Genomic DNA, 92698 nt, shown 5'->3' with positions numbered 1-92698 from the left:
GAGATATTCCTGTAAGGAAAAATGGAGTTGAAAAAAATATCGCCTCCTGATAATATAAAAGTGAGAGACCAATATAAATCAGGAGGCGATACAATGAAACAAAAATCATTAAATGAAAAAATATTGAGAATAACTCCAGAAACATTAATAGTAGGAATAGACGTAGCAAAAAGAATACATTGGGTTAGAATAATAAATTATAGGGGAATAGATTTAATAAAACCCTTCAAAATAAATAATACCATAACTGGAATAAAAAATCTAGAGGAAGCGATAAAAAAAGTCAAAGAAAAAAACGATATGAAAAAAGTAATAGTAGGTATGGAACCATCAGGGCACTATTGGAAAGCAATAGCTTGGCAAATGAAATTAAATGAAGGAGTAGATTATTTAGTAGGAGTAAATCCATATCATGTAAAGAAAAGTAAAGAACTTGATGATAATTCACCAGAAAAAAGTGATAGGAAAGATGCAGGAATAATAGCCCGATTGATAAGGGATGGAAGATATTATGATATATATTTACCAGAAGGTGTATATTCAGAATTAAGAATAATGGCAACAACAAGAGATAGGATAGTAACGAAAAGAAAAAATGCGAAAAATATAGTAATAGCAGTAATGGATGAATATTTTCCAGAATATGAAAAAGTATATAAAAATATATTTGTGGAAGGGTCAATAGGGTTACTAAAAAAATATCCATTTCCAGAAGATATAATAAAAGCTGGAATAGAAGAAATAGAAAAAGTGTTAAAAGAATCAACACAAGGGAAAGATTGGAAAAAAAGAGCGAAAAAGATATATGAATTAGCAAAAAAATCAATAGGAGTAAAAGAAGGGCAAAAAAGCGCAAAGATAAAGTTGGGATTATTATTGAAAGAAATAGAATTCTACACAACACAAATTGAAGAAATAGAAAAAGAAATAGAAAAATTAATAGAAACAACAGAAATAGGAGAAAATATAAAAAGTGTTCCAGGAATAGGAACAGTAATAACAGCAACAATATTAGGAGAAATAGGAGAAATAAACAGATTTAACAACTGGAAAGAAATAAGGAAATTAGCTGGACTAAATTTGTATGAAATAAGTTCTGGAGAACATAAAGGGAAAACAAAAATAACAAAAAGAGGCAGACCGTTATTAAGAAAGATAATATATCTAATGGCAAAAAGTTTATTAAAACATAACAAAGAGATGAAAGAGAAATATAAAAAACTAACGAAAAGAGAAAAAAATCCATTAAAAAGGGATCAAGCATTAATAGCAATAGGATTGAAAATGATAAGAATAATATTCAAGTTAGCGAAAAGTAAAACAAGGTATGAGCCAAGTATATGTATGGGTGGAAATGCAGTCTCTCACCATTAGGAGAGAATCCAGGACACGAGAAAAAGCAGACTCACCATACCTCAAATAGGACGAAGGAATGAAAGGACACTCAAAAGAGTGAGCCAGGTGGAAATAAGAGGGTTAGTTTGAGGAAAAAATTTGGTGAGTAATAATAAAAATAATATTTTATGTATTATACTCAGGAGGTAATAAATAATAACGAGTAAAACAAAATGAATAAAATAAAAAATAAGCTCTTTTTTTAAATAAAAAGAGAAAGAAGGTTTGTTACGAAAAACTAAGAAAAAACGAGATTCAGGAGGCTAATTAAGAATATTTCTTTGAAGAGGTGTCTATATGACAACAGGATTTTTAGGAACATTATTATGGCTAATCTTTATTTTTTATGTTTTAATGGGACCACAAATGAAGTTTGCTCAATTAATTGCAGGTAGAAAAAGTATATTATCGGCTCTTTCAAAAAAGAGAAATTCTACCGTTATAACTTTAATTCACAGACAAGAAAGTATGGGTTTTTTAGGTTTTCCTTTTTACAAGTATATAAATGTAGAAGATAGCGAAGAAATACTAAGAGCTATTAGAAAAGCGCCAAAAGATAAACCTATTGATTTAATCATACATACACCAGGTGGACTTGTTTTAGCTGCAACACAAATAGCTAAAGCTTTGCACGATCATCCATCTGAAACGCGAGTTATAGTTCCACATTATGCAATGAGTGGTGGAACTTTGATTTCATTAGCAGCTGATCAAATAATAATGGATGAACATGCTGTTTTAGGGCCAGTTGACCCACAATTAGGACAAAATCCCGCTCCAAGTATCGTAAAAGCTGTTGAACAAAAAGGTGTAGATAAAGTTGACGATCAAACATTAATTTTAGCTGATGTTGCAAAAAAATCTATATCTCAAGTTCAAAAATTCATATTTAATATATTAAAAAATAAAATGGATGAAAACCAAGCTAAACAATTATCTCAAACATTAACTGAAGGTAGATGGACACATGATTATCCTATTACTGTCGAAGAAGCTAAAGAACTTGGATTAAATGTTTCTACTGATATGCCAGAAGAAGTATATGCTCTTATGGATTTATATTCTCAACCAATTAGACAAAGAGGAACTGTTGAATTTGTATCTTACAATAATAACAAATAATTTATTAACCTCCATAATTTGTTTTCTAAGGAATTTCTAAGCAAACACTAAGTTTTTTTTAAGTTTTAAAAGTTATTATATAGTTGTTGAAAGACAAAAACTAAAAAACAAATTATGGAGGTGTTATTATGAAGAAATTTTTAACAGCGTTATTAGTTGGTGGATTGATGGTTGGGTCTATTTTTGCATTCGGAGGATATGGATATGCACCAATGACAAATCAAAACACAAATTCAGCACCAGTATATCAAAATTATCGTGGAGCACGTGGAGGATATATGTTCTCTGAAGAAAATATGATTACAGTAACAGGAACTATTGATTCAATTGAAGAAAGCAAAGATTTTCCTGGTGTATTAGAAATCAAAATAAAAACTGAAAATGGTGATATTGTAGAAATTCATGCTAATTCATATTTTGCAAGTGATTTAGAAGTTGGAAAGACTATAGAAGTAAAAGGTTGGGAAGTTATATTAAATGATGAGAAAATTTTTAGACCAGTTGAAACTAAAGTTGATGGAAAAGAAGTTGTATTAAATGGTTTTAGAGGTGCTGTAAGAGGTACGGGTGTTGCTCAAATGCCAGGTTATAATATGCCTGTAAATAATTTTAGAGGAAATAGAGGAAATACTATGAATAGACCTACAAATAACTTTAGAGGCAATACAGGATATGCTCCAAATATGAATTATGGTTATGGAAGAAATAAAAATTTTAGAACTCCTAAGAATTATCAAAATCAAATGCCTTGCTATCAACAACCAATACAACCAATGCCAAGAGGTAGAAGATAATAAAATTAAATCTGAGGCAAATGCCTCAGATTTTTCTTTTTCGACATAGTCGTCAACTTCGACAAATTTCGTCAACCTTCGACAAAAAACTCCTCTAATTTTAAAGGGTATTTTTTGAATTTATTATTACGGTGAATATTATAAATGTGACCAAATATTTCAAAATCATTTAAAATGCTTTTTTGTATACACATCTTTTCTATGCATAACATTAATAATTAAAATTACTAATTTTCCATGATTAATTGTAAATATAATTCTATAATCTCCACTACGTAATCTAAAAAAACCTCTTCCTTCATCTTTTAATTTCTTTACATCTAAACTTAGCTCAACATCTTTATTATAATAATTGATTAACTCTTTTAAATCATCCTTAATTTGTTTTTGGAATTTAGGATCTATCTTTTCAAAAGATTTATAGGCTTTTTTAGTCCAATGCAATTCCCATTTTTGATTAGAGTTTTTCAATCTTAACCACTTCCATATCTTCATTTGTCAGTTTTTTTAATTCATTAAGTATCTCCATATTTTCTTCATCGCTAATCTCTGGAAGTGTAGATAACAGTTTAAAATAAAGAGTATTATATTCTGAATCTTTTATGTATTTATCAACAGCCTCATCGATAATATTGCTTATGCTTTTATTTTTAATTTTTTTCAATTCTTGAAGAATAATCCAAGTTTTGTTTTTAAGATTTATATTATGCCTACTCTTTTTTTCAAAATCTTTAATAGTACTCATATTAAATCACCTCAATTCTTTTTTGTGTATATACACAAATTATTATATCATATAATGATATCGTCTGTCAATAATTGATATTTAATATATATATTATTTTGATTATTTTATTTTGTACTTTGTCAACAATCTAAAATCCCCTCTAATTTAAGAGGGGATTTTATTATTTTGATAATATGGAATCACATAAAATATTGTTATTAATAATCCTGTTATACCTAAAAATATTAAATAATACCCACTATGAATTTTATCTATTACTTTTCCACCTATAGATATACCTATTATTGTTGCTATTTGCATTATCACCATTTTTAATGATCCAATTCTTCCTCTTATTTCATTATCTATACTCATTTGAAATTTTGAATTTATTATTACATTAGATATTATAAATGATATATTAAACATAAATAATATTATCGAGATTATCAAAAATTTAATAATTTTATTTGGAAAATTCCAGAGTATTACTATTCCTAAGAATAAGATTGTAATATTCAAAATAATATTTGACAATTTAAAATATTTTGTTTTTTTATTGTTTGTCATTATAAAGGTTATTAATGAGGCTCCGGCTAAAGAACCTATTGTCATAGCTGTTTCGGATAAACCCACATATGTTGGTGAAAAACCTCCGTCCCTTTTTATTATTACAGGTATAAATACTGCAAAAATTGGTATCATCCATACAGAATAAAATATCATCATATTCAATAAATGTTTTAGCTCTTTTTTAACTTTCAAATATTTTATTCCATTTTTTATTTCATTAAAAAACGATATTTCTGATAATTTTTTCTTGTTTTCTATATTAAATTTATATTCAATATAAATTTCGCTTATGCCCGATAATATGAATGTTATACCATTAACAAATAGTAAAATTTTAATTCCGTATATACTATATAAAAAAGCACCTATCGGAGGACCTGCTAGTGAAGAAATATTTGAAACAATCAGAAGATATGAATTTGCTTTTTCAAGATATTGATTTTCTACAATTTCTGGCAACATTGCATATGTTGAGGTATCAAATAATGTACTTATAATTGATTGTATAACTAAATATACAAATATCATCCATACACTTATAATATTATTTGCTATAAGAAATGCCATAACTAAACACAATATCCCACTGATAAAATCCATTTCAACCATTATTTTCTTCCTATTATAATTATCAGCTATAACTCCCAAAAAAGGTCTTATTAATATTTCAAAAACCATGATAAATATTGTTGCTAACCCAAGTATTGTTGCTGATTGTGTCATATCCAATAATAATAGTGGAAAACCTATAACTTGAATTGTATCTCCTAAATTTGATATAAATCTTCCAAATATATATATTTTGAAATTTTTATTCACATTTTCACTTCCTTAGAGTATATTTCATATTAAAAACTACAATATACTCAAAGTATATTGTGGTTTTTAATTAACTGCATTTAGTTTTTTGTACAAAAACACTATATGGAGTACTTCCACATGAATATACTATATGTTTTTTTAAATCTTTCACCGAAATACGTTTTTTTAATACTTTCATTATTTCACCTCCTTTTCTAAAATTTTTAATTATATTCTGAATATTTACTTTTTTAATCTTTTTTATTTTGGAAAATTAAACTATATCTTTATATATTATTTCAAGATATTTTTTTATATTATATTTAATAGACGGACACATTCCTGTCATTTGCTTCATCTTTTTATCAGGACATCCTGACATACATAATGGAAACACTTCACAATTTACACATTCATCATACTTAAATGGTGTATAATTATACCATTTTGTGTTTTTGTAATTTTTAAAAGTATCTATTTTACCTATTGATTCCTCTACGTTTCCAATATGTAATGGGCATTTATAAATATTTCCATCAGATGAAATTATCAAACTATTTTTGTATGGTGCAGGACAAATACCGATACCATTTAAAATATCATAAGCATATTTAAAATTTCTATTAATTATCTTTTCTATTATTTCTAATTCTATATTATAATATTCTGACTGATTAAAATATTGTAAATTATCCCCAAAATAATTTTTTGTAAAAGATACATAAATTGAAATATATTTTTCTAATTTTTTCTCTTTTAAATAATTAAGAAATTCATCAAAATTTTCATAAATTTCTTTATCTAAATTTACTCTTAAAGCTATATCAAATTCTCTTTTTGCATACTCTATATTTTTCATAATATTATCAAATGTATCTTTTTTATTTATTAGAGGTCTTCTAATATTATGCAATTCTCTAATACCATCCACTGTAACTTGTAAATGTGTTACTTTTATTTTTTTTAACCTTTCTATAGTTTTTTTATTTAATAAATAACCATTTGTTATTATTGAACTCTCATAGAGTATTTTTCTTTCATTTAGTATAGGAATAATTTTATGAAAAAAATATTCCATTTCTTTTATTTTTAAAAGTGGTTCTCCACCATACCATGTAATTTTCAGCTTTCGAAGATCCTTTATATTACGATAAATAAAATCAATTATTTTATCTAATGTATTTTTAGTAATATCTTCTTTTTTTATTTCTTTTTCATAGCAATAAATACAAGAAAAATTACATTTTGTAGTCACAGCTATAGTAAGATCAAGTTCTTCTAATTTATTTTTATTAATATAATCAATATTTTTAAGAATATCAATTTCATTAAAATTATCATCTTCATATATTATCCCTTCATTTATTAAAAAATCTATAATAGTTTTTGATACATTAAAATCTCCTTTTGTTAATTTATTTACGAATATATCACCAATTTCTTTATTCAAAGACACTATAGATTTATTAAATGTATTATATATAATTAAATTATTTTTTACCCATACATACACTAAATATTTAGATAGTTTCATATAAACCTCCTATTAATTTTTATTTTACACTTTCCAATATAATTATTTTTTATATGGATTAAAGATATGAATATAATCTAAAATTTATCTATTTTCTTTTTTTATAACCTTTAGTTAAATTATACATAACTTAGGATGTCCAAAAAGTCTAAAAGAAACGAAGACTCGAAGATTGCCTTTAAAAATTATGAATGAAAGCCGTCAAAAAAAACAGGATGTTTTTTTGAGTGAAGCTTTTGCATGGAGGCAAAATCTGAACGACGGCTGGGAATGAATAATTTTTAAAGATATGCAATCGAGCTGTCTGAGTGATTTTAACTTTTTGGACATTCTACATAACTAAAATAAGCTTTTTATTAATTATTTATTCATAATAATTTTAGCAAAAAAAAAAAAAAAATCAACAGCTTTAATGTGAATTTATTATAAATTTCTCTTTTCGTAAATTAAATAAATTTACATTTTTATTATATAATTGATATATTTTTATTGTTAATTTTTTAGTTATTGGGTTTTTATTAATAAAAAAGAACAACTATCTTTTTTTCGACATAGTCGACAGCTTCGACAATTTTCGTCAACATTCGACAAAAAGTCCTATCTAAAATTAGAAAGGGATTTTATACTGTCGACAAAGTATTTTATAAAAAAATAATATGAGCAAATACTTGAAATTCACAAAAAATGTGAATGGTACCAGATATATTATTGGAATTCAAAAATAAAACGAATGAAAACTCGAAAATTGTTTAGTTATCATAAAGAAAGTTAATAAAAATAATGCGATGAACCATTGAAAATTCCCGAAACTTTCGCTTTGCAAAAATAAAAAATTTTTAATATTCTTTATAAATCTTGTTTTTATTTTTAATGCGTAGCATTAAAAATATGTTTTTTTCAGATTACCAATCGAGCGTTTGATTGAGTTTTATTTTGATTCCAATTTTGAGGTTTTAGAATTTTCCTCTGAATATTATTTTTGAAAATACTTTGTTTTTATTTTTAAGTTTGTCTACAAACTTAAATCCCCTCTAAAATTAGAGGGGATTTTTTTCAAGGTTATTATGATTATATATTTTTTATGATTCAATATAGACGATAATTCATATGAAATAAGTCAAGAAAAAATAATCTAATTTAATTAATTTATTACCATCCAAGATGAAGTATTTACACAAAAAATTACATGCTATATTTTACTTTTTCTATTATATACTCATCAATATTTCTCTTTTCTGAATCTATGTTTATTCCAATAATATAAACTTCATTATTTTTATATTTTTCATAATACTTCTTTTCTTTTATTTGTTCTATTGCTTCTTTAGCGCTTTTGTCTAATTTTATTTCAAATAAGTATATTTTGTCATTATGCTCTAATACTAAATCTATTCTTCCAAGATTTGTTAATTCTTCTGCTGTTACATTTAATCCTGCTGATGCTAATATTGTATATATTAATGAATGATAATAACTTTCTCTATTTTGATGTAAATTATACGGTATAGCGCTTATTATCCTTTTTATTTCTTCTATTAATCCCTCTATATTATTTTCATCTACTAATTCATATATTATATTTTCTATTTCTTCTAATCCATAATTTGCTTCTAATATTAATTCCGAAAAACTATTTTTTACTTCTATATTAGGATAATCCAATATATATTTTTTTCTTAAACCATATCTTTTTATTCCTTTAAAGGTTAAATAACCAGCTTGTGCAAAGAATATATTTGCTTTTGCATCCTCTATTTCTCTTGATGAGAAATCCATTGCACTTACTGGATATTTTGTTAAATCTTCATAGGTTACCTTTTTCCCTTTTATATATTCATATATAAATGATGTGTAACCACTTTCAAACCAATAATTTTCAAATTCTTTTTTTTGAAAGAATTTTAATATAGAAAATGGGTTATATACAAAATGTTCTCCATCAAATGAAAATCCATTATAATATTTTTTCATTTCTTGCAATAATTCATTTTTTGTTATTTCTAATTTTTCTGCTGTTTCTTTTATGTATTCATCAAAATAATATTCCAATTCTTCTTGCGTATAACCTAACATTTGAGAATAATCATTGTCTAATGATATATCATTTAAATTATTTAACCCAGAATAATCACTTTTTAAATTAAATTTTGTTATTCCTGTGATAAATACAAATTTTATGTATTCATCTCTGGATTTGATTGTTACATAGAAATCTCTTAATATTTCTCTATATTTTTCAGCTTTTTCTTTGTTATTTATATTATCTAATATTGGTTTTTCATATTCATCTACTAATATTACCACTTTTCCTTTTCTGGATAATTTAAGTATTAATTCATCAAATGCAAATTTATAATCTTCTTCCAATATTTCTACATTATTTCTTTGACCTTCTTGTTTTATTAAGTTTGTCAAACTCTTTTTAAATCTCTCTTCATTATCTGTAGCAGCTAATAATATATTTAATCTTATAATAGGATATTCTTTGAAATCCCATTTGTCATATATATATGTATCTTTAAATAATTCTTTTTCTCCTTTGAATATATAATATAATGTTGATATTGTTAAGCTCTTTCCAAATCTTCTAGGACGAGATAAAAAATAATATTTTCCATTATCTATTAAATCAAAAATATATTTTGTTTTATCTACATATATATAATTATCTTCTATTATTTCCTTATAATCCTGTATCCCTATCGGCAATTTTTTCATCGATTCCACCTCCAATTCAATTATACCATATATTATTTTTTTGAAATGTCAATATAAAAAAATCCGCTTCTAAAAGCGGATTTAAATTATTCCTTTTCTATATCTAATATCTTTTTCAATTTTGAACTATCTTCTTTTATTTTTTCCCATAATTCTTTTATTTCATATTCATATTCTTTAATTATTTTTAAAACTTCTGGATTAAAATCATCAGGATTAGTTCTATCATCTCCATTTAAAATAATATCCATAGCTTTTTCGTGCGTAAATGCAGGTTTATATGGTCTTTCTGAACGTAAAGCATCATATACATCAACAACACTAACTATTGTTGCACATAGTGGTATATCTTCACCTTTCAATCCAAATGGATAACCTTTTCCGTTATATTTCTCATGATGATATAATGCTATATTTTTAGCAATTTCAAATTGAGGCGAATCACCAATTAATGTTGCACCATATAATGTATGTTTTTTCATAATTTCAAATTCTTCTTTTGTTAATCTTCCTTTCTTTGTTAATATTTCTTTTGGAACCATTATCTTTCCAATATCATGTAAAGGTGCATAATGTCTAATTTTTTCAATATTTTCATCCATAACACCTAATTTTTCAGCAATAAATGCAGATAACTCTCCTACTCTATTTACATGATTACCTGTATTTTCATCATATCCTTCAGAAATCATTGCTAATTGCGTGCTAAAGTTAATATATGCCTCTTCTAATTCATTATTTATGCTTTCTATTTCCCTGTATGATTCTTCTAATTCTTCATTCATTGTATTAATCTCTTCAAAAGAAGAAACAATGTCTTCTGTCATTTTCTGATATTCTGTCATTAATTCATTAATTTCCTTTATATTACAATGATCAAATATTTTATCAAACTCTAAATATCTAGTTTTTTGAAAATTCTTCATGTTATCAATCATTTTTTCGAAAGGGGTAGATATTTGTTTTGAAAGCATATGAACCTTTTTAGATATAATATATATAATAAATAATAATGCTACAAACATACCTAAAATGTTATATATAATACTATTTCTATATACTCCAAAATCCATTTTTAATATAATTCCTATAGGATGAAAATATGTTTTTTCATCTTCATATTTCCAGGTGCTATAATATGTAAACTTGCCATTTTTCTCTAATACTATAGGTTCACCATTAGCAAAAACTTTCATTAAATTAGTAGTATCAAGTTCATTTAATTCATATGATGATGCTAAACTTTCAAAATCATGAGTACAAATATTTATATCAGTTATGAACTCATATGTGTCTTTTAATGTTGTTAAGTTATTAATAGTTTTAATAATTCTATTTGTAGGTAACATTGATTCAATTAAAAAATAATCATTTTCAGTTTTTATATATATATATCTTGTTATCATTTTTGGGTGCATGTCTACAATAACATAATAACTATAATCATTTAAATTGATTATTTTATTTCTAACTTCTTGATCTAAATTATTAATATCAATCATTTTTGTATCATATGTTTCTCCCATCATAACAGACATTGAAGAAAATATTTTTATTAATTCATAATCATCAACTGGTCTTTCTTTTAAGTCTAGCATCAACTTATCTAATGATTTATAGAATCTTTCATCAAAATCATACAATGTATTATACATAGAATTAAATGCTATTTTTATTAACCCATCAATATTACTTTTTAAAGTTTTCTCAATATTTCTAATATTAAAATAATTAAATATAGATAGAACTATTAAAACAGACAAAATTCCTAAAATAACTATTTTCATTACACTATTAGATAACAACTTATACAAAGATATATGTTCTTTTTTCATCGAATCCCTCCATTGTTATTTAATAAATCCTTTTAAGTTTCCATCTATATCTGTATATAATATTATACCAGAAATTATTTCATTATTTTTTTGATAACCAACTGAAACAATAACATTATTGCTTATAATTTTTGATTTTAATAATCTTTCATCAAATTCTTTTCCATAATATATATCTTTAATATTGATTAAATCAGTTTTATTTACAATACTAATAAAACCATCAAAATCATTATTTTGCTCTAATGAATATCCAGATATAATTAAATTATTTCGAGAAACATTTGCAGATAAACCTCTTGCTGATTTTTTTAATAAATAATCTTTTCTTTGAATTTCATTTAAATTATTATCTGTTTTAATAATTAATAACTTCCACGGGAAATTATTAATCGTTGAACTATATCCAACAATATAAAAATTATTTTCGTCATATAATAATGAATATCCAATTTCATTTAATATATCAGTTCCATATTTTTGTATAGTATAATCATTATAATTTAGTTTATTTAATTTAATGACAAAAATATTGTAATTATTATTAGCTGTTGAATTAGTATTTCCTAATAAATATATATAGTTTTTATCTGAAATTAAATCATATATCTCTTCATTATTATACCAATTGACCTTAAATTCATTTAAAATATCTAAATCTTTATTTATTTCCATTAAAACTCCTATTTTTTTATTATCATCTTTAATATAACCCAACACATATATGCTTTCATAATCATCTTTTATAATCTTAAAAAATTCTCCATAATTTTCAAATTTTCTTGATTTTAATAATTCTCCATAATAGTTTATAACATATATAATAGGTTTATTTTCTTGAATACCTAATATATAAAAATTGTTATTAATATTTTCTACACTATATATATTGGTTGAAGAAGATACCTTTATTTCTTTTTGAAATAAAATATTTCCATCATTATCTAGTTTTATAATAATAATATTTTTATTTTCTTTTTCATTTATTCCAAAAGCATAAATATTCTTGTTTATATATAATATATCTTTTAAAATAATACTTTTTCCATCAGTAATTACATTATACCATGTATTAACTAATTCTTTTTCAATTTCTTCATTAGAAATGTTTAATACTTCATCTATAAATTTATCTTCTTTTTCAATTTTAATATTTTTATATTCAATATTAGTAGATATATATACCATTAATATATCTACTAAAAATAACGATATTATGATTATTAAAATTAACAACAATATTCTTTTCATTTTTTCTCTCCTTATATATATATTATATAGGTATAGGTGCTATAGTGATGTTGTTTGTTTATAACTTCTAAAACCATTTACTCATAATACTTATGTTATGTTGAAAACTTTGAATAAAAAATATAATTATAATGTTGATAAATTTAATAACGAAAAAAGTAGAACATATGTTTTATATTTAAATGTTATTAAATTCTATTTGGTTTATAATTTATAAACTATAAACGTTGAAAGTTGTTATTTAGGTTTATAATGAAAATTATCAACTTTGAAATTGTTGAAAATAATTATCAACTTTTTATATAGTTACCAACATTTTTTGTTGTTAACTTCTAAAACTCAATATATAAAAACATTTTAGTAATTAACAATTGTTGAAAACTATAAACAAATTTGATAATTATAAACAAAAATGGATAGTTATCAACAATATTATAACATATATATTTACAGAATGATTAAACTTTGATTTAAAAAGGATTTTAGAGACAATTATTATCAAATAATTAATATTTGAGTAAACTATATTCTAGTCTATTTAATATAAATAATATAAAGTATAATTGCTATATGAGATAAAAACAGGAGGGATATTGTTGAAAAATAATAATTTAAAATTTATATTAGCATTGCCATTCTTACAAGTTTTTGTACAAGTTGGAATTGCATCGTCTTTTCCACAATTAGCAGAAATATTTGGGTCAACATTATTAGCAAGTACTTTTATTGGAATTACACCATTAGTATCTATATTATTTGGATCATATTGGGGAAAAATATTAGAACAAAAAGGTGAAAGTAAAACTTTCTTATACTCAATGGCATTATGGAGTACAGCATTGTATTTATCTGGAATGTCATTAAAATTACCTATGTTAGCAATTGTATTTCGTGCGATACAAGGTATAGCTGACTCTGCATTATTTTCGAATGCATTAACAGTAATATCAAAATCAAATTTATCAGCAAAAGAACAAACAAAATATTTTGGATTAGTAGAATTTTTAGCAAGTTTTGGAGCAGTTATGGGGCCTTTAGTGATAGGAACTGGTTTTATATACATGTCACAGTATATATTAATGACAGTGGGTATTATACTTTTTATAGCTACATTGATATTGTATAAGCAATTACCTGTTATTGAAATACATCCAGAAAAAGTAAAAAAACAAGTAACTAAATTTTCACCAAGAATATTCTTAGCAGCATTTTTTGGAATATTTACATTAGCGGTAATAGTTGGTTTCCAAGCAACAATGCCATTGTTTATAGAAAAATATGTTAATAATCCAGTATTTGGAAAAATATATATATCCATTTTTGCATTATCTTTAATGATAGGAAATTTATTAAAACATAAAGTTAATGGGGTAAAAATCTGGATACCATTAGCATCATTTGCAACATTAATTTTATCAATGTTTGCTAGTTCAATTTCGATGTATTTATTTTTAATGTTAATAATTATATCTGGATTATTCTTAGGACTATCATTAACAATGAGTAGTGAATATGCATCATATTTATCAGTAGGATTTGAAGAAAAAGGTATGGCAGTATTTTCAGCATTTAGAATAAGTGGTAATTTCTTTGGACCATATTTATCTATATTTTATTCAATGGATGGAATGAATTTCTTTATGTTAGTTTTATCTTTAATAAGTTTAGCTTCAACTGTATTCTTATTTAATTTTAGAAAAAAATACAATGAAATAGAAGAAATATAGAGACGGTTCAGCCGTCTCTATTTTTTCTTATTGTACATTCATAACAGTACTTATACAAAATTTCTTTATTTGTGCATCCTAAACAATTTATGTCCTCAATAGTAAGAGGATTATCTGAAGTATTGTATTTTTTTATAATTTCTTTTTTTAGTTCAAAATCATTATTTATTGTAGCAATATATATAGGACATTAATCAAAACCGCAATATGAATTAATCACTTTCCACTAACTCCGCTATTTTATAAACTGTATATTTAACAGAAGGTGTTCTATATGGTATTGTAGTTGAGTCTAATTTTACGAGCCAATCATTTGTTTTTTTATATATAGACACATAATATTGTTGCATAAAATCATCATCTGTAGAAACAACCTTTAACAAATATCTATCATTTGATAAATCTTCATATATAGAACTTACAGTGAATGATAAATTTTCATTTTTTATATGTTGATCCTTTAAAGATTTTAATTTTTCAATATCAACATTTTTTATTGATTTATGTGGCAATTCGCTCACTCCTTCCAAAACTCTTTTAACTTTATAATCTTTAACTTTTTTTGCAATAAACAAATATTTATTTCTTCCTTCTTTATCCCATTTTAATTCATATTTGGTTTTAACTGGTCTATTAAAGTTTTCTATAACTTCTTGTGCTTCAAAAAATTCGGAATTATTAAAAGTTTCATAAACTTCTTGAGCATACCAATCAACATCTGTAGCTAATTCAATAGTTCCACCTTTTTTTAAAACATCAGCTAAGGTTTTAATAAATGATTCTATAAATATTCTTCTATTTTTATGTCTTTCTTTTGGCCAAGGACAAGGAAAATTTACTATTAATTTTGATATAGAATTTGATGGAAACAATTCTCTTATTAATAATCTCGCATCACCTTGAATAACTCTTGCGTTGTTTACATTATTATTATAGAAATTAACTTGTGCTTTATATAATGCTGTAAGAGAAGTTTCAAAACCTACAAAATTTATATCTGGATTTTCTTTTGCAAGAGCAGCCATGTATTCTCCACTACCAAAACCTATTTCAACATATATTTTTCTTTTATTTCCAAAAATCTCATTCCATTTTAAAGGATAACTATCAAAATTTTGGGGTTTTAAAAAATATTTTAATACCCCTATTTTATCATGCATAAAACTCCTCCTTAAACATTAATTTAAAAATTCCCGGCTTTTGCCGGGAATTTTATTTAAGCTTCTTCGCCTAAGTATTCTTTAACTCTTTTTGTTAATCTAGATTTCTTTCTATCTGCATTATTTTTGTGAATAACACCTTTTTTAGCAGCTTTATCAATTACAGAAAATGCATTTCTTAATAATTCATTTATTGTTTCTTTTTCTTCTTTTGATTCAATAGCTACTAATACTTTTTTAATAGAATTTTTTACTCTAGTTTTATAACTTTTGTTTCTTAATCTTCTTTTAGCAGTTTGTCTTACTCTTTTTTTAGCAGATTTTATATTTGGCACTTTAAATTCCTCCCTTTATATTTATTTTATTATATTATAATCCAAAAGCAGCTCTTAATTCATTAACCTTATCAGTTCTTTCCCATGGTAAGTCAATATCTGTTCTTCCGAAATGACCATAAGCTGCAGTCTTTTTATAAATTGGTTTTAATAAATCTAAGTTTTTAATAATTGCACCTGGTCTAAAGTCAAACATTTCTGTCACTACTTTATATAATTTATCTTCATCAACTTTAGCTGTACCTTTTGTATCAATTAAAATTGATACAGGTTTTGCAACACCGATAGCATAACCTAATTGAATCATTACTTCATCAGCTAATCCAGCAGCTACAATATTTTTAGCAACGTATCTAGCCATATAATGAGCTGATCTATCAACTTTTGTTGGATCTTTACCAGAGAAAGCTCCTCCTCCGTGTGGTACCCATCCACCGTATGTGTCAACTATAATTTTTCTACCAGTTAAACCAGTATCAGCATGAGGACCACCTAATACAAATCTTCCAGTAGGGTTAACTAATATTCTTGTATTATCAGTTAAATATTCTTCTGGAATAATTGGTTTAATAACGTGTTCTATTAAAGCTTCTCTAATTTCATCTATAGTTACATCAGGTTCATGTTGTGTAGAAATTAAAACTGTTTCTACTTCAATAGGTTTTCCATTTTCATCATATTCTACAGTTACTTGTGTTTTACCATCAGGTCTTAAAAATTCTAAAGTTCCATTTTTTCTAACTTCTGCTAATCTATATGCCAATTTATGAGCCAAAACAATAGGTAAAGGCATCATTTCAGGAGTTTCATTTGTAGCATAACCAAACATAATACCTTGGTCACCAGCACCAATTTTTTCATATGGATCATCATCTTTAATTTCACCAATTTTTGCTTCTAATGCCTTATCAACACCCATAGCAATATCAGGTGATTGTTCATCAATAGATACTAAAACACCTGAAGTTTCACCATCAAAACCGTATTTAGCTCTTGTATATCCAATTTCTAATATTGTTTCTCTAACAATTTTTGGTATATCAACATAAGCTTTTGTTGAAATTTCACCAGCTACCATAGCTATACCAGTAGTTACTAATGTTTCAACAGCAACTCTTGAAAATGGATCTTTTTCCAATAATGCATCTAATATAGCATCGGAAACTTGGTCTGCTACTTTATCTGGATGTCCTTCTGTAACACTTTCACTAGTGAAAAGTCTCTTTTTCAACGTTCTTTTCCTCCTTTATATTTTTTATATTTTAATTCAAAATTATTTAACATTACTGCTTAAAACATATCGACATTCAAAATTAGATGTCCAAGTTATTATTATACCAAAAATATAAATCAATACACATCTAAAAAATTAATTTTAAAATAAAATCTATTGTATTTTAAGTTACATTTCTTTTACTAAAATAAATTTATATACTTTTACTGTACCCCAAATATCTTCTAAAATTAGTTCGGCTGGATTTCTATTCTTTAATGTAAAGGCAATTTCATTCCATCTATTAACCTTTATTGGAGTTATAAAAGATGATGAATACAATTTTAACCAATATGTGAAAATATTAGAACCATAACCAAACACAGAATTTGGTGAATATATTTCATCAGCTCTAATTGCATCGAATTCAATTTCATATACTAATTCATCATTTACACGTAAAGAAATTTTTCTAGGTATTATTTTTGTGTTATTTCCTATTTTTTCATCAGCTTTAACTTCTAATTTTGGTAAAGTTGAAAAAGGTATTTCAATTACTTGATCTTCTAATAAATTAAATGTTCTATTATTTGATCTAATTTCCAATGCTTCTAATACTCTAGGTCTCATTTCAATATAATCAACAAATTCTAAAGCATCTCTAACAATTTCAATTTCTTCATTTCCAGATTTTTTAATTTCTCTAACCTCAAAATGAATATGTGGAACATCAGCTTCTCCTGATTTTCCAGAAAGTGCTATTTCGTCACCTTTTGAAACTCTTATTTCACCTTCAGGGAATTTTATTTCTGCAAAGGAATTACCAATTTCTTTTGAAACTGAGTTTGCAATTTCATCAACCAAACCTTTAAAAGAACTTAAATGTGCATAAACAGTAATTAAATCATAATCTGGATGATAGATAAAAAGTGTATTTCCATATATCTCTTCATTTAACCATATTTTATATACATATCCATCTGCTGCTGAAACAACAGGATATCCTACTCTAGAATAAGATGAAAAATCTATACCTAAATGAAAATGTGGTTTATCTCCGGTATCTCTATATTCTCCAAAAGAAGATGTTAGATATGAGTCTATAGGTGGTAAAAATCTTTGAGAAAAAACAAAAATAAAACTTAAAAGGATTAAAGATAAAACAATTATTTTTTTCATATAATACCTCCCAAAAGATTCAAATAATTTTATATATCAAAAAATTTTATATAATAATAAAAATATTGTTTTATAATATAAATTCCAGAAGAGTAAATCTTCTGGAAGAAAGACACATTATTTTATTTATAAATTAATTTTGATTTTCTTGTTGGAAGATTTTTACATATTTAGCAGGAACAATCATTTTTATAGCGTGCTTATATACTAATGATTGTTGCCCTTTTTTTTCTAATAAAATTGTGAAATTATCAAAAGATTTAATAAAACCAGTTGTTTGGAAACCACCTTCAAAGTAAATCTTACACTCAATCTTATTTGTTCTTAATAAGTTCAAAAATCTTTCTTGCAAATTAAATTTTTCTGCCATTCCTAACTCCCCCTTAAATTAAAGATTTAATAATTTCAACAGGATTTGAAGTATTAGTTAAATTAATCCACGTTGCATTTTCATATCCTCTAAAATATATAATTTGCCTTCTGGCATATCTTCTTGTATTTCTTTTTATTAAATGAATCATTTTTTCATAGTCATACTTTCCCTCTATATATTCTAATACTTCAATATATCCAATAGTATTCAAAGAATTTAAGTTTTTGTTATAACCCATATCTATTAAATTTTTTACTTCATCAATTAAACCATCAGAAATCATTTTTTCAACTCTTAAATTAATTCTTTCATGTAATTCAGTTCTATCTCTATCCAAAATAATAATATTAAAATCATATTTTGATTCAATTTTGTGATTTTTAATTAAATCAGACATTCTTTTTCCAGAAACAATATATATTTCCAAAGCTCTAATACTTCTTTTTAAATCATTTTGGTGTATTCTTAAATAACTTTCAGGATCTACATCTTTTAATATTTCTCGTATTATACCTGGTTGAGAATTTTCTAGTTTTCTTAAATAACTTCTTAAAGTTAAAGAACTAGGTGATTCAAAAAACCCCTTATAAACTGCATCAAAATACAATCCTGTACCACCAGAAATAATTGGTATTTTTCCTCTATTTAATATATCTTCTATAGCTTTTAAAGCATCAAGTCTATACATATATGCATTATAATATTGATCAGGTTCAACAAAATCAATAAGATGATGTTTTATTTTTTGTTGTTCTTCATTTGTTGGTTTAGCAGTTCCAATATTCATATATTTATATATTTGTCTGGAATCACAAGATACAACTTCGTATTCATTTCCTAATTCAGTTAATATACCAGTTTTTCCTACAGCAGTAGGACCTAGTATTACTGGAATTTTCATTTTAAATAAATCACCCCATAGAATACACCAGAATTTTTACTTCCATCAATTTTATCAAATTTATATTTATCCCATATTGAATCTTTTACATGAGCTTTAATAATAACCTTTTCTTTAGCAACTCTTTTCATTTCTTCAATATCAGAAATTTCTAGAGAATCATATACTGCAAATTTTCTCAATGGATTTAAAGCAGAAGACTCAAATACAGGATTTTCAAACATAGGATCACAATATATAATATCATAACTTTTATCTTTTTGTTTTCTAATAAATCTTTTGTAATTATCATTTAAAATTTCTATTTTTTTAGCAGTTTCTTTCAACCATTTTATTTTATATGGATAATAATTTATACTTTCTTTAACAACAAAGTATATAGGAAAAGCCCCTTCTAATCCTATTAATTTACCATCTTTTAATTGTGAAGCTATTAATAGTGCTTCGCTACCAAGACCAAAGGTTAAATCTAAAACGGTTTCATTTCCTTTTAAATTCATATTACTTAAAAGATAATCTTTTTTATCTGAAATATAATTTTTCATACGTATTTTTACAATAGAAGGATGAAAGAAAAATTCAAAATCATCCTTCTTTACTTTAACAGTTAAATTCTTTTCAACAACAAAATATATATTGTCTGTATGTAAATGTCTTCTATTTTTATATATTAAACCATATTCATCAGCGAGATGTTTCGCTCGAATTAGTTGTTCCTTCGATGGTTTGTGGGACGTAGTTATAATTAATTTTTCCATTTTCTATAGTCACACCCTTTTCTTCTAACATTTTTTTTATCATATCGCGTTCTTTTTCTAATGAATTTAATTTTTCTTTTAATTGCTCAAATTCAGTTTGTGTTTTTTTATATTCATTTGATAATTGTGAATATATATATAGCATTCTTATCATTTGAATGCCAAAATATATTATCACAAATATTATAGCAAAATATATAAAGATTTTTCCAATATTAATACGTTTTTTCTTTTTTTTCTTTCCAACAACAAATTTTTTTCTTTCCATATTATCCTTTTAAACCCGATCTTGCAATACCTGCAACAAAGTATTTTTGCATGAAAATAAATAGAATAATAATTGGTATTATTGAGAATGTAGAAGCTGCCATTAATAAATTATACATTGTACCAGACTCTGTGGTAAATGTTTGTAATCCAACAGCTAAGGTTCTCATTTCTGGTGATTTAGTAACAATTAATACCCATAAGAATGCATTCCAACTACCGACAAATTTTAATAATGCACCGGTAATTAAAGCAGGCTTACTCAAAGGAACCATAACAGTCCATAAGAATCTCCAACTACTACTACCATCAATTTTAGCAGCATCCCATAAGTCATTAGGTATTGTCATAAATTGTTGCCTTAATAGGAATATAGCAAAAACACTAACAACCCAAGGAATAATTAAAGCATAATATGTATCTAACCATTTAAATTTACTAATAGTAATGAAGTTAGGAACTAACATAACTTCACCAGGAACCATCATAGTAGCTAAGAATAATGTGAAAATAAAGTTTTTACCCCAAAATTCTAATTTTGCAAAGGCAAACGCTGCCATTGCAGCAAAAATAATTTCTAAAATTGTTGTAGATGTAGCCATAAATACTGTATTTATATAATATTTTGAAAATGGAGCTGCATTCCAAGCATCAACATAATTTTGAAAAACATTAGCAAAAATTTGTTTAGGAGTAAATTTAGCTGTCATTTCAGGAACTTCATCAACAAACCATATTGCATATATATCTTTGAAATAAATTTCTATAGTTGAGTAATTCCTATAATATATCTTATCAACAATATCTGGTGCTTCAATAATATTAACCATAGAAATGGAATCTGAATATAAGTTATTAAATTGATCTATAATTTCATTATATTCTTTTCTTAAAACAGTTAATTCTCTTAAATTATCTAAATTTAAATTTTTCTCATTTACAAATTCAGAATCGAAAGTATTTAAATAATTTGATATATTACTTAAATCATTATATTTAGTTAAAGAACGAATAATCATTAAAGCTCTAGATAAATCTTCAGATGAAATATTTAATTTATCTAAAACCATATCATTATAATGATGTTCTATACCTAGTATAAAATTATCTTTGATATCTAATATATCAGCATTTGTATCAATGAAATCTTTAAATTCTTGTGGAATATTTGAATTATTTAAAGCATTTAAAAAGTTTTCTTTCATTTCATCTTTAGTTGGAATATTAAACTTTACAATTTTTGTATTTGAATTATTTGTTTGAATTTTTTCAAAATTATCATCAAAGAAAGTTTTGAAAATCAATGTATTCTTATTATATATTATAGGGTTATAAATGTTTTTTTCCAATATTCTATTTACATTTCTTAAATACATATCAGTAAATAATTTGAAATCGATAGAATCAATTTTTTCTAATATATCATTAATTTCATTATTTGAAATAATACCAGTTCCACGTGAATAATTATCAACTAAACTAATAAGATCAATAATAATAATTTTTAAATTTTCTAAATATGATTTTAATTCTTCTTTTTTATTTTCTTTTTCTTGTCTTACAACAGAATTATCGTTATCCTTGATTTTTAAATAAGGTAATCTATCTAATGATTTTGAAATAAAATTATCTATATATTTTACAGATCCCTGCAATTCTTTATTTAAATTTTTTAATATTTGTGATTTTTTAAACAAACCATTTGATGTAGAATATAATTTAAAATAAAAATTTTCAAAACTTTCTGGTGAAACATCTAATGAAGAAATCTCATTAGATATTTCTGGTATTAGAGCATAATTAACACTAAATTCTTTTAAATTATTAATTATATTTTCTAAATTATCATTATTAGCATAATTAAGTTTTGAAAACTTTAAAGTTACTTCTCCACGTCTAACCTTATCATCTTCTATACTTAAAACTTTTTTAAAATTATTATATTCATCACCAGTATTAGAAGCTCTAAATTCAACTAAACTTAAGCTACCTTGACTTCCAATAGATGTAGAAGGAGCATTTTTTAAAAATACAGAGATTTCAGATTTAAAATTTTTTGATGTCCATTTAGGTGGCCATTGTGCAATTTCTCCACCAGTTTTTAATGAAGTAACAACCATCCAAGCAAATGGCATAACCATTATAATAGCTCCACCTATAACTAATAAATATACAATTAAAAGTCCCATTGTATTAGCAAATTTATTCCAAGACATATTTAGACCCCCTTAAGAATCGTAATGTACGCGATTTTTTCCTGATATAAACTGTATAAAAGTAAATATTAGGATAATACCAAATAATACATAAGCTGCAGCACTAGCTTGTCCCATTCTTTGTTCGCCATAGAATTTTTCAAATACATAATATACTACTGTCAAACCGCTATTATTGTATGGCCCAGGGAGTCCTGAATAAAGAACAAAAATTTCAGAGAATACTTTAAATGCACCAATCATTGAAACTATTAGTATAAAGAATGTTGTTGGAGATAATAATGGCCATGTTATATATGCAAATTTTTGCCAACTTGTAGCGCCGTCAACTTCGGCAGCTTCATAATAACTTTTATCAATATTTTGAAGACCAGCTAAGAAAATAATTGAATAATATCCAACTAATTTCCATATAGAAATAATAGCAATAGTTGGAATAGTCCATTTTTCATCTTTTAACCATAGTACTTTTTCAACTCCAAAGAAAGATAAAATATAATTTAATAAACCATTATCATTGAAAATCCATTGCCAAACTAATGAAACAGCAACAACACTAGTAACAAATGGTATAAAGTATATTGTTCTAAATATAACCTTACCCTTTATTTCTTGATAGAATAATAATGCTATAATTAAAGATAAAAATATAGTAATTGGCATAGATAATAATACATAATAACTAGTGTTCCATATTGCTTTTAAGAAGTCTGCTTCTTCTTTAGCCACACTCAAAAATGTTATAATTTCTGGTATTTTTATAACATTAAAACCTACAATATATATACTAATAAATAAAATAAGTCTTAATAGTAATTTATCAGGAGTTCCTTCTACTTTTTTCATGGCTGCTATAACTACATATGAAAATGCTAACCATATGAATAATATCCATTGTAAAGTATAAGGTATATTATTCCAGAAAATAAAAGAAATTAAACCAATAATTGTATTTATAACAAATAGATTTTTAACTTTTTTATCTTTAATCCTATTTAAGTCTAAAAGTGTATTTATTAAAAATGCCACAAAGAAAACTATAAAAAATGTTCCTAAAAACGCTACATCAAAATTAATATCAACAGGATGTTTTAATTTAAATAAACTAGTATAGTTTTCAAGACCGATAAATTGAGGATTTGCCTGATTTTTAAAATCCCATTTAAAGAAACTTAAAATAAAAGAATATATAATTGGCCAAAAAACAAAAATAGATAAAACCATCATAGAAGGTAAAATATACAAATATCCAGTAATACTTTCTCTTGTTCTTCTCCAAGCATGTGGAGAAAGAAAGTATTTACTAAATTTCATAAAAAGAGTTAAAATTAAAGCAATACCTATTCCAATTAAAGGAATAAGAATCTCAGCTGGCATATAATCTCCTCCAATCTATAGATAAAAAATTTTTTAACACTAATTTTACCATATTTATTCACTAAAAATCAATTAGTCATTTTTTTCGATAAATCAATTAATTGTTTAATAATTTCATCAAATGAAGGATTTTCAAACACAGATTGCTTTAAAAAAGAATTAATATTATTAATTTCTCTTTTTGCTATATCAATTTTCTTATTAGTTCCCTCTTTATATGCACCAACTTCAATTAAATCCTTTGCATCATTATATGTAGCCATAATATCTCTTACAGTATATGCGGCGTCTAAATGTTCAGAAGAAACCACTGATGACATTAATCTACTAATGCTAGCTAAAACATCAATAGCAGGATAATGTGATGACTCAGCTAATCTTCTTGATAATATAATATGACCATCAACTATTCCTCTAACTGTATCTGATATAGGTTCATTAAAATCATCACCTTCAACAAGAACAGTATAGATAGCAGTTATACTCCCCTTATCAGAATTACCAGCCCTTTCTAATATTTTAGGCAATTCTGCAAAAACACTAGGTGTATAACCTCTTGTAGCAGGAGGCTCTCCAATTGATAGACCTATTTCTCTTTGTGCCATAGCCCATCTAGTCAAAGAATCAACCATTAACATTACATTATATCCCATATCTCTAAAAAATTCAGCAATAGTTGTAGCACTAAGTAAAGCTTTTGTTCTCATTAAAGCTGGTTGATCAGAGGTAGAAACTATAACTACAGATCGTTTAAGCCCTTCTTCGCCTAAATCTCTTTCAATAAATTCTCTAACTTCTCTACCTCGTTCTCCTATTAATGAAATAACATTTATATCAGCTGATGTATTTCTTGCAATCATACCGAGCAATGTACTTTTACCAACACCACTACCTGCAAAAATACCTATTCTTTGACCTTTTCCAAGGGTAATTAATCCATCAATAGCTTTTACACCAACTGGTAATGGTTCTTCTATTTTATTTCTAATTAATGGATTTGGAGGTGGTGAATATATTGATCTGTATTTATCAGTATATAATGGCTTTCCATCTAAAGGCCTACCAATTCCATCTAATATTCTACCTAATAAATTTTGTGAAATCCCAATAGAAACTTTTCTATTTAGTTTTTTTACTTTAGCTCCAACATATAATCCATGTACATCTTCAAATGGCATTAATAATACTTTATTTTCTACAAATCCAACAACCTCACATAATGAAATATTCCCATCTTTTAAATATATAGCACACAAATCACCAAGGGACACATCTGGTCCCTTGGATTCTATAACAACGCCTGTAATTCTATCTACAGTACCTTCTAAAGTGAATAAATCTATATCTTCAATTTTTTTGCTGATATTATTAAATATATCATTATAATTATTCAACATCTTTTAATTCTTCCTCTATTATTTTATTTATTTGTTCCAATATATCTTCCTTATTTATAGCAACATTACCCATATTAGTTTTAACGGTTATAGAGAAGTCTGGTAAGGTAATATCTTCTAAAATTTCAATATTATCAACAGACTTAAATTTTTCTAATATATCAGGAAAATCTTTCATAATATTAGAGCTAACATGAATTTTAATATAGTCAAAATTAGAAAATCTTTCTAATATTTTATTTAATGAATTCTCAACCCATTTTGGAGAAGAAAAAATTTCAATATTTAAAAATTTTCTAACTAACAATTTTAATATATTAAACAATAGAATTCTTGTATTGTAAATTTCTAAGTTAATAGAATTATTAAAATTTTCCAACATCATATTAAATTGAACAGAATATTGTTCAATCAAATTATTTATATCTTTTTGAGCTAATTCTTGACCTTCTTTTCTAGCTTTTTCTATTTCTTCAGCATATGCTAAATGTGCTTGGTTGATTATATTTTCAGCTTCTTCATTTGCCTTTTCAATAATTTCCTTAGCCTTTAATTCAGCTTCTTCAATGATTTTTTGTGCTAAATCTTCAGAAATATTTTTTTCTAATTCTTTAACTTCTTCAGGAGATTCAAAAACAACATATTGACCTTTTATAATACGTTTATTAAACAATTAATTCTTCTCCTCCTCCACCGGCAATAATAATTTCACCAGTTTCTTCAAGTTTTCTTATAACAGCTACTATCCTTTGCTGTGCTTCATCAACATCTTTTAATCTTACTGGACCCATAAACTCTAATTCTTCTTGAATCATTTGACTAGCTCTTTGTGACATATTAGATAATATTTTATTCTTTAATTCTTCAGAAGCACCTTTTAAAGATAAGGTTAAGTCACGAGTATCAACTTCTCTAAGTATTCTTTGAATTGTTCTATCATCAAGTTTAAGAATATCTTCAAATACAAACATTTTCTTTCTAATTTCTTCAGATAATTTAGGATCAGATTCAGATAATCTATCAAAAATATTTTTAGAAACTGTTCTATCAATATTATTCATAATTTCAGCTGTTGTCTCAATTCCACCAACTTGACTAAATGGTTGAGCAGCAAATGATGATAATCTATCTTTCATACGACTTTCTACCTCTTTAACAACATCAGGTGTAGCCCTATCCATAATAGAGATTCTTTTAATAACATCAACTTGCAGGTCTTCAGGTAAACCGGCAATAACTTGTGCTGCAGCTGATGGAGGTAAATAACATAAAACCAAAGCCACTGTTTGAGGATGTTCATTTTGTAATACATTGGTTATTTGAGTAATATCAATTCTTTTTAAGAAATCAAATGGTTTAACTTGTAAATTAGTAACAAGATTTTCAATGATTTTAATTGCTTGTTCAGGGCCAAATGCTTCTTCAAGTAATTTTTTAGCATAATCAACGCCACCCTCTTTAATGAATTCTTTGACTTTCATTAATTCAAAAAATTCATTTAATACCTCATTTTTTTCTTGATCTGTAATTTTTCCTAAATTAGCAACTTCTAATGTTAGCATTTCAACTTCTTCTTCATTTAATTCTTTTAATAACTTTGAAGCTCTTTCGGGTCCAACCAAAACTACCAAAATAGCAGCTTTTCTTAATCCTGATTTTACAGAATTATTATCAGGCATTATATCACCTCATTATTGATTAATCTATTGATTAATCCAATACTTTAATATTTCAATTACATCATCAATACTTTTATCAACAACATTAGAAAGTTTTTCAAAAACCTTTTGTTCTTCAGATATTTCAACAGTTTCAGGTTCTAATTCTTCAATAACTCTAGTTGCAGCTTCTTCAAGTTTTTTCTTTCTTTCTGATAATACTTTTTGAGCCTTTCTTTTCTTGTTAACATTTAGTACAGCAAGTACGATTAAGGTTAATATAATAATTAATAATACAGAAATTATAGTTATAACAGTGATAGTTTTAGTTTTTTTATTTTGCTCAATAATCTTTTGATATTCAACTTCTAAATCTTTATTAAACTTAGTAAATAATATATTTATATTATTAGGTGTTGCTCCAGTAGCCGTAGATATAGCGCTTCTAATTTGTTCTTTAGTTGTCTCATTTTCTGGTATAGGAGATTTATCTAAATCAATAAATACTGTAATAGATTTTGTTGATATTTCACCATTTTTATCTTCTGTAACCTTTTGATATATTTCATTAAAATCATAATTAATAATGCTTTTAGACGTTTTATATAAGTCGTTTCCTTGATTATCTGATGTTTGAGTTGTATATGGTGGAATATTTGAATCTGTACCAGGAATACTTGATGTACCAGAACTTGAAGAACGTTCCTCGCTTTCATTTTGTTGACTAACAATTATCCCACTTGTTTTATTTACAGGTTGAACTTTTTTAGATTCTTCTTCTATTTTTTGCCAGTTTAAATCCACTTCAGGAATAACAACAATAGCACCAACACCAAAAACTCTTTGTAAATTATTTTCAATTTTTTCTGTATAATATTCTTCAATTTTTCTTTTTAAATCAAATTTTGTAGCAGCATCAGCAATATTTCCTTCTGAAATAACCTGAGCACTAAGATTTCTAGAATTATTATCAACAACCTTAACATCATTAGGTTCTAAATTTTGAACAGCACCTGCAACAAAATCCATAATAGCTTTTACCTGTGAAGTATCTATAGTAGCTCCTGGTTCTAAAAATAATAATACAGAAGCTGAGGGTTTAGATTGATCAGCAGGTGTATAATATGTTCTTGTTGGCATTACAATATGCACTCTAGCATATTGTATACCTTGCATTGTTGAAATTGTTTTTGATAACTCACCTTCAAGAGCAATTTGATAATTAACTTGCTTATCATAGCTAGTTGCACCAAATCCTTGATTTTGAAGCAATTCATATCCTTGAACTTGAGTTCCTAAAACTCCATTAAGAGCTAATTTCATCCATAATTCATATTTATTATATTTCTCTGGTACTTGTATTGATCCACCAGGTCCAACTTTATACTGAATATTTAATTCTTCTAATTTTGAAATAATTTTTCCACCTTGTTGTTCATCAACACCACTTATTAAGACCTGATAATTAGGTCTTAAGTTTAAAAATATTAGAAGAATTAATAGTAATATAAATGTTCCTATTAATATAGAATATATAATTTTTTGATTTGTGGAAAAATTATCCCAATAATCTTTAATAACTTGAAAAATATTCATAACAACCCCCTAAAGGCTCATATATACACCAATTCTAAAATTTGAATTGAATAATACACCAAATTTAATATCATAAACGGAAAAACCAGTAATGATATTAAAAAACTCATTAATATATAACTTTAACCATAATCCATTTTTATTTTCAAGATTTAAATAAAAAGAATCTAAAGTTTTTAAATTATTTATAGAAACAATATTTTGATTCCAAGGATAACCAGTTCTTAGAAAAAAGCTATTATCTGTTGATGTACCTAATGCAAAATTGGATTTTGGAAAATACAATAATCCAAAATTAAAATTAAATTTGGTAATATTACTTTTTATTAATTCTATATTTTGTGTAGAATAAAATTCAAAGGTTTTATACGCTAAACCTGTAAATGTATTTAAATTCAAATAATTTTGTGAAACATTACCTTTGATTCCAAACAACATAGGGGAATAAATTTGTGTATTTTTATAATTTTTTTGAGCCTTTTTCACCTTATTATAATAATTTAAACCGTCAGAATTAATACCGTTTTTTAATACTGAATTTGGACCTTGATAATATGCTGCAATTTGAGATTTTTCAGATTGCAAAATTTTATTTAAATATGAATGATATATGGTTGCACCTGTTACATTATCAATTGGATCAAACAAATTGTCTATTCCTAAATCATTAGCAACTATAGGTTTTAATTGTAATAATCCTATAGCATTACTAGAAGATATAGCATGAGTATAATAATTTGATTCAACATACATTTGACCGCCAATTAATGTTCTATCTTGTGCCCATACATATTTTAATAAATCAGAAGAATTCATGTATGAATATTTTGATAAAAAGACATATTCAAAGTTCAAAAACATGGAGTCTGTATACAACTCCATGTGCAATCCTGGTTTATAGAATATCTTATTGTATATATCTGTAGCAAATATATTAAATGAAATAAACAAAAAAACTAGAAAAAAAAACCTTTTCACTAAATTTCACCTAATAATGCTAAAATAATATTAGCTATTTTTTCACCAGTTCTATTAGCGATTTCTATTACCTCTTCAGCGGTTACTGGCTTTAATTCTTCAGGTACAGCCTTATCTGTTACAGCAGAAAAACCTAAAACTTTTATACCTGCATGATTAGCAACTATAACCTCAGGAACAGTTGACATACCAACTAAATCAGCTCCAAAATTTCTCATCATTTTCAATTCAGCTGGTGTTTCAAATGTAGGTCCTGTAATTCCAAGATATACACCTGTATATACAGGAATACCTATTTTTTTAGCAACAGAAATAGCTTTTTCAGTTAACTTTTTATCATATGGTTCGCTCATATCAGGGAATCTAGGTCCCCATTCTTCACAATTTGGACCAATTAAAGGATTATCTCCCATAAAATTAATTTGATCAGTAATTATACAAGGGTTACCAACTTCAAAATTAGGGTTCATTCCACCAGCAGCGTTAGTAACAATTAATATTTTTATACCCAACTCTTGCATAACTCTAATAGGGAATGTAACCTCTTTCATTGTATAACCTTCGTAATAATGAAATCTACCATTCATTAGCATAACATTTTTACCAGAAATTTCTCCAAACATTAATTCTCCTTTATGACCTGGAGCTGTTGATACTGGAAAATTTGGAATTTCTGTATAAGAAATACTTAATGCATTTTCTAATTTATCAGCTATACTATGAAGTCCAGAACCTAAAACTATAGCTATTTCAGGTTTTTTATTAATCTTTCCTTTAATATATTCAGCAGCTTCTCTAACATTATTAACATATTGCTTAATATCAAAGTTCATAAAAACCCCTCCTGTTAAACCGTTTTATAATTAAATTATACCACAAAAATTCTATTCCACGTATCCAATAAAAGGTAAGTTTCTATATTTTTCATCATAATCCAAACCATAACCTATGACAAAATAATTATCTATCACAAAACCTGGAAAGTCAACGTGAATACCATGATCGTGAGCATTTTTAATAAGTAAAGAAGTTAATTTAATTGAAGCAGGATTTTGTTTTTTTAATTCATTAATTAAAAATTTAATAGTGTTTCCCGTGTCCACAATATCTTCAATAAGGAGAACGTGTTTTCCTTCTAAAGGTTCATTTGTCCAACTATTTACTGTTATAGAACCTGTTGAAGATGTTCCACCGTGATAACTGGATACTCTAACAAAATAATATTTCATATCATGATCTATATTTTTAACTAAATCAGAAAAAAAGTGAACAGAACCTTTTAATGCACAAACTGCAATAATTTCATCATCCACATCTTTATAATATTCCGTAATTTGTTTTCCTAATTCTTTAGCTTTTTCTAGTATTTCTTCTTCTGTTAATAAAACATTTAATTTTTTTGGATCAATATCCATGATTATTCACTCTCCTTTCTTAAAGAAACCTCACCAGCATAAACATTTTCTATTATTCCATTTTCAAACATAATTTCTAAATAGTCTCCATGTATTGAAACAATTTTACCACGTTTTTCATCATTTTGAGAGATGATTTTTATAAAATCTCCGTTTCTTATGTTAAGATTACTTATCCATTTTTTTGTGAAAATGGAAATTGTATTATTTTTAAAATATTTAATATAATAATTATAATATGCTGTAGAGTTTATTTGTTTTAATAATCTTTCTAAATTTAATTCTTTATTCTTTTCCTCTATATAACTAGTAGCAATATTCTTTAATTCTTCTGGAATACGGTTATTTACATTTAAACCTACACCTACAATAATAGCAGCAAATGTTTTTCCAGTATAAATTCCTTCTCCTAATATACCGCAAATTTTTTTATTATTTACTAATAAATCATTTGGCCATTTAATAATAGTATCAAGTTTGTATTTTTTTAAAACATCTTTAACAGCCATGGTATAAAGTCTTACATAATGCCAAGGATTCATAGGTCTATTTTTTGGTTTAAATAAGACAGAGAACCATAATCCACCTCGAGGGGATACCCATTCCCTTTTCATTCTTCCATATCCCCCAATTTGTTTTGATGCCCAAACAACACTTTCAGAAGGCAATTCCTTCCAATTTTCTTTTAGAAATTTATTTGTTGAGTCTATAGTATCAAAATATATTATTTTATCACCTATTATTTTTGATCACTACCTTCAATAGGGTTAAAAACATTTTCAATAGCTGGGAATATACCGTTTTTAACCTCTTTTGAATAGTTTTCAATAGATTCTTTAAACAAATCAAAGCCATTTAAATATCTTTTTAAAAACTTTGGTTCAAAATCTTTATTTAAACCAAGAAAATCATGCCATACTAACACTTGTCCATCACAAAATCTTCCAGAACCTATACCTATAGTAGGGATTGATAATGATTCTGTAATTTTTTTAGCCACGGGTTCTGTAACCATTTCTAAAACAATAGAAAATGCACCTGCTTCTTCTAATGAAATAGCGCTTTCAATTAATAAATCTTCTTCAGATTTTGATTTTCCTTTAGAAGATATACCAATTTGTTTATAAGATTGTGGAGTAAAACCAATATGTCCCATAACTGGAATACCATAACTCACCATTTTGCTAATTAAAGGAGCAATATGCTTTCCACCTTCTAGTTTAACAGCATCAGCACCAGCTTTTAATATGAGCCCGGCATTTTTAATTGCCTCGGCTTCTGAAACTTGATAACTCAAAAAAGGCATATCTCCTACTACAAAAGTATTAGGAGCTCCTTTTTTTACCGCTTTTATAAATATCAACATTTCATCCATACCAATTTTTACTGTGTCATCATTACCAAGCATAACATTTGATGCAGAATCACCAACTAAAATTAAATCTATTCCAGCAGCCTCTGCAATTTTTGCACTTATATAATCATAAGCAGTAATCATTGCAATTTTTTCTTTATTTTTCATCTTCAATATTTTTTTTATGCTCATATTCTCCCTCCTTAATTTGGTAGAGGATGTTAATAAAAAAATCGTATACATCTTGATTACCAAAAAATTTTTTAAATACTAATCCTTCATCTTCAATTGTTTTTAAATCATTTCTTGAAACAGGTCCAGTTAAAGCATTTTTAAGTCCTTTTTCTTTAATATTATTTAATGATTTAATGCTTAAATCTATTAAATGATCAATATTATCAATATCTAATTCATTATATATATCTTTAGCCATTTTTATTAATCCATATGAAAAATTAGATGTAATAACAGCGGCTAAATGATATAATTTCTTTTTATTTTGTGGTATTATAACATATTTACCATTTAAAATAGAAATAATTTTTTTTGCAAATTCAATCCCTTTTTCATCTCCTTCAATTCCCCATGTAATTCCCTTTATTTTTTCACAATCTATAATAGAAGAGAAAGGAAAATTTGGATGAATTGAAAAATGAGGTATCCCTTCAAAAAAAGAAGAATCTAAATATCCACTACAATGTCCTATTGCTATGATATTTGATATATCATATTTTTTTAAATTATTCCAAATAGGAATAATATTTTCATCTTGAGAAGTAATTATAACAATACCTTCAAGTATATTGTTATAATTATAATTTTTATCTACTAAAACTACATCATAATTTTTTTCTAAAAAGCATTTATATAAACTTTTTCCTACTTTTCCAGGACCTATAATATTAAATTTCATATACACACTCCGTTTTTAAATTTTGTTATGATATAATTTATTATACTACAAATAAATTATTGGAAGAATATATGAAAAAAAATAATATTTCTAGTATTTTATTTTTCTTAATACAATTAAATATTTTTGGAATATTTGGAATAGCACGGGCATATTTTGAAGATATAGATAAAAGGCATTGATATAAATATAGTAAAGTTACTGAAAAAGTAGACATTTATATTTATCCTTTCCTGATTTAATGGATTAAATGATATGGATATTTATTAGGTGGTATACATATAACAGAAAAAAGTATATAAATTTTTAACAGGATTAGTAATATTAAAATTACATGAAAAAGAATAATTAAATACTTTTGCGCTTAAGAAAAATTCAACGGGAATCTTGGATAAAAGAAGGAAAAATATAGAAATCATAATTTAATAGGTGAATAATATGAGGTTGAATGAGTATGTAAATAAATTTATAAAAAAATCATTATTTTTAACAATAATAATTATCTTTTTAATTACAACAATAATTATAACAATAGACTATTATCTAAATTTAAGAGATATTGTAAATACACAATATCATAAAATTAATGCTATTTTAAAAAATCAAAAGACGAGGATTTTATATAACTCTAAATTAATATCAAAAATATATTCATATTCAGTAAATGATTTTGAAGTAATCAAAAATATAGTTGATGAAAATAAGCTTGTTGTAAAAATAATAGATTACAAGCCAACATCAAATGAAATAAATGTATCTTATCCAGATAATTTTTTAAATTTAGAAATTATAAAATATATTAAAGAAAATATAGAAAATTTGAAAAAAGAAGTATCGTATTATAATTTTTCAGATTATATAATTTTCATAGTTCCATATAATTATATTGTTTTAGATGAAAATATATTTGGTGGTTTTTTATTAATGTACTTTAAAAAAGATTATTTATTAGATGAAGTTAATATAGTATTATCTAAAAAAGAAAAAATAGAAAAAAATATTAATAATATACTTAGTGTAAGAAAATATTTTGATTTTTATAATGAAGATTATTATTATGTTTTAAGTTATAGAAATGATTTATTTCTATACTTAATTTTATTAATAATCATGTTTTCATTAAGCTATATAATATATAGAATATTAAATAGAAGTATTTATGTAGAATTAAAAAAAGATATAATAGATGAAGTAGAAAAATTTTCAAATAATGTTATTGATAATAATAATATAGAAGTAGAATTGAATTTTAAAATTGAAGAAATAAATAAATTAAAAGATTCATATAATATATTAATAGACAAATTAAAGAAAGTAATAAATGAAAAAGATTTGGCATATGAGGAATTACAAGCATCTAATGAACAATTAATTGAAACAACAAATGAATTAGAAAATAGTATAAAAAATTTTGATACATTTTTTAATATTGTTTCAGATTTAGTTTTAAAAGATGCTGATGAAAAAACATTTTTTGATGAAATATTAAAAAAAATAATTGAATTAATTCCAAATGCTGATTATGGGAGTATAATTCTTAGAGATGAAGGGAAATGGAAGTATATATCTGCATATGGACATGATTATAATATATTAAAAGATATTAATTTTGATGAAAAAACATTTGTATATGTTGATAAAACAATGGAAATTGATAATATTATAGAAAAAGATAAATTAATCTTTTCAGAAGAAGAATTTAATAAAATAAAGCAAGCTAGTAAGCCATTTAAAAGAAGTATATTATCTCCTTTAAAATTAAATGATTATGTAATTGGTCAAATCTCATTAGATTCTAAAGAAGATATATCTTTTAGCGATGAATCTATAAAAATATTGGATACATATACTATGATATCTTCTATATTTATTAGATTAAAAAGATCATCAAAAACAGAAGGTCAATTACATAAGAATATTATATTAGCTTTAATAAAAGCGTTAGAATATTATGATAAATATACAAGAGGTCATTCTGAAAGGGTTGCTGACATAGTTTCTGAATTTTGTGAATTTTTAGGAATGAGTAAATCAGAAATAAAAAAGGCTTATTGGGCTGGAATTACTCATGATATAGGGAAATTTTTTATACCACAAACTATATTAAATAAGCCTGGAAGATTAAATGATGAAGAATATGAATTAATAAAACAACATCCAATAAAAAGTTATGAATTATTGGCAAGTAATCCATATCTATCTGAATATTCAAAGATAGTTAGACATCATCATGAAAGATGGGATGGAAAAGGTTATCCTGACAAATTATCAAAGGAAGAAATACCATATATTTCTCGTATTATTACCTTAGCAGATAGTTTTGATGCAATGATAACAATAAGACCATATAAAAAAGCAAAGTCTATAGAAGATATAATTGAAGATATAGAAAAAAATGCTGGAACACAATTTGATCCAGAATTTTCAGTAAATTTTGTAGAATTTCTTAGGAGGAAATATTTGTGAAAATAAAAGTTGAACCATTTGAAAGAATCCGTAAATTTGAGATAATAATTCCATTAATATATTTTTCATTGCTTATAATAGGAATATTAATGGTAAGGACAGCAACATATAATGAATCCATTGAAGAGAATTATTATAAGCAAATAATATTTTCAATATTAGGCATTATTTCATATTTTTTTGTATATTTTTTAAAGGAAAGAGTTATAAAAAATATTATTCCATATTTATATGGAATAACCTTTTTTTTGCTTATATATGTTTTATTTTTTGAAAGGGCAAGATATGGAGCTAGAAGGTGGATTAGGTTAGGACCAATTGGAATACAACCATCACATTTATTTTTAATATTTACTCTTATTATATTTGCGAAATATCTATCAGAGAGAAATAAAAAAGCATATTATTTACTATCTTTTATAACATTATTAGGACTAGGACTTATTTTTAAACAACCTGATTTGGGAATGACATTGTTTACATTTGGATTATGGTTTTTATTAACATATGTATCAGGCCAACATGAAAAAACATGGAAAACAGCATTATTTTTAATGGTATTTTCATCACCATTTGCTTTTTATTTTATGAAAGATTATCAAAGAGCTAGAATTATAGGTTTTTTATTTCCAGAAAAAAATGCAGCAGGTGTTGCCTATAACATGTTACAGGCAACAAGAGCTATCGGTTCTGGAGGTTTATTTGGAAAAGGATATTTAAATGGATTTATGAATCTTTCTAATTTTGTTCCTGAAGATCACAATGATTTTATAATTTCGGTTATTGGAGAAGAACTGGGATTTTTTGGTATATTATTAGTTATATCACTATATGCTATATTAATATATAGAATTTATATATATGCAAACAAAACACAGAGAAAATTTTGGAAATATATATATTTTGGTGCAATTGCAATAATATTTTTTCATGTATATGAAAATATTGGTATGAATTTAGGAATTATGCCAATAACAGGAGTTCCGCTTCCATTAATTTCATATGGAGGAAGTCAGATAATAACCTTTTCTATGTTATTAGGATTGGTAACAAAGGGAATAGCTACAACTGAAACATATAATGAAGAAAATTATTTAGATAATGAATAGGATGATATTATGATTAAAATATTTGTAATAGGAAAACCAAAAACAAAGTTTATAAAAATGGGAATAGAACAATATTTAAAATGGAGTAGTAAATATGACAGAGTAGAATTAATAGAATTACCTCTGTCTAATGATTTAAATAAACCAGAAGAATATAAAAAACAAGATAAGGAAAAATTTGATAAATATTTTTTACCAGATGTTTTTAAAGTAGTTTTAGATGAAAAAGGAAAAGAATTATCTTCTATAGACTTTGCTAAAAAAATAGAAACATGGAGAATAGGTAAAAAGAATATTTCCTTTTTTATAGGCGGTCCGTTAGGTCATCATGAAGATATAAAAAACAATGCAGATTATTTATTATCTATATCTAAAATGACATTTACACATGAAATGGCGGTTTTATTATTATTAGAACAATTATATAGAGCATTTAAAATAAATAATAACGAAAAATATCACTATTAGGAGGTATTTATGCATAAAAGGTTATTTAAAAAATTTAAGAATTATGAAGAAGTGAATAAATTTTTCCAAGAAGAAATAAAGGATGAAAAATCTTTAGAGATTATAAGCAAGGTTATACTTGAAGATGAAGATTCATCATTCGGTTTAGTAGAAGAGGATAGTAGAATTAGATTTATCAAATTTTATCGTTCTGGAAGCTGTGAATTATGTTATGAAGAATATGTAGATGAGACAAAAACAAAATTAGAATCTTGGAAGCAAAAAGCTCCAGATTTTAGAGACAATTCATTAAGATTAGAAATTATATTTGAAGTTAGAGAAAAATAGCCAGGAAATTAATCCTGGCTTATTTTTTTTGTAATAGAAAGCAATTCTTTAATATCATTTATAATATAATCAGCATCTTTTACTTCCTCTAAACCAAAACCATATGCACAACCTACAGAGAGAAAACCATTATATTTAGCAGCTTCTATATCTTTATGCCTGTCTCCAACCATAATAAAATCCTTATTATTATTTGATATTAATTTTAAAACATAATCTTTTTCTTTCCAATTATACATTTCTGCACAATGAGGAGAATCAATATATTTGTTTAATCCTTTTTCTAATAATGCATTTAAATATTTTATATTGCAATTTGAAAGTATATATAATTTATGTTCTTTTTTTAATTCTTTTAAAACTTCAAATGTACCATCAAAAAAAATATTATTTATATCAGTATTTTTAATTATTTCTATTTCATATTTATCAAGCAGATCAATAGCTTTTAATATTATTTTATTATCATTAGTTTTTAAAAGACCTTCAAAAATATCATCTATGGTATAACCTATATATTTAAATATTTCAGAATTTGGAATATTTGGATCATAATTTAAATCTTTTAAAACATTTCTAATAGCGGGCAATGCAATGTTTTCTGTTTTTACAAGTGTTCCGTCTAAATCAAATACAATATTCATAATTACCTCCGAAAATTCATAATTTTTTAATATAATTGCCAAAAATTATAGATAATTAATCTTAAATAAATTATACGGGATTTTTATATTAATGTAAAAAATATTATACTATACACAGAATTAATTAATTCCAGGAAGGAATTAATTAAAATTAAAAAATCATATGGGAGGGAAGAGTCATGAAAAGGTTATCTTTTTTAGTTATTTTATTAGTTGGTTTAGTGATTATAGGTATTTCAAAAGATATTGTCATAGGATTATCCATGGACAATTTAAGACTTGAAAGATGGCAAAAAGATAGAGATATTTTTGTATCAGTTGCAAAGAAATTAGGTGCAAAGGTAATTGTTCAATCTGCTAATGGAGATGATACATTACAACTTTCACAAGCAGAAAATATGATAGCTCAAGGTGTAGATGTATTAGTTATTTTACCTCACAATGGTAAAGTAATGGGAAGTATAGTAAAAGAAGCACATGAAAATGGAATTCCTGTTATTGCATATGACAGATTATTAATGAATTGTGAAGTAGATTATTATGTCACATTTGATCCTATAAAAGTTGGTGAATATCAAGCAAAATATTTAGTTGAAAAAAAACCTGAAGGAAATTATTTCTTATTAGGAGGTTCACCTACAGATAATAATGCATATTTATTTAGAGAAGGTCAAATGAAAATATTAAAACCATATATAGATAGCGGAAAAATAAAAATTGTTGGTGATCAATGGGCAAAAGATTGGCTTCCACAAGAAGCATTAAAAATAATTGAAAATGCATTAACAGCAACAAGAAATAATATTGATGCTATAGTAGCTTCTAATGATAGTACAGCTGGTGGAGCAATTGAGGCTTTAAAAGAACAAGGATTAGCAGGTAAAGTGTTAGTATCTGGACAAGATGCAGATTTAGCTGCATGTCAAAGAATTGTAGAAGGACTTCAAACAATGACAGTATATAAACCAATAGATAGCCTTGCAACTCAAGCAGCACTTATGGCTATATCAGCTGCTAATAAAATTAAAGTAATAACAAATGGATATGTTAACAATGGAGTTAAAGAAGTTCCAACATTTTTCTTAGAACCTATTCCTGTTGATAAATCAAATTTAGTAGATACAATAATAAAAGATGGTTTTCATAAATTGGAAGATGTTTATAAAAATGTACCTAAAAATGAATGGCCAGAAATCAAATAATAATAAATCAAATAAAGATGTATAGGGATGAAAACATCCCTATACATATAAAATACAAATCTAGGAGGGATATATTTGAATTATATATTAGAAACTAAAAATATATCTAAAGAATTTCCTGGTGTAAAAGCATTAAATAATATAAATTTAAAAATAAAAAAAAATGAATTACATGCAATAGTTGGAGAAAATGGAGCTGGAAAATCTACTCTAGTAAAAATATTATGCGGAATATATCCATATGGTACTTATAATGGAGAATTGTATTTAGAAGGAAAGTTAAAAAAATTTTATTCAACAAAGGATTCTGAAAAAGAAGGTATTTCTGTTGTTCATCAGGAATTATCATTGTTTGATGAATTATCAGTAACTGAAAATTTGTTTATAGATTTTAATAATATTAACAAAAATTATATTAATTGGAATTACTTAAATTTAGAAGCTAAAAAATGGTTGAAAAAGGTAGGATTGTCTCATATTGAACCCATAATTAAAGTAAAAGAATTAGGTGCAGGAGAAAAACAATTATTAGAAATTGCTAAAACGTTAGTTCAAAATCCAAAAATATTAATTTTAGATGAACCAACATCATCATTATCAAGAAAAGAAACTGAAATTTTATTCAATATAATTAGAGAGTTAAAACAACAAGGATTATCATTTATATATATTTCTCATAAGCTTGAAGAGATTTTTGAATTAGCAGATACTATAAGTGTCTTTAGAGATGGAAACTTGATTAATACAGATATTAAAGAAAATTATAATGAGGATAAAATAATCAAATTAATGGTAGGAAGAGATATAAAATATATGTATCCAATAAGAAAAATAAAGCCAGAAGAAAAAATTATTTTCGAAGTAAAAAGTTTTAATGTATATAATAAACTTGGGAAAAAAATAGTTAATAATATAAGTTTTTATTTAAGAAAAAGTGAAATATTAGGAATTTTTGGATTAGTTGGTGCTGGAAGAAGTGAATTAGTAAACAGTATTTATGGTTCATATAAAGGAAAATATAATGGCGAAATATTTTTAGAAGATAGGAAATTAAATATAAAAACACCTGAAGATAGTTTAAAAAACGGAATATCATTATTAACAGAAGAAAGAAAAACTTATGGAATTATTCCGAACTTAACAGTTAGAGAAAATATTTCTTTACTATATCTAAGGAATAAACTTTATGTAGATAAATATAAAGAGTTGCAATTAGTAAAGGAAAAAATAGAAAAATTAAAGGTAAAAACAAGTAGTTCAGAATCAAAAATAACTACTCTTAGCGGTGGAAATCAACAAAAAGCATTGTTAGCTAGAAATATTATGATTTATCCTAAAATAATAATAATTGATGAACCAACTAGAGGAATTGATATTGGGGCAAAATCAGAAATATATGAATTAATGAATGAAATAACAGCTGATGGATTATCAATAATTATGGTTTCTTCAGAACTCCCAGAAATTCTAGGAATAAGCGATAGAATTTTAGTAATGCATGAAGGAAACTTAGTTGCTGAGTTTGATAATACCAAAAAGGATATAACTCAAGAAGAAATAATGAATTATGCAGTGGGGGTGTTTTAATGAATAAATTAAAAAATTTAAAATTAAAAGAATATATGATGGTAATTGCATTAATATCTATATGGATAATATTTGGAATTTTAACTGAAGGCTTTTTTTTAAATCCAAGAAATTTATCAAATTTATTTAGACAATCAATATTTATATCCTTATTAGCAATAGGCATGGTTTGGGTTATAGTTTTAGGTGAGATAGATTTATCAGTAGGATCTGTAGTGGGTCTTAGTGGAGGATTATTAGCCATATTAGATGTATGGAAAGGATTAAATCCTATATTATCTTTTATAATTGTTATTTTATTGGGAGCTTTGGTGGGTATATGGAATGGTTTTTGGACAGCAAACAGAAAAATTCCAGCATTTATTGTTACTCTTGGAGGGATGCTAATTTTTAGAGGTATTTTAGTTGGTATAACAAAAGGTACGACTATAGGGCCATTAAGTAATTTTTATGAGGTTTTAGGAAAGGGATATATAGATAAAAAAATAGGATATATTTTAGGAATTATTGCAGCAATTATATTTACATTGTTTGAATTTAGAGAATGGAAGAAAAAAGTAAAATATAATATGACAAAATTACCATTTAAATATGAATTTATTAAATTAGTAATATATATATCTCTTATATTTGCATTTGTATATATATTAAATAGTTATAGAGGAATTCCTATATTCTTTTTAGTAATGATATTGTTATTAATTTTATTTCTATATGTATCAAATTATACAGTATTTGGTAGATATATATACGCATCAGGAGGTAATAAAGAAGCAGCAATAGTAGCAGGTATTAATGTAAAAAAAATAACTTTTATAGTTTTTATCATAAATGGGATAATGGCAGCATTAGCTGGTATATTTTTGACTGCGAGATTAGATGCTGCATCAGTAGCTTCGGGACAAGGAGCAGAACTTGATGCAATAGCAGCTTGTGTAATAGGTGGAACAAGTTTAATGGGAGGAATAGGAAATGCTTTTGGTGCAGTTATTGGAGCTATAGTAATGGCAAGTTTGGATAATGGTATGAGTTTAATGAATGTTCCAATGTTTTGGCAATCAATTATAAAAGGATTAGTATTAATTTTTGCAGTTTGGTTTGATATAGAAAGCAAAAAAAATGATTAGGAGGTAATAATATGTTTTTTAAAAATATAGATAAAATAAAATATGAAGGTGAAAAATCTCAAAATCCATTAAGTTATAGATATTATGATCCTGAAGAAGAGATAAAGGGAAAAAAAATGAAGGATTGGTTTAAATTTTCAGTTGCATATTGGCATACATTAAATAATAAAGGGATGGATCCTTTTGGATCTCCTACAATGAATAGACCATGGGACTTAAGTGATCCACTTGATTCTGCATATGCAAAGGTGGATGCTATGTTTGAATTTTGTGAAAAGCTTGGTTTAGAATATTTTACATTTCATGATGTAGATATAGCTCCAGAAGGAGAAACAATTAGAGAGTCATATAAAAATTTAGATAAAGTTGTTGATAAAATAAAAGAAAATATGAAATCATCAAAAGTTAAATTATTATGGGGAACTGCAAATTTATTTTCTCATCCAAGATATGCACAAGGAGCCGCAACATCGCCAAATCCTGAAGTGTATGCATATGCAGCTGCCCAAGTAAAAAAAGCATTAGAAATTACAAATGAATTAAATGGTTTAGGATATGTATTATGGGGTGGAAGAGAAGGCTATGATAATTTACTTTTAACTAATTCAGAATTAGAAGAAAAAAATTTTGCTAATTTTTTAAAGATGGTTTCTGATTATAAAAATAAGATAGGGTTTAATGGTGTATTATTAATTGAGCCAAAACCTAAAGAACCAACAAAACATCAATATGATTATGATTCTTTAAGCGTAATAGCGTTTTTGAAAAAGTATGGATTAGATAATGATTATAAATTAAATATAGAAGCTAATCATGCAACATTAGCAGGTCATACATTTTCTCATGAATTAAGATATGCAAGGTTAAATAACAAATTAGGTAGTATAGATGCTAATAGAGGTGATTTATTACTAGGTTGGGATACAGATCAATTTCCAACAAATGTATATGAGACAACATTTGCAATGTATGAAGTGTTAAAAAATAATGGTGTTGATGTAGGTTTTAATTTTGATGCAAAAGTTAGAAGAGCATCTACTGATTTATTAGATTTATTTTATGGTCATATTAGTGGAATAGATGCCTTTGCATTAGGATTGAGAATTGCAAATAAATTAATGCCTATAATTGATGAAATGGTGGAAAAAAGATATGAAAAATTTAATAATGATCTTGGTAAAGAAATATTAAATGGAGAAACTAATTTAGAAAAATTATCAGAATATATAATGGATAAAAAGGTTGAAAAAGTAGAATCTTTAAAACAGGAGTTATTAGAACTAATAATAAACATGCATATGTTTTAGGGGGAATAAATATGTTTCTTGGACTTGATATAGGAACAACAGGAATAAAAGCTTTAGTTGTAAATGAAAATGGAGAAGTTTTGGACACATTTTATAGAAATTTAAATATAATATCTAAAAAACCAGGATGGATTGAACAGAATCCGGAAGAATGGTGGGAAAATACAGAAAGCATTTTAGAAGAAGTAACAAAAAAATATAAAATAAATGCAATATCAACAAGCGGTCAAATGCATAGTTTAGTAGTATTAGATAAAAATGATACTCCATTATATAATTCAATATTATGGAGTGATCAAAGAACTTTTAAAGAGGTAGAATACGCTAATGAAAAATTAGGAGGAGAAGATAAAGTTTTAGAAATATTAGGTAATCCAATTCTAACAGGATTTACATTACCAAAATTACTATGGTTAAAAAATAATAATTTTGAAATATATAAAAATATTGATAAGATAATGCTTCCTAAAGATTATATAAATTATAAATTGACAGGTGTACATAGCACAGATTTTTCTGATGCATCAGGAACAGCAATTTATTCAATAAAAGAAAGAAATTGGAGCAATGAAGTATTAGAGGTATTTGATATTAATGAAAAAATTTTACCTAAAATAATAAATTCTAATGAAATTATCAGTACTGTAAAATACGATGAAACTGTTGTAGTTGCAGGTGGTGCGGATAATGCTTGTTCTGCACTAGGGATAGGTGTAATAGAAGAAGAGACAATGATAAGTATAGGAACTTCTGGAACAGTTTTAAAACCAATAAAAAATGGTAATCATGACAAAAGAATTCATTTGTTTGAACATGTTGTTCCTGGAATAAAATATTATATGGGAGTAATGTTATCAGCTACAAATACATTTAATTGGTTTAGAGAAAATTTTATAATAGAAGATTTTAAAGAAATAAATAAAAATATTTCTAAAGTTTCACCTGGTTCAAATGGGGTAATAGTGTTACCATATTTAAATGGTGAAAGAACACCACATAATGATCCATATGCAAAAGGTATTATTTTTGGACTATCAACATTTAATTCCAAATGGGATGTATTAAGAGCTATATATGAAGGTGTTTCTTTTGGATTAAGAGACTCATTGGAATTAATAAAAGGTTTAGATCAAAAAATAGGTGATATAACTATAACAGGTGGAGGTACTAATAGTATAGAATGGATGAATATTTTAGCAGATATTACAGGCCATAATTTAATAAAACCTAAGATAAATGAAGGTGCTGCATATGGGGCGGCAATGCTAGCGTATTCTGGATATTATAAAAAGGATTTAAAAGAAATTGCAAAAAAATGGATAAAATATAATAATAAAATTACCTATAAGAAAGAAAATAAAATTAATTATGATAAAATATATGAAAAGTATAAAAAACTGTATAAAGCAAATAAAGATCTATTTAAATAAAAGGCGGTGAGCTTTTTGAAAATCAAAAAAATTAGAGAATTACTAAGAGAAGAAGGATTAGAAGGAATATGGCTTAAAAACAATATAAACTTTTCATGGATTTTTAATGGTAGAGGATGGATTTCAATATCAAATGAAAAAGCGAGTGGTTCATTATTAATAACTAAAAATGATATTTATTTTATAACCAATAATATAGAAGAAAAGAGATTAATAAACGAAGAAATAACAAAAGATTTTGAACTAAAAATAATTTCTCATATGTGGTATGAAAAAGATATTGACATTGTAAAAGATATAGTATCATTGGATAAATTAGGAACAGATATAAATATTGGAAATAATATAGAAGAACAGATAAAATTAATAAGAATGGAATTTGAGGATATAGAAAGATATAAAAATGATGGAAAAACAGTAATGGAAATTTTTGAATCAACATTACTTAATATTACACCAAAGATGACAGAGTTAGAAGTTGCTGGCAATGTATACAGAGATTTACAAAAAGAAGGTTTTACATCATATGTTATATTAGTATTTTCTGATAATTCAAGAAAAGAATATAGGCATAATTTACCAAGAAGAATAAAAATAGGAGATAAAGGTTTTGTTTCTATTTGTACTACTAATGGAGGACCTATAATATCTTTAACAAGAGCTTTTTCTTTTTCTAACGATATAGATTATATAAAACAACATGAGTTAAATGCTAAATTAGAAGCTATGATTATAAATGAAACAAAACCTGGAAAAACAATGTCATATATGTTTAAAAAAATAAAAGAATTATATACTAAATTAGGATATGAAAAAGAATTTTATATGCATCATCAAGGAGGGATAATTGGATATAATACAAGAGAATCATTAGCATTACCAAATAATGAAATAATAATAAAAGATAAAATGGCATTTTGTTGGAACCCAACTATAACAGGAACAAAGTCTGAAGATACATTTATTTTAAATAATGAAAAAATAGAATTTATATCTTGGAATGAAAATAGTATGTGGCCAAAATTAAAATTTAATATAGATAATAATGTAATATATAGACCTGGAGTTATGATATTAGATTGAGGTGAGATTATGAAATATAATTCAGAAGAAATTAAAAAACTGAATATGAAAAATATTTTAAGAATTTTACATATTAATAGCCCTATTTCTAGAAATGAATTAGTTCATCTTACTGAATTAAGGCCAAGTAGTATAACAAGATTGACACGTGAATTAATAGAAAAAAATTATATATATGAAGTTGGAACTGGAGACAAGAAAACTCCAGGTAGAAAAGAAATATTATTAGATATTAATAAAAATGCATTTAAAGCATTTGTAGTAGATATTGGTGTTAATGAAACAGTTGTTGGAATAGGATATTTTAATGGAAAAGTTGATGTAAAAGAAAAATTTTTAACTTCAAAAAAACCAGAGGTTTTTTTTAAGAGGATACAAAAATTATATGAAAAATATAATAAAAAAGAAAAAATAGATACAATTTCTTTTTCAGTTCCAGGATTGGTAAATGTAGAAGAAAATATAATTTTATTAGCTCCAAATTTAGAATGGGAAAATGTAAATATAGGAAGTTACTTAAATGTTGATGTACCAATATTATCTGATAATGAAGCTAATTTATCTGTAATGGCAGAAAAATATCATGCCGAAGATCTAAAAAATAAAAGAAATATAGTTTTTATTGAAATAAGGGAAGGAATTGGAACAGGATTGATAATAAATAATGAATTATATAGAGGATTTACATATAATGGCGGGGAATTTGGTCATACTATAATAGAATTCAATTCAAAAGAAAAGTGTCATTGCTCAAATACAGGGTGTTGGGAATTATATGGATCAATAAATTATGCATTAAAAAATTATAATGGTATTTTAAATGGAAAAGATGCCATAGAAAAATTTAATAATTTAAAAAATAAAACAGATGCAAAAGAAATATTATTAGATTTAGCAAGGAATAATTCTATAGGGATTGCTAATATTATAAATTCATTAAACCCTGAAGTAATAATAATAGGTGGAGAATTAAATGATATGCCCAAATATTTTTATGAAGAGTTAATTAATGAAACAAAGAAAAAAATATTAAAAGTAGCATTAAAAAATACAATTATAAGGCCTACAATATTTAAAAATATAAGTTCAAATTTAGTAGGTGCTGGAATATTTTCAATTAATAAATTTATTGAAAAAATATAATGAGATTTCAACTATAAATAAGAAATAATTAAAATTTATTTTACTTATACAAAAGCCCCATCATTTATTAATTTTTGATGGGGCTTTGTTATCCATTTATTATTTTATAGTACTTCTAATATTTACTTCTAATTTTTGTTTTCCTTGAACATAAATTGTAATTTTATCAGAATTTTCTATTTTGCTTAAATAATTTCCTTTAATTGATAATAATTTCATAGCTTGACCTGAAATAACAATTTTTGTTTTTTCAGATGAGTTAATATTAATATCAAAAGTTCTATCAACAAATTCATTTGTTCTATTATCTCTTAAAATATTTAAATCAGCAGTTGAATTCCACGATTGCCCCAGGTTAATTTCTACCTTTGAATTAATATTTGTTTTTGGTAAATTTGAAACTTTATTAATAAACTCTTTATTATCTTTTTTAGTAAATAAGTATAATTTACCATTAATAATAGGTATTCCTAATCCATTATCTTTTGTATTTTCAAATTCTCTAATTATTGATAAATATCTGTTTTCAAAGGAAGATGAATAAAAATTAATATTTAAATAATTAATATCCTCGTATTTTTTTATTGTTCCTAATTTTATTACCTTAGAATAAACACCATTAAATGGAGTTATTTCCCCAAATTTGATAACAGCAGATTCATTAATAATTTCTGGAATATAGTCAGCGTTTATAGACATTGATTTTAAAGTTCTTTCTTGAACATGTATTTCATTAATAATTTCATCTATTAAATATACATTATATTTTTCGTCTAAAACACCATTAATGTTATATGTAACGAATAAGTCTCCATTTTCTTTTAAGTTATAAAATAAATCCCAAGAAATTGGTTTAGAAATTTGTACTAAACCTTTAATATTTTTAGCGTAGAAAACTTTATTATTTAAAATTTCTTTTAAATAATCTGATTCTGTTTTACACCAAAGACCTAAAAAATTATTATAAAAATATATATATGTTGGATTTAATGAATCCCTTAAAATTAATGGATTTGAACTTATTGTGACTATATAATTGCTAAGAGTTTCTTTTAAATCTTCATAATTTCCAACAATTTTATACTTAATATTTTCTAAACTACCTAAATTCACTGTATAATAATCAGCATTCTCAACAAATATAATATTTTCATCTGATTTTAGATTTAAATTCAATTCATCTGTCCAAGGATACTCTAAACTTAGAATTCCAATATTCTTAAAAATAAATAAATCATTTGATAAATCATTTGCAAATGAAAATGAAAAAATTAATAAAACAATTAATACAAAAGTTTTTTTCATTATATACCCCCTTTGGCTTTTAACTCTAAATATTTTTCTAAGGCTTTTTTGGCAATAGGTGCAGCAACATCAGAACCATAACCACCATTTTCGATAAATGTAACTATTGATACTTCAGGATTATTAGCTGGCATAAATCCTGCGAACCATGCATGAGGCGCCTTTCCTCCAGTAACTTCAGCTGTACCAGTTTTCCCTGCAACTAATTCTGGAAAATTTTTAAATACATGATAAGCAGTTCCTCCATCAGAACTGTTTCCAGGATATGTTGTAACTTCAATTAATCCCTTTAATATATTATAATAATAAACTTGGTTTATATTAAAATTATATACTAATTTTTTTTCATAAGGTATATTTTCTTCCGAAATATTATTTATATAATTTTTTAAAACATGAAATTTATAATACATACCTTTTGTTGAAAGTATATTATATAATTTTAATACGTTAATAGGAGTAAATTCCATATATCCCTGACCTATGGAAGTTAAAATAGTTTCTCCAATATACCATTCTAATCCAAATTTTTCTTTTTTCCATTCTCTGCTTGGAAACACTGAACTTATTTCACCAGTTAAATCTATATCTGTTTTTTCAGCTAATTTAAATGATTTAGCATATGCATTCAATGTATCAATTCCAAGTTTTAAACCAAGATTATAGTAATATAAATTACAAGACACTCTTAATGATTTTACTAAGTCAGTAACTCCATGCCCGAATATGTTCCAATCATAATACTCGGCAATTACATCACCTTTTGAATTTTCCAACTCAAATTTACCATCACAATTAATAGTAGCTTCAGGAGAAAAACCTTCTTCTAATCCAACTAAAGCGAAAAATGGTTTTATAACTGAACCTGGTGCATATGTAGCTGATATAGCTTTATTTATTAATGGTTGCTTTGTATCGTATATTATTTTTTTCCATTCTTGTATAGAAAGGCCAGAAGAAAATAAATTAGATTCAACAGATGGATAACTTACTAAAGCTAAAATTTCACCATTATTTGGATTAGAAATTATTACAGAGCTTGATTTTTTAGTTTTTTCTAATTCGCTATATATATATTTTTGAAGTTCATAGTCAATAGTTAAATAAATATCCTTTCCCTTAATAGGTTCAACAGTTTCCAATATTTTATCTATTCTACCGCTAGGTGTTATTTTGACAATTTGATAGCCAGGTTTTCCTTCTAAAATATCATTATAATATTTTTCGATACCATATTGAGGAACACCTTCAGAATTAACATATCCTATTATTGGATATATAGTATTATCTATATATTTTCTTATATATTTTTCAGAAAATTTAATACCTTTTATTTCAGATAATTGTTTAATACTTGCAGGAGTTAATTTAATAACTATTCTTTTTTGAAAAAGCAGTCTATCTATATATGTTTCAGGTGAATCGGAAATTGTTGAAAAAACCTTTTTTAAAATTTCAACATCTTTTTCAGAAAAACTATCATTATAATTTTCTATAATATATACTTTTTCATTCCAAGCTAATAATACACCATTTTTATCATATATATTTCCACGAATTGGATTTAAAGTTATAATTTTTGTACTTAATTCTTCAACTTCTTTAACATATTTAGAATGATTAATAATTTGCAAATAAAAGGCTCTTGAAATTAAAATAATAAAAGCGGTAATAAATAAATACACCAATAATTTAAATCTTGATTCTTTCATTTTTGTCAATCCTTCCAATTATTACAAAATGGGCAATAGATAATAATATTAAAGAAATAAATAAAATATAATTAAAGAGTACTTTGTTTAAAATACACAAAAATAATAGGGGTATAATAGAGCTAAACAAACTCCTATAATAACTTTTTTCTAAAAATTCAAAAATGTGATGTGAAAATATAATTAATATAAAAAGAATTATAGACATAAGACCAATATCAAATTTTGATGCGAAGTATATTAAAGTGTATAAAAAAGCAAAAAGATATAATTTATCTTTAAATATATATTGGACAATAAGAAAAGCTATTGGAAATGAAAAAAATAATACATCTCCCATCCATCTATCCCATGAAGTAGAAATTAAAGTTATGATTAAAATATAAATATAATTCATTATTTCACCCCAAATTCACTAAAAAAAACAATTGTATTATCATTTTTATAAGGTTCAAAATAGTATAAATTATTTCCCTTAATATAAACGGTTCCCTTTAAAATGATATTTTTTTTAAACCAATTAGAGTTTGAAATTAATATATTAACATTTTCATTATTTTGAAATATAGAAAAGCCTTCAGGAATTTCAATTATAATATATCCATTTCCACTTTCTTTTATTAAAAATTCATATCCATTATAATTTCCGTATAATTCATTATTTCCCCAACCTAATTTTCTCACAATCTTATTTTTCTTAAAAGTATTTTCTACAAATCCTAATAATATACCTTCATTTGTGAAAGCAATCTCTCCTGTTTTTACATTATTATCACTTTTAACATAATAATATTTTATATCTTCGTTTATTATTATCCCTGGTATTAATGAAATATTTAATTCGTAATTTTCATTTTTAATTTCAAAGGTTATAGTATTATTTGATATTTGTTTTTCAAGGTCTTTCAAAAAGTTATTATTTTTTGTTAAAAGCAAATAATTATTTCTAATATCCGAAAAAACAATATCCAGAGGATAATTTACTCTGGATATTATATTGTTAATATTTGGATATAATGTAGAAATTATAGATATAAACAAGAGTATTAAAATATAAAAAATACCTTTTTTAAACATATTACTTTTGTAATTTTGCTAAGTTTTCTAATATTTTCACTTTATCTAAAACCATACCAGCACCTCTAGCTACTGCAGTTAAAGGATCCTCTGCAACAATAACCTTTATTTTAGTTTCATGTTCAATTAATTCTTTTAATCCTCTTAATAATGCTCCGCCACCAGCTAAATATATACCTTTCATAACAATATCTGTTAATAATTCAGGTGGAGTTTCTTCCACTGTTAATTTAATTTGTTCAACAATTTTTGACACAGGATTGTTAATAGCTTCTCTTATTTCATATCCTTTTAAAATAATATTTTTTGGAAGGCCTGATAAAATATCTCTACCAATTATTTCTATTTCTTCGTTATCATATTCTTCATTAGGCCAAGTATTACCAATCTTTTTCTTTATCTTTTCAGCTGTTCTTTCGCCAATTAATAATCCTGTTTTATCTTTAACATAATTTATTATTGATTCATCTAATTCATCACCAGCAATACGAATAGATTTAGATACAACTAAATTACCTAATGAAATTACAGATATTTCTGTAGTACCCCCACCAATATCAACAACCATATTTCCTGATGCTTCCTCTACATTTAGTCCAATACCAATTGCAGTAGCCATAGACTCTTCTATTAAAAATGCTTTACCCGCTCCAGCATCTAATGCCGCCTTATACAAAGCATGTCTTTCAACCTCAGTAGCATCAGTTGGAACACCAACAACAACAGTTGGTTTAAAGAAAGTAAAGGATCCAACAGCAGCATTAATAAAATACTTTAGCATAGCTAAAGAAGTATTATAATCAGCAATAACACCATCTTTTAAAGGTCTAATTGCAATAATATTTGCAGGTGTTTTTCCAATCATTTTTTTTGCTTCTTTACCTACTGTTAATATTTCTTTTGTATCTTTTTCAATTGCAATAACAGAAGGTTCATTTACAACTATACCTTTTCCTTTTACATATACTAAAGTGTTAGCAGTTCCTAGATCAATACCGATATTTGCTTTACCAAAACTTTTTTTCATTTCAAATCCTCCTGATTATAATTTTAAAAAATTATATCATAAAATAGTTAATATTTTATACAATTTTTCTATAATTCCCATGACAAAAAGCAATTGCTAATGCATCTGCAGCATCATCTGGTGTCGGGTTCTTTTTTAAATTAAAAACAACCTTTAACATTCTTTGAATTTGTCCTTTCTCTGCTCTTCCATAACCTGTAATTGATTGTTTTACTTGGTAAGGAGTATATTCAAATATTGGAATGTTAGCCTTTTGTAAAGATAATAAAATAACACCTCGAGCTTCTCCAACTTCAATAGCTGTTTTAACATTTTTAAAAAAGAACAAACTTTCAACTGCAGATTCATCAGGTGTATAATTAGAAATTAACTCATTCATTTTATCATAAATTTCTACCAATCTTGAATTTAAATCCGCTTTTTTATCTGTTTCAATTACACCAAAATCAATTAATTTAAAATTATTTCCTGTTTTATCAATAATTCCATATCCTATTCTACCATACCCCGGATCAATTCCTAGAATCCTCATAATCTAACACCTCATTCAAATAATATATTTTATTATATCATATGAATTTATGTTTTGTGATATAATTAAAATATAGTTAAAACGATATTTTTATGTGTGGGGGGAGTGAGACTTTTGATTGCAATAATTGGAGGGGGAATTGTTGGTACCTTAATTGCAAGAGAATTGAATAGGTATGTTGAAGATGTATGGCTTTTTGAGGCAAAAACCAATTTTGGTATGGCTGTAACAAAATCAAATTCAGCTATCTTACATGGGGGATACGATGATCCTCCGGGAAGTTTAAGGGCGCAATTATGTTACAAGGGTAATCAATTATATACTAAACTTCAAGAAGAATTACATTTTGATTTAAAAAGGGTTGGATCTCATGTTGTAGCCATAGAAGATGAAGAAACAAATTATATATATAATTTATTAAAAAAAGCGGAACAAAATGGCGTTAAAGAAGTTAGAATAGTAGAAAAATTAGAGTTATTAGAAATGGAAAAGAATATAAATCCAAAAGCCAAAAGATCATTATTTTGTGAAATTGCAGGGATTTTTGATCCTTGGATTGTTGCTATACAAGCTGCTAAATCAGTTAGGGTTAATGGCGGAAGAACATTAATAAAAAAAAGGTTAGTAGAAGTTGAAAAGAAAAATGGAAAATTCTTATTAAAATTCCAAGATAAATCTGAATATTTTGCAGATTTAGTTATTAATGCTGCTGGATTATTTGCCGATGAAGTTGCAAGATTATTTGGAGATGAAGTACCAGAAATTTTTCCAGTAAAAGGAGAGTATTTTTTACTTTCAAAGGATTATAATTACGTTAATTCAACAATATTTCCAGTGCCAACTGGAATTTCTAAAGGATGTTTGGTTTTACCAACTGTAGATGGTGGTTTTTTGGTAGGACCAAATGCAAATAGAGTCTTATCAAAATATGACACTGCTACTACAAGAGAAGGATTAAATGAAATAAGAGAAAAAGGAATGAAATTAGTTCCGAATCTTAATTTTAGAAGACATTTAGTAAAAACTTTTGCTGGATTAAGACCAGAAACTGAGAAAAAGGATTTTTATATAAATGTTGGAAAAAGTGGGGCAATACATGTATCTGGTATAAGATCACCAGGATTAACGGCGGCACCAGCTATAGCAAAATATGTAGTAGAATATTTGATACAAGAAAAATTAGGTATAAACCTTTATTTAAGAGAAAATTATATATCTAATATAGAAAGAACACCACATTTAGTTCATATAGATAGAAACGAATGGAATAATATTATACAAAAAGATCCAAATGCCGGAGAGATGATTTGCCATTGTAATAAGGTGACTAAAAAGGAAATAATTGATGCTATTAATAATGGAGCTAGAACACTTGATGATATCAAATTTATGACAAGAGCTTCATTTGGAGAATGTCAAGGTGGATTTTGTACAGCTAAAATATTAAAGATATTAGCTGAACATACAGGTAGAGATCCAAGAGAAATAAATCAAAATGAAGATGGAAGTTGGATTGTTAATGCGAAGGTGAGAATATGAAGTATAATACAGATGTTGTAGTAATAGGTGGTGGAGCAGCTGGTATGGCTGCAGCATATAGTGCAAGGGAGAATGGTGCAAAAGTAATATTATTAGAAAGAGATGAAGATACTGGCGGAGTATTAAATCAATGTATTCACAATGGTTTTGGATTACAATATTTTAAAAAGGATTTAACAGGACCAGAGTTTAAAGAATTTGCTAAAGAAAGACTTAAAGATATAGATATATTGTTTGGAACATATGTTTTGGAAATTAGAAAAGACAAAACAATAATATTTGTTGATAAAAGAGGAATTCATGAAATACAAACCAAGGCTTTAGTGATGGCAACTGGAGCTAGAGAAAGACATTTAAATTCATTACCAGTTCCTGGAAAAAGAATTACTGGTATATTTACAGCTGGACTTGCTCAAAGGTTTATTAATTTAGAAAATTTAAAACCAGGAAGTAAGGCTGTTATTTTAGGATCAGGAGATATAGGTCTAATAATGGCAAGAAGATTAACTTTAGAAGGTATAAAAGTTGAAGCGGTTTTGGAAATAATGCCATATCCTGGTGGATTGGAAAGGAATGTTCAACAATGTTTGAAGGATTTTGGTATTCCGTTATACTTATCACATACAGTAATAGCTGTTGAAGGAGATAGAAGACTTCAAAAGGTTATTGCTGCGGAAGTTGATTATAAATGGGATCCAATTCCTGGCACTGAAAAAGAATTTGAAGTCGATACATTAATTACTTCTGTTGGATTAATTCCTCAAATTAAACCTGCAGATTTTTTAGAAGCAGATCCTGGTTTTATAGTTTCAAATACTAATCAAACCAGTGAAGATTGGATTTTTGCTGCAGGTAATTGTACAGTAATATTTGATTTAGTAGATTATGTTGCTAAAGAAGGAGAAAAAGCTGGTAAATATGCAGCATTATATGCAAAAGGTGAATATTCTAAAGGGAAAAAAGTAAAAGTAAGAAAAGGTGAAAATATAGGAATATTACATCCATCATATATAGATCCAACACAAGAAAGTACTTTGTATATAAGGGTATCAAAGGTATTTGATAGGGCAAGTATAAAAGTAGAACCATTGGGTGTAGAAGTTATAGAAAATGAAGCAAGGCCTCCAGAAATGGTTGTAATTAAATTAAAACCATTTGATGAAAATATAGATGAAATAGAGGTGATGGCAGATGAGCTCATCTCAAAACTTGGTTAAAGAATTAACTTGTGTAAGATGTCCATTAGGATGTAAAGTTAAAATTGAGTATACAGATGAATTAGAAGTTATTGATGTTTCTGGAAATAAATGTCCTAGAGGTAGAGAATATGCAATTCAAGAAATAAGCGATCCGCATAGAATATTAGTTACCAGCATAAAAGTAAAGAATGGAAAATATCCTTTAGCATCTGTTAAAACATCCGAGGCTATACCGTTGAGATTATTTGAAGAAGCTATGAGTATTATTGAAAAATTAGAGGTAGAAGCACCTGTAAAAATGGGCGATATAATAATAGAAAACTTTTTAAATACCGGGGTTAATTTAATTGTAACCAGGAGTATTGAAAGGTTGTGAAACATGGATCCAAAAAATGCTATTATAGAAACATATTCTAAAATATCAGATTTAGTAATGGAGTTAAGTTCTTTAAGCAGTTTAACTCAAATTGAAGAAGCTATTAATTCAATAGTTGGAAAATTGATACCTATAACTTATGAGTATTTTTTAAAACCTAAAGGTGAAGAATATATTTTATTAAATGAAAACAGTAATATAACAGATGAAATCAAAGATTTAGCTGCTTGGGCAGCTAAATCTTTGAAGATATCTGTGTTTTCTTTAGAAAATGGGGAGCATGCATTAATAATACCTTTTTCTAAATCTCAAAAGTTATTATTATTGTATATAGGAATAACGTCTGAAGAAGAAATTTCAAATGAAATAATGTTATTTTTAAATGTTATGAGTTTTTTAACAGCAGCAATAATAGAAAACTTAGAGTTGTATGAAGAGATATTAAAAACAAATGAAATAGTAGAAAATAATAGGAATTTTTTAAATCAAATATTAAATTCAATGATAAGCGGATTAGTTGTATACGATAAGGGGTATAATAAAATATTTTTTAACTCAAAGTTTGAGAAATTTGAAGAAAAATATGGAAATAATTTGATTGAATTTATAAAAAGTGAATTGATAAACTTAGAAATTATTGGTGAAAAACTGACACGTGAATATGAAATTAAAGATAATTATTTGTCTATAGACTTTTTGAAAAATACAGATGAAAATTATTTAGTAATAATTTCAGATATTACAGGTACAAAAGAATTAGAAAGATTAAAGAAAATAGATCAAATGAAAACAGAGTTTTTATCCACCGTATCTCATGAATTAAGAACACCATTAGCTGCAATAAAGGCATATTCTGAATCTATAATCGATAGTTTAGAAATATTGGATACAGATACATTAAAAGATTTTATGACAACTATTTTAAATGAAGCGGATCATTTACAAAATATATTAGATGAAATTTTGGATTTTTCAAAATTGGAAATGAAAAGTGTAAATATAAAAAAGGAAGAGTTTTCTATAAACGAATTAATAGAAGAAGTATATTATGCAAATAAAAGTAAAGCAGAATCAAATGATATTAAAATTTATAAGGTTTTACCAAAAGAAAATATAATTGTTAATTTAGATAGAACAAGAGTAAAACAAATATTGTCTAATTTATTAGATAATTCTATTAAATATTCTGATAAAAGAAAAGAAATGAAATTTATAAAAATAACACTTAAAAATGAAGAAGATAAAATATTAATTTTAGTAGAAGATAATGGAATTGGCATTCCTAAGGAACATCAAGATAAAGTTTTTGATAAATTCTATAGAGTAGATTCATCTTTAACATATGAAATTTCTGGTACTGGAATTGGATTATCTGTAGTAAAAGAATTAGTTGAAATTCAAGGCGGAAAGATATGGTTAAAAAGTGTGGAAAATAAGGGAACTAGATTTTATATAGAATTTAAAAAGGGAAAGTGAAAATATGGCAACAATAAAAGAGATTTTAAAGAAAGTATCAGAGTTACCAACACCTAATTTTATACTAAAAAGAATAATGGATATAGCATCAAATCCTTCTTCTAATACTAAAGAATTAGAAAGCGCTGTTTTACAATCACCACCATTAGTTGCAAAAATATTAAAACTTAGTAATTCAGCGTATTATGCTTTACCAAGAAAGATAACCAAGGTATCACAAGCTATTAATATACTAGGGTTTAAAACGGTAAGAAATTTAGCAATGGGTATATTCGTTGCAGAATCATTTTTTAAGAGAGAATTTGAATATTTGGATTCTAAAAAATTTTGGCAACATAGCATGGCTGTAGCTGTTGCTTCTGAACTATTATCTCAAGTGGTAAATTATCCTGATAAGGAAGAAATATTTTTAAGTGGAATGTTACATGATTTGGGAAAAATTGTTATGGGAATAATAACTCCTGAAAACTTAGAAATGGCTTTAAATGTTGCAGATCATAAAAAGGTGTCATTTCACAAAGCGGAAAATATGTTAAATATGTTGGATCATCAAACACTTGGAAAACAATTATTTCAAGATTGGAATTTACCAGAAAATGTAATTTATACCGCTGCACATCATGATAATCCAGAAAAAATAAAAATAGATACATATACCATGAATATATATATTGTCCATTTAGCAAATATTTCTATAAATACTATATATTATGGATATTCTGGTTGTTATGATATACCTGTTCCATCAGATGTAGTTTGGAATAAGTTTGATATGAATTCAAAAAAATATTTAAATTATTTAAATGAATTAGAAAAAAAATTAGAAGAATCAAATGATTTTATTAACTTAGACACATATTTGGAAAATCAGGAGGATGAAGAAAATGGCTAAAGAATATAGAAAAGAAATGATAGAATCTGAAATATTAAGGTTAGTAAATACAAATATTTCAAATTTAAGGGATCCAAGAATACAAGATAAATTAATTTCAGCAACAAGGGTAGAGTTATCAAAGGATAAATCATATGCAGATATATATGTTTCAGTATTAAACGGAGATTTAGATGAAGTAATAGAAATATTAACTAAAGCTAAAGGTTTTTTTAGAAGTTTAATATCTAGAAATATTAGAATGTATAAAATACCAGAAATTAGATTTCACAAGGATAAAGGGATTGAGGAAAGTATAAAAATACATAAATTATTAAATGAAATAAAAGGTGAAACTGATGAATGATGGTTTCATTTTAATTGATAAACCAGCAAATATAACTTCGCATGATGTTGTTAATATAATAAGAGAAAAATTTTCCACAAAAAAAGTAGGTCATTCAGGTACATTAGATCCATTTGCTACTGGATTATTGATTTTAGGAATTAATAAAGGAACAAGATTATTAGAGTACTTACAACATCAAGATAAAAAATATTATGTTAAAGCTAAATTGGGTATTATCACAGACACTTATGATATTACTGGTGAAGTTAAAGAAAGGTACGAAGTTCTCAGTAATCATATTGATGATTTAGAAAAAGTTATATTATCTTTTAAAGGAAAGTATTTGCAAGTTCCTCCAATGTATTCAGCTAAAAAATATAACGGAAAAAAATTATATGAGTTAGCACGTGCTGGAAAAATTATAAAAATGCCACCAAAAGAAGTTAATATATATAGTATAGATAACATAAAAATATATGATAATGGTGAGTTTGAATTTGAATGTAAAGTTTCATCTGGAACATATATTAGATCATTAATTATGGATATTGGATATAAAATTGGAGTAGGAGCAGTAACTACAGAATTAAGAAGATTAGAAGTTGGGAAATTTAATGTAGATGATGCAATTAAGTTAGATAACATAACAAAGAAAATTATACCAATGATAGAAGTTTTGGATTTTCCTAAGATTATCTTAAATAAAATTGGAATTCAAAGGGCATTAAATGGTAATCATATTTTTTTAAATCATATTGATAAATACGAAGATTTTAAAAAAGATGATATAGTCTCTTTAATAGATGAAAAAAATAATTTAATAGCAATTTCAATTGCAGAAAGAAATTCAACGTTTTTGAATACATTGGAAAAACATGATAGAAATGAAAGAATATTTAAAATAAAAAAGGTATTTAAATAATCAAAAAAAATTAGAGGGTGAAAAAATGATTGGAAATCATCCTTATGTAAAATGGGCAATAGAATGTATAGAGAATTATATAAAATATGGAAGAAAAATAGAAATAAAAGAAGATTTACCTGAAGAATTATTAATAAAAAAATCAGCGTGTTTTGTTTCCTTGCACACAATGGATGGTGATTTAAGAGGTTGTATAGGGACTATAGAACCAATATATGACAATTTGGCAATTGAGATTAGAGAAAATGCTATAGCAGCGGCTACCAGAGACTATAGATTTACTCCTTTAACAGCAGAAGAATTAGATAACATTGAAGTAAGTGTTGATGTATTAAGTGAACCAGAATATATTGAATCTGTAGATGAATTAGATCCAAATATATATGGAGTTATAGTAGTTAGTGGATTTAAAAAAGGTGTTTTGCTTCCTGCGCTTGATGGAGTAGATACAGCTGAAGAACAAATAAGAATTGCGAAATTAAAAGCAGGAATTTATTCAGAACCATATGAAATATATAGATTTACAGTTGAGAGGTATTTTTAAGGTGAAAAAAGCCTATTTTTTTGAAAAAAATTCTAATATAAAAAACTCTAATATAAAATGTAAATTATGTCCTCATAATTGTGTAATAGAAGAAACTGGTATTTGTAAAACCAGGAAAAATATTAATGGTGAATTATATTCATTAAATTATGGAGAAATTACTGCAATTAATATAGATCCTATAGAGAAAAAACCCCTTTTTCATTTCTTTCCTGGTGAAAAGGTTTTATCTATAGGAACTTGGGGATGTAATTTCAAATGTGAGTTTTGTCAAAATTTTGAAATATCACAAGAAAAACCATATGGGATATATAATATAAATCCTGAGGATTTAGTTAATTTAACCCTTCAAAAAAATGTAAATATAGTAGCTTTTACATATTCTGAACCTATAGTTTGGTATGAATATGTATATGAAACATCGAAACTATTAAAAGAAAAAAATATTAAAACTGTATTAGTTACTAATGGGTATATAAATAAAGAGCCATTAGAAAAATTGTTACCATATATAGATGCAATGAATATTGATTTAAAAGGTTTCAATGATAATTTTTATAGTAAAATAATAGGTGGGAAAAAAGAGTATGTAATGGATACTATAAGATTATCATATGAGAATAATGTGCATATTGAAATAACTACCTTAGTAATTACTAATGGAAATGACAATTATAATGAATTAGAAAGTATGTTTAAATGGATAAGTTCTATATCAAAAGATATACCACTTCATTTAAGTAAATATTATCCAATGTATAAATATAATAATCCTCCCACTAATTTAAAGAAATTGGAAGATTTATATTATATAGCAAAAAAGTATTTAAATTATGTTTATTTGGGAAATGTATGGAATAAGGAATTTGAATCAACATATTGCCCTAAATGTAGAACATTATTAATAGAAAGAAAAGGATATAATATAAAATTAAAAAATATTGATGAAAAGGGAAGGTGTAAAAATTGCTTAAAAGAAATACCAATAATTTTTTAAAGTATAAAGGTATATTATATATAATAATACTAATTATATCAATTTCCTTAATTTTATTTTTTGTTTTTCACAAACCATTACCAAAGTATTATAGTAAAAAGGATTTTGCAATGGGAACATGGGTTAATGTAGTTGTATCTGGCGAGAAAATAGATTCTGAAAAATTAGCAGATATAGCTTTTGATGAAATGAGTCGTATTGAAAAAAAATTTAGTAAAACAATTGAAAATAGTGTTATTTCTAAATTAAATAAGGAAAGAAGCATTATTGCTGACAAAGAAACATTATTTCTAATAAAGGCTGCAATTAATTATGCGGATTTAACAGGAAGTGCATTTGATCCAACAGTAGGAGAATTAATAAAAATATGGGGATTTGATGATATAAATAATGAAAAAAGAATACCTACTCAAGATGAAATAAAAACAGCATTAGAAGGTGTAAGTTATAAGTTTATAAAAATAGAAGGAGATAAAATATCATTGTTAAATGATAAAACAAAGATAGATTTAGGTGGAATAGCAAAAGGATATGCAGTAGATATGGCAGTACAAAAAATAAAAGAATTAGATCCAAATGCTACTGGATTTATAGATGCAGGTGGGGATATAGGTATAATTGGACCAAAATTTGGTAAATTTCCTTGGGTAATAGGAATTAGAGATCCTGATAAAGGACCATATGATATAAAAGAACAAATATATTTAAAAGAAGGTGCAATAGTAACCTCTGGAAATTACGAAAGATTCTTTGTAAAAGATGGTGTTAAATATCATCATTTATTAGATCCTAAAACAGGATACCCTGCAAATTACTTTAAAAGTGTAACTATTATATCTGATAACGCAATGAAAGCAGATGCTATGTCTACAGCTATATTTATTCTAGGAGATAAATTGATAGGTTTAGATTCAATGACAAAATATGGAATACAAATATACGGTATTAATTCAGAAAATAAGGTTATAAAAACTACAGGATTTGAATACTATTTAAAAGAACATTAGGTGAAATTATGAGTAAAAAAATAAAAGATGTATTATTTATTATCATTATTTTAATTATATCGGCTACAGCTATTATTATTCAAAGTACATTAAAAAATGAGTTAAAAGGAGCAAACATATATTTAGCTGGTAAAGAAATTATGAAAATAACTAAACCAGGGACATATTCTGTATACGGAGATGATGGTGATTACAAACTAAAAGTTGTATATAACGGTGAAAAAGTAAGAGTTATAGAAGCAGATTGTCCTTTAAAAACATGTGAATATACAGGGTGGGTAGATAATTCTTCTCAAGAAATAATATGTTTACCAAATAAAGTTGTTGTAAAACCTATTGGAAAAGATAAAAAAACAGGAGTTGACATAATTTCATGGTAAAAAATAATATTCCTAAATTGGCAATATTAACAGCATTGTCTTCAGCTGTATATTATTTAGAAACATTAGTTCCTTTTCCTATACCCTTACCGGGAGCAAGATGGGGTTTTTCAAATTTTGCCATATTATATTCTTTGAATTATGATGAAATTTTAATAAATGGATTATATATAGCAATATTTAAAAGTATATTAGGATCATTATTATCTGGCAAATTTTTAAGCCCAACATTTTTTATGGGATTAATAGGTAGTTTAGTTGCAACATTTGTAATGTATTTAATTGTAAAATCGAAAAAATTTGGTATAATAGGAATAAGTGAATTTGGAGCAATATTTAATAATTTGTCTCAGTTAATTTTTGGATGGCTTTTTATAGTTAAGTCTGTAGGTATATTTTGGTATTTGCCTCAAATGTTGATATTTGGAACATTTTCTGCAATTGCTAATGCTGTAATTGTTAAATCTGTTTTTAGGAGTGTTAAGAATTGAAAATAATATTAGGATCTGGATCACCAAGAAGAAGGGAATTATTATTAAAATTAGGAATAGATTTTGAAGTAAGAGTTTCTAATACAGAAGAAATTAGCTTTAAAAAAGATCCGGTAGAATATGCAAAAGAATTAAGTTATAAAAAGTCTAAAGATATATATATATCAGAGAATGAATTGCTAATAACCGCAGATACAATTGTTAGTTTTAATAATGAAATACTTGGAAAACCAAAAGATAAAATTGAAGCATTTAATATGTTGAAAAAATTATCTGGAAATATGCATAAGGTTATTACAGGGGTTACATTTAGAACAATAGATGAAATATATACTATAGAAGATATTACAGAAGTGTATTTTTTAAGATTAGATGATAATATAATAAAATTTTATATTGATAAATATAACCCTTTAGATAAAGCTGGAGGTTATGGTATTCAAGATTTTGCAGGTGCATTTGTTGAAAGAATTAATGGTGATTATTATAATGTTATGGGATTACCTTTAAATAAAATATTTAATTATTTGTATAATAATGGATTATGTTGCCTAGAGAAAAACTTTTAAAATATGGACCTAAAGAATTAACTATCAACGAATTAATAGCAATTATAATAAGAAAAGGAACAAAAGAGAAAAATGTATTTGATATTTCCAAAGAAATTTCAAATAACTATTCTCTAAAGGATTTATTTTACATGGATATTGAAGAACTATGTAATATAGAAGGTATTGGAGAAGTAACAGCAATAACTTTAAAAGCTGTGTTTGAATTGGGAATAAGATTTCATAAGGAAGCTTTAAAGAAAGAAGAGTTAAAATTTGATTCTCCGGAAAAGGTATATTATACATTATATGATGAAATGGTATTTTCAGAAAAAGAAATAGTAAAATGTATATCTTTAAATAGCAAATTAAATCCTATATCAATAGACACTATTAGTATTGGTACAGTAAATAGTTCTATACTACATCCAAGAGATGTTTTTAAGATTGCAATAAAAAACAATGCGGTATCTATTATTATTGTTCATAATCATCCATCTGGAGATAGTGCTCCAAGCATGATTGATATAGATATAACAAAAAAAATAGAGGATAGTGGAGAAATATTGGGGATTAAATTATCTGATCATATAATATTTGGTAAATCTGAATATTATAGCTTTAAAATGGGAAGAAAGGTGATGAAAAATGGATAATATGCCAGAAAACTTAGAAGCGTTAATGAAATTAAAGAAAAAATTTGAAAAAGATTTAAGAAGAAAAGGAATAAATATTGAACAGAAAAAACAAAAAACAGTCGAAAGAGCTAATATTGAAATAAAGTATATATCTATACCTATTGACGATATTCAAACAATTGTAGATTTAAATTATTATGATTATAAAAATAGCAATTTAGAATTGGCTAGGCATATAGAAAAGTTATTATTAAATAAGCCAAAAAGTTCATATGTTAATCAACAAGCAGTTGCACATATATTAAAAGAAGAATATGAAGAGGTATTAAATTTACTTGATAATCCATCATTTCCAGAAGATTATTTTAATGTTGGAATGGCTAAATTTTTATTAAAACATGATGATGCATATGATTTTGCAGAAAATGCTGTTAAAAGATTTCCTAATAATAAATATACCAATTTATTATTAGCAATGAATGCTGTGTATAAAGGACATTATTTTAAGGCATATAAAGCAGTAGAGGAAGCAGCGAGAAGTTCTAATGATCCATTATTACAATTTGTTATTTCATTATATGATAAGGATTATGTAAAAGCAAAAGAATATTTAAGTAAAGTATTTTTACAAGGTAAAGTAAAATATTTTGCATCAATATATCAAGGATTCTTACATTTCATGTCTTTAGAAGGCGATAAATTATATCAAATGAGAAAAAATTTTGAAAACAATATACCTTGTGCCAACTGCTTATTAAGATATTCTAAATTAAAAGCAACAAATGTGCCACCAGATTATTGTAAATTCTGGAAAATGCTTGAAGCATTTGAATATGAAACTTCTGGTAGGTTTGAAACAGAAACTAATTTACCTGAACAAGCTATTATAAGCTTTTTAGGTTTCTACAACTATAATAATGAAGAAATGGCAAATAAGAATTTTGAAAAATTAACAGAAATGTTTGGTGAATTAAAAGTAGTATTTTTCCCAAATGATTCACATGTAAAAGGGTTAAAAACTTTTACAATGGAACCAATAAAAAATGGGAAAGTTGCAAAATTATATGGTCCAGGGGTATACAATAAATTAAAAAATGTAATTCAAAGATTAGAAAGTAAAGAAGGAAAAAGATATGATTTTATAATAGACTTACCTTTCTATGAAGGTATAAAAATGTTGTTTGGATGGAGAACTTGTCAATTATATTATACAAATGATTAGGGGGATAATATGAATAGAGATGAGGCAATAAGATTATTAAAAGAACATATAAAAACAGATAATTTAATAAATCATTGTCTTGCAGTTGGAGCTATAATGAAAGGGCTCGCAAAAGAATTTGGGGAAGATGAAAAAAGATGGGAAATTATAGGTATTTTACATGATTTAGATTATGAATATACAAAAGATGATCCAGAAATACATGCAAAAAAGACAGTGGAAATATTGGGAGATAAACTAAATGATGAAGAAAAAAATGCAATATTATCTCATAATGAGCATGCTCCATTAAAAACTAAGTTGGATTATGCATTATATTCCGCAGATCCAATATCAGGGCTTATTACAGCAGCAGTATATGTAAGACCTGACAGAAAAATTGAAAATTTAAAGGTAAAATCACTAAAGAAGAAATTTAAAGATAAATCATTTGCAGCCGGTGCTAATAGAGAAAATATAAAAAAAATAGAAGAAGTTGGAATAGAATTAAATAGATTTTTTGAAATATCTATAGAATCAATGAAAGAAATATCAGAAGAATTAGGACTTTAGAAAGAGGTGAATGATGTGGAATTATTAATTCAAAAAGAGATAGAAAGATATAACAAGGAGTTTAAATTGGTTGAAAAAGATTTAAAATTAGAACCAAAGGATGTTGCAAAATATATTGATCACACAATTTTAAAAGCAACCACAACTCCAGAAGATATTAAGAGAATATGTAAGGAAGCAAAAGAATATAATTTCTTTTCAGTTTGTGTAAATCCTGTATATGTTCCATTAGCAAAAGAAGAACTTAAAGGTTCAAATGTAAAGGTTGCAACTGTCATTGGATTTCCTTTAGGTGCTAATTCTATAGATGTAAAAGCATATGAAACAGATATAGCTTTAAATGATGGTGCTGATGAATTTGATATGGTTATAAATGTTGGAATGTTGAAAGCAAAAGAATATAATTATATTTATGATGAAATAAAAGCTGTGGTTGAAGCTGCACAAGGAAAAACCGTTAAGGTTATTATAGAAACATGTTATTTGACAACAGAAGAAAAAATTGCAGCATGCGTTATTTCAAAAGAGGCAGGAGCTCATTTCGTAAAAACATCAACAGGATTTGGAACTGGTGGTGCAACAGTTGAAGATGTAGCATTAATGAAATTTGTAGTAGGAGATGCGTTAAAAGTAAAAGCATCAGGTGGAGTTAGAAGTTTTGAAGATGCTGAAAAAATGATAAAAGCAGGAGCTGAAAGAATAGGAGCAAGTTCTGGAGTTCAAATTGTTAGTGGTGGAAAATCTAATTCTGATTATTAATAAAGGGCCGTTAGGTCCTTTTTAATTTATAAATACAAAGTTGTAATAATCTTTCAAAATAAAGTAATATAAATAAATTAAAATACTTTGAAAAAATAAAATGGAGGGATATTATGGAAATTAAAAATGTAAATATATCAGAAAAATTAGCTAATCCAGCACCATTAGGATTAATGGGATTTGGAATGACAACAGTATTATTAAATTTACATAATGCTGGGATTTTTGAATTAAATGTTATGATTATGGCAATGGGAATTTTTTATGGTGGTTTAGCTCAAATAATAGCTGGAATTTTTGAAATGAAAAAGAATAATACATTTGGAGCTACAGCATTTACATCATATGGATTATTTTGGTTAACATTAGTTGGAATTTGGGTAATGCCTAAAATGGGATTACCAGCAGCCTCTTCAGTTGCTGTAGGGTTTTATCTTTTAATGTGGGGAATATTTACATTATTTATGTTTATAGGAACATTAAATGGAAATAAAGCAACTCAAGTTGTTTTTGGTACATTAACATTATTATTTTTCTTATTAGCAATTGGTGATTTTACAGGAAATGCAGCAATTAAAACATTTGCAGGTTGGGAAGGTATTTTATGTGGCGCATCGGCTATTTATACAGCAATGGCAGAGGTATTAAATGAAAAATTAGGTAGAATAGTATTACCATTATAATAGGCCTACGGGCCTTTTATTTTTATATAATTTTTATGTTATAATTACATAGATAATAAATGAAGGTGATATTATGAAATTAATTAAAGAGTCACCATATAAATGGAGAGTTGAAAAATTTGGAAAAATGAATGTAGATGCAATAATTTTTACAGATTCTAAGCCAGACATTGAAGCTATAGAACAACTTATAAATGTAGCATCCCTGCCTGGAATTGTAGATGCGGCATATGGTATGCCTGATATACATTGGGGATATGGTTTTCCAATAGGTGGAGTTGCTGCGTTTGATAAGGAAAATGGAGTGATATCACCAGGTGGAGTTGGTTTTGATATAAATTGTGGAGTTAGAGTAATGACTACACAGTTAAAATATTTTGAAATAGAAAAATATTTAGATAAGTTGATTAATAAAATATATAATGAAATACCGGTAGGGATAGGATCTAGAAATTATACTAAACTATCGGTAAAAGAAATGAAGAATATTATAGAAAATGGCGCATATTGGGCATTAAATAATAATTATGGAATATTAGAAGATTTGAATAATATAGAGGATAGCGGTAAAATTATACACACAGACTTTAAATGTATTAGTTCTGAAGCTATTAAGAGAGGATCTGATGAATTAGGTACATTAGGTTCCGGGAATCATTTTATTGAAATTCAAAAAGTTGATGAAATATATAATAATGATTTTGGATTATTTAAAGATCAATTGGTATTTACTATACATTCTGGTTCGAGAGGATTAGGTCATCAAATAGCAACTGATTATATAAAAATATTTAGAGATAATTTAAAGGAATGGAATAAAAATATACCAGATAAGCAATTAATAAATGCGCCATTTAACAGTGAATATGGACAAAATTATTTTTATGCTATGAATGGAGCAGCAAATTATGCTTTTGCTAATAGGCAGTTAATTGGTCATAAAATAAGAAAAATATTTAAAGAATTGTTTAATTTAGAGGTTAAATTATTGTATGATATTACTCATAATATAGCGAAATTAGAAAAACATATTGTAGATGGTAAAGAAATAGAATTAATTGTTCATAGGAAAGGTGCAACAAGGGCATTTGAAGGTCAACCAGTTATTATTCCTGGAGATATGGGAAGAGCTTCTTATATATTATTAGGAACATCTAAAGTTGCATTTAGTTCGTCAGCTCATGGAGCTGGAAGAGTTCTAGGAAGACGACAAGCTAAAAAATCTTTAAGAGCTAATGAAGTAATAAATGAATTAAAAGAAAAAAATATTATAATTTTGGCAAAGTCAAAAAATACGATAGTAGAGGAAGCACCAGAGGTTTATAAAAATATAAATGATGTTATTAAAGTTGTTGAAAAATCAGGAATTTCTAAAAAAGTAGCAAAATTAGTTCCAATTGGAGTTGTAAAGGGTTAATGAAAATTAAAACGTATATTCAATATAAATATTTAAAAATGTAAAGTTTTACCCCTATAATTTAAATATCTATAAACTCTATTGGGGGTAATAGTATGTTAGCCAAATATGAATGTATAGGATGCGTAATAGATCAAATAAAGAATATAATTAATAAGAATTTTAAGGAATATGATGAAAAACAAAAATTTGAAATAATGAGAGAAGTTTCATTAGAAATGCTTAAATATTCAACATATGGTAAGAAACCTATAGAAATGGCAAAAATAATATATGAAAAATTAGGAGAATATACAGGTAATACAGATTATTTTAAGGAAGAAAAGAAAAGATCTAACGAAACATTTTTAGAAGTTTTTGATGAAATGTATAAATTTTTGAAAAGTTCTGATAATCCATTAAAGGATGCAGCAAAATTATCAGCTTTAGGTAATGTTATAGATTATGGAGTAAAAAATTCTTTTGGAGAACTCGAATGGGAATTAGAAAATATTTTAAAGATGAAAAAATTTACTATAGACAGTTTTGACTCTTTTTATGCGTCTTTAGAAAACGCTAAGATATTATTATATATACACGATAATGCGGGAGAAGTTGTTTTAGATAAATTATTTATAAAACTTATTAAAGAAAAGTATCCTAATTTGCATGTTGTTTCTGCTGTTAGAGATATACCAATAATTAATGATGTAACAATAGAAGATGCTAAAGAAGTTGCATTAGGTGAAGTCTCAGATGAAGTAATATCTTCTGGAAGTAAAATACCTGGTACAATCTTAAGCGATGTAAATCAAGAATTTATGATTGCATATAAGCAAGCAGATATTATTATATCAAAAGGTCAAGGGAATTATGAAGGTTTAAGCAATGAAAATGATAAAATATTCTTTGTATTAATGGCAAAATGTCCAGTTGTTTCCAGAGAATTAGATGTAAATGTGGGGGACTTAATCTTCCAAGAAAATGTTTTAACCTTAAAATAAAATCTTATCTAAGGGGGTATAAAGATGAAAAAGTTTTTAGTTTTATTGTTAGCTGTATTAACAGCTGTAGTATTTGCAGCTCCTACACATTTAGTTATATTTCACGTAAATGATACACATGGTCATGTTTGGCCATATAGTGAGTATCATAATCCTGATATTGGTGGTTTTGCAAGAATAGCAGCTTTAGTTAATCAAGAAAGAGAAGTAAATCCAAATGTATTGTTCTTACATGCAGGAGATGTTAATACAGGAGTTCCAGAATCAGATCAGTTAGATGCAATTCCTGATTTTGTTACTTTGCATTATATGGGTGTAGATGCAATGGCATTGGGGAATCATGAATTTGACAATCCTATTGAAACAACATTAATGCAACAAAGATATGCAGGATTTCCATTCTTATCCGCTAACTTTGTGACAAAAGATGGAAGACAGTTATTTACACCATATATTATTAAAAATGTTGGTGGAATTAAAGTAGCTATATTAGGTGTTACTACAGAACAAACACAAGTATTAGAACCATTACATTTAAATGGCGGAAAATTCTTAAATGTAAAAGAAACAGTAGAAAAATACTTACCTGAATTAAAAGAAAAAGCAGATATAGTTGTTGTATTAGGACATTTAGGTTTTGGTGGAGAATATCAACCTTTAGGTGTTGAATATACAACATCAGATCAATTAGCAAAAGCAGTTGATGGAATAGATGTTATTATAGATGGTCATTCACACACATTAATGGAAAAAGCAGCATATATAAATAAGACAATTGTTGCTCAAGCAGGAGAATGGGGTAAATATGTAGGTAGATTAGACCTTTGGGTTGAAAATGGAAAAGTTGTAGATTATGAATGGGCAGCTATTCCAGTAAATATGAAAAAATACTTAGGAAAAGATGAAAAAGGAAACTCTATGTATGAATTTGTAACAGAACCAATTTCTGAAGATCCATTTATAAAAATGATAGCGGATCATTATTATTCATTAGGGTCAGAAGAATTAAATAAAGTAGTTGGAGAAACAAAGATATTGTTAGATGGAGAAAGAGCACATGTTAGAAGTGGAGATACAAATTTAGGACATTTAATTACAGATGCATTATTATGGAAAACTGGTGCTGAAATTGCATTACAAAATGGTGGTGGAATTAGAGCTTCAATACAAGCTGGACCAATAACATATAGAGATATTTTAACAGTATTACCATTTGGAAATACTGCATATGTATTAGAACTTACAGGAGAACAATTAATGAAAGTTGTAGAATATGCTGCACAAATACCATCTGGTAAAGGTGCATGGTTACATACAGCAGGATTAACTTATAAAATTAAAGATGGTAAAGCATATGATGTTATGGTAAATAATGAACCATTAGTACTTAATAAAACATATAAGGTAGTTACAAATAATTATATGGCTAGTGGTGGAGATGGATATTCAATGTTAAAAGGTGCAAACGGTTATGATTCAGGATTTGTTGTAGCAGATGTAGTTAAAGAATATATACAACATTTAGGTACAATTGAAAATTACGATAATTCTTTAAGAGTAGTAGTTGAAAAATAATTATAATTGCTCCTTCTTCGGAAGGAGCAATTTTTTATAAAATTAAATATTCAGATTGTAATAATAAATGTAGTGTATAGTAATAATAAAGGTATATACTATAAGGGAAATCAAGCGTAGTTACAAGGGTAACGCGATAAACATGGAGGAAACACATGAGAGGAAAAGTTAAATGGTTTGATGCAAAAAAAGGATTCGGATTTATTTCAGGTGATGATGGAAATGACGTATTTGTACATTTCACAGCATTAGCAATGGAAGGCTTTAGGACATTAGAAGAAGGTCAAGAAGTAGAATACGATATTCAAGAAAACAACAAAGGTTTACAAGCAGTTAATGTAACAACTATATAATAAACCAATCAACCCCTTTTTTTAGGGGTTTTTTTATTTTAAAATGTAATATAAAAAGTATAGGTTCGTAATAATAAAGGTATATACTATAAGAGAAATCACACGTAGTTACAAGGGTAACACGGAGAAACATGGAGGAATAGTATGAGAGGAAAAGTTAAATGGTTTGATGCAAAAAAAGGTTATGGATTTATTTCAGGTGATGATGGAAACGATGTATTCGTACACTTCACAGCATTAAAAATGGATGGCTTCAAAACATTAGAAGAAGGTCAAGAAGTAGAATACGAAATTCAAGAAAACGACAAAGGTTTACAAGCAGTTAATGTAACAACTATATAATAAACCAATTCAGCCCCTTTTTAGGGGCTTTTATTTTATATATTGACTTTTATTAAAAAAAGGTATATAATTATTATATCCCAATTGGGAGAAGAATCAATCCGTAGTTGCAATGGGTAACACGGGAGAAACATGGAGGAATAGTATGAGAGGAAAAGTTAAATGGTTTGATGCAAAAAAAGGTTATGGATTCATTTCTGGTGAAGATGGAAACGATGTATTCGTACACTTCACAGCATTAAAAATGGATGGCTTCAAAACATTAGAAGAAGGTCAAGAAGTAGAATACGAAATTCAAGAAAACGACAAAGGTTTACAAGCAGTTAATGTAAGAGTTATCTAACAATTATAAGCCCCGAAATGGGGCTTTTTTATTTTTCAATAACTTTTTCAACATATTTACTTGTAGAAGCTTTTAATAAACATCCATAACTCATTCTAAATTGAATAGTATCTCCTAACTTATACTCCCTATCAGAATCAGTTACATCGACTATAGTATGATCGCTGCTAGAATGAAGAACTTCAATTTTTTCATCTAATGGTATTAATCCATCAGGTGAAATATCTTGTTCTCCCATAGCTAAAATAGCTTTTTTTCTAATACCCTTATCTTCAAAAACGGGTTTTCTGCCAAAAGCATCAAATCCAGTTTCTCCAATTGGAACAGAAGGTTTTTCTTTTAATTCAACAATTTGTCCTTCTATAATAATAGTATCTTGTCTATTACCTGGAACGACTCTATTATTAGTAGCATCTGTACCACATATAATAGATTCACCTAACCTAAAATGATTAATTCCATTTGGTAACATATTGTTTTCAATTAAAGGTAATGCTGCAGTATTTCCACCGGAAATAATATCTAATTTTCTATTTAATATATCCTCAATACAATTTTTTATATCAACTAATATATTCATATTATCAACAGTAGGTAAAACACCACCAAAACATCCAAGATTCGTACCAATACCTTTTAAATAAATATTTTTATATCTTTCTGCTAATATAATTTCTTCAACAGCATTTTCATACCAAACACCTTCTCTTAAATCTCCAACATCAACCATATAAACAATACTTTGTATTTTATTTTTTTCTTTTGCTATATCATTTAGCCATTTTACTGTTTGTAATTCTGATACAAGAACTACATCAACATTGTCTACAACAAGTTCTAATTCATCTTTCATAGGTATTCTAAGTAACATAAATTCTGCATCAATACCATTATTTTTCATATGTATAATATTTTGTATTCTAGAATCACCTAAAGATTTTATTCCAGCATCAATTATAGCTTTTGCAACATCAATATTCGCAGAAACAACTTTTGTAACTCCTGTTATCATAATATTTTTCTCATCGCACATCTTTTTAATATTTTCAGCATTTTTCTTTATTCTATCAGGATAAATATGAAGTTGCGGATACAAATTTATTCCCCCTTTAAATTAATAATATTATTTGAATTAATTCCAAATTCTTCTTTTTCAGCGTTACCATATGGTTCTACATGAATAACTATATCTTTTATTTGATTATTTTTTTCTATTATATGTTTTTCAAAATTAGCACAAATATTATTAGCTTCTTCTACAGTCATATTAGGAGGTAATTCTAAATGCATGTCAATTAGTATTTTGTATCCAAATTTTCTAGCCCTTATTTTGTGAGGGTTTTTTATATAACTAATATTATTAGCTTCTTCTATTATACAATTATATATATCCTTTAATTCAGGAGAACTTTCCATAAACTCATTTGAAGATTCTAAAAATTGTTCAAATCCGGTTTTTAAAATCATAAACGAAACAAAAATAGCTATTATAGGATCAAGCCACCAAATACCAGTAAAATATATTATAGCAATACCTATTAAAACTGAAGAAGAGGTTAAAATATCATTTCTCATATTTAAAGCATCAGCTATAATAGCATTGCTTTTTATTTTCCTTCCAACAGATAATCTATATTTATATAATATAAATTTACTAATAACTGAAATTAATGCAATAATTAAAACATATGTGGTATTTTCAATTATAACTTTATTTTTAATTAATCTTTGTATGGAACTAATAAATACTTCTAAACCAGCATATATAATAATTAAAGAAACTACTTTAGTTGCAATTGTTTCAGCTCTTTCATGCCCATATGGATGTTCAATGTCAGGTGGTTTATTAGATATTTTTCCAGCTATTAATGTCATTATTGAAGTAAGAATATCTGTAGCTGTATCTAAACCATCTGCTAATATAGCCATACTATTGGTAATAAACCCTATAAATATTTTTAATAATGCTAATAGTGCATTTACAAAAATAGAAATAAGTGATGATTTAGTAGATATTTTTTCTCTTTCTATATAATCCACAATTTCACCTCTTTAGTATTTCAATTGACTCTTGTAATAATTCATCATTTATATTCATACCTAAATCAACATCAGGTTTATTTGCACCATGAAAATCACTACCTGCTGTTATATATAATCCTGTTTCTAAAGCTAAATCTCTAAACATTTTTATTTCACTATTAGAATGTTTTGGATAATATACTTCAATACCCCAAAGACCAAATTCTTTTAATTTAAGAATCAAATCTTTTAGTTCAGTATATGATAATTTTAAATATTTTGGATGAGCGATAACAGGGAATCCACCAGCATTTTTAATTAATTTAACTGCTTCTTCTGGTAATATTTTTTCTTTTGGTATATGAGCAATTTTTCCATCGCCTAAATACTTATTAAAAGCTTCATCTCTATCCTTTACATATCCCTTTTTTAATAATACTCTTGCAAAATGTGGTCTTCCAACAACATCTCCATCAGCCTCATTTATTACTTCATCTAAAGTTATATCAAATCCTAATGAATTTAATTTTTCAATCATAAGTTTATTTCTATTTTTTCTAAAATCTTGAACTTTTTTTAAAGCGTTATTAAGATCTTCATTATCAAGTGAAATATTATATCCTAGTATATCAAACATATTTTTAAACTTTGTACTTATTTCTAAACCTGTAATATATTTCACATTATATTTTCTTGCAAAATCAATAGCTTCTTTTTGTGCATCTATATTATCGTGATCAGTAATGGAATATATAGAAAGGTTTTTTTCTTTGGCTTTTAAAATTAAATCTTCCGGGGTTAAAGTTCCGTCTGAATATATTGAATGAGAGTGTAAATCCAATAACATAGTATTCCTCCTTAAATATATTAATGCGGGCATAAAGCCCGCATTATGCGAGAATATCTAATTTTTGTCCTTGATACATTTCACCAACAATTCTTACTAATTTAGTAGTTAAACCATTTTGTTGATAAACAATGGCATTTAACAGGTTTTCAAAATCTTGTGAGGTTTTTTGAATAGCTTGAGCTGATTGTGCGTGTCTGTATACAGGAGTGTAGTTATAATTTACTCCGCTAACAGAATTTATCATAATATCACCTTCTTATGATATTCTCTAATAACATATCGTCTATATTTTATTATATCATAATACAACTTTATATATTATACAATTTATATTATATAATTTTTATGATAAAATATATTTAAATAATATTTAAAGGTGATAAAATGAAACTTTTTTATTTCGAGGGAAAAGATTTAGAAATGCATGTAAATGGCTATGTACTTGGAAAAAATGAAAAAGAAGCATTAAAAAATATTGATGAAAATATTGAAGTAGAAAGATTTGAATATGTAAAATATATAAATTTTAAAAAATTGAGTATAAAAGAACATTTGAAATTAATAAAATTATTAAAATCATTTATATCTACAAATTTAACGTTTTTTGACGCAATTAAATATATAAGAAATAGTGAGGAAATTTCACAAAAAATAAAAATTGCTCTTGATTTATTAATAAACAACATTAAATCTGGCAATTCTTATGAAAAAGCGATAAATATGAATATATATTTTGATTCAGAATTTAGAAATGCATTTTCAAAAGTAACTAATGATGAAGAAACGCTAAAAATATTAAATAGATTAGAAAGGGTTTATTCCGATAGATTAAAGAATTATGAAGATATAAAAAATATTATGTTATACCCAATTTTATTATTTTCATCATTAATAGGATTGTTATCTTTTTTACAATTTATTATAGCTCCAATATTCAAATCTAGCTTTAATACAGAATTTAATTTTATGATATCTTGGATAATAATTTTCATCATTTTATTTATAATATTAAGTATAGTAATAATATTAAAGAATAGACATAAATACGATAATATAATATATGTAATACCTATATTAGGTAAATTATATAGAAAATATACACTATTAGAATTTGTACAAGTAACTACAATTTTTGTAGAAAGTGGTGAAAGTACATATAGTGCATTTGAAAAATCTTTAGAAATTATATCTTCAAATAAATTAAAAAATGAGATAATATCTATTTTAAGCTACTTAGAAGAAGGAAATAATATTGTTGAATCTATAAAAAAAGCGGATTTAAAAGAATTGATGTTTAGCATAGCGATATCAAAAAATTTAAGTGATATAAAACAACCATTATATATATTAGAAGCGGAATTAAATTTTGAAATAAGTAGTTTAATTCAAAGAATAAAAAAAATATTAGAACCAATTTTAATAATGATTATATCTATAGTCATATTGGAAGTTGCCTTTTCTTTTTATAATGGAATATTTTCAACAATTAATACTTTGGGGTTTTAATATGAAAAATAAAAAAGGATTTATTTTATATGAATTATTATTGTTGCTTTTAATTGAGAGTACATTATTTTTAGCTTTTTCTTTTACTATAAAACTATCATTTTTTGATGATATTAAAAATAGAATAGATTTTATTGAAATGATGAATTATTTTTTACAGGTTAAATATCATTCTATAGATTTTAATGATCAAAATACAAAAATTGTTATATCATCAAAAAGTTATTTTGATGGATTAATATTAAAGGAAATACCATATAAAACTCAAGATTATCCAAAGGTATTTAATTATTATAATTTAATATTAAAAAGTCCTGGAAATACATTAAAAATAAATAATGCTAATTTAATTATTTTACCTATAACATCATCATTTAGATGGAGTTTGATAGAATGGTAATAAAAATTTATTTTAAAAATAAATTTATATATAGATTTAAAGAAAAAGGTTTTGGATATAAAAGAATAAATATTGTTGACTATTATGGTATTATTAATGAATTTGATAATGAAAATGAAATAACGAAATATATTATAAAAAATGCTAGAGGTTTTGATGTATCAATAAAAAGTGTGAAATATATTAAATTAAAGGATAATATATATTATATGTATATAATTAATAATATTTTAAAGTATAAAAAATCATTTTATTTTGATTTCACAATTCCACTAAATTTGTTATTATGGATATATTTAGAAAAAAATCATTTTAAAGATGAATTTATTACATTTAGTATAGATAATAATATACTTTTTCAAAAGACTAATAATAGCTATATATATGGATTATATTATGAAGATATTATAGGAAATAATATAAAAATAGATCCATTAAGTTTGATAAAAGTGTTAAAAGGGGAATTGAAAAATGCTATTTATGTTTAAATCAAAAATACGATATGTATTGAATATATTTTCTTGGATATTAATTATAGTAGCTTCAATAATATTATTTTTTTCATATGTTTATTTTCGAAATAATCAATATTTAAATAAAATGGAAAAAATAAAAAGAAATGAAGAAATATTAAATGAATACAATTTAAAAATAAAAGGTACTAAAAATTCAAATGAAAAATTATATGAATTTTTAAATTTTCTTGAAAATCTAAATACAAAGACATATATACAAAGTTTGGAATTTACCCCAGAATCATTAAATGCAACAGTTATTGTTGAAGTTATAGATGGTATGAAAATAATATCAGCTTATGAAATAAAGGAAATAGATACAATAGATTTATATTATAAACAATATAAAATTCTGGGGATGAAAAAATGATATATAGATATATATTAAGTATAATGTTATTAATTTTATCTATTATATTATTTTATAATAATGATGATAATAATTATAATTTATTAAATATTCCAAATTATGTGATATCAGATTTGCCAGAAACTATTATTAAAGACAATATAAAGGTAGATGAAATAAATGAAATTTTATCAAAAATAAAAAATGAAAAAGGTGTTTTAATTCAAGAATTTAGAGTATATTCTAATAATAATTTTGATAATAATAAAACATATTCAATATATATTAAAAGACAAATTCCACAGAATATTGAGAAATTAAAAAATTATGAGAAATTAAAATATAATACTTTTGGGTTTATAGAAATAGATTTGGATAAAGTATGGGAAAACTCTAATTATGTAATTCAAACAGATTTATTTACATTTTCTGGAATAATAATAAGAGAAAATGAGAAAAAGGCGTATGTATATTTTAAAGATGAGTTATTAGAATTAAGTGAAAAAATGAAAATTGGAGATTATATAATTTTAAAAATATATAATAATGGAGTTCTATTATACAATGAATATATGAAACGTTTTGAGGTGCTTAAATGAAAAAAATATACATTATACTTATTCTAATAATATTCAGCATTATAGTATTTCCTTATCAAATAAAAGTAGATAATATTGTGAATGATAACATTATTGAAATAACAGAAGTATCAACGAATATAGAGGTGTATAATAATAATATAAAAAATAATTATAAGATAGAAATTAAAGATACTATTTTTGAAAATAAGGAATATATATTACCAAAAGGTCCGATAAAAAAAATAAAAATATATGATAATATAATAGAAATTAACACAATATTTCCAACGGAAGTTGAAATTAAGAAAAATAATAAATTAGAAATAATAGTAAAAGGAAAAGAAGCATTAAACAATAGCTTGTTTCAATTTAAAAGTATTAAAATAAAAGATCTTATAAACCTTTTAGCGAAAGAATTGGATTATAATGTTTATTATATTTCTAATATACCAGATAAAGATATATCTTTAAATTTAAAAGAATTTTTTCCTGAGGATTTATTTAGAATAATATTTGATTCAACAGGGATTAATTATTATTATATTAGTCCTAAGGATATTTATATATCAAATAGTCCAATATATAATGTTAATTATCCTATAATAAATGGAAATGATTATAATGAAAATAATTTTGATTTTATCACAACTACCATTCCAAACTTTACTAATTTATTATCTTTAATAGGATTAGAATATGTCAAATTAAATGAGTCATTATATATTTTAAAAGGTAATAAAGATAAAATAGAAATAATTAAAAATATAATATCAAAAGTAAATAATATAGATAATAAATCATATGAAATTTTTCAATATAAATTACCTCAAAAGGATATAATAAAAATATTTAATTTAGAATATTCAGAAATTTCAGATAATATATTGTTATTAATAGGTAGTAAAAATGATATAGCCAAATTTAAAGATTATTATAACTCAGCAATAAAATTATATAATAATAATAATAATAATAATAATAATAATAATAATAATAATAATAATAATAATAATAATAATAATAATAATAATGAAAATATTTCAACTAATGCCACAATAATAGAATCAGAATATAATTTAGAAAAATTAGAAGATTTTTTTGAATTATATGTTTCAAATATAGATAAAGATATTTATTTGGTTAAAGGTAAAGACATTGATAAATTGAAGAATATAATTAAAAATGAAGAAATACAAATAATCAATACTGAAATTCCATTAGAAAAATTAAATAATTTATTAAAATCTGAAATTATAAAAATAGATGAAAATATATATTTAGTTAAAGGTGATGATGTAGAAAAAATAAATAATATATTAAAGAAGATAAATGAAATAGAAATTAATAAAAAAAATAACACAAAAGATATAGAAAATAACGAAAAAATTGAAATAATTACATCAAATTTAAATTTATTGGTTTTTAATCAAATATTTAAAGATGTTATAATTCAAAAGATAGAAAAAAATTATATAATAAAAGGCACGGAAAATATTATAAACATAATAAAAGATTTTAATAATAAATATGATATTAAAGAAAATAATGAAGGAGAATATTTTTTAAAAATATTGAATAATAAATATGATTATTTTAAAATTATAGCATCACAATTAAAAATAAATTATAATGAGATATATAGAGAAAAAAATGAATCGTTATTATCATTAAAAACAACAGAAGAGAAGTATTTAAAGTTAAAAGAATTATTAAATAATAAGCAATTAAGTATAAATGCTTTTGAATTATTGGAGAATTATGCAAAGGATAATAATTTAACATTAATAAACAATGAAAAATTAAAAGATATTATTGTATATAATCCTTCGGATATTGAAAACATTTTAGATATAAACGGTTATTATTTAGAAAAGAAAGATAAAATCATAATCGTAAAGGAAAAAAATCCTAAGATTATATCAATTGAAGTTGCTATAGTTGATTCTTCTATATTAGAAGAAACAATACAAAAAATTGAATCTAAAATAACCTCTAAAAATATAGTTGAATCTATTAATCAAGGAATAATAAACCCAGGAATATATAAGGAAATATTAGATAGTGTTTTTGAATCGACAAATGTAGATTCTAAATCTAATTCAAAATTATTATCAAAGCCTAAAATAATATTAAAATCTGGAACAAATTCTATTTTCAAGTCTGTATATAGGGTTCCAGTAATTAGCGAAAAGTCGATTCAATATATAGAAAGTGGTTTGACTTTAGATATTGAAGCAAAATATTTAGAGCATGATGACTTAATAGATTTAAAAATAAATTTAAAAGTAGGAGAACCAGAAAAATCTACTATATCAGATTATAATGCAGAAAATTCTAGGGAAATAAACACTAATCTCATTTTAAAAAATAATTATGTAAGTATATTAGGGGGATTAAAGATAATAAAAGAAGAAAATCTAAATTCTGGAATACCTTTTTTAAAAGATTTACCATTAATAGGTTTTATATTTAAAACAAGTGAAAAAAGAAATAGAGAATATAACTTAAATGTTTTTATATGGCCCAAAATAGTGAATTATGGGGGCGAGTAAAATGACTCGATATCCTGTTGTATCAGGTTCTTTTTATCCATCAGATAAGAATGAATTGATTAAAATTTTAGATGGATTTTTTAGAGATTTAGGAGAAAGAAAAGAAGAATATATTAATCCAACTGGAATAATTTCTCCACATGCCGGATATATATTTTCTGGAAAAACAGCAGCATATGCTTATTCTGAATTATATAAGAAGGGGAATATAAAAAGAGCGATAATTATTGGACCTAATCATACAGGTATAGGTCCAAATATTTCTGTTTATCCAGAAGGTACATGGGTTACACCATTGGGAGAATTAGAAATAGATGATAAAACAAATGAGTTAATTGAAAAACTAGGAATATCTGGAGATTTCTCCGCTCATAGATTTGAACATTCTATAGAAGTACAATTACCATTTTTACAATATTTATATGGTAACATATTTAAAATTATTCCCATTATATTAAGTGATCAAAGTTTAGAAACAACTAAAAATTTAGCAAAGGTGTTAAATGAAATAATTGATGATGGAACTGTTATAATTGCTTCTAGTGATTTAAATCATTATGAAAATCATAATATTACAATGAAAAAAGGAGAATTAATTATAGAAGCTATTAAAGAAAAAAATTCAGAAAAATTATATGAATATATATATAAATATAATATTTCAGCTTGTGGATACGGATGTATAAATACATTATTATCTATGAACTTTTTAAAAATAAATATATTAAATCATACAACAAGCGCTGAAGCTTTTGGAGAATATGAAAGAACTGTTGGTTATTTATCCGCAATATTAGAAAAATAAAATTGGAGGTGTTATTATGATAATAGAAACAGAACTTGGTGTTGTTACCATTAAACCAGAAGTATTTAATGAAATAGTATATAGAGCAGCACTTGAATCATATGGTACTGTAGATATAGGAAAAGGTGGTTTTTTAAATAAACTAACAGCTATGCTTCAAAAACCTCAAGAAAAAGGTGTAGAAGTTATTGAAGAAGATAATAAAGTGGTGATAAACCTATATATTTATATGGAATATGGTTTGCCTTTAAAAAGAGTTGCTGCTAATGCACAAGAGAATGTATATCATAGGATAAAAGAGGCCTTGGGGGATGTCGATGTAGTTGTTAATGTAAAAGTCGTAGGAATAAAATCATAAAGAGGTGAATGAAATGACAGAATTAAAAGGTAAAGACTTTTATATCGCATTCAAAAAGGCTGCAGAAACATTATTAGTAAATAAGGATGAGATAAATACTTTAAATGTTTTTCCTGTTCCAGATGGAGATACAGGATCTAATATGAGTTCTGGAATGTTAGAAGCATGTGAATGGTTAGATAAGGTTAAGAATAAGGATAGTATTAAAGATGTAATGAAAAATATGAGAGATGGAATATTAATGGGAGCTAGGGGTAATTCTGGTGTTATTTTATCTCAAATATTTAGGGGATTTACTGAGGTATTGGAAAATAAAAAAACAGTAACAACAAAAGATTTTATTGAAGCATTAAAAAAGGCTAAAGAAGTTGCATATCATGCTGTTATAAAACCAGTTGAAGGAACTATGCTTACATTAATTAGAAAATTAGCAGATAGAGCAGAAAAAGAATTAAATGATATTGAGGATTTTGAAGAATTTTTAGATAAATTGTATGAAATTTCAGAAGAAATAGTTGAAGAAACACCTAAATATTTAAAGAAATTAAGAGATGCAAATGTAGTTGATGCTGGTGCAAAGGGATTAAGTTATATTGTAAAAGGGTTTAGAGATGCGATTAAAGGAGAGACAGAGGTTAACCTTAAACAAATTGAATCAGCATCACCAGAAGAAATAAGGGAAATAGCCTATGAAGAGATAAAATTTCAATATTGTACTGAATGTGTTTTAAAACTTAACAATCCAGATATTTCAAAAGACGATTTAAATAAAATTAGAGCATTTTTAGAAGAATTGGGTGATTCTATAGTTTTAGTTCATCAAGGAGAATATTTAAAAACACATGTACATACTAATAGACCGGGAAAAGTATTCGAAGAGTTTATAAATTATGGAGAATTGTATAAAATAAAAGTTGATAATATGAAGGTTCAACATGAGCATGTTGTTGAAAGCACCAAAGAAGAATATGAAGAATATGAATCAAATAATGAAAATTGGGGAATTATAACAGTATCACCGGGAGAAGGTTTAACAAAAATATTTAAAAGCTTAGGTGTAGATAAGGTTATATATGGTGGTCAAACAATGAATCCTAGTGTTAAAGATTTTATGGACGCTATTGAAACATTACCACAGAAAAAAATATTAATTTTACCGAATAATCCAAATATTATTTTAACAGCAGAAAAAGTTGCGGATATGGTTAAAGATAAAGAAATATTAGTAATTAAAACAAAATATGTTCAAGAAGGTATATCAGCATTATTAGCTTTTGATGATAATATGGAATATGAAGAGTTAAAAGAGGCTATTGAGTCCGAAATCTCGGGTATAGTTCCTATACAAGTTACATATGCAATAAGGGATTCTGAAATAGCTGAAGAGAAAATAAAGAAAGATGAATATTTGGTATTTGTTGGTAAAGAATTAAAGGCGCATGGATTTGATTTAAATGAAATTGTTGTAAAAGTATTAGAAGAAGAGATTGATCGTGGCTTTGAAATAATGACTATCTTCTATGGACAAGATATAGAAGGAAAAACAGCAGAGTTAATAGCTAATGAATTAATGGAAAAATATCCTGATCTAGAAGTAGAGATTCACGATGGTGGGCAACCGCATTATCCATTATTAATTTCATTGGAATAGGGAGGAATAAACTTGTATATACAAGATTTAATATTAAAATTAGATTCTTTTTGGGCGGATTATGGTTGTGTAATAGATCAACCATATGATATGGAAATGGGTGCAGGAACATATCACCCATCCACTTTTTTTAGAACATTAGGAAAAGAGCCATACAATGTTGCTTTTGTTCAACCTAGTAGAAGACCTACTGATGGAAGATATGGCGAGAATCCAAATAGAATGCAAAGGTTCCATCAATATCAAGTTATTTTAAAACCATCACCCAAAAACTCACAAGAATTGTATATTGAATCTCTAAAGGCTATTGGGATAGATCCATTAGAACATGATATAAGATTTGTTGAAGATAATTGGGAATCACCAACATTAGGTGCTTGGGGAATTGGATGGGAAGTATGGTTAGATGGAATGGAAATAACACAATTTACATATTTCCAACAAATGGGTGGAATATCATTAAAACCCATATCATTAGAGATTACATATGGTATTGAGAGATTGGCTATGTATTTACAAGGTAAGGATAATGTATATGAAACAATGTGGAATAAATACGTTCCATATGGAAAAATATTTAAAGAAAATGAAAAACAATTCTCTATTTTTAATTTTGAAAAAGCTAATATACAAACATTATATAATTTGTTTGAAACATATAAGAATGAATTTGAAACATTAATAGAAGAGAAATTGTATTTGCCTGCATATGATTATTTAGTAAAAGCAGCACATACATTTAACTTATTAGATGCAAGGAATGCTATAAGTGTTAATGAAAGGCAAAAGTATATATTATTAATTAGAGATATGGCAAGGAAAACTGCCCACACATATTTAGATGAGATTGGGGGCGAAGATAAATGATAAAATCATTATTAGAAATAGGCGTAGAGGAATTACCTTCAAGTGAATATGAAAATATAATAACACAATTACATACATATTTAGAAGAAGAATTAAAAAATAGAAATATACCATATTCTAGATTGCAAGTATTTATTGCTCCTAGAAGATTTGGTGTATTACTCGAAGGATTACCCGAAAAAGAACCAGATAGAGAATTAGAAAGAAAAGGTCCTGCAAAAAAGGTTTGTTTTGATGAGGAAGGAAATCCAACAAAACCATATCAAGGTTTTTTAAGTTCCTTAAAAGGTGAAATATATCAAATAATAGAAAAAGATGTAAAAGGAAATACATATATTTTTGCAAAGATAAAAAAAGAAGGGAAAAAGATTTCTGAAACCTTAGCAGAAATATATCCAGAAATTATAAAAAAAGTTAAATTTAAAAAACCAATGAGATGGGGAAATGGTGATTATGAATTTATTAGACCAGTTCATTGGATTGTTGCATTATTAGATTATGATATAGTAGATTTTGAATTATTTGGAATTAATTCTTCTAGAAAAACATTTGGCCATAGGTTTTTATCAAGTGGAGAAATATCTATAGCACATCCAGATCAATATTTTGATATTTTAAGAGAAAATTTTGTAATTGCAGATTACAACGAGAGAAAAGAAAGAGTTATAAAAGAATTAGAAAATATTGCAATTAATAATGGTTTAGAAGTTGAAAAAGATAATGATTTGATTAATGAAATAACTCAATTAACAGAATATCCAAGTGCTGTTATTGGAGAATTTGATGAAAAATATTTAACATTACCAGAAGAAGTTATAAAAATTACTGTTAAACATCATCAAAGAAGTTTTGTAGCTAAAAAAGATGATAAAATATCAAATTATTATGTTGCTTTTCAAGATGGATTAAGTGAAGCAAAAAATGTTACAAATGGATATTCTAGAGTAATTAATGCTAGACTTGATGATGCAAAATTCTATTATGATGAAGATTTAAATACTAAAGAAGATTTTTATTTAAACAAATTAAATGAAATTATATATCAAGCAGGATTAGGAACATATTTGGATAAGGTAAATTCGTTAAAAGAAATTTCTAAAGAGTTAGCTAATTCATTAAAATATAATAATGAAAATTTAGAAAAAGCTGCAGAATTATCAAAAGTAGATATACCTACACATATTGTATATGAATTCCCTGAATTACAGGGAATTATGGGTAGAATTTACTTAAAACATCATAATTATTCTGAAGATATATACACAGTTCCAGAGGAACATTATAAGCCCGTTGAAGAAAATGATGATTTGCCTACTGATTTAAATGCTTTGATAGTATCTTTAGCAGATAAATTATTTGATATAGTAGGATTTTTTGGTATAAATAAGATACCAACAGGTTCTAAAGATCCATTTGCTTTAAGAAGAAAAGCATATGGTGTTTTAAGGATTATTGTTGAAAATAATTGGGATATTGATTTAAATGAAATAATGAAGAAAATTTCAGAAATTATAAAAGTTGAATATCTTGAAAATGAAATTTCAGAATTTTTCAAAAATAGATTTGAAACTTATTTAGCAAAGAAAAATATTGTGTCTGATGTAATTAATACCGTTACATTAAATTGGAACAAGCCATTAAGAGCATTATTATCAGCTAAAGCGTTGAATAAAGTTGTTAATTCTGAAGATTTTAAAGTGTTTATTAAAACATTCCAAAGAGTACAAAACATATCTAAAAATCATAATTCTTTAGATTATGATGGAAGACTATTTAAAGAAGATGCGGAAAAAGAATTATTCGATGCATATTTAACAGTAAAAAATAAAATGGAAGAAAAAATTGAACATTTAGATTATGATGGTGCTATAGCTGAATTATTAAAATTAAAAGATGATATAGATAATTATTTTGATAATGTTTTTGTAATGGATGAAGATGAAAGTATAAGAATTAATAGATTAAGTTTCTTAAAAAATATAGCAAATTTATTTTTAGAATTTGGAGATATAACAAAGTTATATAGTTAATTATTTATAGTTAATATTATTTTAACTTGTATTAGAAGCGGAGCTGGAAAAATGAAAATGGATTTATTAAATTATAGAAACGTAAAAAAATGTCATTATTTTGAACCAATATATAAAAGACCAACAAAATATATTACATATAAATATAATGATGTTGATGTTATAGCTAGTTATGATGGATATGATTCAAAAAGGAAATCAATAAAAATAAATAGAGAATCTAGAAAATTAAATTTAAGTCATATCTATCATATAATCACTGCATATTTATACTTTAAAGAAAATGGCAAAGAAGTTAGAGGTGTAGAAGTAAATTTAGATAATAAAATTCAATATTTTTCAGAACGTTGGATAATGAGGAAAATTCCTTTATTTAAAAAAGAAGTTGAGTTATTTAAAATTAATAAACAAAAAATTCCAGGTAATTATTGTAAATTTTGTAATATTAAAAATGAATGTCATAATGAATTACTAAAAAATGGAGATATCTCTATTGTACCAGGTATTTCAAAAAGCTATTTAAACTTATTAAAAGATTTGAATATAAATCCATTTAATGCAGTTAATAAGATTGAGCAGGTTCCGCCACAATTTAGAAAACCATTATATAATTTAAAAGCATTATTGAATAATGAAGTTATAATTATTAATAAATTTGATATTCCAAAAAATTATATAGTATATGATGTTGAAACATATAGAGATATAGATTTTTTACATGGGATTTTAATGAATAATAAATATAAACCATTTCTTAATTTACATAATACAGATGATGCTCTTGAAACATTTTTAAAGTTTATAGATTCAAGAAAAGAAATAATTGTTCATTATGATGTATATGATATAAAAAGATTGCAAATGATAACAAAAAATATTTCTCATTTGTATAAGTATTTGTATAAGATTGAAGATAGATCATATGATTTATATGAGAAAATACAAAAAAATATAGCTTTACCAGTTACATCATATTCACTTAAAGATATTAGTAAATATTTCGGGTATAATTGGCGAACTGATTTAAATGGTTATGCGATATTTATAGAATATAAAAATTATTTAAGAGGTAATAAAGATAGTTTAGAAAAGATTCTTATGTATAATGAAGATGATTGTAGAGCAACATCTACTGTATTGGAAAATTTAAGGGAGTTGATGAAATGAAAAGTGGTTTTGTAGCTGTTGCGGGAAAGCCAAATGTTGGTAAATCTACATTAATTAATGCATTACTGAAAAGGAAAGTGGTTATAGTTTCAGATAAACCACAAACAACAAGAAATAGGATTAATTGTGTATTAACAACTCCGGAAGCTCAAATAGTTTTGGTTGATACGCCAGGTATTCACAAACCATTGCATAAGTTCGGTGAATATATGGTAAAAATAGCAGTAAATGCTTTAAAAGGACAGGATCTAATATTATTTTTAATTGATCCCATTGATATGGTGAGAGAATCGGATTTAAACATAGCTAAAATTATAAAAGAATCTAATATACCAACTATTTTAGTTATTAATAAAATAGATGCAGCTACTCCCCGACAAATCCAAGAAGCTGAAAATAGGATAAAAACGGTACTTAATGATGATAATATAATAGCAGAGTTTAAAATATCTGCTTTAACAGGAGAAAACTTATCTGAACTATTAGAAAAAATTATAGAAGTATTACCTGAGGGTCCCCAATACTATCCTGAAGATATGACAACAGATAGACCTTTAGCTTTTATGATTTCAGAAATAATTCGTGAAAAGATTTTTCATTTAACCTCTGAAGAAATTCCTCATTCAACTGCAGTTATTGTAGAAGAAATAACAGATAAGGAAGATTTAATATATATTAGAGCAGAAATATATGTTGAAAGACAATCACAAAAAGGAATTATTATTGGTCAAAAAGGAAGAATGATAAAGAAAATTGGAATGCTAGCTAGAAAAGAATTAGAGGCAATATTAGATGATAAGGTATATTTGGATTTATATGTAAAGGTTAAGGATAAATGGAGACAAAAAGATTCTATAATTATGAATACAATAGGATTAAGAGATGATTTAGAATGATAAACCGGAATTTTCCGGTTTATTTTTTATATTAATTTTTTGATATAATTTAATTGGGGTGGTGATATGATGAAATTAAAAATAGAGGAATTTAAAATAAAAATACCTACTTTAAATTTTGAAAATACAGAAAATATAGAACCTATAGAAGGTTATATAGGTCAGGAAAGAGCATATGATGCCATGTTGTTGGGATTAGAGATAAATCAAAAAACCCATAATATATTTATTACTGGTCCTGTAAATACAGGTAGAAGAACCTTTGCTAGAAATATATTATCAAAATATACTATAAATCAAAAATCCCCTAAAGATTATATATATGTATATAATTTTAAAGATCCAATGAAACCTAAAGCTATTTCATTAAACTCTGGAGAGGCTATTAAATTCAAAAAAGATTTAGAAGAAACAATTGAAATGTCCTTTAATGCGTTAAAAAAGGGAATTGAAGGAGAAGATTTTTCTCAAAAAAGAACACAATTAGAACAGGAATATATAAATGAAAGAAAAAAAGTTTGGGAAGAATTAAAAGTGAAAGTTGAAGAATTAGGCTTTAAACTTCAATTTACTTCTAATGGAGCAGTTACAGTTCCAGTATATGAGGGGAAAGAATTAACAGATGAAGAATATGATAAATTACCAGAAGAAGTGAGAAATAAATATGAAGAGAAAACACCAATTTTAAGACAATTAATGGAAAAAAACATGGTTAAAATAACTGAATTAGATAAAAATTATAGAGAACAATTGAGAAATTTAGAGAAATATTGGGCATTATTTACAATATCAAGTATATTTGAAGGAATTATAAAAAGATATAATAATTCTGATATAGTTGATTATTTAAATGAAATAAAAAATGATATTTCTGAAAATTTTCCTGAAATACTTTCCGATGAAAATGCATTGAAATATTATAGGAAAATTTATTCAATAAATATTATAGTAGATAATTCTTCAACAACTGGAGCTCCAGTTGTTGAGGCTACCGATCCAACATATTCTAATTTAATAGGTAAAATAGAATATATTTCTCAAATGGGAATATTAAAGACGGATTTTACAATGATAAAACCAGGATTATTGCATAAAGCTAATGGTGGGTATTTAATTTTAGATGCAGAAAAAGTAATGAAAAATCCGTATGTATGGGATGCATTAAAAAATGCATTAATGAATCAAGAAATTAAAATAGAAAATTTAGAAGGCAAATTAGGATTAAATATTGTACATACATTAGAACCAGATCCAATACCATTAGATATTAAAGTTATCTTAATTGGAGAAGAATGGATGTATGAATTATTATATGAGTATGACCCGGATTTTAAAAAATTATTCAATATTAAAGTACCATTTGATACAGAAATAGATATAGATAAAGCGGAATATTTTGCAATGTTTGTAAAAAATATTATAAAAGAAAATAATTTAAAGGATTTTACCAAAAAAGCAATAGAAGAGTTAATTAAATACTCTTGTAGATTAAGTGGAAAAAATAATAAATTATCTGCTAAATTTGGATGGTTAAAAAATATTATAATTGAAGCTAACTATATATCAGAAATGTATAGCGATACCATTCCATATGTTGATGCTAATTCAGTAAAAGAGGCTATAATAAAGCATGAAAATATGTTTTCATTATATAGAGATAAAATCTTAGAATCAATTAAAGAGGGAAAATTAATTTTAGAAACCAAAGGAGAAAAAATTGGTCAAATAAATGGACTTACTGTAATGGATATGGATTCGTATTCATTTGGAATACCAGTAAAAATTACAGCTAAGGTATTTGCGGCTAAACAATCGGGGTTAATTGATATTCAAAGAGATTCTGATTTAAGTGGTAGAATACATAGAAAATCCACGATGATAATAGAAAATTATTTTTATTCTAAATACCATCTAGATGATCATATGACATTTTCTGCTTCAATTAGTTTTGAGCAAGTATACTCTATGTTAGAAGGGGATAGTGCGTCCTTAGCGGAAGTTTTAGCATTAATTTCTGCTATTTCAAATGTTCCATTAAAACAATATATTGCAGTAACGGGCTCTATTGATCAACATGGGAATATACAGCCTGTAGGAGGAATAATAGAGAAAGTAGAAGGATTTTACAATGTTTGTAAAATACAAGGTTTTACAGGGTCTCAAGGTGTTATAATACCACACCAAAATATTTCTAATTTAGTTTTAAATAATGAGATAGAAGAGGCAATTAAAGATGAAAAATTTCATATATATGCAGTAAAGAATGTAGATGAAGCAATAGAAATTATGACTGATAAAAAGGCTAGAGAAGTTGATGATCACAAAGATAATGTAAATTATTTAGTAATTGAAGGAATTAGTAATTTAAAGAAAACACATCCTAAAAAGAGGTTTTGGCCATGGAAATAGAAAGAAAAGAGATAAATAAATTTGATGAAATTCTATTGGAATTTCTTGAAGAATTAGATGATGTAAAAGATGTGACAAAAAAACAATATACAAAATCAATAAAATATTTTTTAAATTATCTTAGACAAAATAATATATCAAAACCCACACCTAAAACGATTAAGGTGTGGAAAACTAAATTATTAAAAGATAAAAGCCCATATACAGTAAATTTGTATTTATCTGGAGTTAGGCGTTTTTTTGCATTTTTGGAAGATAAAGGGTTGTATAAAAATATTGCTCAAAATATTAAAGGTGCCAAAAGACCATTTGGACATAGAAAAGATATTTTAAGCGATGAAGAGATTTTAGAGATATTTAAAATAATAGATACTTCAACTTTAGCAGGTAAAAGGGATTTGGCTATAGTAAAAACATTAGCATATACAGGAATAAGAATTTATTCTTTGATAAATATTAGAATAAAAGATATAGTAAAAAGAAATAATAAAGTATTACTTCATTATAAATCAAAAGGTCACGTTGAAAAAGATTCTGTAATATCCTTACATAAAGATGTATACAATGCAATTAATGATTATTTAAAGGAAAGAAAAAAATATAAACCTAATGAACCGTTATTTATATCATTATCTCCAAATTCATATGGTAAGGCATTATCTGAAAGAGCAGTCCAAATGATAATAGATAAATATTTTAACGAACTAGGATTAAAGGATTTTAGAGGAGATAAAAAATTATCAGCACATTCATTTAGACATACAGTTATAACTAAAATTGCTATTAATCATGGAATAGAAGCAGCAAAACAAATAGCTGGTCACAAAAATATTGCAACTACACAAATTTATTTTCATGAAGCAACATCAATTTCTCTTGATGCAGATGAATTAATTGAATTTGATAAAAAATAGGTATAAAGTTTATTATAGATCATATAAATACTTTTTTTACAAATCAATTCACTATTAATTAACAAAATTAACGAAGATGTAAGTTGACAAAGTGGAGAAAAGGTGGTAATATATATACTCGGACGCGGGCGAAAGCCAGTGGAAGGA

Annotated in this window: 92 protein-coding genes; 55 read left to right on the top strand and 37 right to left on the bottom strand. The window is 25.4% G+C overall.

What is annotated here, in order from left to right:
* Positions 1–93: 93 nt before the first annotated feature.
* The 3 genes from AS160_RS01970 (at position 94) to AS160_RS01960 (ending at position 3311) form a co-directional block, all read left to right on the top strand.
* On the top strand, positions 94–1374 hold the full coding sequence (locus AS160_RS01970) for an IS110 family transposase (RefSeq protein ID WP_165144305.1): 1281 nt from the start codon (positions 94–96) through the stop codon (positions 1372–1374).
* Between the two features lie 318 nt (positions 1375–1692).
* Entirely contained in the window at positions 1693–2517 is an 825-nt protein-coding gene (locus AS160_RS01965; protein WP_165144304.1) for an ATP-dependent Clp protease proteolytic subunit, read from the top strand.
* A 128-nt stretch (positions 2518–2645) separates the two neighbouring features.
* Positions 2646–3311, top strand: coding sequence for a hypothetical protein (locus AS160_RS01960; protein ID WP_165144303.1), 666 nt, complete (start codon positions 2646–2648; stop codon positions 3309–3311).
* Positions 3312–3476: 165 nt separating this feature from the next.
* Here AS160_RS01960 and AS160_RS01955 read toward each other — a convergent pair whose 3' ends face one another.
* The 7 genes from AS160_RS01955 to AS160_RS01925 form a co-directional block, all read right to left on the bottom strand.
* Positions 3477–3806, bottom strand: coding sequence for a type II toxin-antitoxin system RelE/ParE family toxin (locus AS160_RS01955; protein ID WP_165144302.1), 330 nt, complete (start codon positions 3804–3806; stop codon positions 3477–3479).
* Positions 3769–4056 (bottom strand): hypothetical protein, encoded by a 288-nt coding sequence (locus tag AS160_RS01950; protein ID WP_165144301.1) that lies wholly within the window; start codon positions 4054–4056, stop codon positions 3769–3771. The genes AS160_RS01955 and AS160_RS01950 overlap by 38 nt, the downstream gene beginning before the upstream one ends.
* A gap of 147 nt (positions 4057–4203) precedes the next feature.
* Complete coding sequence (locus AS160_RS01945; protein ID WP_165144300.1) at positions 4204–5430, bottom strand: MFS transporter; 1227 nt, start codon at positions 5428–5430, stop codon at positions 4204–4206.
* Between the two features lie 256 nt (positions 5431–5686).
* On the bottom strand, positions 5687–6946 hold the full coding sequence (locus tag AS160_RS01940) for a radical SAM protein (RefSeq protein WP_165144299.1): 1260 nt from the start codon (positions 6944–6946) through the stop codon (positions 5687–5689).
* A gap of 1182 nt (positions 6947–8128) precedes the next feature.
* Positions 8129–9664, bottom strand: coding sequence for an ATP-binding protein (locus tag AS160_RS01935; RefSeq protein ID WP_165144298.1), 1536 nt, complete (start codon positions 9662–9664; stop codon positions 8129–8131).
* A gap of 86 nt (positions 9665–9750) precedes the next feature.
* Complete coding sequence (locus AS160_RS11205) at positions 9751–11499, bottom strand: HD-GYP domain-containing protein (RefSeq protein ID WP_205098340.1); 1749 nt, start codon at positions 11497–11499, stop codon at positions 9751–9753.
* 15 nt (positions 11500–11514) lie between these two features.
* Entirely contained in the window at positions 11515–12750 is a 1236-nt protein-coding gene (locus AS160_RS01925; RefSeq protein ID WP_165144297.1) for a hypothetical protein, read from the bottom strand.
* A gap of 596 nt (positions 12751–13346) precedes the next feature.
* Here AS160_RS01925 and AS160_RS01920 point away from each other — a divergent pair.
* Positions 13347–14477 (top strand): MFS transporter, encoded by a 1131-nt coding sequence (locus AS160_RS01920; RefSeq protein ID WP_165144296.1) that lies wholly within the window; start codon positions 13347–13349, stop codon positions 14475–14477.
* A gap of 212 nt (positions 14478–14689) precedes the next feature.
* Here the strand turns inward: AS160_RS01920 and trmB are convergent, their stop codons facing one another.
* The 20 genes from trmB to AS160_RS01820 all read right to left on the bottom strand — a co-directional run bounded on the left by trmB (position 14690) and on the right by AS160_RS01820 (position 33567).
* The gene (gene trmB, locus AS160_RS01915; protein WP_165144295.1) at positions 14690–15637 is read right to left on the bottom strand and encodes a tRNA (guanosine(46)-N7)-methyltransferase TrmB; all 948 of its coding nucleotides are present in this window, start codon (positions 15635–15637) and stop codon (positions 14690–14692) included.
* 56 nt (positions 15638–15693) lie between these two features.
* Positions 15694–15972 carry a 30S ribosomal protein S20 gene (gene rpsT, locus AS160_RS01910; RefSeq protein ID WP_165144294.1) on the bottom strand — a complete coding sequence of 93 codons (279 nt, stop codon included), beginning with the start codon at positions 15970–15972 and terminating at the stop codon, positions 15694–15696.
* 34 nt (positions 15973–16006) lie between these two features.
* Positions 16007–17203 (bottom strand): methionine adenosyltransferase, encoded by a 1197-nt coding sequence (gene metK / locus AS160_RS01905; protein ID WP_165144293.1) that lies wholly within the window; start codon positions 17201–17203, stop codon positions 16007–16009.
* 171 nt (positions 17204–17374) lie between these two features.
* On the bottom strand, positions 17375–18364 hold the full coding sequence (locus tag AS160_RS01900; RefSeq protein WP_165144292.1) for a M23 family metallopeptidase: 990 nt from the start codon (positions 18362–18364) through the stop codon (positions 17375–17377).
* A gap of 133 nt (positions 18365–18497) precedes the next feature.
* Positions 18498–18734 carry an RNA chaperone Hfq gene (hfq, locus tag AS160_RS01895; RefSeq protein ID WP_165144291.1) on the bottom strand — a complete coding sequence of 79 codons (237 nt, stop codon included), beginning with the start codon at positions 18732–18734 and terminating at the stop codon, positions 18498–18500.
* Positions 18735–18747: 13 nt separating this feature from the next.
* A complete protein-coding gene (gene miaA, locus AS160_RS01890) occupies positions 18748–19638 on the bottom strand; it encodes a tRNA (adenosine(37)-N6)-dimethylallyltransferase MiaA (protein WP_165144290.1) in 891 nt (296 codons plus the stop codon).
* Complete coding sequence (locus AS160_RS01885) at positions 19635–20396, bottom strand: class I SAM-dependent methyltransferase (RefSeq protein ID WP_165144289.1); 762 nt, start codon at positions 20394–20396, stop codon at positions 19635–19637. Before AS160_RS01885 ends, miaA begins: the two co-directional genes overlap by 4 nt.
* Positions 20323–20664, bottom strand: a complete 342-nt coding sequence (locus tag AS160_RS01880; protein ID WP_165144288.1) for a hypothetical protein — start codon at positions 20662–20664, stop codon at positions 20323–20325. The genes AS160_RS01885 and AS160_RS01880 overlap by 74 nt, the downstream gene beginning before the upstream one ends.
* Position 20665: 1 nt before the next feature.
* Positions 20666–22879 carry a carbohydrate ABC transporter permease gene (locus AS160_RS11200; protein WP_206528036.1) on the bottom strand — a complete coding sequence of 738 codons (2214 nt, stop codon included), beginning with the start codon at positions 22877–22879 and terminating at the stop codon, positions 20666–20668.
* 12 nt (positions 22880–22891) lie between these two features.
* Positions 22892–24193 (bottom strand): sugar ABC transporter permease, encoded by a 1302-nt coding sequence (locus tag AS160_RS01870; protein ID WP_165144313.1) that lies wholly within the window; start codon positions 24191–24193, stop codon positions 22892–22894.
* Positions 24194–24324: 131 nt separating this feature from the next.
* Positions 24325–25653 carry a flagellar protein export ATPase FliI gene (fliI, locus tag AS160_RS01865; protein WP_165144287.1) on the bottom strand — a complete coding sequence of 443 codons (1329 nt, stop codon included), beginning with the start codon at positions 25651–25653 and terminating at the stop codon, positions 24325–24327.
* Positions 25643–26326, bottom strand: coding sequence for a hypothetical protein (locus AS160_RS01860; RefSeq protein WP_165144286.1), 684 nt, complete (start codon positions 26324–26326; stop codon positions 25643–25645). Before AS160_RS01860 ends, fliI begins: the two co-directional genes overlap by 11 nt.
* Positions 26319–27332: a flagellar motor switch protein FliG gene (fliG, locus tag AS160_RS01855; protein WP_165144285.1), complete on the bottom strand. Its 1014-nt coding sequence runs from the start codon at positions 27330–27332 to the stop codon at positions 26319–26321. The genes AS160_RS01860 and fliG overlap by 8 nt, the downstream gene beginning before the upstream one ends.
* Positions 27333–27356: 24 nt before the next feature.
* Positions 27357–28907, bottom strand: a complete 1551-nt coding sequence (gene fliF, locus AS160_RS01850; protein ID WP_165144284.1) for a flagellar basal-body MS-ring/collar protein FliF — start codon at positions 28905–28907, stop codon at positions 27357–27359.
* 9 nt (positions 28908–28916) lie between these two features.
* The gene (locus tag AS160_RS01845; protein WP_206528034.1) at positions 28917–29858 is read right to left on the bottom strand and encodes a lytic transglycosylase domain-containing protein; all 942 of its coding nucleotides are present in this window, start codon (positions 29856–29858) and stop codon (positions 28917–28919) included.
* 26 nt (positions 29859–29884) lie between these two features.
* A complete protein-coding gene (locus AS160_RS01840; protein WP_165144282.1) occupies positions 29885–30718 on the bottom strand; it encodes a purine-nucleoside phosphorylase in 834 nt (277 codons plus the stop codon).
* Between the two features lie 51 nt (positions 30719–30769).
* The gene (gene hpt / locus AS160_RS01835; RefSeq protein ID WP_165144281.1) at positions 30770–31300 is read right to left on the bottom strand and encodes a hypoxanthine phosphoribosyltransferase; all 531 of its coding nucleotides are present in this window, start codon (positions 31298–31300) and stop codon (positions 30770–30772) included.
* Between the two features lie 2 nt (positions 31301–31302).
* Positions 31303–32025: a biotin--[acetyl-CoA-carboxylase] ligase gene (locus tag AS160_RS01830; RefSeq protein WP_277601263.1), complete on the bottom strand. Its 723-nt coding sequence runs from the start codon at positions 32023–32025 to the stop codon at positions 31303–31305.
* Between the two features lie 14 nt (positions 32026–32039).
* Entirely contained in the window at positions 32040–32846 is an 807-nt protein-coding gene (gene panB, locus AS160_RS01825; protein WP_165144280.1) for a 3-methyl-2-oxobutanoate hydroxymethyltransferase, read from the bottom strand.
* Positions 32812–33567, bottom strand: coding sequence for a DUF2520 domain-containing protein (locus AS160_RS01820; RefSeq protein WP_165144279.1), 756 nt, complete (start codon positions 33565–33567; stop codon positions 32812–32814). Before AS160_RS01820 ends, panB begins: the two co-directional genes overlap by 35 nt.
* A gap of 438 nt (positions 33568–34005) precedes the next feature.
* Between AS160_RS01820 and AS160_RS01815 the strand changes: the two genes are divergently transcribed.
* From AS160_RS01815 to AS160_RS01800, 4 genes are read left to right on the top strand one after another with little or no spacing between them, the layout of a single operon-like run.
* Positions 34006–36033 carry an HD-GYP domain-containing protein gene (locus AS160_RS01815; protein ID WP_165144278.1) on the top strand — a complete coding sequence of 676 codons (2028 nt, stop codon included), beginning with the start codon at positions 34006–34008 and terminating at the stop codon, positions 36031–36033.
* Positions 36030–37142, top strand: a complete 1113-nt coding sequence (locus tag AS160_RS01810) for an FtsW/RodA/SpoVE family cell cycle protein (RefSeq protein WP_165144277.1) — start codon at positions 36030–36032, stop codon at positions 37140–37142. Before AS160_RS01815 ends, AS160_RS01810 begins: the two co-directional genes overlap by 4 nt.
* Positions 37143–37151: 9 nt before the next feature.
* Positions 37152–37610 (top strand): 23S rRNA (pseudouridine(1915)-N(3))-methyltransferase RlmH, encoded by a 459-nt coding sequence (locus tag AS160_RS01805; protein WP_165144276.1) that lies wholly within the window; start codon positions 37152–37154, stop codon positions 37608–37610.
* A gap of 9 nt (positions 37611–37619) precedes the next feature.
* Positions 37620–37937: a hypothetical protein gene (locus AS160_RS01800; RefSeq protein WP_165144275.1), complete on the top strand. Its 318-nt coding sequence runs from the start codon at positions 37620–37622 to the stop codon at positions 37935–37937.
* 8 nt (positions 37938–37945) lie between these two features.
* Here the strand turns inward: AS160_RS01800 and AS160_RS01795 are convergent, their stop codons facing one another.
* The gene (locus AS160_RS01795) at positions 37946–38581 is read right to left on the bottom strand and encodes an HAD family hydrolase (protein WP_165144274.1); all 636 of its coding nucleotides are present in this window, start codon (positions 38579–38581) and stop codon (positions 37946–37948) included.
* Positions 38582–38760: 179 nt separating this feature from the next.
* Between AS160_RS01795 and xylF the strand changes: the two genes are divergently transcribed.
* The 7 genes from xylF (at position 38761) to AS160_RS01760 (ending at position 47460) form a co-directional block, all read left to right on the top strand.
* Positions 38761–39783 (top strand): D-xylose ABC transporter substrate-binding protein, encoded by a 1023-nt coding sequence (xylF, locus tag AS160_RS01790; protein WP_165144273.1) that lies wholly within the window; start codon positions 38761–38763, stop codon positions 39781–39783.
* 75 nt (positions 39784–39858) lie between these two features.
* The gene (locus tag AS160_RS01785; RefSeq protein WP_206528033.1) at positions 39859–41370 is read left to right on the top strand and encodes an ATP-binding cassette domain-containing protein; all 1512 of its coding nucleotides are present in this window, start codon (positions 39859–39861) and stop codon (positions 41368–41370) included.
* Positions 41370–42497, top strand: coding sequence for a sugar ABC transporter permease (locus AS160_RS01780; protein WP_165144272.1), 1128 nt, complete (start codon positions 41370–41372; stop codon positions 42495–42497). The genes AS160_RS01785 and AS160_RS01780 overlap by 1 nt, the downstream gene beginning before the upstream one ends.
* 11 nt (positions 42498–42508) lie before the next feature.
* Complete coding sequence (gene xylA / locus AS160_RS01775; protein ID WP_165144271.1) at positions 42509–43804, top strand: xylose isomerase; 1296 nt, start codon at positions 42509–42511, stop codon at positions 43802–43804.
* Between the two features lie 11 nt (positions 43805–43815).
* Positions 43816–45234: a xylulokinase gene (xylB, locus tag AS160_RS01770; RefSeq protein WP_206528032.1), complete on the top strand. Its 1419-nt coding sequence runs from the start codon at positions 43816–43818 to the stop codon at positions 45232–45234.
* A gap of 15 nt (positions 45235–45249) precedes the next feature.
* Positions 45250–46317 (top strand): aminopeptidase P family protein, encoded by a 1068-nt coding sequence (locus tag AS160_RS01765; protein WP_165144270.1) that lies wholly within the window; start codon positions 45250–45252, stop codon positions 46315–46317.
* A gap of 9 nt (positions 46318–46326) precedes the next feature.
* On the top strand, positions 46327–47460 hold the full coding sequence (locus AS160_RS01760) for an ROK family transcriptional regulator (protein ID WP_165144269.1): 1134 nt from the start codon (positions 46327–46329) through the stop codon (positions 47458–47460).
* A 99-nt stretch (positions 47461–47559) separates the two neighbouring features.
* On the opposite strand, the gene AS160_RS01755 is transcribed toward AS160_RS01760, so the two are convergent.
* Positions 47560–48765, bottom strand: coding sequence for a hypothetical protein (locus AS160_RS01755; protein ID WP_165144268.1), 1206 nt, complete (start codon positions 48763–48765; stop codon positions 47560–47562).
* Entirely contained in the window at positions 48765–50477 is a 1713-nt protein-coding gene (locus AS160_RS01750) for a penicillin-binding transpeptidase domain-containing protein (RefSeq protein ID WP_165144267.1), read from the bottom strand. Before AS160_RS01750 ends, AS160_RS01755 begins: the two co-directional genes overlap by 1 nt.
* A 245-nt stretch (positions 50478–50722) precedes the next feature.
* Between AS160_RS01750 and AS160_RS01745 the strand changes: the two genes are divergently transcribed.
* Positions 50723–50863 (top strand): hypothetical protein, encoded by a 141-nt coding sequence (locus AS160_RS01745; protein WP_165144266.1) that lies wholly within the window; start codon positions 50723–50725, stop codon positions 50861–50863.
* 10 nt (positions 50864–50873) lie between these two features.
* On the opposite strand, the gene AS160_RS01740 is transcribed toward AS160_RS01745, so the two are convergent.
* Genes AS160_RS01740 through ruvC form a run of 3 tightly spaced genes read right to left on the bottom strand, consistent with a single transcriptional unit; the run spans position 50874 to position 53113 of the window.
* Positions 50874–51554 (bottom strand): hypothetical protein, encoded by a 681-nt coding sequence (locus AS160_RS01740; RefSeq protein WP_165144265.1) that lies wholly within the window; start codon positions 51552–51554, stop codon positions 50874–50876.
* Between the two features lies 1 nt (position 51555).
* The gene (locus AS160_RS01735; protein WP_165144264.1) at positions 51556–52581 is read right to left on the bottom strand and encodes a rod shape-determining protein; all 1026 of its coding nucleotides are present in this window, start codon (positions 52579–52581) and stop codon (positions 51556–51558) included.
* Between the two features lie 55 nt (positions 52582–52636).
* Positions 52637–53113 carry a crossover junction endodeoxyribonuclease RuvC gene (gene ruvC / locus AS160_RS01730; protein WP_165144263.1) on the bottom strand — a complete coding sequence of 159 codons (477 nt, stop codon included), beginning with the start codon at positions 53111–53113 and terminating at the stop codon, positions 52637–52639.
* A 105-nt stretch (positions 53114–53218) separates the two neighbouring features.
* Between ruvC and AS160_RS01725 the strand changes: the two genes are divergently transcribed.
* The 24 genes from AS160_RS01725 to AS160_RS01610 all read left to right on the top strand — a co-directional run bounded on the left by AS160_RS01725 (position 53219) and on the right by AS160_RS01610 (position 72679).
* Positions 53219–54652, top strand: a complete 1434-nt coding sequence (locus AS160_RS01725) for an NAD(P)/FAD-dependent oxidoreductase (RefSeq protein ID WP_346774412.1) — start codon at positions 53219–53221, stop codon at positions 54650–54652.
* On the top strand, positions 54649–55869 hold the full coding sequence (locus tag AS160_RS01720) for an FAD-dependent oxidoreductase (RefSeq protein ID WP_165144261.1): 1221 nt from the start codon (positions 54649–54651) through the stop codon (positions 55867–55869). The genes AS160_RS01725 and AS160_RS01720 overlap by 4 nt, the downstream gene beginning before the upstream one ends.
* Positions 55844–56227, top strand: a complete 384-nt coding sequence (locus tag AS160_RS01715; protein ID WP_206528031.1) for a DUF1667 domain-containing protein — start codon at positions 55844–55846, stop codon at positions 56225–56227. Before AS160_RS01720 ends, AS160_RS01715 begins: the two co-directional genes overlap by 26 nt.
* 3 nt (positions 56228–56230) lie before the next feature.
* Positions 56231–57703, top strand: a complete 1473-nt coding sequence (locus tag AS160_RS01710; protein WP_165144260.1) for a HAMP domain-containing sensor histidine kinase — start codon at positions 56231–56233, stop codon at positions 57701–57703.
* 4 nt (positions 57704–57707) lie between these two features.
* Positions 57708–58595, top strand: a complete 888-nt coding sequence (locus tag AS160_RS01705) for an HDOD domain-containing protein (RefSeq protein WP_165144259.1) — start codon at positions 57708–57710, stop codon at positions 58593–58595.
* Positions 58588–58941 carry a 30S ribosome-binding factor RbfA gene (rbfA, locus tag AS160_RS01700; RefSeq protein ID WP_165144258.1) on the top strand — a complete coding sequence of 118 codons (354 nt, stop codon included), beginning with the start codon at positions 58588–58590 and terminating at the stop codon, positions 58939–58941. Before AS160_RS01705 ends, rbfA begins: the two co-directional genes overlap by 8 nt.
* A complete protein-coding gene (truB, locus tag AS160_RS01695) occupies positions 58934–59845 on the top strand; it encodes a tRNA pseudouridine(55) synthase TruB (RefSeq protein WP_165144257.1) in 912 nt (303 codons plus the stop codon). The genes rbfA and truB overlap by 8 nt, the downstream gene beginning before the upstream one ends.
* Positions 59846–59870: 25 nt before the next feature.
* Complete coding sequence (gene amrA / locus AS160_RS01690) at positions 59871–60389, top strand: AmmeMemoRadiSam system protein A (protein WP_165144256.1); 519 nt, start codon at positions 59871–59873, stop codon at positions 60387–60389.
* On the top strand, positions 60352–61386 hold the full coding sequence (gene amrS / locus AS160_RS01685; RefSeq protein WP_165144255.1) for an AmmeMemoRadiSam system radical SAM enzyme: 1035 nt from the start codon (positions 60352–60354) through the stop codon (positions 61384–61386). Before amrA ends, amrS begins: the two co-directional genes overlap by 38 nt.
* Complete coding sequence (locus AS160_RS01680; RefSeq protein ID WP_165144254.1) at positions 61356–62393, top strand: FAD:protein FMN transferase; 1038 nt, start codon at positions 61356–61358, stop codon at positions 62391–62393. The genes amrS and AS160_RS01680 overlap by 31 nt, the downstream gene beginning before the upstream one ends.
* Positions 62394–62401: 8 nt before the next feature.
* Positions 62402–62773 carry a NusG domain II-containing protein gene (locus AS160_RS01675; protein WP_165144253.1) on the top strand — a complete coding sequence of 124 codons (372 nt, stop codon included), beginning with the start codon at positions 62402–62404 and terminating at the stop codon, positions 62771–62773.
* Complete coding sequence (locus AS160_RS01670; protein WP_165144252.1) at positions 62767–63264, top strand: Gx transporter family protein; 498 nt, start codon at positions 62767–62769, stop codon at positions 63262–63264. The genes AS160_RS01675 and AS160_RS01670 overlap by 7 nt, the downstream gene beginning before the upstream one ends.
* On the top strand, positions 63261–63833 hold the full coding sequence (locus tag AS160_RS01665; RefSeq protein ID WP_165144251.1) for a Maf family protein: 573 nt from the start codon (positions 63261–63263) through the stop codon (positions 63831–63833). Before AS160_RS01670 ends, AS160_RS01665 begins: the two co-directional genes overlap by 4 nt.
* On the top strand, positions 63809–64468 hold the full coding sequence (radC, locus tag AS160_RS01660) for a DNA repair protein RadC (protein WP_165144250.1): 660 nt from the start codon (positions 63809–63811) through the stop codon (positions 64466–64468). The genes AS160_RS01665 and radC overlap by 25 nt, the downstream gene beginning before the upstream one ends.
* A complete protein-coding gene (locus AS160_RS01655; protein WP_165144249.1) occupies positions 64461–65672 on the top strand; it encodes a hypothetical protein in 1212 nt (403 codons plus the stop codon). Before radC ends, AS160_RS01655 begins: the two co-directional genes overlap by 8 nt.
* A gap of 9 nt (positions 65673–65681) precedes the next feature.
* Entirely contained in the window at positions 65682–66224 is a 543-nt protein-coding gene (locus AS160_RS01650) for an HD domain-containing protein (protein WP_165144248.1), read from the top strand.
* A gap of 6 nt (positions 66225–66230) precedes the next feature.
* Positions 66231–66983: a deoxyribose-phosphate aldolase gene (deoC, locus tag AS160_RS01645; protein WP_241244199.1), complete on the top strand. Its 753-nt coding sequence runs from the start codon at positions 66231–66233 to the stop codon at positions 66981–66983.
* 113 nt (positions 66984–67096) lie between these two features.
* Entirely contained in the window at positions 67097–67666 is a 570-nt protein-coding gene (locus AS160_RS01640; RefSeq protein WP_206528030.1) for an acetate uptake transporter, read from the top strand.
* A gap of 73 nt (positions 67667–67739) precedes the next feature.
* Positions 67740–69083, top strand: coding sequence for an RtcB family protein (locus AS160_RS01635; protein ID WP_165144246.1), 1344 nt, complete (start codon positions 67740–67742; stop codon positions 69081–69083).
* Positions 69084–69178: 95 nt separating this feature from the next.
* Positions 69179–70066, top strand: coding sequence for an ARMT1-like domain-containing protein (locus AS160_RS01630; RefSeq protein WP_165144245.1), 888 nt, complete (start codon positions 69179–69181; stop codon positions 70064–70066).
* A gap of 24 nt (positions 70067–70090) precedes the next feature.
* Positions 70091–71641, top strand: coding sequence for a 5'-nucleotidase C-terminal domain-containing protein (locus AS160_RS01625; protein WP_165144244.1), 1551 nt, complete (start codon positions 70091–70093; stop codon positions 71639–71641).
* Positions 71642–71796: 155 nt separating this feature from the next.
* Complete coding sequence (locus AS160_RS01620) at positions 71797–71994, top strand: cold shock domain-containing protein (protein WP_165144243.1); 198 nt, start codon at positions 71797–71799, stop codon at positions 71992–71994.
* A gap of 144 nt (positions 71995–72138) precedes the next feature.
* Positions 72139–72336 (top strand): cold shock domain-containing protein, encoded by a 198-nt coding sequence (locus AS160_RS01615; RefSeq protein WP_165144242.1) that lies wholly within the window; start codon positions 72139–72141, stop codon positions 72334–72336.
* Positions 72337–72481: 145 nt separating this feature from the next.
* Positions 72482–72679 carry a cold-shock protein gene (locus tag AS160_RS01610; protein WP_165144307.1) on the top strand — a complete coding sequence of 66 codons (198 nt, stop codon included), beginning with the start codon at positions 72482–72484 and terminating at the stop codon, positions 72677–72679.
* A gap of 28 nt (positions 72680–72707) precedes the next feature.
* Here the strand turns inward: AS160_RS01610 and AS160_RS01605 are convergent, their stop codons facing one another.
* From AS160_RS01605 to AS160_RS01590, 4 genes are read right to left on the bottom strand one after another with little or no spacing between them, the layout of a single operon-like run.
* Entirely contained in the window at positions 72708–73775 is a 1068-nt protein-coding gene (locus tag AS160_RS01605; RefSeq protein ID WP_165144241.1) for an alanine/ornithine racemase family PLP-dependent enzyme, read from the bottom strand.
* 2 nt (positions 73776–73777) lie between these two features.
* Positions 73778–74719: a cation diffusion facilitator family transporter gene (locus AS160_RS01600; RefSeq protein WP_241244198.1), complete on the bottom strand. Its 942-nt coding sequence runs from the start codon at positions 74717–74719 to the stop codon at positions 73778–73780.
* 4 nt (positions 74720–74723) lie between these two features.
* Positions 74724–75548: a PHP domain-containing protein gene (locus AS160_RS01595; RefSeq protein ID WP_165144240.1), complete on the bottom strand. Its 825-nt coding sequence runs from the start codon at positions 75546–75548 to the stop codon at positions 74724–74726.
* 43 nt (positions 75549–75591) lie between these two features.
* A complete protein-coding gene (locus tag AS160_RS01590; RefSeq protein ID WP_165144239.1) occupies positions 75592–75795 on the bottom strand; it encodes a hypothetical protein in 204 nt (67 codons plus the stop codon).
* Between the two features lie 140 nt (positions 75796–75935).
* Between AS160_RS01590 and AS160_RS01585 the strand changes: the two genes are divergently transcribed.
* The 15 genes from AS160_RS01585 to AS160_RS01515 all read left to right on the top strand — a co-directional run bounded on the left by AS160_RS01585 (position 75936) and on the right by AS160_RS01515 (position 92551).
* Positions 75936–77057, top strand: coding sequence for a hypothetical protein (locus AS160_RS01585; RefSeq protein ID WP_165144238.1), 1122 nt, complete (start codon positions 75936–75938; stop codon positions 77055–77057).
* A gap of 1 nt (position 77058) precedes the next feature.
* Complete coding sequence (locus AS160_RS01580) at positions 77059–77457, top strand: hypothetical protein (protein WP_165144237.1); 399 nt, start codon at positions 77059–77061, stop codon at positions 77455–77457.
* Entirely contained in the window at positions 77451–77945 is a 495-nt protein-coding gene (locus tag AS160_RS01575; protein ID WP_165144236.1) for a hypothetical protein, read from the top strand. Before AS160_RS01580 ends, AS160_RS01575 begins: the two co-directional genes overlap by 7 nt.
* Positions 77938–78342, top strand: a complete 405-nt coding sequence (locus AS160_RS01570) for a hypothetical protein (protein ID WP_206528029.1) — start codon at positions 77938–77940, stop codon at positions 78340–78342. Before AS160_RS01575 ends, AS160_RS01570 begins: the two co-directional genes overlap by 8 nt.
* The gene (locus AS160_RS01565) at positions 78339–78920 is read left to right on the top strand and encodes a hypothetical protein (protein WP_165144234.1); all 582 of its coding nucleotides are present in this window, start codon (positions 78339–78341) and stop codon (positions 78918–78920) included. The genes AS160_RS01570 and AS160_RS01565 overlap by 4 nt, the downstream gene beginning before the upstream one ends.
* Positions 78917–81454, top strand: coding sequence for a hypothetical protein (locus AS160_RS01560; protein WP_165144233.1), 2538 nt, complete (start codon positions 78917–78919; stop codon positions 81452–81454). Before AS160_RS01565 ends, AS160_RS01560 begins: the two co-directional genes overlap by 4 nt.
* Position 81455: 1 nt before the next feature.
* The gene (gene amrB / locus AS160_RS01555) at positions 81456–82259 is read left to right on the top strand and encodes an AmmeMemoRadiSam system protein B (RefSeq protein ID WP_165144232.1); all 804 of its coding nucleotides are present in this window, start codon (positions 81456–81458) and stop codon (positions 82257–82259) included.
* 16 nt (positions 82260–82275) lie between these two features.
* Positions 82276–82617 (top strand): Asp23/Gls24 family envelope stress response protein, encoded by a 342-nt coding sequence (locus AS160_RS01550; protein WP_165144231.1) that lies wholly within the window; start codon positions 82276–82278, stop codon positions 82615–82617.
* A 13-nt stretch (positions 82618–82630) separates the two neighbouring features.
* Complete coding sequence (locus AS160_RS01545) at positions 82631–84268, top strand: DAK2 domain-containing protein (protein ID WP_165144230.1); 1638 nt, start codon at positions 82631–82633, stop codon at positions 84266–84268.
* A 12-nt stretch (positions 84269–84280) separates the two neighbouring features.
* The gene (locus AS160_RS01540; RefSeq protein ID WP_165144229.1) at positions 84281–85135 is read left to right on the top strand and encodes a glycine--tRNA ligase subunit alpha; all 855 of its coding nucleotides are present in this window, start codon (positions 84281–84283) and stop codon (positions 85133–85135) included.
* Complete coding sequence (gene glyS / locus AS160_RS01535; RefSeq protein ID WP_165144228.1) at positions 85132–87165, top strand: glycine--tRNA ligase subunit beta; 2034 nt, start codon at positions 85132–85134, stop codon at positions 87163–87165. Before AS160_RS01540 ends, glyS begins: the two co-directional genes overlap by 4 nt.
* Positions 87166–87216: 51 nt before the next feature.
* On the top strand, positions 87217–88332 hold the full coding sequence (locus AS160_RS01530) for a TM0106 family RecB-like putative nuclease (protein ID WP_165144227.1): 1116 nt from the start codon (positions 87217–87219) through the stop codon (positions 88330–88332).
* On the top strand, positions 88329–89228 hold the full coding sequence (gene era, locus AS160_RS01525) for a GTPase Era (protein ID WP_165144226.1): 900 nt from the start codon (positions 88329–88331) through the stop codon (positions 89226–89228). Before AS160_RS01530 ends, era begins: the two co-directional genes overlap by 4 nt.
* A 66-nt stretch (positions 89229–89294) precedes the next feature.
* Positions 89295–91637 carry an ATP-binding protein gene (locus AS160_RS01520; RefSeq protein ID WP_165144225.1) on the top strand — a complete coding sequence of 781 codons (2343 nt, stop codon included), beginning with the start codon at positions 89295–89297 and terminating at the stop codon, positions 91635–91637.
* Positions 91628–92551 (top strand): tyrosine-type recombinase/integrase, encoded by a 924-nt coding sequence (locus tag AS160_RS01515; protein WP_165144224.1) that lies wholly within the window; start codon positions 91628–91630, stop codon positions 92549–92551. Before AS160_RS01520 ends, AS160_RS01515 begins: the two co-directional genes overlap by 10 nt.
* The last annotated feature ends 147 nt before the right edge of the window (positions 92552–92698 follow it).

The organism is Marinitoga sp. 38H-ov (assembly GCF_011057715.1).
Lineage (GTDB): Bacteria > Thermotogota > Thermotogae > Petrotogales > Petrotogaceae > Marinitoga.
This window is presented reverse-complemented; position numbering and strand designations above follow the sequence as displayed.

Excerpts from the sequence above, each read along its gene's own strand:
- AS160_RS01585 (WP_165144238.1), top strand. The coding sequence starts at position 75,936 with ATGAAACTTTTTTATTTCGAGGGAAAAGATTTAGAAATGCATGTAAAT.
- AS160_RS01595 (WP_165144240.1), bottom strand. The coding sequence starts at position 75,548 with ATGTTATTGGATTTACACTCTCATTCAATATATTCAGACGGAACTTTA.
- AS160_RS01630 (WP_165144245.1), top strand. The coding sequence starts at position 69,179 with ATGTTAGCCAAATATGAATGTATAGGATGCGTAATAGATCAAATAAAG.
- hfq (WP_165144291.1), bottom strand. The coding sequence starts at position 18,734 with ATGGCAGAAAAATTTAATTTGCAAGAAAGATTTTTGAACTTATTAAGA.
- AS160_RS01560 (WP_165144233.1), top strand. The coding sequence starts at position 78,917 with ATGAAAAAAATATACATTATACTTATTCTAATAATATTCAGCATTATA.
- AS160_RS01615 (WP_165144242.1), top strand. The coding sequence starts at position 72,139 with ATGAGAGGAAAAGTTAAATGGTTTGATGCAAAAAAAGGTTATGGATTT.
- AS160_RS01575 (WP_165144236.1), top strand. The coding sequence starts at position 77,451 with ATGGTAATAAAAATTTATTTTAAAAATAAATTTATATATAGATTTAAA.
- xylA (WP_165144271.1), top strand. The coding sequence starts at position 42,509 with ATGTTTTTTAAAAATATAGATAAAATAAAATATGAAGGTGAAAAATCT.
- AS160_RS01570 (WP_206528029.1), top strand. The coding sequence starts at position 77,938 with ATGTTTAAATCAAAAATACGATATGTATTGAATATATTTTCTTGGATA.
- AS160_RS01900 (WP_165144292.1), bottom strand. The coding sequence starts at position 18,364 with ATGAAAAAAATAATTGTTTTATCTTTAATCCTTTTAAGTTTTATTTTT.
- AS160_RS01590 (WP_165144239.1), bottom strand. The coding sequence starts at position 75,795 with ATGATAAATTCTGTTAGCGGAGTAAATTATAACTACACTCCTGTATAC.
- amrS (WP_165144255.1), top strand. The coding sequence starts at position 60,352 with ATGAAATATATAGATTTACAGTTGAGAGGTATTTTTAAGGTGAAAAAA.
- AS160_RS01520 (WP_165144225.1), top strand. The coding sequence starts at position 89,295 with ATGATGAAATTAAAAATAGAGGAATTTAAAATAAAAATACCTACTTTA.
- AS160_RS01880 (WP_165144288.1), bottom strand. The coding sequence starts at position 20,664 with ATGGAAAGAAAAAAATTTGTTGTTGGAAAGAAAAAAAAGAAAAAACGT.
- era (WP_165144226.1), top strand. The coding sequence starts at position 88,329 with ATGAAAAGTGGTTTTGTAGCTGTTGCGGGAAAGCCAAATGTTGGTAAA.
- AS160_RS01755 (WP_165144268.1), bottom strand. The coding sequence starts at position 48,765 with ATGAAAAAAACTTTTGTATTAATTGTTTTATTAATTTTTTCATTTTCA.
- AS160_RS01620 (WP_165144243.1), top strand. The coding sequence starts at position 71,797 with ATGAGAGGAAAAGTTAAATGGTTTGATGCAAAAAAAGGATTCGGATTT.
- AS160_RS01970 (WP_165144305.1), top strand. The coding sequence starts at position 94 with ATGAAACAAAAATCATTAAATGAAAAAATATTGAGAATAACTCCAGAA.
- rbfA (WP_165144258.1), top strand. The coding sequence starts at position 58,588 with ATGGCTAAAGAATATAGAAAAGAAATGATAGAATCTGAAATATTAAGG.
- AS160_RS01940 (WP_165144299.1), bottom strand. The coding sequence starts at position 6,946 with ATGAAACTATCTAAATATTTAGTGTATGTATGGGTAAAAAATAATTTA.
- AS160_RS01655 (WP_165144249.1), top strand. The coding sequence starts at position 64,461 with ATGGATAATATGCCAGAAAACTTAGAAGCGTTAATGAAATTAAAGAAA.
- AS160_RS01955 (WP_165144302.1), bottom strand. The coding sequence starts at position 3,806 with ATGAAGATATGGAAGTGGTTAAGATTGAAAAACTCTAATCAAAAATGG.
- AS160_RS01965 (WP_165144304.1), top strand. The coding sequence starts at position 1,693 with ATGACAACAGGATTTTTAGGAACATTATTATGGCTAATCTTTATTTTT.
- truB (WP_165144257.1), top strand. The coding sequence starts at position 58,934 with ATGAATGATGGTTTCATTTTAATTGATAAACCAGCAAATATAACTTCG.
- AS160_RS01735 (WP_165144264.1), bottom strand. The coding sequence starts at position 52,581 with ATGAAAAAAAGTTTTGGTAAAGCAAATATCGGTATTGATCTAGGAACT.
- AS160_RS01805 (WP_165144276.1), top strand. The coding sequence starts at position 37,152 with ATGATTAAAATATTTGTAATAGGAAAACCAAAAACAAAGTTTATAAAA.
- AS160_RS01780 (WP_165144272.1), top strand. The coding sequence starts at position 41,370 with ATGAATAAATTAAAAAATTTAAAATTAAAAGAATATATGATGGTAATT.
- AS160_RS01625 (WP_165144244.1), top strand. The coding sequence starts at position 70,091 with ATGAAAAAGTTTTTAGTTTTATTGTTAGCTGTATTAACAGCTGTAGTA.
- AS160_RS01840 (WP_165144282.1), bottom strand. The coding sequence starts at position 30,718 with ATGAACTTTGATATTAAGCAATATGTTAATAATGTTAGAGAAGCTGCT.
- panB (WP_165144280.1), bottom strand. The coding sequence starts at position 32,846 with ATGAGCATAAAAAAAATATTGAAGATGAAAAATAAAGAAAAAATTGCA.
- AS160_RS01950 (WP_165144301.1), bottom strand. The coding sequence starts at position 4,056 with ATGAGTACTATTAAAGATTTTGAAAAAAAGAGTAGGCATAATATAAAT.
- AS160_RS01820 (WP_165144279.1), bottom strand. The coding sequence starts at position 33,567 with ATGAAATTTAATATTATAGGTCCTGGAAAAGTAGGAAAAAGTTTATAT.
- AS160_RS01545 (WP_165144230.1), top strand. The coding sequence starts at position 82,631 with ATGACAGAATTAAAAGGTAAAGACTTTTATATCGCATTCAAAAAGGCT.
- AS160_RS01710 (WP_165144260.1), top strand. The coding sequence starts at position 56,231 with ATGGATCCAAAAAATGCTATTATAGAAACATATTCTAAAATATCAGAT.
- AS160_RS01815 (WP_165144278.1), top strand. The coding sequence starts at position 34,006 with ATGAGGTTGAATGAGTATGTAAATAAATTTATAAAAAAATCATTATTT.
- AS160_RS01565 (WP_165144234.1), top strand. The coding sequence starts at position 78,339 with ATGATATATAGATATATATTAAGTATAATGTTATTAATTTTATCTATT.
- glyS (WP_165144228.1), top strand. The coding sequence starts at position 85,132 with ATGATAAAATCATTATTAGAAATAGGCGTAGAGGAATTACCTTCAAGT.
- radC (WP_165144250.1), top strand. The coding sequence starts at position 63,809 with ATGTTGCCTAGAGAAAAACTTTTAAAATATGGACCTAAAGAATTAACT.
- xylF (WP_165144273.1), top strand. The coding sequence starts at position 38,761 with ATGAAAAGGTTATCTTTTTTAGTTATTTTATTAGTTGGTTTAGTGATT.
- miaA (WP_165144290.1), bottom strand. The coding sequence starts at position 19,638 with ATGAAAATTCCAGTAATACTAGGTCCTACTGCTGTAGGAAAAACTGGT.
- AS160_RS01750 (WP_165144267.1), bottom strand. The coding sequence starts at position 50,477 with ATGAAAGAATCAAGATTTAAATTATTGGTGTATTTATTTATTACCGCT.
- ruvC (WP_165144263.1), bottom strand. The coding sequence starts at position 53,113 with ATGAGGATTCTAGGAATTGATCCGGGGTATGGTAGAATAGGATATGGA.
- AS160_RS01885 (WP_165144289.1), bottom strand. The coding sequence starts at position 20,396 with ATGGAAAAATTAATTATAACTACGTCCCACAAACCATCGAAGGAACAA.
- AS160_RS11205 (WP_205098340.1), bottom strand. The coding sequence starts at position 11,499 with ATGAAAAAAGAACATATATCTTTGTATAAGTTGTTATCTAATAGTGTA.
- AS160_RS01640 (WP_206528030.1), top strand. The coding sequence starts at position 67,097 with ATGGAAATTAAAAATGTAAATATATCAGAAAAATTAGCTAATCCAGCA.
- AS160_RS01530 (WP_165144227.1), top strand. The coding sequence starts at position 87,217 with ATGAAAATGGATTTATTAAATTATAGAAACGTAAAAAAATGTCATTAT.
- amrA (WP_165144256.1), top strand. The coding sequence starts at position 59,871 with ATGATTGGAAATCATCCTTATGTAAAATGGGCAATAGAATGTATAGAG.
- AS160_RS01650 (WP_165144248.1), top strand. The coding sequence starts at position 65,682 with ATGAATAGAGATGAGGCAATAAGATTATTAAAAGAACATATAAAAACA.
- AS160_RS01870 (WP_165144313.1), bottom strand. The coding sequence starts at position 24,193 with ATGAAATTTAGTAAATACTTTCTTTCTCCACATGCTTGGAGAAGAACA.
- hpt (WP_165144281.1), bottom strand. The coding sequence starts at position 31,300 with ATGGATATTGATCCAAAAAAATTAAATGTTTTATTAACAGAAGAAGAA.
- fliI (WP_165144287.1), bottom strand. The coding sequence starts at position 25,653 with ATGTTGAATAATTATAATGATATATTTAATAATATCAGCAAAAAAATT.
- AS160_RS01610 (WP_165144307.1), top strand. The coding sequence starts at position 72,482 with ATGAGAGGAAAAGTTAAATGGTTTGATGCAAAAAAAGGTTATGGATTC.
- xylB (WP_206528032.1), top strand. The coding sequence starts at position 43,816 with ATGTTTCTTGGACTTGATATAGGAACAACAGGAATAAAAGCTTTAGTT.
- AS160_RS01740 (WP_165144265.1), bottom strand. The coding sequence starts at position 51,554 with ATGTTTAAAAAAGGTATTTTTTATATTTTAATACTCTTGTTTATATCT.
- AS160_RS01705 (WP_165144259.1), top strand. The coding sequence starts at position 57,708 with ATGGCAACAATAAAAGAGATTTTAAAGAAAGTATCAGAGTTACCAACA.
- AS160_RS01670 (WP_165144252.1), top strand. The coding sequence starts at position 62,767 with ATGGTAAAAAATAATATTCCTAAATTGGCAATATTAACAGCATTGTCT.
- AS160_RS01720 (WP_165144261.1), top strand. The coding sequence starts at position 54,649 with ATGAAGTATAATACAGATGTTGTAGTAATAGGTGGTGGAGCAGCTGGT.
- AS160_RS01935 (WP_165144298.1), bottom strand. The coding sequence starts at position 9,664 with ATGAAAAAATTGCCGATAGGGATACAGGATTATAAGGAAATAATAGAA.
- amrB (WP_165144232.1), top strand. The coding sequence starts at position 81,456 with ATGACTCGATATCCTGTTGTATCAGGTTCTTTTTATCCATCAGATAAG.
- AS160_RS01580 (WP_165144237.1), top strand. The coding sequence starts at position 77,059 with ATGAAAAATAAAAAAGGATTTATTTTATATGAATTATTATTGTTGCTT.
- AS160_RS01760 (WP_165144269.1), top strand. The coding sequence starts at position 46,327 with ATGAAATATAATTCAGAAGAAATTAAAAAACTGAATATGAAAAATATT.
- AS160_RS11200 (WP_206528036.1), bottom strand. The coding sequence starts at position 22,879 with ATGTCTTGGAATAAATTTGCTAATACAATGGGACTTTTAATTGTATAT.
- AS160_RS01515 (WP_165144224.1), top strand. The coding sequence starts at position 91,628 with ATGGAAATAGAAAGAAAAGAGATAAATAAATTTGATGAAATTCTATTG.
- AS160_RS01800 (WP_165144275.1), top strand. The coding sequence starts at position 37,620 with ATGCATAAAAGGTTATTTAAAAAATTTAAGAATTATGAAGAAGTGAAT.
- AS160_RS01925 (WP_165144297.1), bottom strand. The coding sequence starts at position 12,750 with ATGAAAAGAATATTGTTGTTAATTTTAATAATCATAATATCGTTATTT.
- AS160_RS01960 (WP_165144303.1), top strand. The coding sequence starts at position 2,646 with ATGAAGAAATTTTTAACAGCGTTATTAGTTGGTGGATTGATGGTTGGG.
- fliG (WP_165144285.1), bottom strand. The coding sequence starts at position 27,332 with ATGCCTGATAATAATTCTGTAAAATCAGGATTAAGAAAAGCTGCTATT.
- AS160_RS01715 (WP_206528031.1), top strand. The coding sequence starts at position 55,844 with ATGAGCTCATCTCAAAACTTGGTTAAAGAATTAACTTGTGTAAGATGT.
- AS160_RS01550 (WP_165144231.1), top strand. The coding sequence starts at position 82,276 with ATGATAATAGAAACAGAACTTGGTGTTGTTACCATTAAACCAGAAGTA.
- fliF (WP_165144284.1), bottom strand. The coding sequence starts at position 28,907 with ATGAATATTTTTCAAGTTATTAAAGATTATTGGGATAATTTTTCCACA.
- AS160_RS01635 (WP_165144246.1), top strand. The coding sequence starts at position 67,740 with ATGAAATTAATTAAAGAGTCACCATATAAATGGAGAGTTGAAAAATTT.
- trmB (WP_165144295.1), bottom strand. The coding sequence starts at position 15,637 with ATGCATGATAAAATAGGGGTATTAAAATATTTTTTAAAACCCCAAAAT.
- AS160_RS01795 (WP_165144274.1), bottom strand. The coding sequence starts at position 38,581 with ATGAATATTGTATTTGATTTAGACGGAACACTTGTAAAAACAGAAAAC.
- AS160_RS01675 (WP_165144253.1), top strand. The coding sequence starts at position 62,402 with ATGAGTAAAAAAATAAAAGATGTATTATTTATTATCATTATTTTAATT.